The organism is Psychrobacillus sp. FSL W7-1457 (assembly GCF_038593405.1).
GTDB lineage: Bacteria > Bacillota > Bacilli > Bacillales_A > Planococcaceae > Psychrobacillus.
The window spans coordinates 2247285-2362627 of record NZ_CP151993.1; the positions used below are offsets into that span (position 1 = coordinate 2247285).

The window sequence follows — 115343 nt, forward strand, 5'->3', positions numbered from 1 at the left end:
AAACCTTGTATACTTAGAGCTCCCATACGTAAAATTTCCTCTTTAGCCTGACCGATAGCAATTGATGGTGATTGTTCGATAAAGTTAACATCTAAATGTTTAGGCTTATATTCTATTGAAACATCGTCTCCAGGTATTAACTTAGTGACAAGATACGCCCAAGCCCCAATCAATGGAAACTGTATAATTGTATTTGCTACATTAAAGGAACCGTGAGCAAAAGCTATTTGCATCTTGCTTTCCAAATCTAATACCCCAGAGATCCATTCTATATAGAGAGTAAAAGGAATTAACAAAATTAAAAAAATTACAGAACCAACCACGTTAAATAAAACATGGGTTGCCGCCGCTCTCTTTGCAGCAACAGATGCACCTAAAGATGCCAGTATTGCTGTAATAGTAGTCCCAATGTTATCTCCAAATAATACTGGCAATGATCCTTTTAGAGATAAAAGATCTTCTGCATATAGTCCTTGTAATATAGCAACAGTTGCACTTGAGCTTTGCACTATTAATGTAAAAATTGTTCCGGCCAATAGCCCGAGAACGGAATGATCACTCATTGCCAGAGTGAAATCAGTAAATGCTTCTAACTCTCTTAAAGGCTTCATACCGCCACTCATTAGTTCCAGTCCGAGGAATAACCCACCAAATCCAAATATAACTTCACCTACATTTTGTACAATATGTTTCTTAAAAAAGAAAATTAAAAAAGCTCCTACTGCCATAATTGGAAGTGCATAGCCTCCGACATCAAAGCCGATAATAAAAGCAGTTATTGTAGTTCCTATATTTGCTCCCATAATAACACCAATGGCCTGTCGCAGTTTCATAAACCCTGCACTAACTAGACCTACAGTTATTACAGTTGTCCCAGAACTAGATTGAATCAACACAGTTACAATGATTCCGACTAAAACTCCCATAAAAGGATTAGTAGTATAACGGTCTAAAATATCCCTTAGTCGATCCCCCGCCGCTTTTTGCAACCCATCACCCATATACTTAATAGCGAACAAGAATATACCCAGTCCTCCAAAAAATTCAAACAACATTTGCTGCCAGTTCAATTCCACGATAACCCTCAGCTCCCATTTCGACAAATTAATTCAACTTCTATTATGGTTAAATTATTAAGTTGATGTAAACACCTACTCACTATTCTTTACAATATCTTAACAAAGTAAAATTAAATTTACTTTGGTTACTTCATTCTGATGATGATAATATAGAATTGAAAGGGTGAAATTTATGAATTTATTTCAGCTATTTAAAGCAAGCCTACATAGCCCTAAAAAAATTGCTGCATTTCGACTTATTCCAATCGGAAAGGTTATGCAATACGTGTTTATCTACGTATTTTTCATGACTGCAATCTCCTTTTTCGGATTTATAAACGGTATTTCAGAACAACAACAAAATGTAGAAGGACTAATCGAATACTTTTCCGATATTCAATGGTTAATCTATCCCTTTGCATTTCTATTTCTATTTGTTTTAAATACTATGTTTATATTTGTCCGTATTAGTATCTTTGCCTATTTAGGTACCCTAATACTTCTCTTTTTAAAACGACGTGGTGAATATCGACACCTTTGGAGATCTACGTTGTTTGCTAGCACGGTGCCTATGGTCATTTCTATTGTCATTGCAATCTTGCAATGGTCCAACGATTGGATTCAGCTAGGAATCTATGCTGTTACCTTTGTCTATTTATATATTTCTTTAAAATATTATCCTATAAAGAAATAGCATAATGTCCCCTCCTCCGACATAGAGTTGGTTAGGGGGGATTTTTTTATGAAACTATTTTTAGCAACCATTATACTTTTTATATCGTTTTATATTATTAAGGTAGATTTGTTTGAAGGAACAATCCCACTAGCTTATTCAAGTGAAGTCTCTATAGAAGAATGTATGGAATCTCCAGAATATATAGTTGCTGAGATTATGCCCGGAGAAACAATCTATTCGTTGTTTGCCATTTATCCAACAAGTGAAGAAATTTCTTTCACAAAACGTTTAAATGATTTTTACGAGCTTAATCCGCACTTAAAAAAGCAATCATTTCATGTCGGAGAAAAAGTACTTTTACCTGTTTATACATCACAATCAAACTGTAAAAAAGAAAATTAGAGGTTTCTTCCTTGTCAATTCGTTTGAAAGACTGATAAAATGGTGGATAGTGACGGCATAAAGCCTCAAGAAGGAGAGAATTTCATGAGTGAAATAATTCATCGTTCCAAAACTCGTCCTGTACGAGTTGGAAACTTAACTATAGGTGGCAGTAACGAACTTTTTATTCAAAGTATGACAACAACTAAAACACATGATGTGGAAGCAACCGTAGCTGAAATATTACGTTTAGAGGAAGCTGGTTGTCAGGTTGTTCGTGTAGCTTGTCCAGATGAACGTGCTGCTTATTCGATCGGCGAGATAAAAAAACGTATTAATATTCCATTAGTAGTGGACATCCATTTTGATTATAAATTAGCACTAATTGCAATCGAGCAAGGTGCCGATAAAATTCGTATTAACCCAGGTAACATCGGGCGTAAAGAAAAAGTAGAAGCTGTAGTTAATGCCGCTAAAGCAAAAGGTATTCCAATTCGTATTGGAGTTAATGCAGGTTCATTAGAGAAAAAAATCTTAGAGAAATATGGCTATCCTACTGCAGACGGTATGGTAGAAAGTGCTCTACACCATATTAAAATCCTAGAAGACTTGGATTTTCATGATATTATCGTTTCGATGAAGGCTTCTGATGTTAATCTTGCGATCGAAGCATATCGCAAGGCTTCTGAGGCATTTGATTATCCATTACACTTAGGGATTACTGAGTCAGGAACTTTGTTCGCTGGATCTATTAAGAGTGCTGCCGGCCTAGGAACACTCTTAGCCATGGGTATCGGAAACACATTACGTGTATCGTTAAGTGCAGACCCAGTGGAGGAAGTAAAAGTAGCTCGTGAGCTGCTAAAAGTATTTGGTCTTTCTTCTAATGCGGCTACATTAATTTCTTGCCCTACATGTGGACGTATTGAAATCGACTTAATTTCTATTGCAAATGAAGTGGAAGAGTATATCTCCCATATTAAAGCACCTATTAAAGTAGCAGTACTAGGCTGTGCAGTAAACGGTCCTGGAGAAGCTCGTGAAGCTGATATCGGAATTGCTGGTGCACGTGGCGAAGGTCTATTGTTCCGTAAAGGAAAAATAGTTCGCAAAGTGCCAGAGGAAACTATGGTAGATGAACTGAAGATTGAAATTGATAAAATCGCAGCTGAATATTTTGCGAAACAAGAGTTAGAAAAGCAACAAAAGGAAATTGAAGCTCAACAAGCTTAAGGAGAGATATAAATGACGAATGTACGTTTCGGCATTGATATAGATGGGACAGTAACTTGCCCTACTTCTTTGCTACCTCATATAAATGAAGCATTTAAATGCAACTTGCAATTAGAGGATATTAAAGAATATGACTTAACTAAAGCTTTTGAAGTAGACCAAAAGGAATTTTATGAATGGTTTAAATCCTCTGAGCCAGTCATTTACGCTACATCCCCTATCCAGGCTGATGCGAAAGCTGTTTTATCAGCATGGAAGGAAAAGTATGAGCTATACTTCATCTCAGCTCGTGGAGAAAACGTGATGGATGTAACGCTAAACTGGTTTAAAGAGCAAGAGCTCCTATATGACCATATCGAATTGATTGGTACGCATAACAAAATTGAAACTGCAAGAAAGCATAGGGTTCATGTATTCTTCGAAGATAAGCATGACAATGCTGTTGAAATAAATGAAGAGCTAGATATACCTGTATTATTGTTCAATACCCCATATAACCAGCAGCCAGCTCCTAAGGGAGTCATTCGAGTGAATAACTGGATTGAGGCTAACAATTGGATTGAAAAGGAATTTTCGATGACAATTAAATAAAAAGTTGAAGGGGTAACCTGTTAAGGGTTACCTCCTTTTTTTAGATATAAACCAACTTCATGACTTTGCAAAAGATCGTCCTACAAAAAGCAAAACATTAACCAAAACAAATGAAAAGAGGAATTACGAATGGACATTATTATATTTGGAGCTAGCGGTGGAGTAGGTAAACATTTTACTAAATTAGCATTAGACAACGGCCATTCTGTCACTGCTTATATTCGTACACCTTCCAAGCTAGATATCAATCACGATAATCTAACTATTATTCAAGGAGATGCTTTTGACAAGCAGGCTGTCGAAGCTGCTATAAACGGAAAAGATGCCGTTGTTTCGTGTTTAGGCTCCACTACCGGAATGAAAAAATCTACGCAGCTAGAGAATATGATGAAAAACGTAGTAGATGGAATGGTAGCAAATAATGTAAGCCGCATTGTTTACACTGCTTCAGCAGGTGTAGAAAATGAAATACCTGGGTTAATGGGCAAGATGATGATGAAGATGCTTGGTAACGTGTTAGCCGATCATAAGAATGCGATTGAATATATCAAATCTAATAATTTAACGTATACGATTGTAAGACCTATGGGATTAACGGACAAAGCATTTACAGGGGATTATAAAGAGTCTGCTACAAGCGTTCCTAGTTCCGGAAAATCAATTTCAAGAGCAGATGTAGCTGATTTTATCTACAAGGCGTTAACTGACAGCTCGTATGAAAACACTTCTGTAGGAATTAGCAGCTAATAAATTTTAAAGCGTAAGTAAGTGTTAAATATTTGCGCCGTTAACATAGCCAAATAAAAAAGGAGACTTGAACAAAAGTCTCCTCAAGTAAAATGAAACCATAAGAATAGAGAAATTTTTAATACAAATTAGTCACCTTTAAAAAATAAAGGCTATGTTAAAGGGTAGGGTTGATATCTATGATCAATTCAGAAAGTAGCATTGATTTCCGCGCTAGCCGGACGCTTTCCGCGGGGTGAGCGATAAGCCATCACCCATCGCTAGCGCGCGTGGTTGTGATGTCTTATCTGTCTCCCTCATCCCGCTGGAGTCGCCGTCTGGTGCTCCAATCAATAAATGGAAAAGGCTGTACTGCATCCATAAAGTTCTTAAATTACTCGCATAAACAAAGCCAAAAAACAGTCACCAACCACAATTCAAAATCTATTTATGTTCTTTAGTCATTTGAACGTCACTTTTTTAATGTTTACAGTCACTATAAGAAAGAAATTTTTAGTCAAAATCAACCAATCACTTTAACATAGCCAAAATAAAAACACATGAAATCATTGTTGATTTCATGTCTTTTATTTAACTACTATTTTTGTGATTTTTAATGACACTCTGGACAGTTGCCGTAAATCTCGAACTTGTGATTTTCAATTTCATATCCAGGAATCGAATTTTGGAGCGTTTCCATCGGGCAATAATTTATTTCTTTAATGTTGCCACATTTCAAACAAATAAAATGATGGTGGTGATGGTCTACTTCACATTGCATACGAAAGTTCTTTTCGCCGGCAAGCTCTGTTTCTTCTAAAATACCAAGCTCAACAAAAGTACTAAGATTACGGTAAATAGTATCATAGCTCATGCCTGGATGCTCCTCCATCATGACGTCTAATATATCTCTAGCGGTAATATACTTGGTTGTTTTAGAAAAAATATCAAGAATTTGTTCTCGCTTGTCTGTTTTTTTAAAACCCTCTTTTTTAAGAATATCCCATGCTTTATCTATATTCACGTTGCCACCGCTCCCTTTCTACCCTTCTTTTTAACAAAAATAGCTCCAAGTAAAATGACAATAGATGTAACTACAATGGTACCTCCCGGGGCTAAATCAAGGTAAAATGCACTTACTAATCCGATAAGGACAGCTAACTCACCAAATACTACTGAAAGAATGAGCGCCTGTTTAAAGCTTTTTGACAATCTCATAGCAGCTGCTACAGGTAAGGTCATTAAAGAGGAAACAAGTAAGATTCCCACAATTCGCATAGAGGCAGCTATTACTAGAGCTGTGACTATCATGAATAGCATATGAATCCACTTAGCAGGAAGGCCAGATGCCTTTGCATACTCTTCATCAAATGATAGTACAAATAGTTCTTTAAACAATAATCCTAAAAACAAGAAGACAACCGCTGCTATACAAATAACTATCCAAAGATCTTGTCTACTAACAGCAGACACCGAGCCAAATAAATAACTAAACAGGTCAGAGCTGAACCCTTCGGCTAAGGAGATAAATATGGCACCAAAGCCTAAACCTGCCGACATAATGATTGGAATCGCTAATTCTTCATAGTGCTTATATAAACGACGAAGCCTCTCTATAAAAAGAGAACCAGTAACAGAAGCCACAATGCCTAAATATAATGGGTTTAGTAGCGCAAGTGCTCCTACAGATTGACTCAGGTAAAGACTGCCTGCTATTCCGGCAAGTGTTACATGACTCAGTGCATCAGCGATTAAGGATAATCTTCTGACAACAATAAACACACCTAATAATGGAGCAATAATTCCAATAATCAACCCGGAAGCAAATGCATTTTGTAAAAACTCATACTGAAAAATAGACTCTATCATGACTGTACCTCACCCTGGTGTTCTACTTTACGGACCGAATGACCGTACCACGATTCTAATTGTTCTTCGCTCATTGATTCCATATCTTTTTTAAAGCCGTGAAAATGAATTCTCTGATTTAGGCAAGCAACATGGCTAATACTTGTTGATACTGCGTCTACATCATGTGTAACTAATACGATGGAAATGTTATGTTCACGATTTAAATGTACTAACATATTATAAAATGAACGAACATTTTTACTATCAATTCCAACGGTAGGCTCGTCTAGTATTAACACTTTTGGATTACTTATCAAAGCCCTTGCGATAAATACGCGCTGTTGCTGGCCTCCAGAAAGCTCTCCAATATTTTTTTGAGCGAAGTCTTCCATTCCTACTGCTTTTAATGCTTGACGAACTTGTATTTTAACATCATCCGGAAAACGCTTAAACAGACCTATTTGTTTAACAACTCCACTTCTAACAACTTCACTAACGGTTGCTGGAAATCCAGTATTGAATGAATTGGACTTTTGAGAAACATATCCGATCCATTCTCTTTCCTTAAACTGATTAGCCGGCTTTCCAAAGAGAAGTACATTTCCGTTTGATGGCTTCAATAAGCCCAACATTATCTTTAATAAGGTTGATTTCCCAGAGCCATTGGGACCGATAATAGCTAGAAAATCGCCTTCCTTAATAACTAAATTGATATCGATTAAGGCTTGTGTTTGTTCATACTTGTATGAAATATTATGTAATTGAATTAATGGTAAGGCCAATTTGTTTCCTCTATTCTAATTAAGAATGATTACGATTTACAAAATAAAAGTATAGAGGATAAATCGTATAGTGTAAATAAAAATGCTTGAAAGGATGTTCTAGTGGATATTGCTAAGTTTATTATTCAGCTACAAACCTGTTCAAAAAAAGAGTTTAAGAAAATACTCAAAGGGTTTGATGTGAAATTATCAGATAAAGAAATAGAGGGCGTCTATCCCTTACTGCAAGAAATATCTATTACTTGGTTGGTTTTAGGTGTGCCTAATGCTATTCAACAAAAACTTATAAGCATTTTAGGAGAAAAACGTGCAATTGCTTTATACGAGCAATTGAAAGAAAAAGGCCCCTCTTCTTTTCAATGAAAAGAGAGGGTCCTAAATAATTGAATCTATTTAAACAGTTAGTAGATCTAATGCATTTGGGTCAAAAGTTTTCGAGCGTAGCATCTCAATCTCCATTTTATATGGAGCTTTCTTTGATTTGGCATCCACACCAACGAAAGGAGTCTCTAAAATTTTAGGGATATTTATCAGCTGTGGATGATGCACTACATATTGCAATGCCTCAAAGCCAATTTCACCAAACCCTATGTTTTCATGACGATCTTTAGCTGCTCCACAAATATTTTTACTATCATTGATGTGTAGAACTTTTAATCGGTCAATTCCAACCAAACGATCAAAATGATTTAAGACGCCATCAAAATCGTTTACAACATCATATCCGGCATCATGGATATGACACGTATCCATACAAACCGACAAGCGATCATTATTTTTCACACCATCAAATATTTGTGCAAGCTCTTCAAAAGTCTTACCACATTCAGAGCCTTTTCCCGCCATTGTTTCTAAAGCAATTTGAACAGGATAATCAGAGCTTAATACTTCGTTTAAGCCTTCGATAATCTTTTGTATACCAGCATCAGCTCCAGCACCAACATGTGCACCAGGATGCAATACGATTTGTGTAGCTCCTATAGCTGCAGTGCGCTCTACCTCTTTTTGTAGAAAGTCTACACCTAAAGCAAACGTTTCTGGCTTCGTTGTATTCCCCAAATTAATAATATAAGGTGCATGAACGACAATATTATTTATGCCGTTTTCCTTCATATGCGCAAGGCCAGCTTCAATGTTTAACTCATCTATTGGTTTTCTGCGTGTATTCTGTGGTGCACCTGTATAAATCATAAATGTATTGGCACCGTACGACGCTGCCTCTTTACTAGAAGCTAGCAACATTTCTTTTCCACTCATGGAAACATGTGATCCTAGTAGCATGGAAGTTCCCCCTTATTTCTTACGGTTTTTGATGCGACGTTCTCTTTTCTTAACTTTATCCATTTCCCATTTCATGTTTCGTTTATATCCTGGTTTAACCTTTTTAGGCTTTCTAACCAACGCTTTTGCTTTTGCATCTATCTCATTTTCGACTTTAGTTCTATTTTTTCTAGCATGTCTCTCTTTCAATTCAGACCATTCGCCATTACTTACATCTTTATGCTCAAATGTAATCCCCATCTTTTCAATACGGTTTAAAGCATCTTCATCAGATGGTTCAAATAAGGTAATAGCTGTTCCGGTTAGTCCTGCGCGGGCAGTTCTACCAACTCGGTGAATGAAAAATTCAAGGTCATCAGGTATTTCGTAGTTTATGACATGGCTTACTCCTGGAATATCGATTCCACGAGCTGCTAAGTCAGTAGCCACAATGTATTGATATTCTAATTCGTGAATTTGCTTCATCACTCGTTTACGATCACGTGGAGAAACATCTCCGTGAACAACGCCAACTTTTATGCCGTTTCCTTGTAAATAGTGTGCTACTTCATCCGCATTCTGTTTCGTATTAGCAAAGATAATCGCTAAATAAGGATTAATACCTTCAATAACGTCTAATAATCTTTTTTTACGAGATTTACTACGCACTGGAACAACAGTAAAGTCTATGCCATCAGCGACCGCACGTTTATTGCCTATTTTAATATGCACAGGTGAATCCATGTATTTCTTAAGGAATGGTTGTAATTTTTCTGGTATCGTCGCAGAGAATACGAACATTTCTAATTCATCTGGCATTTTTGATGCAAACTGATCGATTTCATTGATAAAACCTAAATCAAATGCAAGATCGGCTTCATCTACCACTAATATTTTTGCGGTATGAACTAAGAGTGCCTGCTCAACTGTTAAATCACGAAGTCGACCTGGAGTACCAACGACTATTTGAGGCTGTGTTTTTAACTTTTCGATTGAACGAGCTTTATCAGTTCCTCCGATAAATAGCTTAGTTTGGATTTCAGTGCCTTCAATTAACTTGTTCAACTCTTTATATATTTGAGTTGCGAGCTCTCTAGTCGGAGAAGTAATTATTGCTTGAACTGCTTGCTTACTAGCATCAATTTTTTCAACAATTGGTATTAAGAAACTATGTGTTTTCCCAGTTCCTGTATGCGCTTGACCAATTGCACTTTTACCTTTTAAGACTAGTGGAATCATTTCTTTTTGAATTGGTGTTGGTTCTTGGAAGCCTAATTTATTTATAGCTTCTAGTAAAAACGGTTGAAAATTATAATCTGTATATTTGGACATTTTAGTCCCTCCCTATCATACCTATATTGTAACACGATTTGTACATAAAACCGATAATTTGCATAGAATAGAATAGTCTGTTTGTTCGAAAGGAGATGAGAAATAAATTGCGCTATGAATCATTTTATCCATTTGCTCAGAGAAGAAACAATTTCTCTAATTTTGGCAATCCAAATTCTTTCCAAAACACGCCCCCTCCTCCACCTAATTTCAATCAAGCACCAAGTGGGCAAGCGAGTGGACCAATTTCAAATTTTATAAGACAATTCCAAGGCAATGGTGGTTCTGCAGATGCTGTTCCTACTCCACCAATTGGTGGATTTAACCAAGGAGGTCCACCGGTTCCAAATGATTTTGGTCAAGGCCCTCCACGTGCAGGAGGATTTAATCCAGGAGGCCCGCCTAATTTCGGTCCTGGGCCGCAAGGATTCGCTCAAGGAGCCGCTACGGCAGGTGCCGCAACTACAGCAGCGGGTGCAGCGGCAGCAAGTACTGGAGGATTAAGCAGTAAAACCATGTCTTATTTGCAAACAGCTGATAAGTTTATAAATACTGCACAACAAATTACACCTATGGTTAAACAATGGGCTCCAATGCTTCAAAACGTCCCTGCTCTATTAAGACTTTACCGTGGATTCTCTGCTGCCCCTGCTGCAGGTGCCGCAGCGAGCGCTGCAACTGCAGCAACAGCAGCGGCTACTGCGACTACAGCAACTTCAGCGGCAGCTCCGGCTGCTGCCCGAGTAGCTAATACGGTAGCTTCTACAGGCGGTGTTTCTTTACCGAGAATTTTCCAGCCACCATTTTAATATTTTGTAATCATCTCGTACCTCCGCTATAATATGAGTATGCTCGTATTGAAGGGAGTTTCTTAAAGATGATTGTACAAAAAATTTCGCCTAGAGGATATTGTTATGGTGTGGTGGATGCAATGGTTATTGCAAGGAATGCAGCAATGGATTCATCTCTTCCACGTCCAATTTATATATTAGGAATGATTGTTCACAATAAACATGTAACAGATGCATTTGAGCAGGATGGAATTATTACTTTAGATGGAGAAAATCGTTTAGATATTCTATCGAAGGTCGATACAGGAACGGTCATTTTTACTGCACATGGAGTTTCACCAGAGGTAAAGGAATTAGCTCGCAAAAAAGGATTAGTATCCATCGATGCCACATGCCCTGATGTTACCGTTACCCATGATCTAATAAAAGAAAAAACTGCAGAAGGCTATGATATTATTTATATCGGGAAAAAAGGTCACCCTGAACCTGAAGGGGCGATCGGGGTTGCCCCAACTAAAGTCCATCTTGTCCAAACAAATGAGGATATCGAAAGTCTTTCCCTTTCTAACACAAAATTATTAGTAACAAATCAAACGACTATGTCTCAATGGGATGTTGTTCATCTCATGGAGAAGCTAAAAGAGAAATTTCCTGACATTGAGGTACACAAAGAAATTTGTCTTGCTACTCAAGTGAGACAAGAAGCGGTTGCAGAGCAAGCAGGAGAAGCAGAGCTACTTATCGTTGTCGGTGACCCTATGAGTAACAATTCTAATAGACTTACACAAGTTTCAGAGGAAATTGCAGGAACTCCATCTTACCGAGTTGGCGATATATCTGATCTTAAACTAGAATGGCTGGACAATGTAACTCATGTAGCAGTGACTGCCGGAGCCTCTACGCCAACACCAATAGTAAAGGAAGTTATACAGTTTCTAGAGAAATACGATCCAAATGATCCTACAACTCATGATACAACGAAAAAAGTGCTTCCTGAGAAAATTCTACCAAAAATTAAAGTTCCAAAACCAGTTACTAGAATAGAGCCTTATACAGTTAACTAACAAAGTAACTTGATTATATAGAGGTCGATTTAAAAGATACTCTAAAAATAAGCTTCGAAAATTTACTAATAGTAAAATTTTCGAAGCTTTATTTTTTAGCTAAATAAGTTTAAAAGGTTCTGTAGATATCTTAGAAGCGATGAATTCACAGTCCAGTTTTTTATTTAGACACTCCGCTTGCATATATCTTGCAACGCCAATTTTCATAATTTGTTCTATATGGTGGCCAGGATCAATAACAGCAAGTCCCATCGCTAATGCATCTTGTGCAATATGAAAATATAAGTCCCCCGTTATAAAAACGTCTGCCCCTGCCCTTTTAGCAATCGAAATATATTTGTTACCGTCTCCGCCTAGCACTGCCACCTTTTGAACTGGTTTATCTAGCGGTCCAACGACTCGAACAAAAGGCACGTTTAGCAATGATTTCACGGTATTTGCATAATCCGCCAAAGAAACTTTGTTTGGTAACAACCCTATTCTTCCGAGTCCCATTTCATTGACCTTAGTATCAAGCTTCATCATATTGTATGCAGGTTCTTCATATGGATGGTTATTAAGCAATGCTCTTAATACTTTATTTTTCTTTGAAGCCGGTAGCACTACCTCTATTTTATCTTCTTGCACAACCGCTAACTCATTTGCCTTCCCGATATAAGGCTCTGCACTTTCCTCAGGCTTAAAACGGCCTTCTCCAGAGGTTGTAAAGCTACAGCTATTGTAATCCCCTATATTACCTGCTCCAGCCTCTGCTAGAGCCTTTCTAACAGTTTCAGTAGCTTCTTTAGGAGTGAATACTTCAAGCTTCATTAAGTTTTCGGAGGTTGTTGGTTCTAATATAGAAATATTCTCTAGCTTCAGTGCTTCAGCTAATAAATCATTAACGCCTCCACTGGCAATATCCAAATTCGTATGAGCAGCGTATACAGCAATATCATGCTTAATCAGTTTTTCAAACAGACGTCCTTGTGGCATATCTGTACGTATATTCTTAAGCTTACTGTAAATAGGAGGATGATGAGCAATGATTAGCTGACACCCTTGCTCAATTGCTTCATCTACCACTTCGTCGTTCACATCTAATGTCACAAGCACCTTCGTAACAAGCTTATCTAATCTACCGATTTGAAGGCCTACCGAATCTCCCTCTACCGCTAAGGAGCGTGGTGCCCATTCTTCAAAGATAGAAATAAGATGTTGTCCATTGGTTTGCTTCATGTTTACAACAGCTCCTTCACTAACGAGATTTTATTCTCTATTTCCTCTACTTTTTGTAAAACTTCCGGAGATGGTGGAATATTTTTTAATTGAGTCAATATTCTTTCCCATTCTTTCATTTCGACTGACCATTTTTTCTGAAATACACTTGTGCAGCTTTGCATTAAAATTGGTCCTAATAAAAGCTCCTGTTCATTAAGCACCATATTTCCTTTTTTAAGTACAATTACTTCATAAATTTTGGAATGCTCCTCCAAAATTGTTTCTTGATCAATATTCCAGCCTTCTTTAATTGCCCATTCTCTAATTGCTTTTGCGTGAATGTTCGGTTGAAGAATTAGCGTGTGAACGTTAGTAAGTTTATGCTTACCTGCTTCTAGTATGGAAGCAATTAACGGACCACCCATCCCAGCAATTGTAACGGTGCCCACTTGGTCCTCGTCTTCAATCACTTGCAGTCCGTCTCCAAAACGCACTTCAATTTGCTTTTCCAGGCCTTCACTTTTCACTTGCTTCACTGCAGATTCAAATGGTCCCTTTACTACCTCTCCAGCAATTGCTTTAGAGATTATGGATTGATGGACCAAGTAACATGGAAGATAAGCATGGTCACTTCCTATATCCGCTAAAATTGTATCCTGTTCGACAAAGGATGCTACGATTTTCAGTCTATCTGATAAGTTTTTCGCATTCATTTTATACACCTCACCATTATTATAACAAAAATAAAAAAAGACCTCGATTCTTAAAAAGAATCTAGAGGTCTTTTCTTAAAATCTTATTCACCTAGAGATTTGACCCAAGCAGCCATTTCATCAAGGTTTTCTTCTGGTACTAAACCACCAGGCATCATGCTACCTTTACCGTTAGCTAAAATGTCTTTAATTTCATCTTCAGACAATTCAAGACCAACTAAAGATGGTCCCATTCCGCCTTCATAAGTGTTACCGTGACAGCTGATACATTTTCCTTGAGCAAGTGCTTCAGGATCGAATTCACCAGCAGTAGCTTCTTCTCCACCTTCAGCGGACTCTCCGCCTTCATGTGACTCAGCAATTTCTGCTTTATTACCTACTCCATCGATAGATAGGAAGAAAATTAAACCGATACCAAATGCCATAATAAGTATAAATGGGATAATTGGATTCTTTTGCATAGTTAACCCTCCTTCTTTTATACATTCTTTTCTAATATAGAATTAGTCAACACTCATATTGTACTCCATTGTGTCGAAAACGAAAAGTGTTATTGAAGAAAGTTTTAAAGCTTTGTGACAAAATCGACATATTTTTAATGTTTAACAACCAATATGTCTAGCTATTACCATTCGTTGGACCTCGGAAGTACCTTCTCCAATTTCAAGTAATTTTGCATCTCTCATATAGCGTTCCACTTCATATTCCTTCATATATCCATATCCGCCATGAATCTGAATCGCCTGATCAGCAACCTCCATTGCGATTTCAGAAGCGTATAGTTTACACATAGACGCTTCTTTACCAAACGGACGTCCTTGGTCCTTTAACCAAGCAGCTTTATGCACCATTGTTCTTGCTAATTCAATCTTCATTGCCATATCCGCTAGTTTAAACTGTGTAATTTGAAACTCTGATAATGTTTTTCCAAATTGTTTACGTTCCTTGGAATACTGTAGTGCTCGGTCAAATGCAGCTTGAGCAATCCCTACTGCCATTGCACCTATTCCAATTCTTCCACCATCTAATGTAACTAGAAACTGTCTAAAACCATTTCCTCGTTTACCTAATAAGTTTTCTTGAGGTACTCTAACATTTTCTATTACTAGTTCAGTGGTGTTGGAAGCATTTAACCCCATTTTTTCATAGTTATCAATTACTGTAAAACCATCTGCATCAGTTGGAACTATAATAGCAGAAATCTCTTTTTTACCATCTGACATACCAGTGATAGCAGTTAGTGCAAGATGTTTTGCATAACTAGCGTTTGTAATAAACGCCTTGCTTCCATTTATAACAAAATCATTACCTTCTTCTTTTGCAGTTGTTTGAGTACCCCCAGCATCCGATCCAGCATTGGGCTCCGTTAATCCAAAAGCACCTAAAGATTCTCCCGTACAAATTGGAACTAAGTACTTTTGTTTTTGTTCTTCTGTTCCGAACAAGCTTAGCGGTGCACCGCCTAGTGATATATGAGCTGAATAGGTAATACCAGTTGATGCACAGGCACGACTCAATTCTTCAGTCACAATAGCAAAGCTAACTGTATCAGCTCCTGCTCCACCATACTCCTCTGAAAACGGTAAGCCCATCATCCCCATGTCGGCTAACTGTTTAAAGATATCTTTTGGAAATTCCTTCGTTTTGTCTCGCTCAATTGCTCCGGGAGCTACAACCTCACTAGCAAACTCTCGAATCGTTTTACGAATCATTTGGTGTTCCTGCGTTAAATCAAAATTCATTTTATTCCATCCCCTTTGTAAATAAAAACGCTTACTTTTTTATTATACAAAAGATTATGTAAATAATCATATTAAAACGAATTTGAATCTATTTTTCTTTATTAATCTTTTAGTTCCAACAGAGAAATATAAAAACTTCATACATTTCACAGAAAGTACAATTGATTTCCACTCCAGTCAGCTTTCTATGGAGCACACGATAAGCCATCATTCCATTGCTCAGGCGCATGTGTAGGTTCATTAACTCAAAAAAAAAATGAAATTCCACTTGTAACGTGAAATTTCAATCATTAAAAATTGTATTCTATGTAAAAAATGTAATAGAGATGTATATAAATATCAACAAGAGTCCCACAATACCGGAAATAGTAAAATAAATTAGCTTCAATCGTAAGCCAGAAAATAACCATAATATGCAGTTAACTGCAATCATAATTACTAGTGTAGTAGGCTCCGTTATGAAAAAGGCTTCCCATATTTTAAAAGTAATTCCTAATAGTAATAACGCAGAAAATACTAATAGCAAGGGTGATAAGATTGAACTTTTACTAAACTTTTTAATAGATAGGTACGTAAAAACTAGAATTGCAAGTCCCGATAAAATAATAGGTATTATAATGGCCGTTGTTATGAAAACTAGTGAGCCTAAAAGTGCGAGAGTAATGAGACTTATAACGGAAGTAGCCGAGATTACTTTCAGCTTTGACTTTTTCGCTTCCTCTGCTAGTATACCTTCGTTGATTACTTCAGTTCCCTCTCCTTCCCCTTGAGCATAAAGAGCTGTAAGAAAATCACAGTAATGCTCGGGAAGTAGCTTGTTTTGCTTCCAAAAAGCAATTTCATTCAATATTACTTTTTTTCGTTGAATAGACATATCCATCCTCTTTTCCCTTATATCTCTTTATACTAATCTTTTCGGCTAGTTTCAAGTGCATTTTTACGAACACCTTGAAATAAAAAGAAAAGTGAGATGGGTAATCCCTCTTTTCAGGAGAAATAAGGCACTAAAAAATACTGTAAAAAAGACACCCTTTATCAGGATGTCTCTTGATTATTCTAAGAAATCTTTTAAACGCTTGCTTCTAGAAGGATGGCGTAATTTTCTTAAAGCCTTCGCTTCAATTTGACGAATACGTTCACGAGTAACACCAAAAACTTTTCCTACTTCTTCTAGTGTTCTTGTACGTCCATCATCTAAACCAAATCGTAAACGGAGTACATTTTCTTCACGGTCAGTTAATGTATCTAGTACATCTTCTAATTGCTCTTTAAGAAGCTCATATGCTGCATGATCAGATGGTGACTGTGCATCGGCATCTTCAATAAAATCACCTAAATGTGAGTCATCCTCTTCCCCAATAGGTGTTTCTAAGGAAACAGGCTCTTGAGCAATTTTTAAAATTTCACGAACTTTTTCTGCTGGAAGATCCATTTCTTCTCCGATTTCTTCTGGAGAAGGCTCACGGCCTAAGTCTTGAAGTAATTGACGTTGCACACGAATCAGCTTATTAATAGTTTCAACCATATGCACTGGTATACGAATAGTTCTTGCTTGGTCTGCAATTGCACGAGTTATGGCCTGGCGAATCCACCAAGTTGCATACGTACTGAATTTAAAACCTTTTCTGTGATCGAATTTCTCTACTGCTTTAATAAGACCCATATTTCCTTCTTGAATTAAATCTAAGAAAAGCATACCACGACCAACATATCGCTTCGCAATACTTACAACTAGACGTAGATTCGCCTCTGCTAGACGTTTTCTGGCTTCTTCATCACCTTGCTCTATTCTTTCAGCAAGTGCAATCTCCTCTGATGCCTTTAAAAGATCTACTCGACCAATTTCTTTTAAGTACATACGTACAGGATCGTTGATTTTAACACCTGGGGGGACACTTAAATCATTTAGGTCAAAAGTTTCTTCTTCCTTACCCTTCATCAAACGATCTAAATCTTCCTCATCTCCAGCTTTACGCCCAAGTTCAATACCCTTGCCTTCTAGCTGATCAATGAATTCCTCGATTTGGTCTGATTCTAAATCGAAAGATGCTAATTTATCTGCTATATCATGATAAGTTACCTCACCATTCTTTTTACCTAACTCAATCAGTTGTTTCTTTGCTTCTAATAATGATAATTCTATGTCCGTTTCTTTTGTACGTTCAGACTTGTCCGCCATAAGAATTCCTCCTTTTACTACCGGATGATTATTGAAAATTTACTAAAGATTTTTTTAACTGAATGGCCTCTTGTGCCAGTTTTAGCGCTTTAGTTATATCCGTCATTTTTTCAGCCTCTTTAGCTTCATGTAACTTTTGCCCAATTTGCTGCTCAATCCGGTATTTTCTAATATGGCGCAAACAGTCCATGACTTCCTCAGTTTCATGTTCTGGATCACGTTCTGAGAGCGCAGCTTCCATTACTATTTTCCTTAATTCACCGTCGTTTAATACTTCTAAAAACCGTTGATAGTCACCTTCTGGATAATCTTCGTAATACCCCATCAAACGAACGTACGCAGCTTCGTATGCGTCCCTTATAAAACATGGGCCATCACTTATAGTTCTAATTGCAATGTCAATTACCTGCGGATTATGGAGCATATGTGCTAATAATATTCTTTCTGCTCTTTCATCTGCTGAAAGGGTTCGTTTCTTTTTAGGCAGCTCTTGAGGAGCAGCTAAAGGAATTGAATTGTTGCTATGATTACTACTTTTAGTGTCTCTTGCTTTTTTCCCCTGTATTTTCCGTAAATGTTGATAGATAGCTTCTTCGGATACATTTGTTTCCTGAGAAAGCTGTCGAATATACAGATCCCTTTCTACAGAAGAACTTCTCTCACTCAGTATTTCCAATATTTCTTGAATATACTGAAGGGTATCATTTTCGTTATTAAAATTCTTATCTCTTTTGGAAACAATCATCATAAATGAAAGATAAGAATGGGGCTTTTCAATAATTTTCTCCTTAAAAGCTTCTTCCCCATAATTCTTAATATAATCATCTGGATCCATAGCATCCGGAATAATAGCAACCTCTGTCTGAATATTTTGCCCTTGTAAAGAGATTGCTGCTCTTTTTGCCGCTTCCATCCCTGCCTTGTCTCCATCGAAACAAAGGGTCACATTGGAGGTTAATCTATTCAGCTTGGTTATATGTTGAGACGTTAATGCTGTTCCCATTGTTGCAACACCATTTGTTATACCCGCTTTAGACGCCGATATAACATCTAAAAAGCCTTCAAAAATAACCACGTTGCGTTTTTTCCTAATGTCTAGTCTAGCTTTATCTAAGTTATAGAGTATCTGGCTTTTTTGAAAGATAGGAGATTCAGGACTATTTAAATATTTGGCTTCATTTTCTTTCTTACCAAGAATCCTTCCAGAGAACGCAACTACATGGCCAGTTTCGTCGAAAACAGGAAACATAATTCTTCCACGAAAGCGGTCAAAATACTTCAATTCATTTTCTTTTCTAATAATAAGTCCAGTTTTCTCAATTTCTTGCAAATCCATACCTTTTCTCTCTAATAAGGTAGTTAGGGCATCCCAGCTAGGCAATGACCATCCTATTTTATACTTTTCGATGAGTTCGGTAGAAAACCCTCTTTCTTGTAAGTAATGTAATGCATTTTCTCCTTCCTCCGTATGAAGTAAAAGATGATGAAAATATTCGCTAGCAAATTCATGCGCTTTTTTCATAAGAGATACTTCTTTGGAGACCGGTGCTTTCTCTTCAGAGTTTTGGGTTGCCTTATGTTCAATCTGCATTCCAAGGCGGCTACCTAGTTTACTAACTGCTTCATGGAATGAGAGATTCTCAATGTCCATTAAAAATGTAATTACATTTCCGCCAGCCCCACAGCCAAAGCAATGAAAAATTTGCTTTTCTTGAGTGACAGAAAAAGATGGGGTTTGTTCACCATGAAATGGACAAAGGCCGAAAAAGTTTCTACCTCTCTTTGTAAGCTGAACAAATTCACTGATAACATCAACAATGTCTGTATTATTTCTAACTTGTTCGATTACTTCTTCTTCTATACGATTCATGATTTCACCATCTTTACTTACTACTTAGTATTAATTCGAGAGACTGAAGAAAAATCCTGCAAGAATCGACAAAATATTTACATGATAATACGAAAAATTTCTTTTTTCCACAAATAAGTATTATAAAACATTTCAATATATTAATCTATACTTTAATTCGCTTTCGTACATAAAAAAACCTTTTCACAATTGTGAATCGGTCCAAAATTTTAAATTATTTTTGCTGAATTTGAGTGATTACTAAATTTGCTGTTTCTTCTACTGCTCGATTCGTCACATCAATAACTCTACAGCCAATTCGATCCACCACTTTTTGGAAGTGCGCTATTTCTTCATTAATACGTTCCACTTTGGCATAGCTAGCATCATCCTTAAGACCAATTGCGATTAATCTTTCTCTTCTTATGGAGTTTAATTTATCGGGAGTGATTATAAGACCGAAGCATTTCGAAGGATCAATTTGGAAAAGTTCTTCTGGCGGCTCTACTTCCGGTACTAAAGGTACATTTGCAACCTTGAACCTTTTGTTTGCTAGATATTGAGATAAAGGTGTTTTGGAAGTGCGTGAAACCCCGATTAAAACAATATCGGCCTGCAGTAGCCCTCTTGGATCTCTGCCATCATCATATTTTACTGCAAATTCTACTGCCTCAATTTTCTTAAAGTAGTCTTCATCAAGCTTACGTACAAGACCTGGCTCTTCAAAAGATTTTTCCTCTAGTTTCTTTTCTAAAAGATTAATCACAGGGCCTATCAAATCGACGCACTCTAATTCATATTCCTTGCAATACTTAACGATTGCTTCTCTCATTTCCTGTTGAACCAATGTATATAAAATACTTGCATTCTGTTCTTTAGCTAAAGCGGTTATCTCTTTAATATGATCCATAGAATCGATATGGGTAAATCTTTTTAACTTTGTATGTTGCAGACCTGGTCTGAACTGACTTACCGCAGCTCTAGCTACTAGCTCGCCAGTCTCTCCTATAGAGTCTGAAACAATAAATAGGTTTAACATTTTCATTCTTTCACTCCTCATAAATCATGGTCATCAGCTAAAGATAAGAAAGCCCGAGTAATATTTGTCTTAGTAATTCTTCCGACAATTTCTAAACCGTCTTTTGCTTCTTTTACCACTGGCAATGAGTCTATTTGGCGACTCATTAACTTATTTGCTACCTCAATTAATGTATCTTCCTTCAGACAATACGTAATATTTGGCATCCTAGTCATAATCATATGTACCGGCATTTTAGTTAAGTCTTGGTTTCCGATACTTGTTCGTAAAAAGTCTTTCCTAGAAAGCACACCGGATAATACTGATTTTTTATCAACGACAAACAAAGAGCCAACATCCTCTAAAAACATATGGCATATTGCATCGTAAACCGACATACTTTCTTCTACAACAACGGGGATAGACTGAAAATCCTTTACGAGCATTTGTGCAATGCTATCAGAGATTGCCTGACTGGTTTTCTTACCTGAGTAAAAATAACCTACACGAGGTCGAGCATCCAGGAAGCCAGCCATCGTTAATATCGCAAGATCAGGTCTTAGAGTTGACCTAGTCAGATTAAGTCGTTCTGCAATTTGTTCACCAGTAATAGGTCCATTCCCTTTTACAATGTCCAAAATTTCGACTTGCCGTTTGTTGAGTTCGATTGGACTCACCGCCTCAAAGTTTATACTTAGTTATACTTATTCTAAATAATTATATACCATTATCCATCACATTGCTAAATAAAGAAGCATATGATACAATCATCAGTAATATTAAAGCGTTGAAGAGCATTATAAGTACTGTAACATAAAGCGAGTGGTGATAGTGCAAGACCACATCTACAGGAAACGGCAGCTTGGAGCTTAAGTTTTTAAAGAGGGTTGTCATACATACAACCAATCGGGGTGGAACCGCGGGTTATAAACTCGTCCCCGGGCTATTGAGGCCCGGAGACGAGTTTTTTTGTTTCATTTTTTTCTTTAAAAGCTTTTATCAAAATGGAGGTATGTCAAATGGAATTTTCAATGGAAAATGTAGTAAGTTTAGCAAAACAAAGAGGCTTTGTATTCCCTGGCTCTGAAATTTATGGAGGTTTGGCAAATACATGGGATTACGGTCCACTTGGAGTAGAGCTTAAAAACAACGTTAAAAAAGCTTGGTGGAAAAAATTTGTACAAGAATCACCTTATAATGTAGGGTTAGATGCTGCTATTCTTATGAACCCAAAAACATGGGTCGCTTCAGGTCATATTGGTAACTTCAATGATCCAATGATCGACTGTAAAAAATGTAAATCACGTCACCGTGTGGATAAAATCATCGAGGATGTATTAGATAAAAAAGGAATTGAAATGGTAATAGATGGCCTTTCCTTTGAGAAAATGGAAGAAATCATGAAGGAGCATAATGTAGTTTGTCCTTCTTGTGGTGCATATGATTACACGGAAATTCGTCAATTTAACTTGATGTTCAAAACTTTCCAAGGTGTAACGGAATCTTCTACAAACGAAATCTTTTTACGTCCAGAAACGGCACAAGGTATTTTTGTAAACTATAAGAATGTACAGCGTTCTATGCGTAAAAAAATGCCCTTCGGTATTGCCCAAGTCGGAAAAAGTTTCCGAAATGAAATCACTCCTGGTAACTTCACTTTCCGTACAAGAGAATTTGAACAAATGGAGCTAGAGTTTTTCTGTAAGCCCGGCGAAGACATGGAATGGTTCGAGTTCTGGCGCAATTATTGCCGCGAATGGTTACTAAACTTAGGTGTTTCGGAGAATAGTATTCGTCTAAGAGACCACTCTGACGACGAGCTTTCACATTACTCGAATGCAACAACAGACATTGAATATAAATTCCCATTTGGTTGGGGTGAGCTATGGGGTATTGCCGATAGAACTGACTTCGATTTAAAACAGCATATGGAACACTCTGGTGAAGATTTCAATTATATCGACCCAGTAACCAATGAAAGATATGTACCATATTGCATCGAGCCATCTCTAGGAGCTGACCGTGTAACATTGGCATTCTTATGCGAGGCTTATGACGTGGAGCAGCTAGAAGGCGACGATCAACGAACAGTTTTACGTTTCCACCCTGCTCTAGCTCCGGTAAAAGCAGCAATCTTGCCTTTATCGAAGAAGCTATCTGAAGGTGCAACAGCAATGTTTTCTGACCTTAGCAAACATTTCATGGTTGATTATGATGAGTCTCAATCCATTGGTAAACGTTACCGCCGTCAGGATGAGATTGGTACACCATTCTGTATTACGTATGATTTTGATTCCGAAACGGACGGCCAAGTTACAGTGCGTCATCGTGATTCTATGGAACAAACAAGAATGCCTATTTCAGAAGTAAAAGCTTATATTGAAGAGCAAATACAATTTTAATTAAAAGCATTCTAAAATAATTTAAGCCTGCAAAACAAATCCAATTTCGGATACAATTTGCAGGTTTTTTTGTTTATATTTTTTCCAAAACGTATATCGAAATACAATCCGTAATGATTGTTTAGTTATTAGGACTTTCACCCGGCTGCCAGGACTTACAGCGTTGGCCGAAATAACTCATCGCTTTAGGTATGTTGTTATAAACCCAGGAAGTTAAGTAGTTGAGATAACGTTAATAACGGGAATAATAGGAGAATGGAATCGGAATATAGAATTACTTAAGTAATGACAAATTTAAGGAGAATGAAATGAATAAATTTAGCCTACTTAATAAATTTATCGTTCAAGAAGGAAAAAAAGAAGAAATGGTTAATATTTTGATAGAAGCAGCTGAATCAATGGAAACTTTAGATGAATGTGAAATATATGTAGTGAACATTGCCGATAATGAACCAAATTCAGTTTATGTTTATGAAGTTTGGACTGATGAAAGTTCCCATCAAGCCTCTTTAGGTCTTGAGGTTACTCAAAAATTAATCAGCCAAGCAAAACCCATTATTACTAGTATAGAAAGAATTAGCACGCTAAAAACAAAAGGTGGAAAAGGTGTATCTAAAGAATAAAGTCTAGACGGTTTGTATACAAATATACTTAACCTAAAGGAAAATTTAGGGCAACAAGTTTTAATAAACTATACAAAATAAAACCCAAATGTAAGTTTGGGGACGGTTTATGTAATAGCGTTTCGTGCATTTTCTTGTGCACATTATAAAAAACAACAATTAAATTTAACAGAGCCTTTCCAATAAAAAACTCATCCGGAATTATTCTTCCGAATGAGAATCTTTTTTAGGCTGGAAAAACTCTGGTGTTTTTTCCATTTGGTCTAGAAACCCTTGAGATTTTAAACGAACTCCAACTTGCTCATTGTATATGGTCCGTACGATTTTTTTTATAAAGCCCTTCGTCTCTTTTTTCAAAGTTAGCTTACCAACCTGGTCAATAGGAACGGTATAAAATGTTCGGATTAACTTCACCTGTGAGGGTGTTAAACGGATTAAATAAGGGTCAATTGTAAAACAACGATGACATAAAAAACCGATTTGAGCAAAAGAGAATGCAAATTCCCCATCTGTTGCTCCACAATTGGCACACTGATGGAGTACCGGATAAATTCCAGCTACGGATAACATCTTCCACTCAACAAACAAGCTAATGGCTTCTGGATCATAGCCCTCAGATATTGCCTCTAATGCTTGCTGTAAAATTGTAAACACATGTGGTTTAGGAGATTCATCATCAATTAGTTTATCTACTAGCTCCATTATAAAACTAGCATAAGCTGTAGTAAAAATATCTTCTCGAATGACACGCATCGAATCAATTATTTCACCTTGTTGAAGAGACCCCATCCCTCTCCCTTGTTGTATTAAAAAATATGCATAGGTAAAAGGCTGAGAGATCGAAGAAAGACGGCTAGTTGGCTTTTTAGCTCCGCGAGCCATCGCAGCCCTTTTTCCAAGCTCTCGAGAGAATATAGTTACTACTTTATCTGTTTCTCCGTAGGAGGAGGTTCGTAAGACAATCCCTTCTACCTTTTGAAGCAAAAGCCTTCCCTTCCTTCTATGCTTCCTTTATATTAATATTCGTCTTCTCTAAATCCATAATCTTTTAGGTGGGCAGATTTATTGCGCCAATCCTTTTGAACCTTCACCCAAAGTTCTAGGAATACTTTAGTTCCTAAAAGCATTTCAATATCATGACGAGCTCTTGTCCCAACTTCTTTTAGAAGTGCACCTCTTTTACCGATTACAATACCTTTTTGAGAATCACGTTCTACAATAATAGTAGCCATAACACGGATCATCTCTTTATCTGTATCTTCTTCTTTTTTTATCTTGTCAATTACAACCGCAATTGAATGTGGTATTTCTTCTCTAGTCAAGTGCAATACTTTCTCACGGATCAGTTCAGAGATGATAAATCTCTCTGGGTGGTCAGTTACTTGATCCGCTGGATAATATTGTGGACCTTCCGGTAAATATGATTGAATTGTTTCTAGTAGTCTTTCTACATTGTTACCTTGAAGAGCAGAAATAGGAACGATTTCAGCAAAATCATATTTATCTTTATAAGATTCAATAATTCCGATTAAATCATCTGGATGTACTTGGTCTATTTTATTGATCACTAAAAATACGGGAGTTTCGTTTTTTTCTAATAGATCAATGATAAATTCATCACCTTTACCTCTAGGCTCTGTTGCATTTACCATGAACATGATAACATCTACTTCACGTAGCGTATTTTTAGCAACTTTTAACATAAAGTCACCTAACTTATGCTTCGGTTTATGAATACCCGGAGTATCAATAAAAATCATTTGACTTTGGTCTAGAGTAAGGACTCCTTGTACCTTGTTGCGAGTTGTTTGTGGCTTATCACTCATTATTGCTATCTTTTGCCCTATTACACGGTTTAGAAATGTAGATTTACCTACATTTGGTCGTCCGATTATTGATATGAATCCTGATTTATATCCTTTATTGTTTTCCATCATAATTTAAATCCTCCGTTGTAAAAGCTCCAGGCAATAATTCTGACACCGTCGTTTCTGTTACATTTCCTTTTAAGTTTGTTAAATATACGGGCATGTTAGGCTCGCAGAACTCCACTAAAACTTGTCTACATGCTCCGCATGGTGAAATTGGTCCATCTGTATCTCCGGCGATAGCTATTGCTGTAAAGTCTTTTATACCTTCTGACACAGCTTTAAAAACGGCAGTTCGCTCAGCACAGTTTGTTAACCCAAAAGATGCATTTTCAATATTACAGCCTAATATAACATCTCCACTTTTAGTAAGTAAAGCTGCTCCCACAGGAAATTTCGAATACGGAACGTATGCTTTTTCCATGGCTGTGATAGATGCTTTTAGTAATTCTTCTTTCTCCATATAAAATCACACCTTTAAAATAAGATTACCGACCATTTCGGTATGAATATAATTAAACCTACTATTACTGTGCAGATCGCATAGACTAAACATGCGCCTGCAGCAAGATCCTTAGCCTGTTTGGCTAAAGGATGGAAGTCCGGAGAAGCAAGGTCTACAATTCTTTCTACGGACGTATTCACTAATTCTATCATGAACATCCCAAAAATGAGCATAACAACGATTATCCATTCCCATTTAGAGAGGCCAGTTAATAAACTTGCAAGGAATACTATACCTGCAGCAAACAAATGCAGTCGAAAATTTTGCTCAGTCTTTATTGCATGTATAACTCCCTGTGTAGCGTAGACAAAGGACTTCCCAAACTTATGAAAGTTCATGGCCTTCACGCTTCAAACCAAACTCCTGCAAAATTTTCTCCTGTAGACCAAACATTTCTTTTTCTTCTTCTTCCGTCCCATGATCATATCCTAATAGGTGTAAAAAACCATGGACGGCTAAAAAAGCAAGCTCGCGTTCAAAGGTATGCCCATATGCTTGTGCTTGTTCAATCGTACGTTCTACAGAAATAATGATATCTCCAAGCAATATGGGTATGTCAGCGTCTTTAATTTCAATTTCACCTTCACCCATTTCTTCCATAGCAAAAGATATTACATCTGTAGGCATATCTTTGTTCCGATAGTTTTTATTGATTTCTTGGATTTGATCGTTTGTAACGAACGTAACACTTACTTCGCTCTCGTTTTTTACATTCAATTGCCCTGCTGCGGATTGTAGTACTTTTTCTACTAGTGCAATAGCTTCTTTAGTTAATGTATTTGTTTCGTCCATTAAATCGAGTTCTAGCATATTATTGACTCCTTACTATTTATTTAGGGTATTCTATTCTCGAATGGAATGTGCCATTCATAGTAGAACAGAAGCTTTCTTCAATTTTCTTTATTTCTTTGAATGATAAGTCGCATTCGTCTAATTGTCCATCAATTACCTTATCTTTAATAATGGATTTAATCAGACTGTGGATTTTCTCTCCATTTGGCTCCTTCATGGATCTTACAGCCGCCTCTACGCTATCTGCAATTGAAATAATTGCAATTTCTTTCGTCTGTGGCTTTGGCCCAGGATATCTATAGGATTCCTCAGTAGTATTAGGATTACTTTCTTTTGCTTTATAATAAAAGAATTTCAATAAACTAGTGCCGTGGTGCTGTTCCGCCACGTCTATGATTTCTTTCGGCAGCTTATGTTTCTTTAAAATATTCGCTCCATCTGTTGCATGAGAAATAATAATATCCCTGCTAGCTTCTGGAGAAAGGTTATCATGTGGATTATAGCCGTTCACTTGGTTTTCTATAAAGAACCCAGGTCGATTTGTTTTTCCGATATCATGATAATAACATCCAACTCTAGCTAGCAAGCCATTCGCTCCGATTGCCTCACAAGCTGCTTCTGCTAAGTTTGCCACCATCAGACTGTGATGATACGTACCAGGGGTTTCAGTTAAAATTTTCTTAAGTAATGGATGATTTGGGTTAGAAAGTTCTATGAGCCTCATTGTGGATAAGATTCCAAAAAGCGACTCAAAGAAAGGCAAAATACCAAGTGTAAGAGCCCCGGATAATATACCAGATATTAAGGCAGCGCCAATATAGAAAGCTACATCAACAAACTCATAAGTTGTCTTTGTCATTAACAGATAAAATAAGATAAACGTTAAATTTATAGACGCAACGATTAAGCTTGAACGTAAAATTTGAGAACTATTGTACATACGCTGTACGGCAAAAATCCCTGCTATACCACCAAAGAGTATGTATAAAGCAACTTCCATTTGAAAGATATTCGTATATCCTTCTTGAAAAATAATCCCTGCATAGGCAGCTACGACAAAGCTAGATATAAAAGCCGCTCTTTCATTGACTAGAATATAAACTAACATGGATACCATTGCAGTAGGAAACAAAAATGCAATAACAACATCAAAATTGTACGCTACTGATTGTAGCACTTTCATCATCAAGACGGATACAATAACACTAAAAGCCACAACAATCAGATTTTTCACATTGATAACATTAGGGTCTTTAAAACGAATGGTTTGTCCGAATAGCACCCACATTGTCATCAATACAAAAAGAGCTACACCTATATATTGTTTATAAGATGATTTATCAGTCAGCATTCCTAATAGATCTAGTTGGCGATACACATCTTTACTGACAATTTCCCCTTTTTGAACGAGTATTTGACCTTGTAAAATTCTAGTTGGTTCAACGCTAGCTCTAGCTTGTTCCATGCGTAGCTCAGTTAGTTCATCGTTTTTTGTTTCTGTAGCTATAATGGAGCCCCGAGCTATAGAAACTAAAACGCTCATAAAACTATCTGGGTAATTAAAAGTAGTTCGGACTTTCTGAACAACCTTATCTCTTTCTGTACCTAAGTTTTCATTCCTAATCGGTTCACTTAATGTTTCTTCTACTAGGATAGGAAGCTTTTCTTTAACATCATTTATAGTTGCTATGTTTTGACTTAATAATATACTCAGTGCATCGTCAGTTAACGGTACAAAGCTAGCATTTTCTGCTAGAACGTTCATTTCTTTTTTTAGTCTTTGAAGACTATCTGTTGCCGCTTCAGGCTCATCACTTGTGATAGATTGCTTAATCTCTATTACACTATCGAAAATAGACTCAATGATAGTGGCCTGATTTTCAGCTGTTTCATCCTGAAATTGATAGACAGGATTAACTTCTGATGCAGCCTGGTCTTTTTCTTCTTCAGTTTTTACTGGGTCTTCCATCGTTTTAACTGAACGGATGGTTTCAGGTGCTAAATTCATTAAGGATATATCATATGTATTTTCTTGCACGCTTCCCTTAACCAGTAGAAACATGCTTATGGAAGTTAGAAGGATAATAATTAAAGGGAGATATTTACTTTCTCGCCATTTTCTCCACTTGATCATTAAAGACTTCATCCTATCATCCCCTCGTCTACTATTCTCTTTATTATACCTTATATTTTCAAAATTTGACCAATTTATCTGAATTGACCGGTTTACAGTTAGAATGATGACGTTATCGGGCTGTAATTGGTTCATCTTCTATTCGAGGTACCTATTTAGTTTAGATCCTAACTAGTAACTGAAGGTCCGGTTGTGGATAGTTACTTACTTCGAAGGGCAAAACATATTGCGGACCCAAGACTCAGAAGGATTCACTCACTACTAAGTAAGTATAGACGTTAATGTAAGCCAACAACTACAAATAAATAAAAGAGCCTAGGACCAAACTTCCCCAAATTAAAAAGCCTCAAAAAATCTACGATGTGTTAAAGTTTTCAGGGCTTCTATTCCAATTATATAGTTGTTTTCCTTTTGGTGGGATACTTCCCTAGGGGCACACCTTCCAAATTTTCGTGGCATTTACTCCTGCTTATGTTTCAGCTCGAGTTATTCTCACAGAATTGCACTTCCTCTCAAACAGCTAGTATGGAGAGGCTTCTAAGAAATTAACTGTCTTTAAAAAGAAATAAAAACGTGAAATCAAGTCGCTGATTTCACGTTCTTTATTGACTACTGCTCTTCATATGCAGATATAATTTTAGCAACTAATGGGTGACGAACAACATCGCCTTGCTCTAAATATTGGAAGTGTATGCCAGAAACTTGATGTAGTATTTTTTCTGCTACAATGAGACCTGACTCTGCACCCTTTGGCAAATCTATTTGAGTTTTATCTCCAGTTATAACCATTTTTGAACCAAAGCCTAATCGTGTTAAGAACATTTTCATTTGAGCTTTTGTAGTATTTTGGGCCTCGTCCAGAATAACAAAAGCATCATCTAACGTTCTGCCGCGCATATAAGCAAGGGGAGCAATTTCTATTGTTCCACGTTCCATAAGGCGATCCGTTTGCTCCGTTCCTAATACATCATGTAATGCATCATATAAAGGGCGTAAATAAGGGTCTACCTTCTCTTTTAAATCTCCTGGTAGGAACCCTAGACTTTCCCCTGCCTCAACTGCTGGACGTGTTAAAATGATTCTTTTAACGTGTGCATTTTTTAAAGCTTGTGTAGCCATTACTACAGCAAGGTAAGTTTTTCCGGTACCTGCTGGTCCAATTCCAAACGTTAAATCAGTATGTCTAATTCCATGAACATACTCTCTTTGACCAATGGTTTTAGCCCGTATTGCTTTCCCTTTAGTATTTCGAGCTATTTCTTCATCATAAAGACTTGCAAAATATTCAATTGTCCCATTTGCACTCATTTCTATAGCTGTGGTAACGTCTCGAAGGTTAATATTAATACCTTTTCGTATCACAAGTAGAAGCTGTATGATTAGCTGCCTTGCATCTTCTACATTTTGTTCTTCACCAGCAATTTGTATTAGTTCTCCTCTGGTGATCAACTGCACCTTCAACTCTTCTTCAATCAGTTTAATATTCTTATCTGAAATACCAAGCAGCATCACTGCTTCAGTTGGATCTTGTAAATTAATATCTAATTGTTTTTGTTGGCTCATGTGTCGTCTCCTTGGGGTATAACTTGTGGTGTTGCAATATTTTCATTTATTAGTAATAATATCTTTCCTTTAACTTTATCATTTTCTATAGACATCTGTAAAACTTTATCTTCTAATATTTGAGTGCCCCGCGGTAAATCATTCATAATTTTTTGAAATAATAAAGGTCGAACTAAATGCTCTACGGATTCTTCATCTAAGTCATAGGTAACTTTTTCACTACCTTGCACATAGCCCGCTTTAAAATATGGCTGTAAGAATCGAGGCATAGCTATTTCCTTCCAATATTCATTGCTGTTATTAGATTTTTTCTCAATCAGTACTTCTCTAGTAGTTGGTTTTACAATGGTCACTTTTTTGGGAAGTTCGAAGTTAAGCTCTATCCAATAACTTGCATAGACCTTGCCCTCTGCGCTAGTTATAATTCGTTTTTCTCCTTGAGTAACAAAGCCGTTTACAAGTATGTCACCTTTTTTTACAGCTGCATTCTTATCTACAGCTCTAACTCCCTTTACTAGCTCAAAGTCTGTAATCACACCGCTTCTTTTAGCAATAAGATGAGACGCGGGAGCATTTTTTACTTCTCGTTCCTTCGTGACTGGAGCAAGCATCGGAGTCACTGTTAAAGTGGAACCTGATTGCGTGAAGTGTATCCAAGAGAACTCCTTATGCTTTAAAAGTAGCTTTTGCCGAATTTCTTGCTCTGACGGTAAAGAAGAAATACGTATACGTTCTTTAATTTTCATTTCTTTCAGTTGTTCTGTAATTAGAATATTGCTTTCTGGCGTATAAGAGTCTATATTGATCTTCCATATAAATTGCGCCAAAACCACTGGTATTATGAAAAAAAAGATTACCCCGATTATGGAATATGAATATAAAGAAATCGTACGATTTTTTGTCTCATCTTTTAAGTGTACAGGAATCTTCAATGTTTTCCTTATCTTTCTAAACTCTTTAAGATCTTTACGTTTGATAGAAAAGAACAAGCTTTCTTCTGTGCTATACACCCGATATACTTCAATTTGTTGTGATAACAGCTTTTGAAATAATAGAAACTGATCAGTAGAGCTTGGCAATTGGATCCTAATTAATTGTTGTGGCATCAGCTGCTTTCCTTCCTAGTAAGTTTAAAGTGAAGGAGTTTGTCTACCTGAAGATGAAGGCGCTCCATCGACATGGACTTTATAGACAAACGGTCTGCTTTTATTTCTAGAAGATAATGGTTGTAGGAACAGACTAACTCCGTATCTGTTAACCGAAGAAGAGAAATTTCATAATCTAATATAATATCATCAAAATTATCAATCATAATACTCGCATGGAGTGGAAATAATTGTTTGATAAAAAACACCCCTTTACATGAATTTATGCATGTAAAGGGGTGTTCATGAGTTATCTTTTAGATTTTGGCGGAGCTAATATTTCCGATAAGACAATTGCGCGCATTAGCTCCTCTTTTGTATCAGGCATTATGTTATGAACTACAGATTTTTTAGTTATATCAGTCGTTCCCACTTGATGAACAGAAAGACGGCCAGTTGACCTTGGCACACCTTGGTCTCTCCCCGCTTCTCTTCCAGCTTTTTGTATTACTGGAGGTACCTCTGCCTGTACTACTTGTTTTGGAGCTTGCTTTCTAGATGTTTGTTTTCTTTCGGGTCTAGCTTGTTGTTGCTCCTGCTGAAACTCTTTCGCTAAATCCCCTAAGCTTTTAAAAGGATTTTGTGCGACAGGCTTTTGCTGTGGAGCAGGTTGAATATCACGTGAAGCAGGTTTGGGTGCTGGTTTCTCATCCGGCTTCTTTCTCCCAAACAATGAACTAAGGATAATAATTATTAATGGTATTATTAAACCTTCCAAGGAGAAGTCCTCCTTTCTAAGCTAATACTAGTCTTTCAACTCATCCGTTGAAGGCTTGTCATTTCCTACCTTGCTAATTGAGTCTCTCATACCAGTGTCCGCTTTGATGTTGTTATAATTCATATAATCCATGACTCCCATATTACCTTCACGAAGTGCTTCAGCCATTGCGCGAGGAATCTCTGCTTCAGCTTCAACTACTTTAGAACGCATCTCTACAACTTTAGCTTTCATCTCTTGCTCAGATGCTACAGCCATTGCACGACGTTCTTCCGCTTTAGCTTGCGCAATTTTCTTGTCAGCTTCAGCTTGCTCCGTTTGAAGCTCTGCCCCAATGTTTTTGCCGACATCAACGTCCGCAATATCAATCGACAGAATTTCAAATGCAGTACCAGAGTCTAATCCTTTAGATAAAACTGTTTGTGAAATTAAATCTGGATTTTCTAATACACGTTCATGACTTACACTAGAACCAATTGTACTTACAATACCTTCACCAACACGGGCTACGATTGTTTCTTCACCAGCACCACCGACTAAACGATCGATATTGGCACGAACTGTAATACGAGCTTTTGCTTTTACTTCGATCCCATTCATTGCCACACCAGCGATAAACGGTGTTTCAATAACTTTAGGATTAACAGACATTTGTACTGCTTCTAATACGTCACGACCTGCTAAGTCAATAGCAGCTGCACGTTCAAACGTCAACTCGATGTTTGCACGATGTGCAGCGATTAATGCATTAACAACACGGTCAACATTACCACCTGCTAAGTAATGGCTTTCTAATTGATTGATCGTTACATTTAATCCAGCCTTATGTGCTTTAATAAGCGGGTTTACGATACGTGACGGAATTACTCGACGTAACCTCATCCCTACTAATGTGAAAATACTAATTTTAACTCCTGCAGCCAATGCTGAAATCCAAAGTGCTATCGGGAAAAATGTTAAAAATACCGATAACAATATGAATGCAATGACAATAATAACTATAGTACCAATCATGCCTCCAGTAATCATTGTGTTGCCTCCCCTTCTCTTGCTTCTCGAACGACAATTCGAGAGCCTTCCACCTTGATAATTACTACTTTCTTATCTTTGCCGATAAAACTACCATCAGATACCGCATCGATACGTTCATTCTCAATACGTATAGTCCCTGAAGGTCTAAGCTGTGTCATTGTCTCTGCTATTTTCCCAACTAAATCTAAACGATTTTGATTAGAAACATACCCTTGTTCAGTAGTAGTAGCATCTGTCAAAATCATTTTATTCAACAACCTCACTCTTTTACCAAAGAATTTCACAATAATCACCATTCCTAATATAGCTACTGTTATTGCAATTAAAACAGCAACACTCATGTAAAAAAGATTACCACCTGCTAATATTATACTAAATAAAACAGCTGCTAAACCTATTATACCAATAATACCTCCCGGCACAAAAAATTCAGCGATAATTAATATAATACCTATTACCAGTAAAATAATGGATTCATACCCTGCCAACCCTGCTACAAGATGCCCGTAAAAGAAAAGACCTAACGATAGTAATCCGACCGATCCAGGAAGTCCAAAACCTGGAGAATATAACTCCAGTACCAAACCTAAGCTTGCAAGAGATAATAAAATCGGCACTACTACTGGATTTGTCACAATTCTTGCGAGCGTTTCTACAAAGGCTTGCTCTATTTCTACTACTTTTGCACCTTCAAGACCACTCTCTACCAACAACTTATCAAACGTAGCAACCGTACCCTCGGAATAACCTACTTCTATGGCCTCATTTGCTGAAAGCGTTAACAATTCTCCGTTTCCCGCTCGTAGCTGAGGGAGATCGACAGATTCATCAGCCATTGCCTGAGCATAAATAGGATTCTTTCCTGTTCTTTCCGCTGCATTTATCATTTTAGCCTTCCACGCACTAGTTGCTTTCATGTCAGCAGCATTTCCGGCACTATCAATCACAGCGGCAGCTCCTATGGAACCATTGGGTGACATATAAATCTCATCTGTGTGTAGTGCTAAATATGCACCTGCTGATAATGCCTCTGAGTTAATATAGGCTATTTTACGAATGTCAGTCGAATCTAACAAATTCACGATACTCTCTGCAGAATTTACAAACCCTCCTGGCGTGTTTATATCGAAAATGATGGCATCTGCTCCTGCTTCCTCCGCTTCCTTTATAGAGCGTTTTAAAAAAGCATACAAACCATTCTCTACTTCCTTATAAACAGGAACTTTATAGACTAACTTGGAGTCTGCAGAAAAAGTCGGAATCACTACAGCAAAAGCGGCAAGTAACAAGCAAAAAGATATAAATAGCCGCGCTAATTTCACACTTAAACCTCCCTTCATCTATATGTATATTATTGTTTACGGATGAAAATCTTAAAAGTTTCATTTTATTAAGAAAAATATTTTGATTATGAGATATTTTTTTATATTCATGTCAATGGAATTAGAGATATTATAGAAGGCCACTGAAATACCAAAAAAATTAAGAACAGCCGACCCCTCTCTAATACTTTTGGTTGACTACTTCATTCATTTTAAATTGTATGGAGTATAGACTTAATACCTGCTGCAAGCGAATAAAACGTGATTGAAAAAAATGCCCAGGCATAAAAGCCTGGGCATTTTCATTGTTTTTTATACTGTCAATTCTGCTGCTATTTATATGCTATGCTAGTACAATTGTTTGTAACGTTTTCGCGTTTTCTCTCCATCAACCCCGCAAGCATAATGTCCAGTCTCTTTTTTCTATTCATTTGTACTAAAGCATCCCTTTATATACCATATTGTATTTACCATGGCTTTTGAAAGGACATTCTTAAATCATCTGTCACACGCATTAACTTTCCCCTTAATCCATCATACCAAGACGGAGCATCAATGATGACTTCATGATCTAGTGAACTCAATAACTTGTAGAATTTATATAAATTCGCATATCTTTGAAACCGTGGAAATTGAGCCACTATATCATTTTCTAGATTCATTTTGGAGCGATAACCATTCAAAAAAGACTGCATTAATACTTTTGAAGAAGGATTTTCCTCGCCAATAAAATCATCAAGGGCTGTTACAATATCAATCGCATACCAATGGTATATAGCATCATCAAAGTCGATTACATTAAAACAATTTCTTTTCTCTTCAAAAAAGATATTATCCAGCTGGAAGTCATAGTGTATGAGTCCAAACGTATCATTATCCGACGGTAGCGATTGAAGCCATGAGGTAACTCTATTTAGCTCCTCTAGGGCAATACAATCAGCAGGATGCTTTTGAAAAATACCTTTCATGAGATCCACTGTGTCCAACCAACTTTTTCTTCTTACAAATTCAGGCTCGAATTTTTTCGACAAAGTGTGTAGTGAGCCAAGTGATTCTCCCCACTCCTCCATCTGTATTTCAGTAATATCATCCGGATCCAGGTTAATTCCATTTGCTTTACTAAAGACAACTGCCATATACGTTCCTTCAGGTGCCATTAGTGTTTCAATTAATTCTCCATTCTTTGAACGAATTGGTACGACAGATGGAAAACCATTTAAGGATAAGTATTGCATATAATCTAACTCAGCTTTTAATTGGTCCATAGTTTTATCCTGTTCTAAATTAAATCGCAAAAAATATTGAATTTCATTTTGTTTAAAAGCATATACAAAGTTTGAACTTGCGCGCCATAGTTCTAATGAACCCTCATCATTTCCCCAAAATTCAACGAGGTTTTGGGCCACCGTATTTGAAGCTAATACGTGTACCATGTTTTCTAAATTCATCATCTTTAATTTTTCCTCCCATTACCTTGAGAGGTTTATACCCTAGTTAAGAAGTAATACCTCTCATTAGTATGCTCTTTTGAATTTTTTTCATTTTCAATATGTCACCCCTTCCAGAAGTTTCGGCCATAAGAATTCATAGCCAGGTATCTTCTAAATTCTATATATAATTACAAATCCCTCTTTTACTCAAAAAAACAAAAAAAGCACTCGAACGATGATCGTTCGAGTGCTCAGTATATTACATACAGCTAATCTCTTTTAAACTATAAATTAAAATAAACCGAGAAAATAAATTTTCTCGGTTTACATAATTGTAAATGTTAATCATACAGTACGTGTTTTGAACGTAGGGATGGTTGGGATTAAATTACCACTTACGTTTACGTGCAGCTTCTGATTTCTTTTTACGTTTCACGCTTGGTTTTTCATAAAACTCGCGCTTTCTAACCTCTTGAATTGTACCACTTTTAGATACAGTACGTTTGAAGCGGCGAAGAGCATCTTCAAGCGATTCGTTTTTGCGAACGACAGTTTTTGACATCTCTCTTTCCCTCCCTCCGAACACACGTCAGTACATAACCAAGTGTTATGTACTAAAAAATTATACCGTATATTATAGACTTGGTCAATACTTTGGTTTTAAATATTCACCAATTAATAATCTGACTTACTTTCTAAGCCATTTACAATATCTACACCAGAACTTGCACCTATTCTAGTAGCTCCTGCTTCAACCATAGCTTCTAAATCAGCAAGACTTCTAACTCCTCCAGAAGCTTTCACACCTAGCTCAGGACCTACTGTTTCGCGCATTAATTTAACTGCTTCGACAGTTGCTCCTCCAGTTGAAAATCCAGTAGAAGTTTTGACAAAATCTGCCCCAGCTAATTTAGATAGTTCACTAGCTTTAGCTATTTGCTCATTTGTTAATAAACAAGTTTCTAAAATTACTTTTACAATAGCTTTTCCTTTAGCTGCTTGTACTACTGCTTCAATATCCTTTTGAACATAATCAAAATCGCCGTCTTTTAAAGCTCCAACGTTTAAAACCATGTCTATTTCATCTGCACCTTTTTCAATAGCATCCGTAGTTTCAAATGCTTTTACTTCACTAGTGCTAGCCCCTAGTGGGAATCCGATTACTGTACATACCTTAACCGGTGAGTCTTTTAATAGAGAAGCACTTAAGCTAACCCAAGTCGGATTAACGCAAACAGATGCAAATACATGTTGTTTTGCTTCCCCACAAAGTTTTTCAATTTGATTTTTAGTCGCATCTTGTTTTAATAACGTATGATCTATAAGTGCTGCTATATTATTTGTCATTTTAAAATCTCCTTCTTAGTTGTACGTACCTCTTAATATTACTAGTAAACATAAGAAAAGCCAAGCAACTATGTTTCTTCCAACAAAAAAAAGGAAGTAACATGGGTGCACTTGCCTTTAATGCCCCCCTTGTCTTTCCTTTTTCATGTAAAAAAGCTAGTGACCTAAGTCAAACTAGCTCTTTTACTTCTTCTAACACACGAACAAATTGACCAATATTTTGAGGATAGCCTGCTCGCGTTATTTTTACTCTTACTAATTTTCCGATCAGTTCTTCAGAGCCTGGTATAGCAACTTTTAAGTAATTATCCGTATAGCCTTCTACCATGGTTTCTCCCGTTTCTGAAGTGATAACTTCCTCTGGGATGATTTCCAGAACTTCTCCCTCGAAGCGAGATGCATATTCTACTGCCAGTTGATCATTCAAAGTAATAAGTCGGTGTACTCGTTCGTTTTTAATTTCTTCATCCACTTGATCTTCCATTCTAGCGGCAGGGGTACCTGTACGTTTTGAGTATGGGAAAACATGTAGTTCAGAAAATTTTTGATCACGAATAAAGCTATATGTTTCCATAAATTCTTCTTCAGTTTCTCCCGGGAATCCTACAATCACATCTGATGTAATTGCCAAATCAGGAAGTGCATCTCTTAAACGGTCTAAGCGATTCGCAAAAAATTCCATTGTATATTTTCTACGCATTCTTTTTAGAACAGTATCTGAGCCTGACTGAATTGGTATGTGTAAATGTCTTACAACTATATTCGATTGCTTTAAAACATCGATTACTTCATCTGATAGCTGACTAGCTTCTATTGAACTAATTCGAAGACGTTTAAGTCCCTTTACATTTGTTTCAATATCTCTTAATAGTTGAGCAAGATTATAATCCTTTAAATCTTCTCCGTATCCACCAGTATGTATACCAGTCAAGACGATTTCTAGATAACCAGCATCAACTAACTGTTGTGCTTGTCTAACTACTTCTTGTGGGTCTCGGGATCTCATCAAGCCACGTGCCCAAGGAATGATACAAAAAGTACAGAAATTGTTACATCCTTCTTGTATTTTAAGAGAAGCACGTGTACGGTCAGTAAAAGCAGGTACATCCAGCTCTTCATATACACGATTTTTCATAATGTTTCCTACCGCATTAATAGGTTTACGCTCCATTTTGTATTGTTCAATGTAACCAAGCATTTTTGTACGCTCTTGGGTACCAACGACAATATCAACACCAGGAATCGCCATTATTTCTGCAGGAGAGGTTTGTGCGTAACAGCCGGTAACACAAATAACAGCATCAGGGTTTTGACGAATAGCTCTTCGTATAACCTGTCTACTCTTTTTATCACCAGTATTTGTTACAGTACATGTATTAATTACATAAACGTCTGATTTTTTTTCAAAGTCTGTACGTTCATAACCATTTTCTTTAAATAGTTGCCAAATGGCCTCTGTTTCATAATGGTTTACCTTACAGCCTAATGTATGGAATGCAACGGATGACATATCCTTACACCTCTTTCATTCATATTCATAGGAAATAGCAGCAAGCGCATATAACGGCGCAGTTTCAGTTCTTAATATTCTAGGACCAAGTGCAATGGGTTGAAAATCATTGTCTAAAAGTTGCTTAACCTCATGTCTATCTAGTCCACCTTCCGGACCAAAAACAATAAGTATCGATTGTTTATCATACACCTTTTTTAATTGGTCAGCAAACTTTTGTCGCTCAGTTAATTTTGCATCCTCTTCATCAGCAACAAATTTAACGTCATATTGCTTAGAGACTTCTATTAGGTCTTTCAAGCTCTTAGGACTATGTATGTGAGGAATAGATGAGCGATGGGACTGTTCCGCCGCTTCTTTTGCAATCTTTTGCAGTCTTGCTATTTTTTTCTCGTTTTTTTGCTTGTCCCATTTCACGATAGAGCGCTTTGCTTCAAAAGGAAAGAGGGAATGCATACCAAGTTCAGTGGCCTTCTGTGTGATTAGTTCTAGTTTGTCACCTTTTGGTAATCCACAGGCAATAGAAACTTTAATTGGCATTTCATTTGTTTTTAATACTTTTTCTTTTGTTTCTAAAATGACTTCTTTGCTAGTTCCAGAAAGAATAGTCATAATATACGTTTCTTTAGCGGCTACTATATACACTTCATCACCAGGTGACATGCGCATCACTTGAATCATATGATGCGCATCGTCTCCAAGTATTTTTATAGTAGAATTCTCATCTAACGGTTTTTCTGTAAAATAACGTTGCAAGACAACTACTCCTTTACTTAACAGGCTTTCTTGAAATGATAGTTACCCAATCTTCCATCATCATTATTTCATCTATTTCAAAACCAGAATTTTGAAGAGCAGTTTTCACATCATCTTTTTTAGTCGAAATTATTCCAGAAGTTATGAATTGCCCACCAGGCTTAACAATAGTATAAGCATCATCGGTAAATGTCATAATGATTTCAGCTAAAATATTGGCAACAACTATATCTGCTTGTTCTGTAATATTGTCTAATAGATTACCATGAGTAACTTTTACAATATCGCTCACTCTATTGATCGCAATGTTTTCTTGTGCAGATCTTACTGCCACTTCATCTAAATCAAGTGCGTGAACTGTAGCTGCCCCTAGTTTAGCTGCTCCAATAGATAACACACCAGAACCAGTGCCTACATCGACAACTGATAGGTTGGGCTTCACTGTTTTTTCAAGTGCCTGCAAGCACATAACGGTAGTAGGGTGTGTCCCTGTGCCAAACGCCATACCTGGATCTAACTCAATAATTAATTCATCAGAGTTCACTCTATTATATTCTTCCCAAGTAGGAACAATTGTAAATCTGTTAGAGATTTTAACTGGGTGATAATACTTTTTCCATGCAGTCGCCCAATCTTCTTCGTCTACTTCGGTTACGGTAATAATATTATGTCCAAGGTCTATATTAAAATTTAGTAAGTTGTTGATCGCAAGTTTGATCTCTTCCACCGTTTCTAATAGAAAGCTTGTTTCAGCCAAATAAGCTTTAATACGCACTCCGTCTACTGGAAAATCATCTGGATTTAAGCTGTAGATCTCTCCAAAAACATCTTCTCTATCTCTAGCCAACTCTTCTGAATCCTCAATTACTACTCCACTAGCACCAGCTTCATGCAAAATATTGCTTACTGCTTCCACTGCCTCATTAGTAGTATGAATGGATAGCTCAGACCATTTCACTTGCTCCAACTCCTTATTCGCCTTTTATCGTTCTCTTGATTTTGTCAAATAATGTACTACCTTGCTCTTCCGGTATATCACCGCTGATTTCTGCAAACTCACGTAATAATTGTTTTTGTTTTTCAGTCAATTTCTTAGGCGTGATTACTTTTACGATTACATGCTGATCTCCCATGCCATAGCCATGCACATTTTTTACGCCTTTTCCTTTAAGACGGAATTTAGTAGAAGACTGCGTGCCCGCTGGAATTTTTAATTTTACTTTTCCTTGGACAGTTGGAATTTCTACTTCATCCCCAAGTGCCGCTTGTGCGAATGTCAAAGGTAATTCGTAATAAATATCGTCACCATCACGTTCAAATCTTGGATCAGCTTTCACTCTAAATACAACGTATAGATCTCCTGCTGGACCACCATTTACCCCTGGTTCACCTTGACCGCTAACACGTAATTGTTGACCATCATCTACACCCGCTGGAATAGTGATTTTGATCTTCTTGCGTTTATTAACTGTTCCATTACCATGACACGTTGAACATTTGTCTTTGATAATTTTCCCAGTTCCTTCACAATAATTACATGCTCGTTTCGTTTGAATTCTTCCGAAAGGAGTATCTTGTGTAACATTAACTTGGCCGTTTCCGTTACAGTGTGTACATTTTTCTGGATGTGTGCCTTTTTTAGCTCCAGTACCATTACACGTATCACAAGTTTCTTCTTTAGCCACTTCAATCTCTTTTTCCATACCAAATACTGCTTCTTCAAATTCTATAGTCATAGAGTACTGAAGGTCGTTTCCTTTTCTAGGAGCATTCGGGTCACGACGACGCGAACCTCCTCCTCCAAAGAACGAGCTGAAAATATCTTCAAATCCAAATCCATCCGCGCCACTAAACCCGCCACCAAAACCTTGGTTAGGTCCTGCATGACCAAATTGATCGTATTGTGCACGTTTTTGATCGTCGCTTAATACTTCATATGCTTCTGAAATTTCCTTAAATTTATCTTCAGCGTTAGCATCCTTATTGATATCTGGGTGATACTGTTTAGATAATTTGCGATACGCCTTTTTTATCTCATCTCCAGAAGCTCCCTTGGCTACTCCAAGGACTTCGTAATAATCACGTTTGCTCATAGTTCACTCTCCTGCTCTGTTAACTTACACATAAAGATAATTGTAACATGGATAAATTCCTAATAGCAAAACAAATAGCGTATTTCTCCAATGCTACTAATTACATGGAAAAAGCCAAAGCCGAAAACGGTCTTTGACTTTTCCTGTTGACATTACTTGTCTTTATCGTCCTTTACTTCTTCAAACTCTGCATCGACTACACCGTCATCAGATGGCCCGTCTTCTTGTTGTCCGTTAGCCGCTGCATCCGCTTGTGCTTGTTCATAAAGCTTCATAGTCAACTGTTGAACGATTTCGTTTAATTTATCTTTTTTCGCTTTAATATCTTCTAAATTTCCAGCTTCTAGAGCTGCTTTTAACTCTTCTTTTGCATCTTCAGCAGATTTTTTCTCATCGTCTGAAACTTTGCCTTCCAAATCTTTCAGTGTTTTTTCAGTCATAAACACTAATTGGTCCGCTTCATTCTTAACTTCTGCTTCTTCTTTGCGAACTTTATCGGCGTCAGCATTTGCTTCCGCTTCTTTTACCATACGTTCAATTTCTTCATCAGATAAAGATGAATTAGATTGAATTGTAATTGTTTGCTCTTTTTGTGTTCCAAGATCTTTCGCCTTAACATTTACGATACCATTTTTGTCGATATCAAACGTTACTTCGATTTGTGGTACTCCACGAGGTGCTGGTGGAATATCCGCAAGTTGGAAACGACCTAGCGTTTTATTGTCAGCTGCCATTGGTCGCTCACCTTGTAATACATGGATATCTACTGCTGGTTGGTTATCAGCAGCTGTTGAGAAAGTTTGAGATTTAGAAGTTGGTATGGTTGTATTACGTTCAATTAACTTCGTAAATACTCCGCCCATTGTTTCAATACCTAAAGAAAGTGGTGTTACGTCTAAAAGTACTACGTCTTTTACGTCACCAGTTAATACTCCACCTTGTACTGCTGCTCCCATTGCTACTACTTCATCTGGGTTAACACCTTTATGTGGCTCTTTACCTGTTTCTTTTTTAATCGCTTCTTGTACAGCTGGAATACGTGTAGATCCACCAACTAAGATAACTTTATCAATTTGTGAAGAAGATAATCCAGCATCTTTTAATGCTTGACGAGTTGGAACCATTGTACGCTCTACTAAATGAGCTGTTAAATCATCGAATTTAGCACGAGTCATTGTAACTTCTAAGTGAAGTGGACCTGCCTCACCAGCAGTGATAAATGGTAATGAGATTTGTGTTGAAGTAACACCTGAAAGATCTTTTTTAGCTTTTTCAGCAGCATCTTTCAAACGTTGCACTGCCATTTTATCTTTAGAAAGATCAATACCGTTATCCTTTTTAAACTCTTGTACTAGGAAATCCATAACTACTTGGTCAAAGTCATCCCCGCCAAGACGGTTGTCCCCAGCTGTAGCTAGTACTTCAAATACGCCATCTCCAAGTTCAAGAATAGATACGTCAAAAGTACCTCCACCTAGATCATAAACAAGGATTTTTTCATCGTGATCCATTTTATCTAAGCCGTAAGCTAGCGCTGCAGCAGTAGGTTCGTTAATGATACGCTCAACTTCTAGACCCGCAATACGTCCAGCATCTTTTGTAGCTTGGCGTTCTGCATCATTAAAATATGCAGGAACAGTGATTACTGCTTTTGTAACTTTTTCTCCAAGGTATTCTTCTGCGAAACCTTTTAAATATTGAAGGATCATTGCTGATACTTCTTGTGGAGTATAGTCTTTTCCTTCAGCACTTACTTTTTCGCTAGTTCCCATTAAACGTTTAACAGAAGAAATTGTATTTGGGTTTGTAATAGATTGACGTTTAGCTACTTCCCCAACCTGTTTTTCGCCATTTTTAAAAGCTACTACAGATGGAGTCGTACGATTTCCCTCTGGATTTGGAATTACTTTTGGCTCTCCGCCTTCTAGTACAGATACACATGAGTTTGTTGTTCCTAAGTCAATACCGATAATTTTTGACATACAATTTTCCTCCTAATAAATACTGTTATATGCAATTTATATTATAACTGGCAACCTAATGGACACCAATAAAAATCAGTTTATATTTTATTCGTTTACTTTTACCATTGCTGGTCTAAGAATTCTATCCTTCAGTTTGTAGCCTTTTTGTAGTTCTTGAAGAACAATACCTGAATCTTGGTTTTCGTCTTTTTCCTGCATAACTGCATGATGAAAATTTGGATCAAAAGGTTTCCCCTCTGACTCAACTGATTCCAATCCTTCTTTTTCAACAGCTGCTACAAGAGAACGATAAACCATATCTACACCCTTAGTTAAAGAAATCGCTTCTTCAGATATAGCTTCAACAGCAAGTGCTCGTTCTAAGTTGTCTAATACAGGTAAAAGATCGCTAAGTAAAGATTGGGCACGATATTTATAGTCTGCTTCTTTATCCTTTTGAACACGACGTTTGTAGTTTTCAAAGTCAGCACGCAGTCTTACTGTACGATCTTGTTCTTCTTCTAATTGCTGTTTCAAAAGAGTTAGCTCGTCTACTTCTTCTACTTCAGTAGCTTCTTCTGATACATCTGCTTCTTTAGTTTCGTTAGTTTCTTCAGTTACCATCTCTTGTTCTGCTGATTCTTCTTCCGTCGATACATCTTTTACTTCTTCTTTTTGATTTTCCATTTAGCAGCAACTCTCCTTTATTCGTGTTGACCTCGTAATATTCTAGACAACTCTCTAGATAAGTCCCCACTCATTACATCCAACAAAGATACTACACGTTTGTAATCCATTCTCGTGGGACCTATGATGGCAATAGAACCACTTTGTTCTTCTCCAATATCATAAGAAGCTGTGATTATACTGCAATTATCCATTCCAAATTGGTTATTCTCAGAACCAATACTGATATTGATGCCTTTTTTGTTCAAATGGAAAAGTCCAGGGAATTCATTGACGTGTTCCATCCAATACATAATGCTTTTTGCTTTTTCCACATCATTAAATTCAGGCTGGCTTAACAATTGCATTTTTCCACCATAGTACACTTTATCCTCATGCTCGATTATCATCGCTTGGTTTAAAGAACCAAGAAGGTCATTTAACCGACCGTTATTCTGACGTAAGACGAACTGAGTGACAGCTTCTAACTTCATTTGTAGCTCGTGTAAATATACACCAACTAAATGTTCGTTTATGATATTGACCATCTTTTCAATATCAGAAGCAGAAAAGGCCTCAGGAATAGAAAAAACTCGATTCTCAACATGACCACTGTCCGTAACGATTATAGCTACTGCCGAATCGTCTGTAAGAGGAACGATTGAAAATCTTTTGACTCGATGCTTTCTCACATCTAAGCCTAACATAATAGAGGTATAGCTCGTTAGTTCAGACAAAATATTAGCTGACTTTCGAATTATTTGCTCCGTCTCAACCTTTCTTTCTTCGAAAACAGAACGAATTTGTTTAATCTCTTCTTTTGAAACCATTTGTGGAGTTAGTAAGTTGTCTACATAGTAACGATAGCCTTTTTCTGATGGCACACGGCCAGAAGAGGTGTGAGTCTTTTCTAAATAACCCATATCTTCTAAATCTGCCATTTCGTTTCGAATCGTAGCAGGACTAAACGGTACTTCCTCCTTTTTCGAAAGTTGACGAGATCCAACTGGCTGAGCGGTATCAATAAAATCATCTACCGTTACTTGCAATATTAATAATTGCCTGTTAGTTAGCATGATTATCACCTCTGTTAGCACTCATCTGTAGAGAGTGCTAATACTCATATAAAACTTATCAAATCTAAAGAAAACTGTCAACGATTATGCGCCAAATTATTTAAGGAAATATTGAAATACTTCATTACCTACAAAACGTCCTCGAGTTGTAAGGAAAATGTGGTCTTCTTCTAAAGCCACAAGCTCTTTATGAATTAGCTCTTTGATTTCTTTACCGTATACCTCATGTAAGGTCTTGCTGTATTTTTGTTCGAAGACGGTTAAAGAAACTCCTCTGTTTTTTCGAAGACCTAAAAACATTTCTTCTTCCATTTTCTCTTCATAAGTAACCTCTTTTTGCATCATAATAGGCTTTTCACCTAAATCTAGCTGCTGCATATACTTTTTAAGAGGACCATGATTAGAATATCGTATTCCATTTACATAGCCATGGGCACCAGCCCCTAATCCAACATATTCGTCATTGTTCCAATATAAAAGATTATGCTCGGAGGCTTTTCCCTCATGAGAAAAATTACTAATCTCATATTGGTGATATCCGTTCGCTTTCATTTCATCCATTAAGAATCCATACATTTCAGCTTCTAAATCTTCACCTGGTAATGATAATTTCCCTTTTGAAAGAAGGTTATAGAATATGGTCTTAGGCTCAACTAGTAACGAGTATGCAGAGATATGAGGTATCTTCAGCTTAAAAGCCTCTTGGAGGGATTCCTTCCATTGCTCCATCGTTTGATTTGGCAATCCATACATTAAATCAATGCTTATAGAGGGGAAATTTGTTTCCTTCGCATATTCAATTACTTTATATACATGTTCATTGGAATGGGTTCTACCTAATATTTTTAACAAGTCTTGATTGAAAGTTTGCACTCCCATGCTTAATCTATTCACACCAAATTTTCGCATGAGCTGCATTTTTTCCAGGGTAAGCTCATCTGGATTAGCTTCTGATGAGAACTCCTTTACATGATCCAGTGGGATATGCTCTTGGATAAGTGTTAACAACCGATCTAACTGTTCAAGTGATAAAGAAGTTGGAGTTCCTCCACCAAGAAAAATAGTTTCTATATGACCTTTCGATAAGTCGTCTTTCCAAAGAGCCATTTCTTTTCCTAAAGACTCAATATACTCATCTACTGGCTGATTATGAAAATAGAATTTATTAAAATCACAATAATTACATATTTGATGACAAAAAGGGATGTGTATATATACTCCGCGTACCATTTATAAGCCTTCTTTCTACGTTCTTTTATAAATACGAAGAAGGAGGCAAATAGTGCCTCCTTCTCCTAGTTATTTATCAAGCATCAAATATTGCACTAATTTGAATACTGTTTTCCGTAATTACCTACATAAATTATAGCTTATAATTCATGTTCCTTCAAACTATTGAAATTACACAGGGTTTTCCGATTTATTTATTAAGTTGGAATGATTTTAAGCAAGATAACCATCTTAAAGAAAAGGAGATGGTATGAAGATGATCAAAAAAGTGTTTATAGCCATAGGTATATGTATGTTAGCAACCACTGTGTCCATGAATATGTATTCAAGCACATATGCTCAAGACCAAGTTCCAGCATATGCGAAATGGGGAAAGCTAGCGGTAAAGGAGACACAAACTAAATATCCAAATGCGACTATTATTGACTACTTGCATATAGGAAGTGAAACAAAAGAGGATTCAACCATTGAAAGGTTTAAATTGTGGATGAAGGATGGCAATAAGGAATTTGGAGTTTTTATAAATATTAAATATACAACGGTAACAGGTAAATTAGTTAATATTGAATTTCAGGAAACTTCTCGATAATAAGAAAAGCGAAACCGCCTATGTCTGCCCCGACAGGCAAATGGAGAAAAGCGAGGAGGCAGTTCCTCAGCCACCGGAGCTTTTATCCATTTGACCCCGAGGAGCAAGGCGGTGGAGCTAGACATCAAGAAAAGCGCAACCGCCTATCCCTGCCCCGACAGGCAAATGGAGAAAAGCGAGGAGGCAGTTCCTCAGCCACCGGAGCTTTTATCCATTTGACCCCGAGGGGCAAGGCGGTGGAGCTAGACATCAAGAAAAGCGCAACCGCCTATCCCTGCCCCGACAGGCAAATGGAGAAAAGCGAGGAGGCAGTTCCTCAGCCACCGGAGCTTTTATCCATTTGACCCCGAGGGGCAAGGCGGTGGAGCTAGACATCAATTTATCAACAGGTCCGAGTTTTATAATTTCCTAAACAAATAAAAGCCATGGAGGGTTTAAAAACTTCTCCATGGCAAACTAAATTTATTTATTCGGCTCATCCATCTTAAGGACTGCCATAAACGCTTCTTGAGGTACTTCTACAGAACCTACTTGTTTCATACGTTTTTTACCTTCTTTTTGTTTTTCAAGAAGTTTACGTTTACGTGAGATATCTCCCCCGTAACATTTAGCTAAAACGTTTTTACCCATAGATTTGATAGTAGAACGTGCAATAATTTTTTGTCCGACTGCTGCTTGAACTGGTACCTCAAACTGCTGTCTCGGAATTAGTGCTTTCAGCTTCTCAACAATCAGCTTCCCGCGCTCGTATGCAAAATCTCTGTGCACGATAAAGCTTAAAGCATCTACTTTTTCCCCGTTCAATAAAATATCCATCTTTTGTAGTTTAGATTCCTTGTAACCGATAAGTTCGTAGTCAAAGGAAGCATAACCCTTAGTGCTGGATTTTAATGAATCAAAGAAATCATAGACGATCTCGGATAGTGGAATTTCATAGATAATATTTACACGAGCAGAAGATAAATAATCCATTGTGATGAAGTTACCACGCTTACGTTGGCAAAGCTCCATAACAGATCCAACATAATCCTCTGGAACCATGATAGAGGCTTTAACATAAGGCTCCTCTATTGCGTCTACCTTTTGAACGTCTGGCATCATAGAAGGATTATCAACTTTTAAAGTCTCTCCACTAGTCAACTTTACATTATAGATAACGCTTGGTGCTGTCGTAATAAGATCAATTTTAAATTCACGCTCGATACGTTCTTGAATAATCTCCATATGGAGCAATCCAAGGAAGCCACAGCGATATCCAAAACCTAGGGCTTGGGAAGATTCAGGTTCAAACTCTAGTGCAGAGTCATTTAGCTGCAGTTTTTCTAATGCATCTCGAAGATCATTATATTTAGAGTTATCAATTGGGTACAATCCACAGAACACCATTGGATTCATCTTACGGTAACCCGCTAATGCCACTTGTGCCGGATTATTCGCCAAAGTAATAGTATCCCCAACACTCGAATCGCCAACATCCTTCATAGAGGCTGTTAAGAAACCAACATCTCCGACAGTCAATTCATCACGTTGAGTAGTTCTAGGTGTGAAGACCCCTGTTTCTACAACATCAAATTCTTTGCCCGAGGACATCATTTTAATGCGATCTCCAGGTTTTACGGTTCCTTGCATAATTCGAATATAAACAATTACACCACGGTATGGATCAAATAATGAGTCAAAAATCAATGCTTCTAAAGGTGCTTCTGGATCACCAGTTGGCGCAGGAACTTTTTCCACGATTTGCTCTAAAATTTCTTCTATACCAATACCAGCTTTTGCTGAGGCATGAACAGCTTCTGAAGCATCTAAACCAATTACTTCTTCCACTTCTTTTTTTACACGCTCTGGATCAGCTGCAGGTAAATCAATTTTATTGATAACTGGTAAAATCTCTAAATCGTTATCTAATGCAAGATAAACGTTAGCTAACGTTTGTGCCTCAATTCCTTGTGCAGCATCAACAACTAAAATAGCACCTTCACAGGCTGCTAAGCTTCTAGATACCTCATAAGTAAAATCGACATGTCCAGGAGTATCGATTAAATGGAAAATATATTCTTCCCCATCTTGTGCCAAATACTTTAGCTGAACTGCATTTAATTTAATTGTAATTCCACGTTCTCTTTCAAGATCCATAGAGTCTAACAATTGGTCTTTCATTTCTCTAGATGTTAACGTCTTTGTTTTTTCTAAAATACGGTCAGCAAGCGTTGACTTCCCATGATCTATATGGGCGATTATAGAAAAGTTTCGTATCTTTTTCTGTCGTGCCAGTCTCTCTTCATTATTCATGCTTGTTCACTCCTAATTAAACTATTATGAATTATAGCAGTGAACAAGCGATACATCAATGTTAGGATGCATTTTGTTGATCAAAAACATTTGAAACTGCTTTCGCTAAGATTGCAATTGTCCTATTTAGTTCGACTTCTGTACTGTCAATGCCACCTAATTCAATAAGTATAGTGTTTTTATTTAGGTCTTGATTGTAGACTCCATCTACACCTTTTCCAGTTTTCAAGAAAACGCCTCTTGATATACCTGGCACTATTGTATTCATTTGTTCCGATAGTTTGTTAGCTAGTTGCTCATTCCATTTATAGTTCGCATGCTCGCCGCCTACAACAAGCATGATTTTTGCATAGCTCTCTTCTCCAACTTTTAACGTAGTCACTTTTGCTTTTGCAGAGTCTCGGTGAATGTCTAGTACAATATCATAATTGTTTTGAGATAAGGCTTTCTGGACTAGAGGTCTAACCGAGTGATAATCTTTTGTACCATGTGGATTGTCGCTTGTTAGAAAATCAGTTTCTACATTATGAAAAGCAAACTGAGCAGTAATTTGCTCTTGAAAATTAGTAATATTTTTTTCTGGATGATAGATTTCAATTTTTTCTCCGCTGGCAGCTAATATTGGTTTAAAAGCTTCTTGCCAATGGGTAAAGTACACGAAAGCTTTTCTTGGCGGTTGCAAAATTTCTGCTACCGGATCGGCTTTAGCTTCCGTTTCAGTTTCAGTTTCGGTCTCAGTTACCGGCGGTGTTTCAATTTGTGCCGCATAAACAACCGGGATATCCTCTTTTTTCTTTTCTACTGCTTTTTCAGTTGTTGCGTCCATGCTTAGAGGTGTTTGGACTGTTGCAATAATAATAGGCGCCAAAAATAAGAGTAATAAAATCGTAGTTAGCTTCTTTAACGTATTAGTCATAGGTTCCACTCTCCTCACACAATCGTATGAGAAGAGAAGGATTTTTAGAACGACCTATTTACTTACAAGCCAGGTTTCAATACCCGTAGAAAGCATGTAAGCATACTGTTCCACCCATAAATCTGTTTCCTTTGGCGTAACAAATAAGGATGGATTTTTTCCAACAAATACTTCCTCAAATAATTTTCTTTTTTCATCAGTTGACCAGCCAACCCATTCACCAAAGATAGGCTGAAGGACTTTTTTATCAATGTTCGTCTTATTAGAAACCATAGGAGTAACTGCTAAGGCAGAGGAAGGTTTCCCTTTTTCCTCTACACGTGCTGCAACATGATGAATAACCTGCTCTACCGCATCTGCATATAACACAGGTCCATCTACCACCATAGGTATACCAATTGCAGTAACCGGCACATTATATACCTCTTTAGAAATTTCCTTACGCTGGTTACCTACTCCTGACCCTGGATGAATACCTGTATTAGTTATTTGGATTGTCTTACATAAACGTTCGCTATTCCTTGCAGCAAGAGCATCCATCACTATTATTAAATCAGGTTGAAATGCTTCACTAATCGCACTAACAAAATCGCTAGTTTCGAAACCAGTCTGACCAGTAACACCCGGCGCATACATAACTACCTTTACTCGTTCATTGTTGGTCAAGGATGAATTTTGAAGATACTCGATTGCCTTGGGACCAATTGCATCAGGAGTAATAGTTGCATTTCCAAGTCCAATGATTAATATTTTAGATTGATCTGTGAGTTTAATATCTTGATGCATATTCCGAAGATGGTCGACAAAGGCCCTGGCAATATTCTCAAAGCTCTTCTCATCATCTGGACTTAAGGTTAGATCAGTCAAGGTAATGTATTTCCCTTGTTTTTTACCTATTTGTTTCTCCCCTTCTGCATCCACTTCGATCGATGTAACCAATACGGCTCCATTCCTTGATTCCTCAAATTTTATACCTTTTGATTTTGCCAATGTATCTTTTTGATTTTCCGATCGATGCTTTACCATTTCATCCGATTCATCGATTAAATCAGTTCTTCCCCACATAATTATCACCTCTGAAATAGTTTGTTCAAAGTGTCAAGTAAATATTCTTTGCATTTATATATTGCAATTTGTTTTTTCGTTTGTTAAAATAATGCTTGTTGTATAAATTCAGTTACCAACAAAATGTATCATCTCAGACCTTACTAGGAGGTGAAAGGTATGCCAAACATTAAATCTGCAATCAAACGTGTTAAGAAAAATGAGACTTTAAACACTCAAAATGCAAAGGCAAAATCAGCTATGCGTACTGCTGTCAAAAAAGCTGACACTGCTGCACTTAATAACGATGAAAACGCAAAAGAACTTATTAAAACTGCGATTCAACAAGTTGAAAAAGCAGCTTCTAAAGGTTTAATTCATAAAAACGCAGCTTCTCGTAAGAAAGCTCAATTAATGAAAAAAGCGTAAATAAAAAAGACTGTTCCGATGTCAAACTCGGTCAGTCTTTATTTTTTTTCATTAAATCATATTTTCTAAGAAGTTTCAGGAATAGAAAAAGAGCTTGGAAAACTATTTCCAAGCTCTCTATTAATTTTCTCTTAAAATAATTCCTTATACTCCCCTGTCGAACTCACATGTTAATCTTTCAAACCAAATGCCATTATTTTAACAAAAATAATTCAAGAATACGGTCTCTATTTGTATTCAATGACTTTAACTGCAAATCTACTGTAGCCAAGTCATTTAATGTATTTAAGAGCTTTTCCTCTTGATGTAACAATGGATTGTCGAATAACAATTTCACTCTGTAAGGGTGCACCTTCAATTGGGTCGCAATTTGTTGCGCATGATAGCCTTTTTTCTTTAGATGACTCACCTGAATCATTAATCGCACTTGAGAAGCGATCAAGGCATTTAGCTTCAAAGGATCTTCCTTACGCTTAAGTAAATCATGATAAATCGCCATTGCTTCACTCTTTCGTCCAGATAAATACGCGTTCCCTAAAGTGAAAACGTCCTCCTCTAGCGTTCTGACAAGTAAAGATTTGACGGTATCTGCATCAATCTCATTCTCTTCTCCGATATATGTCGAAATTTTAGCGATTTCTGTTCTTAGGTGAACTAAATTTGTTCCTCCACTTTCAATTAGTCGTTCAATACCTTCATCTGTAATCGTTTTTCCTTCATTTGAAACTTCATGTAACACCCAGCTTTTTAAGTCATGAATTTGTAGACCCGCAGCTTCGATCACATTTGCTGTTTGCTTTATAGCCTTTGTTATCTTTTTGCGTTCATCCAGCTTTTCATAAGGTGCTACAAACACAACAACGGCAGTAGAAGAAGGATCTTTAAGCCAATTTTCTAGTAGAGCTGTATCGTGAACAATTTTTTCTTTGCCTTTTTCCAAGGCTTTTAAGAAAAATGCATTTTTTGCGATTATTAACTTTTTCTCAGAGAAAAAAGGAAGTGTGTCTGCCTCGTAAATGACATGTTCAATATTTTTTTCCTCTAAATCGAAGTAAATGACTTCTGCCTCTCCATCTTCTTCGAGTTTATTCTTTAATTTTTTTATTGTTTCTTCGATAAAATAAGCTTCCGTGCCATATAATAAATAGACGTTTGATATTTTACCGTTAGAGATTTGCATCCATTTTTCTGAAATCATTTTGAATCTCCTTGCTCATCATTAGTATATTTATTATAACGCAATTGTAGTGAAAACTTTGTGACATTATGTATTAATAGTGAAAAAGAAAAGTTTGTGTGTAGATTTTTTTTGCGCTATCCTATATAATTATGTGGAAATAGGAGGGGTAACAATGAATGAGTTTGAACAAAATGTACAGTCGAAGCGTAATGACGCTATCGATTCTGGCGTAGGTTTTGTAGTCTCCTTTGGATTTTTTACAATTATGTTTGTAATTGCAGTAGTTATTGAGTTTCTTGCTCGATAATTCATGAGAAGGGTTTTGTCTAGTATATAGACAAGACCCTTTTCTCTATTCTAATGTGGAAAAATAGTTACTTCCCCTTTTTTCGTTATTATAACCTCAATAGACCCATCCTTCCCTGTTTGAAAATAGGGTATGTCCAATTTGTTAAGACGCTCTACAACTTCAGGGTGCGGATGTCCATAACGGTTATTCAACCCGGCAGAAACTATGGCAAATTTAGGATTAGCTCTCTCCAAAAAAAGCTGCGTACTAGAAGTTTTACTTCCATGGTGGCCAAGCTTAAGTATGGTTTGTCCCTCAATCTGCTTGGAATACTCTGTAGCTAACACTTGCTCTCCTTTGCTCTCTAAATCTCCTATAAACAACCCTTTAAAATATGCATTTTCCATAGAAAGCACTAAAGAATCATCATTCCCTTCATAGTTTACATCCTTTGGATATAAATAAATAAGCTGATAATAGGACGACTCAATCACTTCTCCCGCCCCTTTCTCAAAAACTGAGATTCTTTGCTTATTAATTTCTTCTCTTAAATCTGTCATAGCATCTTCCTCATAAGAACCTGGAGTAATATGTACTTCCTCAACTTTTATCTCTTGAAGAATTTCCTCTGCTCCCTCCATATGGTCTGCATCGGCGTGAGATAAAATCATTACGTCAATTTTACTGATACCTCTCCCTTTTAAAAAAGGGACGACGACTTGTCTACCAACCTCATACATATTTTTGTTTTCCATCCATTCTTCCTGATCAAATCTTAATAAACCACCAGCATCAATTAAAATAACCTTCTCCCTTTTCGGCATTTCGATAAGAATAGAGTCCCCTTGCCCTACGTTTAAATAAGTTATTCTAGTCTTAGTATCAAAATAGGGAGATAAATGGAGTATAACGATTGGTACAAAAAGAATGCAGAGTGATAGAGAAACCTTAGATTTGTTCTCTACTAAAATGAAAAAAGTAAAAATACTTATATAAGCCATCACGACTAACCAAAGCTCAGGCTGTCCAGGATTCCACATTTGAAATGGCAATGCACCTAAAAAAATGATGAAATCATCTAGCCAAATTCGTAGTGGCTCATAGATTCGAAAGATAATATTGCTGATTATGGGAGAAAGAAAAGTCAACGGGAGCATAAAAATATTAATTGGTAGTATAACAAATGAAAATAGAGGAACAAACAAAAGGTTCGCTAAAAAAGAAGAAAGAGAAATCTCATAAAATTGATAGATTAAGAGAGGGTATACCATCAGCTGACAAATAGCTGTAATAAGAAAGGACTGAGCTAAAGGATTTTTGCTTAATCTTAACAAGCTTGAGGAAAATATAAGTGAAAAGGCAGCTAAGTAGGATAATTGAAAGCCTGTTTGATAAACAACCCAAGGAGAGTAAAACAAAAATAAAATGAAACTTAAAGAAAATGCATCTGAAATGATTAACTTATTTTTTATTAGACTACTGATCAACAAAATTTCTGTTACAGAAACAGCTCTCCACACCGAGGGAGCTCCTCCAGCAATAAATCCGTATAAGGGTAATGCTAAAATTAGAAGCCAATTTGCGGTTTCTCTTCTCACACCTAGACGTACCATTACTTCATAGAGCAACATAACTACTAATGCCACATGTAAGCCAGAGATTGCAAATAAGTGAGTGATACCTAGGGTGAGATATGCATCCTGAAGTTCTAGAGGCATACTTTCTCTGCTCCCTATTAGTAAAGCTTCTGCTTCGGCTTGGAGGCTTGCTGGAAAAGTAAGTTGAATATGCTGCTTTAGTTTGAAGCGTTGTTTAGCCATATAAGTACTAAATCCAGTCTTCAAAGTTAACATGTTATATTCTTCAACGTCTATTTGACCAATAGCCCCATGACTCTTTATATACTTTTCTATGTCAAAAGCATATTTATGAGAAGCTGGTTTTCCTATAGCCTTATCCACATTAACTTGTAGCTCCATACCAGTTAAAGAGTTATTAGAAAAGTAGTCTTTATCGTCTTCGTTTAATATTTTTAGCTGAACATACCACTTTTGGTTTGTATCTGAAGTAGCAAAGCCTCTTATAAATCTTCCGTTAATACGATAGTTATCCGTCCAAGTAATCGTTTTTACGTCGTTATGTTCGACCTTTTCTGGATTTATATGATCTACATAAAAAAAAGTAAAGAAGCCTATAGAAATAATAGTAATAGTTAACATTAACGAAATTTGCCTATAAATAAACCAACAGAATAATAGTACGAACAAGATTAGTAGCCTTGTCGATTCAAATGCTGCTAGAGTAGCAAGTAAAATGGACAAGGCTACATATATTACATTACCTTGGATTCCTCCAAACCGAATAATTCTGCCACCTTCCTCTCATAAGGCAGAAGTTCCTCCTCACTTGCTCCCTTGTCCCTTAGCTTCGTTATAAGCTCCATATAAAGGGTTACCTTCTCGTCACTAAGGAAATCAATCTTACGCTCGTCAAAGGGCACGTGAATGGTCTCTACGCCTGCTTTGTTCAGTAATTCTATTGCATAGGAATTATTTTTATAGTCTTGCGCATAGTACAATCTTGCAATACCAGCTTGAATGATTGATTTCGTACAAGGTAAGCATGGGAAATGGGTCACATATAAGTCTGCTCCACCGACTGTAATACCATATTTTGCACATTGTAAAAGTGCATTCATCTCAGCGTGCACAGTTCTAACACAATGGTTATCAACTACATAACATCCATCATCGATACAATGCTCCCCACCCGATATGGACCCATTATATCCTCCAGCCATGATTCTTCTATCCCTTACAATGGTAGCTCCAACTGCTAAACGTGTACATGTGCTTCTTAGTGCTAATAAGTGGCTTTGTGCCATGAAAAATTGATCCCATGTAATTCTCTCCATATTAAATACCCCCTAAATAATACTTCTTTTAGTTTAAATCTTTCATGGATAAACTTCAATCAAGCCTATTATTTAACAGTGATATAAGTTTCAAGCTTTTCAAAAGTCTTTTGACCGATTCCAGTAACCTCCATTAAATCCTGAACAGATTTAAAACCACCATTTTCCTCTCTATAAGAAATAATAGCTTCAGCTTTTGCCGGACCTATTCCAGGTAAAGAGGTCAAGCCTTGTATATCTGCTTTATTAATGTTAATCAGCTGATCTTTTGATGAACTGGTAGCGGAATTAGCAGGGGTTACAACCTCTTCACCAACTAAAGGGACATAAATTATCATCTCATCTTCTACTTTTTGAGCATGATTAATTGTTTTACTATCACCTTCAGGCAAATACCCACCCGCTAGTTCTATAGCAGTTAACACCCGATCACCATTTTCGAGTTCATAGACTCCTGGATTTTGGACAGCTCCTTTAACTTCTATAAATATGGAGTTATCTTCTTCAATGTTTATTGTTTCTACAGTTTCTTGTAAGTTTGTATCGTCTAAAAGGGAGGGTTGTATTGGTTCAGCCGAGGGGACAGCTGAAAAAAATTGCTTTTGAAGAAATAGAAACACTAGGAGAGTTAATACTCCAATAGGGAGTATCAGCTTTTTAAGCTTACTAGGTTTAATCTTGGGGATCATGCATCAGCCTCTTTTCTTAAAGAGGTAAATGATATGGAGATGTACAAAATATACCAAATTTACCTCTTCTTGAAAAGAGTTATTTCACTGCACGTATAAAATATCTTTCAATTTCATCGGTGGGCTGTTCGTCAAAAATATTCGTTTCCGTATAAACTTGCGAAAATCCTACACGCTCTAGAAGTTTTATATAAACTTCAAGAGGAAAACTTCTTTGGTAATGGGATTCCTCAAATCTTTCGTAATAGCCTGATGCCGCATCACGGACGAAGAAAGTAATATCGTGGTAAATAGAATGTTCTTCTTCTCCTTGCTCCGTGTTCCATATATAAGCTACCTGCTCATCTTCATATGTAAATGGTCCATCAGGAAATATATGATTCATTTTATATTCCGAATGAATGTCAAAGAATAACTGACCTTCTTCATTCAATGTAGAATAGACCTGTAGAAAGGTTTGTTCTACCTCTTCTAAAGTTTCCAGATAGTTTAATGAATCTATCGCTATCACTGCAACGTCTACATCGGAAACACCATCTATATCGGTCATAGACTGGCACACAAACGTTATATCTGTATTCTGCTCGGTGCTTCTATTTTGGGCAACTGTCAGCATTGACTCAGATAAATCAATGCCGATCACTTCATACCCAGCTTTTGCAAAGCTGACACTTAGTACACCTGTGCCACAGCCTATGTCCATTAAACGTTTATTTTTCAAAATAGGTGCTTTAGCCAGCACCCATTCTGCATATTTATCATATGGTATATCTGACATCAACGAATCGTAGATGAAGGCGAACTGGTCGTAAGTAGACATTATGCGTCATGTCCTACTTCAATCATTGGAGCATCGCCCCATAGACGTTCTAGGTTATAATAAGAGCGCTCATCTTTATGGAATACGTGTGCTACCACGTCTCCCATATCAACTAATATCCAACGAGCCTCATCGAAGCCTTCCATACGTTTTACATTGAATCCAGCTTTATCTGCTTGTTCAAACAGTTCCTTTGCAATCGCTTGAACTTGACGATCTGAGTTAGCGTGACAAATTAGAAAGTAATCCGCAAGTAAAGATACGCCTTGCATATTTAAAATTACAATATCCTCCGCTCTTTTGTCGTCTGCCGCTTTATAAGCTATTTCTACTAATGATTTGTTTGAAGTCATTCTTTCACTTTTCCTCTCTTTTGTATCAAGTCATTATAACAATGAAATGAATCCGGAAAAACCGGCTGTCTTTTTTTGATCAAAAATGTCATGCTGTGCTGGACGCAACTAAGCATCCCTTCTTCTAAATCTTGATTTGCAATTTCCCTTAATACTTCTACTCCAGGGAAACTTCTACTAGGTTCAATCATATCTGCAATATAGACGATTTTTTCTAAGTTAGACATCCCTGCCCGGCCCGTCGTATGATACTGAATAGCATTAAGAATATCCGCGTCTTCAATATTAAACTCCTGCCTTGCTACATAGCTTCCCACAGGAGCATGCCATAATTCATGATGAAAATTTAAAAGCATCGGGTCCATTTGCTCTGAGATAATTATTTCTTTCAGCCAGGACTTTTCTGCATATTTTACACTGTCATGTAATATGCCAGCAATTTCAGCTTTTTCTATATCCTCACCGTATTTAGCTGCAAGCTGTGTAGCTGTCTCGGCTACACCTCTCGTATGGATAAAACGGCGCTCCGGCATTCTGTCTTTCATTTGAAGAAGCATAGATTCAAATTTCATACAGATTCTCCTTTTGAATGTATTCTCTAACCTGAGCAGGAATTAGAAATTTTGTTGTTTCTCCATTCTTCAGTCGTTCCCGTATGACAGTAGAAGAAATATCGATCTGGGGAATATCTAAGGTAATAATAGGATATGCAGAAACGATAGAGGTATTTGGTCTTGCAACACCAACCAAACGCACTAATTTTAATAGATCGTCAATACGGTGCCATTTAGATAAATACTCTACCTGGTCTCCGCCAATGATGAAATAAAACTCGGTGTCTGCTTCTTGCTCTGTTAATATTTGCATCGTGTCAACAGTATATGAGGTTCCCCCTCGAATAAGCTCAATCGTTTCAATAGCCATATATGGCACCTGTTCAATAGCAAGCTTTAGCATTTCTAATCGCTGTTCAGAAGTCACTCTTGTATCCTTTGATTTATGTGGAGGAATAGCATTCGGCATCAGTCTTACTTCATCTAAATGAAGTGCATGAAACACTTCATTTGCAATGATTAAGTGGCCAATATGTGGAGGGTTAAAAGTCCCCCCCAATATCCCTACTTTTTTTGTCATGCACGATTCACTTTTGGAAGCTCAATTCGTTTGTTGTTTTTAGACTGCTTGTACAAAACAACCGTTAAACCGATTAACTGGACAAGCTCTGCTCTAGTGCCTTTTGCAAGTGCTTCTGCCACCTCGTGCTTTTCATCCTCACAGTTTTGTAAAATACTGATTTTGATCAATTCACGTACTTCCAATGCTTCGCTAATTTGCTTAGTCATTGCATCATTTACTCCACCTTTACCTACTTGAAATATTGGTGATAGATGGTGAGCTTGACTACGTAAAAATCTTTTTTGTTTACCTGTTAACATATTATCCTCCTAATTGCTCTGTCAATCGTTGAATCATATCATCTGTATTCGGATAACTTCCGTTCCAATATGAAAAAGCTAAGGCACCTTGATGTACAAGCATACCTAAACCGTTAATTGTTCGAACATTGTACTTTTCTGCTTCCTCTAAAAAAGGGGTAACTAAAGGATTATATACAATATCCGCAACAATTGTATACTCTTTAATACCTTTGAGTTGAATAGGAAGCTCTTTACTATTACTTTTCATACCAAGAGGAGTTGTTTGAACAACCACATCAAACGATTGTAATTGTTCCTCTGCCTCTAGGTATGTAATTGCTTGACCAAATTGAAGCTCATCTACAAGTTTTTTTGCATTTTCTAATGTACGATTTGCAACTGATAGATTTTTATATCCCAGCTGCTTAAAGGCAAATATAATTCCTCTAGCTGCCCCGCCTGCCCCGAGCATCAATATTTTATTGGATTGGTCGGTTTCTCCAAGCGAACGGATAAATCCTAATCCATCCGTATTATAGCCCACGAATTCCCCTTCATCTGTTTTGACGACTGTATTTACAGCTCCAATTTTGGCAGCTGATTCATCCAGGCGGTCCAAAAAAGGAATGATGGCTTCTTTATATGGTACCGTTACATTCCATCCACTACACCCTAGAAGCTTTAAACCTTCGATAGCGTCCTTTAGCTTCCCTTCCTTCACATGAATAGGAATGTAGCTTGCATTGATATTTTGCTCCTGTAGCCAAGCATCATGCATATAAGGTGATAAAGAATGGGCAATTGGATTACCTATGACTGCAAACCATTTCTTCAAACTTACTTCCCCCTAAATAAGAGATGGACGAATAGAAACCTCTACACCAGCAGGAGCATGGGCTGCTATCACAACTCCGCCTTTTTGCACAGTTATCCAACCAAGTCCTGAAAATACGATATCCGTTTTATCATCTTTTATCTTAAATTCATGTCTTACTAAAGGTGGTAATAGGTCTATAAATTTCTCAGAAGGTGGTGACAACAATTGACCGCGATGCTCTTGCCATAAAGTATCAGCATTCTCAAGCTTCGTACGATGAATTGGAATATCGTTTGCTATATGACAAGTAAAGGCAGATCGTTCGCCCTTTATAAAATCAAATCGGGAAAGTCCTCCAAGATAGAGGGTTTGCTCACTATTTAGTTGGAAAACCTTTGGCTTCACTTCTTTTTTAGGTGTGATATATTTCAGCTCCGATGGATCTAAGAAATGGGCCATTTGATGATGATTAATGATTCCTGGAGTATCATATAGAGCTTTTTTATCGTCTAAAGGTATCTCAATCATGTCTAAGGTTGTCCCAGGAAAATGAGAAGTAGTGATAACTGCTTCTACTCCGGTAGCCTGTTTAATAATCCTGTTTATAAATGTAGATTTACCAACATTGGTACAGCCTACTACGTAAACATTTTCACCTTTACGATAATGCTCTATGGCTTCCATAGCTTCTGGCATACCAGTACCTTTATGTGCACTGACAAATAGAACATCAATTGGTGATAAGCCTAGTTTTTTTGCTTCTTGCTTCATCCAATTGATTACTTTGTTTTTCTTTACGGATTTAGGCAGTAAATCTGCTTTGTTTGCTACTAATAGTATTGGATTGTTACCAACAAATCGGTGTAGGCCAGGTAGCCAGCTTCCGTTAAAATCAAAAATATCTACAATCTTCACTATTAGTCCTTTTTTTGTTCCTAAACCATTTAAGATTTTTAAGAAATCATCGTCGGTTAAAGATACCGGCTGCAACTCATTGTAATTTTTTAAACGAAAACAACGTTGGCAAATAATATCCTCTTTTTCTAACGAAGAAACAGGAGCATATCCTGGATCTCCAACTACCTCGGTTTGGATTACTGTTCCACAACCTATACATTTTGGTGCTTCTGTCACGCTTCTTCCTCCCATGTAACTTGTCCTTTTTTGTCCAAGTAACTAAAAATTCTTCTCTCCACCATACGATTGAACTTCGTCACGAAACCATCTGATTTTGCGACAGGTATCACTAAAATGGTATGGAGCTTTTGTCTATTTCCGCCAAAGACATCCGTTAATAGCTGATCACCAATAACTACAACTTCCTCTTTTTTAACGGACATTATACTTAGAGCATGACGAAAAGCCTTTCCTAAAGGCTTTTTTGCTTTATATATAAAAGGAATCCCTAATGGATCTGCAAATGACTTAACACGTAATTCATTGTTATTGGATACAATGGTTACTTGAATACCTGCTTCTTTCATATTAGTGAACCATTCTATTAGCTTAGGGGTTGCATCTGGTCGATCCCATTCAACTAATGTATTATCCAAATCTGTAATAATTGCCTTTACGCCTTTTTCCTTTAACATTTCCGGTGTTATATGAAAGACACTTCTAACAAATTCACTTGGTATAAAATTTGAATACAAAGACAAACACTCCACTTCGACACTTTTTCTTTAACGATTATAGCATATTTGCGACTCTCTCACCCATTCGAATAAACTTTCCAGGAGTTATTTCTCTTGAAAACTCTATACTGTCTTCTTCAAATAACAAAACTACTGTTGAACCGAAAGAAAAGTAACCTACCTCTTCTCCCTTTTTCCATTCTAACTCCCTATTAGTAAGTTCAATGGAATTGACGAACATTGCCCCCACCTTAATGTGAAAACAACGCTTATCATTAGGCATCAAAAGCTCTGTTAATAGCCGATAGTTGCCACTAATTGTTTCTTTACCATAAGCTAGACCCCATTTGTTCACTGGATAGGATTTTTTTCCTAGTACATACTGTCGAGTAACCTTACCATCAATTGGGGAATGGATTCGGTGATATTCCGCCGGGCTTAAATATAAAATGATAAATTTACCTTTTTCATATTCTTTACCTATTTTGTCGGAGCCGAGCATATCATAAAGCGTGTATGGTTTTCCTTTTACATGAAAAATTCCATCATACGTTATATCCCCGAAAGTTTCAATAGTCGCATCTACTGGACTTATAATTCCGTTGGCAGCAGGGTCTATATTTCTACTATTTTGTTTTAATGGGCGAACAAAAAAATCGTGCAATGTAGAAAATTCATGGAGATGACATGGCATTTCAGAAGGATCTATATTAAAATGTTTCATATAGGCAGGTATTATTTTCTTACTGAGATTAGACTGAGCAAAGCCTTTGATTAAAGATGATGACCACCTACCATTGGTCAGCTCAATCATAGATTGATATATTTTTTCTTTCATTTCTTAGTCTCCCTATAAAAATTTACTTACAATTTTTGTTTACTCGAAGTATAATGAACAAATATGTTATTTGTAAAGGAGTGATTTGCAATGTATTTACAAAATGCTATGACTCAAACAATAAAAAAACTAAAAACGCAGGCTGCTAATATGATAACAATTGGTAATTTAGCATTCGGTGGAGCAGCAATTATGGCTACAGTAAATGAATACTACACGTTTAGCGTGTTATTTATATTTATAGCAGGCTTATTAGATCGTTTTGATGGCATGGTTGCCAGAAGATTCAACTTAGAGTCAGAGCTTGGTAAACAATTAGATTCGATGAGTGATATTATATCATTCGGAATTGCACCTGCTCTTTTAATGTACTCCTTAGTTTTACAGGAATTTAGTATTGCAGGAATGATTATTACTGTTATATATATAGCTTGTGGCGCATTTAGATTAGCCCGCTTTAATATTTCTGAGTCAAATGGATTTTTTACAGGACTACCAATTACGGTTGCCGGAGTAATTTTAACATTATCATACTTCGCTATTAATTTTGTTCCGCCAGTTACGTACATGTTTTTATTTATTATTCTTGCATTATTAATGATTAGTACCTTTACTTTAAAAAAGGTCTGATATGCTTTAAGCAATTATATATTTCTTAAAAGGCGACTGCAAATGCAGTCGTTTTTTTCATATTTTGTCGTAATTCCACATATATTGAAAGTATAACTAGATGGAGGTGAACATAATTTCCGGTCTTCTAACCGCATTTATAAACATGGTCATCGATTTGCCACTTGTGCTTGGTTATTTAAAAGGGCAGGCGTTCCATCAGCCCCTTTCTCCGGAGGAAGAACAAGTAATGATTCAACGTTTTCTAGATGGAGACCTCACAGCAAGAGATGAACTAATCGAACGTAATATGCGGCTTGTTGCACACGTAGTTAAGAAATTTCATCCGAAGCATGAGCTTTTAGATGACTATATATCAATAGGGACAATTGGGCTGATGAAAGCTGTTAATAGCTATACACCTACCAAGAAAACAAAATTAGCAACATATGCTGCTCGCTGTATTGAAAATGAAATTCTTATGTATTTGCGTTCATTAAAAAAAGTTCAAAAGGATATTTCTTTACATGAGCCTATTGGAATGGATAAAGATGGACATTCTTTAGAAATCACCGATTTACTACAAGGACTGGATAAAAGCTCGGACGAACAGCTAGTGGAAGAAGAAGATACCAATCGTTTATATAAACACCTATCCCAACTGGAGAAACGAGAGCTAGATATCATCGTTCGTAGATATGGACTATTAGGCCATGAGCCAATGACTCAAAAAGAAATTTCTAAGCAATTAAAAATTTCAAGAAGCTATGTTTCTCGTATTGAAAAGCGTGCGCTTGTAAAGCTCTATCAGTATTACATCCATGAAAAAAACTCTCTTGATGGATCAAACACCAAGAGAGCTAGAGAAAATTAATCTTCACTTGTTTCGGCAATCATTACAAATGCTAATACAGCTGTAACCAAAACAGACATAGCCATGATAAAAACCATTTGATCTCCCCCTAGACTATTGTGGAAAGCTTTTAATACTTTCATCATAGCACATATAGGAAATACTAATTACATGCATTCTATGCTATAGTTTGTCCAATTAATGACAACTAAATGTTTTCAATTACACGAAGCACTATTTGTGTGGAATGCTTAGCTGCAACTGGCAGAAACTCATCAAAGCTAATCGAGGATTCTTTTCCTGCTATATCGGAAAGAGCCCGAATAACTACAAATGGCACTGAAAATTGATGACAAACCTGCGCGACGGCAGCAGCTTCCATTTCACAAGCTTTCATAGAAGGAAAATAACTCCGAACTAGTTCTACTCGTTCTGGATTATGCATAAAGGTATCACCAGTAGCAATTAAGCCTGTTGAGGCCTGATGCTCACCGATTTCATTTACCGCATCTTCTGCAAGCTTCATTAAACGCTCGTCCGATTTAAATGCAGGTGGCATTTGAGGAACCTGTCCCATCTCATATCCAAATGCAGTTACATCTACGTCATGATGTCGAACTTCATCTGAAATGACAATTGCTCCTACTTCTAGCTGAGGATCATATCCGCCAGCAGATCCTGTATTAATGACATAATCTGGCTTATACTCATTTAAAAGAATAGCAGTAGACATGGCTGCATTAACTTTACCAATTCCACTTTTCAACAGGATTATTTCATGGCTTTTATATGTACCAGTTGTAAACTCACTATTTGCAATTTCTATAGTCTTTGCATTTTCAACCGCATTTCTTAATAATTCTACTTCTTCTTCCATTGCTCCAATTACAGCAATCTTCATTATTAAAAACCCCTCTCTAAAAGTACTTCTTTTAAAGTAAAGGAGAGCGGCACTTTAGTCAAGTACCGCTCCCACATTGTATATTTATTTTGCTGATAACAGCTTTTCTTTTTTGGTTGGCTTCCACCCTTGACCATCGACCCATTCTAAAGATATGCGATAAATTTCTTTTCCATCTTTAGATGTAACGGTTCCTATAGATTTTTGTGGACTTCCACCATTACCCAGAAATTGGACAATCATATTAGAAGGGTCTAAGTTTGCCGCGTAAGCTAATGCGTCAACCTTCTCTTCCCAATCTACTGTATCCTTCGTATAACTCGAGACATGTTCTCCTACTTGAGCTGTCCCTATTGGTTCCCATGAAGGGTCTACTACCACAGCCTCAACATTTGGATCATCGGATTCTTCTGTAATTTCATTTGAGCCGTCAGAAGATGAGCCTGACTCTGTGGTCGAATCATTGTTTTCAGTGGCTGTTTCGTTTTGTTCGTCCTCTTCGGCTATTTCCTCAGTAGTCAATTCAATGTCTTCTGATTCCTCTTCTTCGACTTCACTACTCTCTGAAACGGATTCAGTTTCCTTTGGGTCTTGGGCAATATCTTTTTCCTCTTTATCACCTGTCACTAAATTAACAACAACTATAATGATTAACAGAAGAACTACTCCAATTAGGACATTCAATATTGTATTTGTTTTTTTCTTACGATTATTTTTGTTTAAGCGTGAATTAATTCTTTGATTTTGCTCTGACATACTCTTCCTCCTTTTAAAGATAGAGAACTATTAATATTAGACGTGAATATAGACACTAAGTTTCATAACATTAGGTGCTAACTAATTTAATACATAAAAATCCTTTTAGCAAGTCTCATTTTTATTCCAAAAATTATATGTTGAAGAATTTTAAAGAGGAGAAAACAAAATCCATTATAGATATCAATAAGCGACGGGAGATCGCTTATCGCTCCCCCCGCGGAAAGCGTCCGACTAGAGCGGAGATCAATTCTACTTCATTCTTAGAAAATCTCTAAAAGGCATGGTTCATTTGTGTGGTTTTCATTTATGAAATGGACTCTGTTAGTTGCATCTTATTAATAACATTTTCTAGTTAATCGCTAATTTATCTATATTGATTGAAGCGACAGGCGGCGACTCCAGCGGGAGGAGGGAGACAGATAAGACATCACAACCACGCGCGATAGCGATGGGTGATGGCTTATCGCTCCCCCCGCGGAAAGCGTCCGCCGAAAGCGGAGATCAATTCTACTCTATTCTTAGAAAATCATGTAAGCTACTAAAGTTGAATTAATGTGAACAAAAAGAAAGAGTCTCGACTTCCTCCTACACCTGCCTCTACATATACAAAGAGACTTTTGTCTCTAAAATTCATTTTCCTGAAATTTAAAATGAGGAGTAAACATATAAATGTCTACTCCTCATTTTTAAAATATAATGTTTTTTATGAAATAGAAATAATTTCTACATCCATTTCTCCGCCTGGAGTAAGGATTTTCACTTTATCTCCTGTTGTTTTTCCAAGTAAGCCTTTAGCAATAGGAGAATCGTTTGAGATAAGACCTTCTAAAGGATCAGCTTCAGCAGACCCAACGATTGTGTAGCTTTCTTCATCTCCATCTGGAATTTCAACAAATGTTACTGTTTTACCTAAAGAGACAACATCATTATTATCTTCCTCTTCGATAATCACAGCATTTCGAATCATGGATTCAATTGTAGAGATTCTTCCTTCAACAAAAGCTTGGTCTTCCTTAGCAGAATCATACTCCGAATTCTCCGATAAATCACCGAAGCTACGAGCTATTTTGATACGTTCTACGACTTCTTTACGTTTTACAGTTTTTAATACTTCTAATTCTTCTTCTAGTTTACGTTTACCTGCTACAGTCATCGGAAATTGTTTCTCAGTTGACACTTCCATACACTCCTTTAAAATCCCTCTTTATAAACATATATTTCCTATTCATATGCTTCGAGTTAAAATGATATGAATTTAATGAAATATTTGTAAATCTTTCATCATCATATTATACAATAGCATTAGTTTCAAGAATAGTTTTTATTTTTGTAACCATTAAATCGATTGCTACCTCATTTTGACCGCCTTCAGGAATAATTACATCTGCATATCTTTTAGTAGGCTCTATAAACTGATTATGCATCGGGCGAACGACTGTTAAATATTGCTCTACTACAGATTCTACCGTACGGCCCCTCTCATGAATATCACGTAAAATTCTTCGAATAATACGTAAATCTGAGTCTGTATCTACAAATAATTTAATATCCATGAGGTTTCTTAAACGCTCGTCCTCTAGCACTAGTATACCTTCTAAAATAATTACATCCTTTGGTTGGATCAGGACTGTCTCGCTTGAACGCGTGTGCTGTGCGTAATCATAAATTGGTTTTTCAATTGCTTTGTCGTTCAGCAAATCATTTACATGCTGAATAAGTAGGTCATTGTCAAAAGCAAAGGGATGATCGTAATTTGTATTCAATCTTTCTTCAAAAGCTAAATGGCTTTGGTCTTTATAATAATAATCTTGTTCAATAACTACTACTGAATGGTCTTTAAAAACTTCACTAATTGCTTGGGTAACGCTGGTCTTTCCTGAACCGGAACCACCAGTGATACCTATGATAAGCGGAGTACGTTTAGCCATTAGTTTAACCCCTTTCTCATCATGTTGTTTGGATATAATTTAGTCGGACATGTAAATTGAACTATTTCTAAGGGATGTCTTGCTGCATCTAGAACTTTTCCCTTTTCATTTTTAAGTTCACCAATTACTAATCGAACGTTGTCGATTTCGGGTCCAAAGAATTCCACTTCATCTCCTGGCTTGAAGTAGTTTCTCTGCTGTAATGTTACTACTTGTGTTTCATCGTTATAGTCTAGAACTAGCCCAACAAAGTCATATCCAAGTTTTTTGTCATGAACGCCATACATTTGTTGTTCAACACCAGGCTCACCCTCAAAGAATGCTGTATCTGCTTCTCGGTTTGCACACTTTTCAAGCTCTTCCAACCATTCCTGCTTCATAACAAAGTTTTCTGTGTCCGCACAGTAAGCATCGATGACTTTACGATATACACTAATAACTGTAGCTATATAGTGAATAGATTTCATACGGCCTTCTACTTTTAGTGAATCAATTCCCATTTCAATCATTTTAGGAATAGATTCAACTAGCTTCAAATCTTTTGGACTCATAGCAAAAGGAGTATCTTCCTCTTCAAATAATGCTTTCTCTTCTCCATTAGAGCTTGCTTCGTAGAGATCGTAGTCCCAACGACATGATTGACAGCAGCCGCCTCTGTTGGAATCACGAGCAGTCATATGATTAGAGAGTGTACATCTACCGCTATATGCTATACACATAGCTCCATGGATAAATGTCTCAATCTCTATATCCACTTTTTCTTTCATTAGCTTTATTTCTTCACCGCTTGTTTCTCGAGCTAAAACAACTCGGTGTAAGCCTTCTTCCTTCCAATATTGGACTGCTTTCCAGTTAGAAAGGGATTGTTGAGTACTTAGATGAATTTCTAACTTAGGAGCTGCCTCCCTACAGGTTTCTATAATTAAAGGATCTGCAACAATAATTCCAGTTACTCCTGCAGCCTCTATTGACTTTAAATAATCCTCTAGCCCGTCCATATTTTCGTTATGAGCAAAGATATTAGTTGTAACATAAATTTTTGCTCCGTATCGATTGGCAAACTCGACACCCTCACGCATTTCATCAATGGAGAAATTACCTGCGTTTGAACGTAAGCCAAACTCTCTACCACCTATAAATACTGCATCTGCACCATAATGGACAGCAATTTTCAATTTTTCTAGACTACCGGCCGGAGCCAATAACTCAGGCTTTTTCGTAATGACACGTTTGCCGTCGACTAATTCACTTATTTCATCTATTTTCGTGTTTATCACATGAATTCTGTCCTTTCTGAACCGAAAATAATTTCAGCTAAGAGCTACGCAATTAGTATACTGTTTCTTTAAAATAGAATCCGGTATCCAAGGGTCTAAGTGGAGGTTGAATAGCTTCAATTTTCTTAAATAGTTCCTTTTTAATCTCTTTATAAGCTGATCGTGATTCATAGTACGCGTCAATTGCCTGACGATAGTAGCTAGTGACTTCCGTTACATATGACGTTTCATGGAGAATGCCATCAATTTTCAAGCTATCCACTCCTGCATCTAAAAACTCATCTAACTCATCAATCATACAAATATCATTGGGACTAAAAATATGGGTTCCATTTTGATCTTCGAAGATAGGGTACTTATTCGATCGCTCTTTATCATGTAAAAACATATTTCTATTTTGAGAGCGATTTTCCACTTCCATTGCTTTATCTTGAAAAAGAAAATAGTTGCCGATTAAAGATCGCTTTGACTGGAACATACACGTCATTCCGTGCACCTGCGCCTCTATTTCGACTTTTGCATTTTCCTTTATATCTATCACTTCTTCTAAGCTAAGCTCACGAGCTAAAACAGCTCTTGTAGAACCACGTTTTCCCCAATAGTTTGCTGTAAAGAAATTAGTAGCTGTTTGTTCGGTATTCCAATGAAGAGGTATTGTAACTCCCGCCTCTCTCCTTGCAATAATTACTGCCGGGTCACCAAATACAATTGCATCTACACCGATTTCTTGTATTTTCTGCAAATAAGGGCCAAGTTCATCTACTTTGTCATTGTGAAAAATGCCGTTCATGGCAACGTATATTTTTTTATTATGTTCTTTTACTAGCTTTGTCGCTGCTTGAATATCATCTAGTGTAAATTCTCCTGCTAGCCTTAACCCAAAATACTGTTCGCCTACTAAAAAAGCATCTGCACCCGCCTGTAGAAGCTCTCGTATGTGCTCTACATTTTTAGGTGTCACTAGTAATTCTGCTTTTTTCATGCTTGTCACCTCTTTATACTTACTAGCATTCCGTCTCCAACAGAAAAGAATGCTGTGTCATAGTCTGGATGCTGCATTAACCATTCCATAAACTGATGCTGGTTTCGCACCATGGTTCTTTTCCTTCTCGGCACCTCTTCTATTGGAAGCTCGGAGAGACCGTTTAACAATATATTATCACAGTAAATAACGCCCCTATCGTTTAACAAAGGTGCGTACTTTTCAAAGAATTTTTTATATTGTCCTTTTGCAGCATCAATAAAAATAGCATCAAATCTTTGATAATTCAAAGCTTCCTCATCTAACTCTAAGGCGTCTCCAATAATGACTCTGATGCGTTCCTCCAAGTTGGCTCGGTTAATATATTTCTTAGCTAGCATTGCTTTTTGCTCATCACGCTCTACTGTGACAATAGAAGCATCTAGTTTGTCGGCCATGCGCATAGAAGAATAACCGATTGCTGTTCCAAGTTCTAAAATAGAGGTTGGCTTCTGTAAAGAGAGTAACTGTAGCAATACTTCCATTCCAGACAATTGCATAATTGGTACATGGTTTTCTTTTGCATAGCTCTCCATTTCAACAAAGATAGGTTCTCTCGGCTTAATTAGATTTTTCATAAAATCTTCACTGATGTTCATAGCTTAACTCCTTTTAGATGCAAGGTTATTTCGTTATGTAAACTGGAGATACCTCTGCTTCCCGAAATTCTACTCCTAAGTGTAAGGATAATCAACAGACAAATATAACCTGATACGTAAAAAACCCATCTTATAATAACATAGCAGGAGAAGGAAAGCGATAACCTTCCTTCTCCTGCATGCTTATTATTTTAAATGTTCGTCTATTTTTTGAAGATGTTCATCATATGTCTTTGAAAAATGATTTTTTCCTTCTTTATCAGCTAGGAAATAGAAGTATTCTGTCTTTTCTGGATCTAATGTTGCCTCTATGGACATTTTCCCTGCATTTGCAATCGGACCTGGTGGTAATCCTTTGTTTTTATACGTGTTATATGGATTATCATATTCTAAATCCTCAAATAATACTCGTTCCTTATGGCTACCTAAGGCATATAGTACAGTTGGATCGGTTTGTAAAGGCATATCGATTTCAATACGGTTATAAAAGACGCTAGCTATCTTTTCACGATCTGTTTGAGCAGTTGCCTCTTCTTCTAGTAAGGAAGCAAAAGTTAACAGCCAATGTACCGACTTTTCTTCTGCTTGTAGCAGCTCATAATAAGGAGCCAATGCTTTGTCCGTTTGGGCCAATAACAATTCTGCTATTTCTTCATTTGTAGGATTTTCCTCGTAAAATGGATATGTCGATGGATATAAATAACCCTCTAATGCGTAGCGGATATTTTCCCCTTTAATTTCTTCTGTTAACAATGTAGGATACTTACTCATCATTCGATCAACAAATTCTGCGTTAGTAACTAGCTCAAAGAATTCCTTAGAAGAATTTCCAGTCTTCTTTTCCACTACATCTCCAATTTGCTCTAGAGTCAATCCCTCTGGAATGGTTAAGGTTAGTAGTGGTTCCCTATAAATTTTTCCAGTTTTGAGACTTTCGATAATTTCATCTAAAGTCATATCCTTAGACAATGCATATGTACCTGCTTGAAAATCAGATTGGTTATTAAACTTAACATAGTATTTGAAAATCTTTGCATTTTTAATTATTCCATTTTTTTCAAGAGTCGAAGATATGCTATCGATACCTGAGCCAATTGGAATTTCAACAGTCACTTTCTCAGTAGAGTCAGGATCCATTGGTGAAAGAGCACCTTTTACATAGTTATAACCAGTGAATCCAGCTATAGCAATAACGACCAAGAGAACTAATGCAATTATCATTACTATTTTTCTAACAAGTTTTACTTCTTTTTTTTTGTTTTTCATCTGATCAAACATTATCTCTTTTTTTGATTTGTTTTCCACGGGCTTTCCCCCTTTATTCTCCCTTATTATACATGATGCTTCACAAAAAGAAAAAGGATGGAATGAGAATACTCAGTCCACCCTTTTTAGATTTGAATTAGTCTTCGTCTTCTTCTGTTTCATCTAAAAATGTGTTTAACATTTCTTCGATCATATCCCATTCAGCATCTGTCTCGATTGGATGTAAATCTCCATCTTCTCCGTTTTCATTTGGAGTGAAAGAAGAAGCATGAATTTCTATTTCTTCGTTCTCATCTTCTTCAGCACCGATTGGGTAGTAAAGTACATAAGATTTACCGAATTCATCTGATTCAAATGTAAATAATACGTTACAAAGCTGTTCATTTCCGTTGTCATCAACGATTGTGATATTTTCTTGTCCGTGGTCCATTTGTGGTCACCTCATCTGTTTTTTCTATCAAGATATCCTTGTAAAATCATTACAGCAGCCATTTTGTCAATAACTAGCTTGCGTTTTTTACGACTAACATCCGCATCTATTAACATACGTTCTGCAGCCATAGTTGTCAATCTTTCATCCCATAATGTTACTGGAAAGTTATATTTATCAGTTAACAGCTTGGCGAATTGTTCCGAAGCTTCTGCACGCGGTCCGATAGAATTATTCATGTTTTTAGGAAAACCTACAACGAACTCACTCACTTGATGTTGTTTTACCAATTCATCAATTCGTTCCATCCCAAATTCTTGTGCATCTTCGTTAATTTTAATCGTTTCAATTCCCTGGGCTGTCCAACCGAGGGCATCACTTATTGCAATGCCCACGGTGCGAGAACCGACATCTAAACCCATTATTCTCATAATTACGCCTCATTATTCTTTTTAATATAGAACTTAACTAGCTCCTCTAAAATTTCATCTCGTTCTAATTTACGGATCATATTTCGAGCATCTTGATGGCGAGGAATATAAGCTGGATCACCAGAAAGTAAATAGCCAACAATTTGATTTATAGAGTTATACCCTTTTTCCTCTAATGCAGAGTGAACCTGAAGCATCACATGTTTGACTTCTTGTTCCATCGATTCCTCTGGGAAATTGAATTTCATTGTTTTATCAAATGAACTCATGATCAGCACCTCGCTTTCAAATTGGTAATAATGTTTGCTTAGTTATTTGTTAAGTATACCCTATTTTTGAAATAGTTTAAACTGATTTGATATATTCGTAAACGGAGTTAAGTGCAAGCTCCAGCTTACTTGCGTCTTTAGCCCCAGCCATGGCAAAGTCCGGACGACCCCCACCTTTACCTCCACATTGTTCAGCGACTAGTTTGACAATATTTCCAGCATGGTAGTTCCCACCTACTAAATCCTTAGTCACTCCAGCAGAAATCATTACTTTTTCCTCATCTACTGCACCTAAAACTATGACAGCATTATCCATTTTTTGTTTTAAATCATCCATCATTTGTCTTAGCTGATTATTATCCTTAGCATCTACTTTAACAGAGAGCACAGTAATGTCATTAATAGTTTGAGCTGATGATAAAACGGAAGATGCCTGACTATTAGCGATTTTAGCAGATAAGGATTCATTTTCTCTTTGAATGTTTTTCAATTCACTTAACAATTGAGAAACCTTCATAACTAAATCCTTTGGTTGAGCTTTTACTAGTGAAGCAGCTTCCGTAAGAAGCATTTCTTCCTCTTTAATAACCTCAAACGCACCTTTTCCAGTAACTGCTTCGATACGACGTGTTCCTGCACCGATACCGCCTTCAGAAAGGATTTTAAAGTAACCTATCTCAGAGGTGTTTTTCACATGCACTCCACCGCAAAGCTCTAATGAATAAGCTCCCATTTGAACTACTCTCACAATATCTCCATATTTTTCTCCGAAAAGAGCCATGGCACCCATATTTTTTGCCTCTTCAATATTGTGATATCCAGTTACTACCGGGATATTATCCCACACCTTTTCATTAACTATACGCTCGATTGTTTCTAACTCTTCTTTCGTTACTTGCCCAAAATGAGAAAAGTCAAAGCGTAAACGATCTGGTCCAACATATGAGCCAGCTTGGTTTACATGTGTTCCTAGAACGTCTTTTAAAGCTTGATGTAGGATATGTGTTGCTGAGTGATTCTTTATAGTATGCCCTCTTAATGTTTGATCTACTGTAGCTACTATGTCAGCCCCAGCCGTCATTTCTCCAGACTCAATAATAACAGTGTGTAGATTTTGACCATTTGGAGCTTTTTGAACATCCTTTACAAAACCACGGAAATTATCATTTTCAATTGTTCCATGATCTGCTATTTGACCCCCACTTTCCGCATAGAAAGGTGTCTGGGTTAAAATAATTTTCACTTCATCGCCTTCTTGTGCAGAATTAACTAATTCTTGCCCAAGTACAATAGAGGTAACCTTTGTAGTGACACTTAACGTATCGTAGCCAACAAACTCACTTTCATCTTGTAAGTTACTAAAAACAGCAGATTGCACCTGCATAGAATCTACATTCTGACGAGCAGCACGTGCTCTAGAACGTTGAGCTTCCATTTCAGCTTTAAAGCCCTCATGATCAACTGTCATATTTGCTTCTTCTGCATATTCCTCTGTTAACTCAATCGGGAAACCGTATGTGTCATAAAGTGTAAAAGTAGTTGTTCCAGGTATAAATGATTCACCTTTTGAACGCTGCTCCTCAATTACTTTTTCTAAAATGCTAAGCCCGTCATGTAGTGTTTCATGGAATCTTTCTTCCTCTGTTTTAATAACACGCATGATGAAGTCTTTTTTCTCTGTAACTTCTGGATAGAAATCCTTCATGATTTCCCCTACTACAGGTACAAGCTCAAATAAAAATGGCTGATCGATACCTAGTTGTTTTGCAAAACGGACAGCTCTACGAAGAAGTCTTCTCAGTACGTAGCCACGTCCTTCATTGGAAGGTAAAGCACCATCTCCAATAGCAAAAGCAACGGTACGAATATGGTCAGCAATTACTTTGAAAGCTACGTCATTTTCCTTGTTTTGGCGATACTTCTTACCAGCAATTGTTTCAGTTTGCTCGATAATTGGCATGAAGAGGTCTGTATCAAAGTTAGTTGGAACATTTTGTACAACACTAGCCATACGCTCCAAGCCCATTCCAGTATCGATGTTTTGCTTTGGTAATGGTGTATATGTGTGATCTGGATTATGGTTAAACTCAGAGAAAACTAAGTTCCAGATTTCTAAATATCGATCATTTTCTCCACCTGGATAAAGTTCTGGATCATTTACATCATTACCATAGGTTTCACCACGGTCATAGAAAATTTCTGAGTTAGGTCCACTCGGTCCTTCTCCAATATCCCAGAAGTTTCCTTCTAAACGAATAATACGCTCTTCTGGAATACCAATTTCATCCTTCCAAATAACATATGCCTCTTCATCTTCTGGATGAATAGTAATAGATAGCTTTTCAGGTTCAAAGCCCATCCACTTTTCATCAGTCAAAAACTCCCAAGCCCAATGAATTGCCTCTTTTTTAAAATATTCACCGATTGAGAAGTTACCTAGCATTTCAAAGAACGTATGATGTCTAGCTGTCTTTCCTACATTTTCAATATCATTTGTACGAATAGATTTTTGTGCATTTGTGATTCTTGGATTTTCTGGAATTACACGTCCATCAAAATATTTTTTTAACGTAGCAACTCCACTATTGATCCAAAGAAGTGAAGCGTCATTAATCGGTACAAGTGGCGCCGATGGTTCCTGTGAGTGACCTTTTTCTATAAAAAAGTCTAAATACATTTGTCTAATTTGTGCACCAGTTAAATGTTTCATTTTTTCTTTCCTCCTAATAAAATTATTCCTCTTTAACAAAAGATTTGACGCTATGCAAAATAAAATAAAAAAAGCCTTCATCCCAAAAAGGGACGAAAGCTATTATTTCGCGGTACCACCCTAGTTACATAATAGAATACAACCTATTATGTCTCTTAAGAATCCTTAACGCAGATTTACGGCAGGTATTAGCTGCACTCAGGAGTAGCTTTCCTAATTGTTATACGCTGGGGATTCTTTCAGCCAAAGGAACCCTTCTCTCTTCAGGTAACAACAGTACTTTCTCCGTCATCATGTTTTTATATGCAATTTTGATTATAATTAACAATTTGTACTATGTCAATCTGTATCTAAGAACTCATATGGGGTAATCCCCTTCATGCCTATAAGAGGATCGATTAAATGATAATTATCTGCTGACAAATATGTTGAGTCCACTTCATCAGCCTCAACAGACAATGTCTCTTCAGTACGACCTTTTTCTGCAGATACAGATGATGTAGATTTTGTCTCTATTTCTTCTTTTTCTTCATCTGATAAACGTTCTTTCAATGTAGTTAAACGCTGCAAGTCATCTGTTCGTTCAACGCCAAATTTAAATACCTCTGGATCTCCACAAAGAATTAAGAAATTTTTAGCGCGAGTAATTCCAGTGTAAAGCAAGTTACGTCTAAGCATTTTCATATAGCTTCTAGTAACAGGCATAATGACTGTTTGGAACTCACTCCCCTGTGATTTATGAACGGAGCAACAATACGCTAGAGTAATTTGATTTAAGTCATTCTTTTCATACGTAACTTCATTGCCATCAAAAGAGACAACAAGCATCTCTTTCTTCTCAACCGTTTCATTGGCTCTAAAAATAGCAACAACTTCCCCCATATCACCATTAAAAACGTTACTTTCCGGTTGATTTACTAGCTGGAGTACTTTATCGCCTATTCGATAAATTGTATCTCCAAAGGTCATTTCCTTACGTGTTCCATCGGTATTCGGATTGACCATCTCTTGAATCATTTTATTTAACGCATCTATTCCAGCAGGCCCTCTATACATAGGAGCTAGCACTTGGATCTCTCGAATGGATTGACCTTTAGACAATGCCGCCTTTAACACTTGTTCTACTACTTTAGGGATTTGTTCAGTAGTTGCCTTGATAAAGGATCGATCTTTTGTTTTAGCGGTAAGTGTAGCAGGTACACTTCCTTGTTTCATTTCATGTGCTAATTCTATAATGGAGGATCCCTCTGATTGTCGATAAATATCCACCAGTTCGACTGTTGGAATTCTTTTAGATGCCAGTAAGTCCTTTAATACCTGACCTGGACCAACAGGTGGGAGCTGGTCTTGGTCACCAACAAAAATAACCTGAGCATCCTTAGGGATAGCTTTTAAAAGCTGATGACCTAGCCAAGTATCTAGCATAGAGGTCTCATCAATAATAACTAGTCTTCCTTCAATTTCTTTACCTTCTGTATCGGTGTCCTCTTGGCCATTAAAACCAAGTAATCTATGAATGGTCATTGCAGGCAGCTCTGTAGATTCACTTAAGCGCTTAGCTGCTCTACCAGTAGGTGCAGCAAGAACAATTGGAAAAGGCTTTTGCTCCTTTGCCCATTCCTTGGGATCTAAGGACAGCCCGTGCAATTCAGAGTATAGTTCTACAATCCCTCGTACAACGGTTGTTTTTCCCGTACCAGGTCCACCCGTTAATAACGTAATATTCGAATTAAGAGCTGTTTCAATAGCCTTGATTTGTGTATTGGCATATTTAACACCAAGACGTTTCTCTAAAGGACCTAAATGCTTCTTAATTTCTTTTAAAGGAAATTGGTGAATATCTTTATCCATTAGTAAAGTTTCTACCTTGGAGCTGATGCCAACCTCTGAAAAATAGAGAGATGGAATATAAAATTTATTTACCTCTCCAACAATCCTGCTTTCCTCAGCTAGCTCTATACAACATTGTGTTATTGACTCATAAGAGATTTCCTCTCTTTGTGCATTTTCAAGCATTCTTTTAACGTCTTCTAAGAGCTGCTCAGCATATTGAAAGACATGGCCCTCACTAAGCGAAGAAGTTTGAAGTAAATGGTATATCGCTGCTTTTATACGGTCTGGATGGTTTCCTTTTATCCCGAGCTTGTAACCTAACTCGTCAGCACGTACAAAACCAACCCCCTCAACATCTTCTATTAAACGATATGGGTTTTCCGTTAACTTAGCAATTGTTTCTTCTCTATAGGCCTGATAGATTTTCATTGCAACTTGGGGACCAAAACCCCACTCATTTAGCTGAATCATAACCTTTTCTAGTCCTAAATTTTGTTCTAATGTGGCTCTAATAGTTTGTTTCTTATCTTCACCTAGCTTTGGAATAATATCTAGAGACGCTGGATCATCTAAAATTCGATTAATCGCATTTTCTCCTAGTTTCTTAACAATTAGCTCCGCGGTCTTCCTACCTATCCCAGGAAACATATCACTAGATAGATAATGAACAATCCCTGTCTCTGTTGCCGGGACCTCCTTTTGGAACGTTTCGACTTGAAACTGTATACCATACTTTGGATGATTTTTTATAACACCTGTAAATTTATACGCTTCTTCTAAAACTAACTGGGGGAAATAACCTGTAACAATTATTTCTTTATCTGTGTATGTAGTATTAGTGGATTTTATCTTTAGTTTAATAATGGAGAAAAGATTTTGCGGATTATGAAAGATAGAGACGATTGGTCGACCTGATATAAATTGTTTTTCGTTATTTATTTCATTTGTCATTTCAATCGTCTCCTAACTTCCTAATTGCGTAGTGAAATCATATCGTATACATATCTAGCTTGATCATAGTTTGGTTGTATTGTAAAAGCTGCTTTTAGATGTTTAAGAGCGCTTTCTGTGTCAGATGTAGACACTGCATATAAAACTCCCATGTTGTAATGGGCATCTGCGTTTTCTGGGTCTAGCTCTAGTATTTCTTTAAAAATTGGTTCTGCTATATCGAACATTTCAAGGCTTGCCAGAGCGATACCATATGTTAGTTTAATCTGAATATCTTGTGTCTCGTCTAATTCGTAAGCTCTTTGAAGATATGGAAGTGCAAGCTTCGTTTGATCAACCTTTTGAAAGCTTTTTCCTAGCATGAAATAAGCATCTGGACCTTCAATACCTTTTGCAATTGCTTTTTCATAAAGCTTCGCAGCTTCTTCAAAACGCTCCGTATTATAATACAAATTAGCTAGGCTATAAAAGGCTGTCGCAGCTTCGTCTAATGTGATTGCCTTTTGAAAAAAGCGTTCAGCACGTTCATTTTCATTCATAGAAGCTAGTAGGTTTCCAAAGTTTATAAAACCAATTGATTCTTCTGGATTTTCTTCAATTGCTTTGTTAAACAATTCTGCTGCTTTTTCATAATTTTCTTCTTGTATTGCTTGTATCCCTAGTTCATTGTAATTCAAATCCAATACCTCCATTAACCAACGTAATCCAATTTAAGTCCATCTTTAAAAACCTCGTCTATCGTCGCTCCACCAAGACACTCATCTCCTTGATAGAAAACAACTGCTTGTCCTGGAGTGATCGCACGAACTGGCTGATCAAATACTACACGAACACGATTTTCAGACAGTAGCTCTACGTGAACTCCGACATCTTCCTGACGATAGCGGAATTTAGCCGTACATGTAAAGGAAGATGGTTTGTCTAGCGTAGTTGTAAATGATAAGTCAGTAGCTGTAAGACTCGTAGAGAACAAGGCGTCATTATTAATATTCTGACCGACTAATAAAACATTTCTTGCTAGGTCTTTTCCGATAACAAACCAAGGGTCTCCAGCTCCACCAATACCTAAACCATGGCGTTGACCAATTGTGTAATACATTAAGCCATCATGTTTACCCATTACTTGACCGTCCATTGTTTCCATAGTACCTTGCTTAGCTGGTAAGTACTGACTTAAAAATTCTTTAAAGTTTCTTTCACCTATAAAGCAAATACCAGTAGAGTCTTTCTTAGTTGCAGTTGCTAAACCTTGTTCTAATGCTATCTCACGGACTTTTTTCTTCTCTAAATGACCGATTGGAAACATGACCTTCTCTAATTGCTCTTGGTTAAGTTGATTTAAGAAATAGGTTTGGTCTTTGTTGTTGTCCTTACCACGCAGCATTCTCGTTTGGCCTTCTTTAACTTCTACTTGTGCATAATGTCCTGTTGCAAGATAATCAGCTCCAAGTGCCAATGCATACTCTAAAAATGCTTTAAATTTAATTTCCTTGTTACACATCACATCAGGGTTTGGCGTTCTTCCCGCCTTATATTCTTCTAAAAAGTAAGAAAATACTTTATCCCAATACTGTTTTTCAAAGTTTACAGCATAATAAGGGATACCAATTTGATTACAAACCTTTATAACATCTTCGTAATCCTCTGTTGCTGTACATACACCATTTTCATCGGTGTCATCCCAGTTTTTCATAAATATACCGATTACATCGTAACCTTGCTCTTTTAGCAGATAGGCCGCTACGGAGGAATCAACTCCTCCAGACATACCTACTACTACTCTTGTATCTTCTTTTTTCTTCATCATTTAACTCACTCTTTTCAGTTATCCAAGAATAATTTTACTTATTTTATTGGCCGCTTCTATTGCTTCTTCTTTTGTATTGTTTAATCCAAAACTGAATCGCACTGAATTTCTCAGCTCAGGTGTTTTTTCACCATACATCGCTACTAGGACGTGCGAAGGGTCAATGGAGCCAGCGGTACAAGCAGAACCACTTGACGCATCAATCCCAGCTAAATCTAACTGTACGAGAAAAGTCTCAACATCTGTTTTGGGGATACTTACATTTACTACATGAGGTAGTAAATTTTCTAGTGATCCATTTATTTTAAACTCTACTCCATTTGTTTGTAATTGCTCAACAAATGTATCTCTTAACGTTCGATAATGCTCGTTGCTTTTTTCAATGTTTTGCTGCTTAATTTCCACTGCTTTTGCAAAGGCAACAATTGCCGGAACATTTTCTGTACCTGCACGTTTTTTGCGCTCCTGCTGACCACCATACAATAATGGTTTAAGGTAAATATCCTTATTTTGATATAGAAAACCGATCCCTTTTGGTCCGTTAATTTTATGGCTGGAGACACTGAGCAAATCGATATAGGTCTCTTTTACATCAATTGAAACACTTCCGTATGCTTGTACTGCATCTGTATGGAAATATGCTTGATGATCCTTTAATATGCTGCCAATTTCTTTTATAGGTTGAATCGTTCCTACCTCGTTATTGGCAAACATAATGGAAACTAAAATAGTATCTTGTCTTAAAGCTTTTTTCAAGTCATCTATACTGATTAAACCTGTTCGATCAACCGGTAAGTAGGTTATTTCAAAGCCTTCTTTTTCAAGCTGCTGACATGCATGCAAGATTGCATGATGCTCAATCTGTGTCGTAATAATATGTTTACCTAAAGCTTTACGGGCATAGGCAGTGCCGAATAATGCGTAGTTGTCTGCTTCTGTCCCACCACTTGTTATAGTTATTTCAATTTCTTGTGCTCCAATAGATTGAGCTAATATTCTTCGAGCATCATCTAATTTTTTTCGAGCAATTCTTCCTGTTTGATGGATACTTGATGCATTGCCATAAACATTATTTATCTCTTCTACTAAAGTATGGACAACTTGCTCTGCCATAGGTGTTGTTGCAGCATGATCTAAATATATTCTATTCATAGTGAACTCTTAACTCCTTATATATAAAACATGTACCCTTCCAAATCAGGGTTTTCTTCTGTGTATTTGGACAAATCTTCAATCGTTGTCGTATCAAGCACATTTTTAACTGCATCACGAATTCTTAACCAAAGCTCGCGCTGTGCTGCTGCTTCCTCATCTATACCTTCTACAATTTGAATTGGACCCTCTAATACACGAATAACGTCGCCAGCAGTTATCTCGTTTGGCGCTTTAGACAGCATATAACCACCATATGCTCCTCTAACGCTTTTTACTAAGCCAGCATTACGTAGGGGTGATACAATTTGTTCTAAGTAAGCTTCAGATAAGGAGTGCTCCGTAGCAATTTGTCGTAAAGCATGTGGACCTTCCCCATACTGTTTCCCTAAAGCTACCATGATGGTAAGTCCATACCGACCCTTTGTTGAAAATTTCAACATTTTCACCTCATTTTAATTTAACAAATTACTTATTTGATCATTCTTAAGTATAATTTTTGCGTTTAATGTTATATTCATCAGGGTATAAAAAATTCTTTCCCTAGTATAGCATAACTCATAGGGCTAACGACTTCAAAATGACTTTTAGTCCCATCTTCTATATAATAAAGGAACAAATGTACGTTTTAAAGTACAAAAAATCATTTGTTTCTTAAATGTCTAAGTTAAAATAATAAAAATGCAACTAGCTGAAGCTTTTAATTTACTGAAATAGCCAAATATATTCTAAAGTCAATTACAATACTTTGTTTTATCACCGTTCGGAGGGATTTATCACCGTTCAGCAGGGTTTATCACCGTTCGCGCAGTTTTATCACCGCTTAGGCTTAGCCTGAGCCACAAATAAAAATAATCTTGATAAATACATAGAAAAAGGAGAGATTCGTTTTGCAAAATGAACCGTTAGCCTATCGAATGAGACCACAAACAATAGATGAAATTGCAGGACAGCAACATGTAATTGGTAAAAATACAGCTCTATATAAAATGATTATCAATGGACATGTTCCCTCCATGCTCCTGTACGGAGATCCAGGTGTAGGCAAAACCTCTTTGGCTTTTGCCATAGCTGGAACAACCAAGCTCCCTTTTGTAGCCTTAAATGCAACTAAAGCTGGTAAGAAAGACGTGGAGGATGTTGTTGCAGACGCAAGAATCAGTGGAAAGATTATATTATTCTTAGACGAAATTCACCGATTCAACAAACTACAGCAAGATACTCTTTTGCCACACGTTGAAAATGGTTCTATCATTCTGATCGGTGCTACAACGGAAAATCCTTTCCATGACGTCAATCCAGCGATCCGCTCCCGTTGTAGAGAGATTAAACAGTTGAAGCGGCTTACTACGGAGGATGTAGACGTTCTTCTAAAAAGAGCTTTAGAGGATAGCGTTAAAGGTCTCGGTAAAACCCCTATAAAAATTACAGAAGAACAACTATTAAAGATTGCAGATGCCTCGAATGGTGATGCTCGTAAAGCTTTGACTCTATTAGAATCAACTATTTTTGCAAGCTTTGAAGAAGATGGTATTACCGTAGTAGAAGATTCTACGCTGGATAGCCTTATTGATCGAGTAGGTGTATTTGGAGATAAAAAGGGCTCTCACTTTTATAACTTATTATCAGCCCTTCAAAAATCAGTGAGAGGTAGTGATACGGACGCAGCTTTATATTATCTTGCACACCTTTTAGAAAATGGGGATTTGGTAGCTGTCAGTAGAAGACTTTTGGTGATGAGCTATGAGGATATTGGACTTGCCAATCCTGCAGTAGGACCACAAGTATTAGCCGCAATTCAATCAGCAGAAAGACTAGGGCTTCCGGAAGCACGTATTCCACTGGCAAATGCAGTAGTTCTAATGTGCTTATCCGAGAAATCCAACTCTGCGTATGTAGCACTCGACAAGGCGATCAGCAGTATCCATGCGGGTAAAACCGGGGATATTCCAAGTCATTTAAAAGATACTCATTACGCTGGTGCGAAGGAACTTGGGCATGGTGGCTATGTATATCCTCACGATCATAAAATAGGAACGTTCGGTGGTTGGGTGAAACAAACCTATCTTCCAGATAATTTAGTCGGTACAAGATTTTATGATCCGATAGATGCTGGCGAAGAAAAGCGATTGGCAGCTATTTATAATCGTTTAGAGAACTTTAAGAAGGAAAAATAAAGTAAAAAGAGAACACGAGTCATAAAAATTTAAAACGCTACCGAAAACATCGGTAGCGTTTTGTTTTGTCTCATCTTTTAAGCATGATTATAAGGATTATACACCCATTTTTCTGCGTGTATTGCTTACCTTTTTAGTTTGTTGACTTTTCATTTTTTGATTAGCTGCTGGACCAGCCCCTTTTAAGTTACCGCCACCAGCTTGGTTTTTCTTTTCTTCTAGCTTTTGTTTAACAGCTTCTTGAAGAGTCATTTTTTTCTTTGGCTCTTCCTGATTTTTTGTTTCAGTCATTTTAGATTCCACCTCGTTTGAAATGTGATTAGTTTTAGTATAAGTGATGTAAAAAAAACTGCAACCTATTTACTGCACTCTATTAATTGTAATATTTTTTGTAATGTCATTTATTACCCAACTAGCACAAATTAAACCTACCACAGACGGCACAAATGCATTAGAGGAAGGTGGCATCTTAGCTTTACGGATAGCAGCATCTGGCTTTCCAACTGTTTCTACTACATCTTCTCTCACTACAATAGGACTTTCATCTGAAAATACAACGGGAATTCCTTTTGTAATACGATCTTCCTTACGTAACTTTGTACGTATTACTTTTGCAAGTGGATCGGTATGTGTCTTAGAAATATCAACAATTTTAAATCTCGTTGGATCTGTTTTGTTGGCAGCTCCCATACTAGAAATTATTTTAATACCACGCTTTAAACATTCTTTCATCAAATGAATTTTATATATTATTGTATCCGATGCATCTATAACATAATCAATTTTCATATCAAAAAATTGTTCATACGTTTCTTCGGTATAGAACATATGCATATCAATTACTTCACAATCTGGATTAATGTCTGCGATTCTTTCTTTCATTACCTCAGATTTTGATCGTCCTACAGTAGACATGTAAGCTACTAATTGACGATTTATATTTGTTATATCCACATTGTCCTTATCTACTAAAATAATTCTACCCACACCACTTCGGGCGCATGCTTCCGCAGCAAATGATCCAACGCCTCCTACACCCAAAATAGCTACTGTTGTATTCTTTAACAGCTCTACTCCTTCTCTTCCTATAGCAAGTTCATTTCTAGAAAATTGATGTAACATAAAAAACACTCCATTTATATAAGATTAGTTGGTTTTATCTTTTCACTACTCAAATATTATCACATTAGTTCCAGTCAAGTGCTATTCTATTAATATTTTACCCTTGAAAATTTATTATAAACGATGGAGTGTACTATGGTACACAGATAACCTATTTACTAAATTCACTAATTTTATAGCGTTAGGAAATGCTAAATTGGATTAAAGGAATTCTAATTTGCAGTTTATTTTTATATTACTAAATTTGCTTAAAAGTTTTTGCGAATATGATTGTTTTTGTACGAGCAACTGTCTCTGAAAGTTATTATTCATTCCACTAAAAAAGTCCCCTGAAAATAGGAGGGCACTGAAAAAGTCAATGAAATTACTAAAGCGATTGCGTGAACAGATTTCTGTTCACGCAATCGCTTTTTCTTTATCTTACATCCTCTTATCATAGTATAATGAGTAAAACTAACTAGAGGTGACGCAGCCATGATTTCCAAACAAGAAACACTAAATTTGAGCCCTTATATAGCTTTGTATGATTTAGTTATCCCAAAAGATAATATGCTTCGCCAAATCAACGAGCTCGTCGATTTTTCATTTATCTTAGACGAATTAAAATCAAAATATTGTTTGGATAATGGTAGAAATGCGATTCCACCTATTCGTATGTTCAAATATTTACTGTTGAAAGCCATACATGACCTATCAGATGCCGATCTCGTAGAGCGTTCAAAATTCGATATGTCGTTTAAATATTTTCTAGATATGTCACCAGAAGAAGAGGTCATTGATTCCAGTTCTCTTACAAAATTTCGCCGCCTTCGTCTCCAAGACATGAATCTATTAGATTTACTCATTGGAAAGACGGTTGAAATTGCGTTGGAAAAAGGGCTTATCACCAGTAAAACCGTTATTGTCGATGCAACTCACACAAAAGCTCGTTATAATCAAAAATCACCAAAAGAGTTTTTACAAGAAAAATCAAAAAATGTGCGTAAAACGGTTTACCAACTCGAGGAAGAGATGGTCGGAAAGTTTCCTAAAAAGCCAACTTCAAATGAAGTGACGGAGGAATTGGATTATTGCCGCCGAGTTGTGGAAGTCGTCGAAACACAATCAAAAGTAGCACAAATCCCTGCTGTGAAAGAAAAATTAAATGTCTTAAAAGAAGTCATCGATGATTACGATACACAGTTGGGTCATTCAAAAGATCCTGATGCGCGTGTCGGACATAAATCGGCAGACTCGGCTTTCTTTGGATTCAAAACGCATATCGCGATGAGTGATGAACGAATTATCACAGCCGCGATTGTAACAACTGGTGAAAAAAGTGATGGTCAATATCTTCAAGAATTAGTAGAGAAAAGTAAAGGGACAGGGATGGACATCGAGACGATCATTGGAGACACGGCTTATTCAGGCAAAGATAATTTACAATACGCCAAATCGGAAGAACTTCAATTAATTTCAAAATTAAATCCCGTTATCACAAATGGTAACGGTCAAAGAAAAATTGCATTTGATTTTAATAAAGATGCCGGTATGTTTGTGTGCCCAGTCGGGCACATGGCGATTCGAAAAGCACGGACTGGAAAGAAAAATGAAAATCAAAATCAAAAAATCACCTTTTATTTTGACATCGAAAAATGTAAAGTTTGTCCAATGCGTGAAGGCTGCTATACAGAAGGTGCGAAAAGTAAAACGTATAGCATCTCATTGAAATCAAATGAACATGAAGAACAAGAGGCCTTCCAAGAAACTGAGGCCTTCAAAGAACTAGCCAAAAAACGCTATAAAATTGAGGCGAAAAATAGTGAGATTAAAAATCCGCACGGCTATAAAACGGCAAAATCAGCGGGTTTATTTGGCATGGAAATACAAGGTGCCACAACGATATTCGCTGTCAACCTGAAACGGATCATGAAACTACTAAATGAAAAAGAGTAAGAAATAGACAATGAAATAAGGCACTTTCCGTTCGAATTGAACAGAAAGTGCCTTGTTTTTGGTTGAAAAACCAATTAGATTTTAAAACTCGTTAGTTTTTCAGTGCCCTCGAAAATACAGGGGACTTTTTTAAATAGACGAATCCCAATCGTGCCGACTAATAGTGCTTATCGTTTTGAACCCGCACAGAGCAGGTGGGTGTCCTCTTTACTGTCTTTGAAGTCCCTAACTAGAGGGCATGTCATCAACAATAAAAGTCAGACTCCCGACGATATAATTGTTCGGTCAAAACTGATTGGCGTTTCGCGAACACATCAGGATTCGTATTACTTGTATAATAGCATATCCCTTTTAAAACTTCAATGAATATACCATGATATTATTTGACTATTCAGAATCATGAAGGTTAGTAGATATATCATATATAACACCTTTCTTCCATATCCTTACCCTTCTTTCACACTTACAAACGTCGATAAAAATACTCTATAAAACTAGTCCTAGATATCCTTGTCTATGAATAATATACATAGACAAGACTTTAAACGGAGGGCTCTATGTGAATTCACTAACCACTTATTTTATATTAGGTATATCGTTGGCTGCACCAATCGGCCCTGTAAAGGCAACCTTGCTGAACACTGGCATAAAAAATGGGTTTTTTCATGCTTGGTTTTTTGGTTTAGGAGCAATTGCAACTGACATTCTCTACATGTTAATGGTGTACTTTGGTGTCGGACAATTTATTGACAATCCAATGATGAAAACGTTTCTTTGGTCTTTTGGATTTTTTGTCCTCATGTACACAGGGATTGAAAACTTGTTAACGGTAAATAATATTTCTATGGATGCAAAATATCGAAAGGTCGTAAGGTTAAGACATTCCTTTCTATCTGGGTTACTTATGGCTCTATTGAATCCTTTGACTATTTTATTTTGGCTTGGAATTTATGGTTCCATACTTGTTGGAGGAGCAAGTGGATCTTTATCAGGGATTGAGGTTATTTTGTATAGTATTACTATCTTATTAGGAATTACACTTGTCGATCTGACGATGGCTACTATTTCTAGTGGGTCTAGAAAATTACTATCTACGCCTCTTTTAAAAACTGTATCCATCATCTCTTCTATTTCCATGATAGGTTTTGGTATATACTTCGGAATTCAGGCTTACTATTCTTTATTTTAAACAAGAAGTCAATTCTTATAAACATATGCATAAAAAAATCCCTATAGGAGAACATACCTTTATTCTATAAAAATTGAGGTGTGTAGGTTGGGGAAGAAAGATGAAAATCTTATCGTAAGCAAGATGACTATTATTAGTATAGCTTCGATTCCATTAGTGATGACACTGGGGAACTCCATGCTTATTCCCGTGCTTCCAATACTGGAGAAAAAGGTAGATATTAGTTCTTTTCAATCAAGTATGATTATAACTAGCTACTCAATTGCTGCCATCATTCTTATTCCAGTCGCTGGCTATTTATCTGATCGATTTGGGAGAAAGAAAATTATATTGCCTTGCTTACTTTTAGCATTGATCGGTGGTCTTATAGCTGGAATGGCCTCCTGGAAAATGGACAGTCCTTACATGATGATCATTATTGGTAGGGTTTTGCAAGGTATGGGTGCTGCCGGTGCTATGCCGATTGTCTTGCCTCTAGTAGGTGATTTGTTTAAAGATGACCCCGAGAAGACAAGCTCCACCTTAGGTCTGATTGAGACATCCAATACTTTTGGTAAAGTTTTAAGCCCTATCCTAGGTTCAGCTATAGCTGCTGTATTATGGTTCTTCCCATTTTTCTCTATCTCTATTTTTAGCGCCATCGCCTTCATACTCATATTATTTTTCGTTAAAGTTCCTAAAGGAGATAACGAAGAACCAGATAAACTTAAGGAATTCTTAAACAAGGTCAAGGAAACATTTAAAGCTGAAGGTAAGTGGTTAACCTCGGTATTTTTAAATGGAATATTTGCGATGTTCGTTCTTTTCGGGGTTCTATTTTATCTATCAGAAATATTGGAGAAAATTCATGATATTAAAGGAATTAAAAAAGGGTTTGTATTAGCCATTCCTTTATTATTCTTATGTATTGCATCCTTTATTACTGGCAGAAAGATCAAGGGACAATTAAAAACGATTAAACGTCTAATGATTATTACACTCATCGTTGCTTCGGCAAGTGTTGTATTTATAGGATTTGTAAAAGACAGCATCTTTTTGTTAATCGCCGTTTCCAGCATTCTTGGAATCGCAATTGGTGCCATCCTTCCTGTTTTAGATGCGATTATTACTGAAAACATAAAAAAAGAAGAACGAGGAACCATTTCTTCCTTTTACAGCTCTGCTCGTTTTTTAGGAGTAGCAGCAGGACCACCTATCCTATCATTAGTCATGAAAAACTATATCAATCCTTTTTATATAGGCTGTGGTGTTCTAGGAATTATACTCACGTTTCTTGTCTTTAAGCTGGTTAAAGTTAGTGAAATCGAAAAAAAAGATGAAAAGCCCGCTTAAAATATTGTTAAATATAAAAATAAAACCGATAATGCCTTCAAGTTATCGGTTATTTAATAAATCCTCAAAAAAATTAGCACCAACTTCCATTCTCACTATTGAGAAGGAAACATGTGCTAGTTTTTTTAGCTTATAATTTGATAAACTCATTTTGAATTTACACTAAAGAGTATTAATAAAATACCTGCGAATAGGCATACGATTCGAGTCATAGATATTTTATCCGCTAATCCCATTAAACCTATACCTGTCGTAACGATCAAAATGCAAGGCCCTACTAGTGCAAGCATTGAATTAATATAGAATGCTTTTTCTAAGTCATTAAACTTTAGCATAAACATGGCTGCAGTAATTTCTATGCTACCAGATGCAAGTCTTAATAAAATTATAAAGAGTAATGCCTTTTCAATAACTCCAATCATCCTCCCAATTATGTATAATCTCTTAAAAGTATATGTGACCTCATCTTAAATTATTTTAGTTAGATTTTGTTATCTTCCAATTTTTATTTAGTTTTAGTATTTGGAAGAGTGTTTTAGGTATTACTTTCTCTACTTTTAATTGTGTCTTCACTTATTAGGTATCACTTTCTCTTCTTTATGTTGCACTTCCCTCCCTCTTACGTGCGGCGCCTCATTGTGATTTAGGTGTCATTTCCTCTACTTTTAGGTGCGATTCCCGCTGTTTTAAGAGGAACTTCCTTCCATCCCCTATATTTAAACTCACAAATAAAAAAACACCTTTTAAGCATAAATTTCATGCTTAAAAGGTGGTAACTATTTATTGTTCTTTTTTATTTAAGCTTAACTGTAGTTCATCAAGCTGTGCTTCTGCTACTGGACTTGGTGCTTGTGTCAGTAAGCAGCTAGCACTTGCTGTCTTAGGGAAAGCAATTGTATCACGAAGATTTGTTCTTCCGGATAGAAGCATAACTAAACGGTCTAATCCGAATGCTACTCCACCGTGAGGAGGTGTACCATATTCAAACGCCTCCATTAAGAATCCAAACTGAGCTTTTGCCTCTTCGTCAGAGAATCCAAGAATCTCAAACATTTTTTCCTGTACTTCTCTTGAATAAATACGAAGAGATCCGCCACCTAGCTCATAGCCATTTAAAACAAGGTCATAAGCTTGTGCTTTTACTTGGCTTGGATCAGTTTCCATTAACGGCAGGTCTTCGTCAGCAGGACGTGTAAATGGATGGTGGGCTGCGTAATAACGTCCTTCTTTTTCATCATACTCGAATAGTGGCCAGTTCACGACCCATAGGAAAGCATAACGACTTTCATCGATTAGCTTTAAATCTTTACCAAGCTTCAAACGTAACGCTCCAAGTGCATCTGCAACTACTGATTTCTTGTCAGCTACAAATAGCAATAAATCTCCTGCTTCAGCAACTAGAGTTTGAATAAGCGTACTTGCCGCTTCACCTTCAAAGAATTTTGCAATAGGCCCTTTAATGCCTTCCTCGTCAACTTTAAGCCATGCAAGACCTTTTGCACCATAACGAGATGCATATTCTCCAAGGGCATCAATATCTTTACGTGAATAGTTATCTGCTGCTCCTTTGACGTTAATAGCTTTAACCTGGCCGCCAGCTTCTACTGCAGATGCAAATACTTTAAAGGAGCTATCCTTCACTTGCTCTGAAAGATCTGTTAACTCTAAACCAAAACGAACATCTGGTTTATCTGATCCGAATCTTGCCATTGCTTCGTCATAATCCATTCGTGGGAATGGAATGCTAACATCTACTTCTTTAACATCCTTCATGATCTTTTGCATCATGCGCTCATTCATCTCAAGAATTTCATCCATGGACAGGAAGCTCATTTCCATATCAATTTGTGTAAATTCTGGTTGACGATCAGCACGTAAATCTTCGTCACGGAAACAGCGAGCAATTTGATAGTACTTTTCAAATCCTCCAACCATCAGCAACTGTTTAAACAATTGTGGAGACTGAGGTAAAGCGTAAAACTCTCCTCCATGTACACGACTTGGTACTAGGTAATCTCGAGCTCCCTCTGGCGTAGATTTTGTTAAGATTGGTGTCTCTACTTCAAGGAATCCTTCATCGTCTAAGAAACGTCTAACTGTTTTTGTAATATCTGAACGCATTTTAAACGTGTCATACATCACTGGTCTTCTTAAATCTAGATAACGATATTTTAAACGGACATCTTCCCCTGCGTCTGTTTGATTTTCAATTGAAAAAGGAGGATTTTTTGCCTCGTTGATAACGGAAATTTCATTTGCTTGAACCTCAATTGCACCAGAAGGGATGTTGCGGTTTATTTGATTTTCTGCACGTGCAACGACATTCCCTTTAATTTCAATGATAAATTCGTTTCGTAACGTATTTGCCACCTGTAGAGCAGTTTCTGAAATTTCTGGATTAAATACAACTTGCACAATACCAGTACGGTCTCTCACATCAACGAAAATTAGTCCGCCCAAATCTCTTCGTTTTTGAACCCAACCGATTAGTTGAACCGATTCACCTATATGTTGTTCGTTTAGTTGTCCACTTGTATGCGTTCTGTTCATGATTATTTTGCCTCCGTTAATTTTTTAACTTCATCTATTAAGGATGTAAATGGTACTAGCTGTTGAGTCCCGGTAGTTAAATCTTTCAACATAACACTTTGTTTTTCGAGTTCATCTTCACCGATTACAATCACTGCTTTTGCTTTTAATCGGTCCGCTGATTTCATCTGAGCCTTTACTTTACGGTCTAAATAGTCCATATCAGCAGAAATTTTGTTTTGACGCAGCTCAAAGGTAAGCTCCGTCACTTTTTTCTTAGCTTCCTCACCCATAGCCACTAGGTAAACATCTAGTGAAGTATGGTCTGGAAACGCAATTTTTTCTGCCTCCATCGCCAGTAGAAGTCTTTCAATACTCATCGCATAACCGATACCCGGAGAATCTGGCCCACCTAGCTCCGCTACTAAGCCGTTATATCTTCCTCCACCAGCTAGCGTAGTGATTGCACCAAATCCCTCAGCAGTACTCATAATTTCAAATGCAGTGTGATTATAATAGTCTAGTCCTCGTACTAAATTAGGATCTACCTCGAACTCAATATTTAACGTGGTTAAGTATTGTTTTACTTTTTCAAAATATGCTGCAGATTCTTCATTTAAAAAATCTGTTAAAGATGGTGCTTTTGCCATCAAAGGATTGTTACGATCTACCTTACAGTCTAAAATTCGCAGTGGATTTTTTTGCAATCTATTTTGGCAATCAGAGCAAAATTCCTCGATATGCGGTTCAAAATGGTTCACTAAAGCTTCTCTGTGAGCGATTCGGCTTTCTGTATCCCCTAGTGAGTTAATCACTAGTTTCAAGCTTTTTAAACCAGCTTTTTTATAGATCGACATAGCTAGAGATATTACTTCAGCATCGATTGCTGGGTCAGCACTACCGATTGCCTCCATACCAAATTGAACAAATTGACGATACCTACCAGCTTGTTGACGCTCATAGCGGAACATAGGTCCCATGTAATATAGCTTTACTGGCTGATCAGGATATCCGAACATCTTATGTTCTACAAATGATCGTACAACTGATGCTGTTCCTTCAGGTCTTAACGTAAGTGATCGATTTCCTCTGTCCTGAAACGTGTACATTTCTTTTTGGACGATATCAGTTGTATCTCCTACTCCTCTAGTAAATAGTTCAGTATGCTCAAAGACAGGTGTTCTAATCTCTTTGTAGTGAAACATACGACACTCGTCTCTTATTAAATCTTCTACTATCTGCCACTTTGCTGTTTCAGATGGCAAAATATCTTGTGTTCCTCTTGGTAATTTAATATCCATTATGTTGGACTCCCTTCAAATACAAATAAAAAAAGCCCTCATCCCTTGCATATAGCAAGGGACGAGAGCTTTTAAGCTTCCGCGGTTCCACCCTAGTTGGTTAATATAATTAACCCTCTCAACGCTGGATAACGGCCAGATCCGTTTTTGCCTACTAAAGAATACTCTTTCGACAAAAAACCTCTCGAATGTTGTTCACTGTAGGGGTCTGTAGGAAAGATTGCAGCCACGTCTTTCCCTCTCTTGTCATTCCTTATAAACAGTTACTTTTTCGGTCAATGGTTTGTTTAAATTTTTAATTATACTTTATCATAATAACGTAAATGAAATAAGTCAACCTTTTTAAATAAATGGTAGTAATTTTTTGTTAGACTATTTACAATAAAGAGAGAGGTGATCCAATGAATAACAAAATAGTCCACAAATTGGTAACATTATTACTAGTATTTTCGCTCTTCATACCTTTTGTTAATATACAGGTTCAAGCTCAAGAACAAGAGGCTGTAGTAAGTGTATCATCTTTAAAGGTGCGTAGTGGTCCGGGATTAACATATGACACAATTGGTTCAGTACATAAAAATGATAAACTCACAGTAGTTGGAAAAGAAAATGATTGGTTAAAAGTTAAATACAAAAATACTACTGGTTGGGTTGCTAGCTGGTATGCAACTATTGAAACGGAAGGATTAGACAATAAGCAAATTGTCTCCAAAGTAAATAATTTAAACGTTCGTACAGCTCCTTCAGTTTCTTCAGCCGTTATCGGTAAATTAAATGAAGGAGAAAAGTATGTTGCACATCAATCAGAAGATGAATGGGTTGAAATTGATTACAATGGACAAAAGGGATGGGTAAATAATACATATGTGACTATAGTTGAACATACGGCAACAAAAACCCCATCACCGGCATCATCGATAAAAGAAAGAAAGTTTGTTATTTCTGTGGATGCTTTAAATGTACGTGCTAAACCTGACTTATCTTCAAAAAAAATAGGTCAAGTTAACAAAGGAGACCAATTTAACGTACTTGCTACGGACCACCAATGGGTTCAAGTAGAACTTGAAACAGGAAAAAAGGGATGGCTTTACAGCTTTTATGGTAGTTTTACAAATGCAGTAGGATCTAGTTCAAAGACCACTTCATCAGAGTCCATTACTGTGCTATATAGTGGAACAAATATCCGCGCTGAGAGTAATACTAACAGCGAAGTAGTGAAAAGAGCTGCGGCCGGTGAATCATTTAAAGTCATTGAGACAATTAATGACTGGTTTAAAATCGATTTAGGAAACGGAAAAAATGGGTATATCGCTAACTGGGTAGTATCCTCCTCAGAAGAAACAAATACTCCGGAAACTTCAAAAGAAACAGAGAAAGAGCAAAAGAAAGAAAAAGTTACAAGAAAAAAAGGGACATTAAAAGGAGCAACAATTGTAATTGATGCCGGCCATGGTGGAAATGATCGTGGGACAACCGGTGCTTTAGGGACCGATGAAAAAGATATAACGCTTAAAACAGCTGAATTGCTCTCCTCTAAACTGCAAGCTGCAGGTGCTAATGTTAGGATGACCAGACAATCGGATGAATATGTAGACTTACGTAAAAGAGTTTCTATAGCGCATCAAGTGAATGCCGATGCTTTCATAAGTCTCCATTACGATGCCATTAATAATAGTTCCGTACGAGGCTATACAACGTACTACATGAATAGCCATCAAAAAGAGCTTGCTAACTACGTTCATAAAGGACTCGGTGACATGATTTCCTTAAAAAATCGTGGTGTTCAACCAGGTAACTATTTAGTACTTCGAGAAAATAAGCAGCCTGCTATTCTCATAGAATTAGGATATTTGAGCAATCCAACAGAAGAACAGCATGTGACTACACGAGCATTTAGGGAACAAGCAACTCATGGAATATATAATGGTATTATCGACTACTTTGATAGTCAATTGAAATAATTAAAAAGCTAATTGTCTTTTAACATTCATGAAGTAAACAAAATAAGTCCTGAAAATTTTACTGTTCGTAAAATTTTCAGGACTTTTAATATAAAGTAGGATTTATTTCAGTCTCGTTTTTAAGACTAAGCCTCAAGCACGATAGTTACTGGGCCATCATTAGTGAAAGTGACATCCATCATGGCTCCAAAAACCCCTGTTTCCACTTGGATTTCCTTTGCCTGTAACTTGCTATTGAACAGCTCCCAAAGTGGCTTAGCTTGTTCTGGTCTAGCGGCCTCTATAAAACTAGGACGTCTTCCTCTTTTAGTATCTGCATAAAGTGTAAATTGAGAGACAGAAAGAATGGAACCATTCATTTCTTGAATGGAATGGTTCATCTTACCATCTTCATCCTCAAATAACCGTAGACCCGCTATTTTCTCTACTAAATAATCGACTTCTTTTTCAGTATCTGTAGTTGTAATTCCTACTAATAACATATATCCACGATCTATCTGACCAGTAATTTCGCCATCTACTGTTACTTTTGCATTTTTACATCTTTGTAGAACTACTTTCATCTAAATTTACTCCCTTTAACTAAATTCAGTTTATAGTTTGTATTAGTTAATAATACGCTGAACAGAATAGACATCTGATAGCTGTTTAATTCGATCCACAACTTTGTGCAGATGTGCAATATTAGAGATTAAAATAGACAGATGGATGGAAGCTATATCATTATCTGATTTGCCACTAACTGCAACTATATTGGTTTTAGATTCGTTTACTACTTGGAGTACTTCGTTTAGCAAGCCTGTCCGATCAAAAGCAGATACTTCGATATCTACTTGATATTCCTTTTTCGACGGGCTATCTGATTGCTCCCACTCAACTTCAATGATACGAGAATGGGCATCGTCATTTTGAACATTCGGACAGTCCGCTCGATGAACAGAAACTCCTCTACCTTTCGTGATAAATCCAACAATCGCATCTCCTGGCACTGGACTACAGCAGCGGGAAAGACGAATAAGCAGATTATCGATACCTTTTACTACAACGCCAGATTCTGTTGTTTTCTTAATCGTAGGCGTTTGCATTTCTGTATTAATCTTTTCAAGCGCCTCTTCTTGGTCACGAATTTTGCGCATTTTTTCCGCTAAACGGTTTACTACCTGTTGAGCAGTTATTCCACTAAAGCCGACAGCTGCATATAAGTCTTCTTCCCCGGCAAAAGCGTATTTTTCGCATACTCTTTTAATGTTCTCAGAAGTAAGAACTTCCTTTATATCAAACTCTTGAGCTTTTATTTCTTTTTCAACAGCTTCTTTACCTTTTATAACATTTTCTTCTCTGAGCTGTTTTTTAAAGAATTGCTTAATTTTATTTTTTGCCTGCGATGATTGAGCAATTTTTATCCAGTCCCTACTCGGTCCAAAAGATTGTTTAGACGTCAGAACTTCAATAATATCTCCAGTTTGTAGCTTGGTATCCAGCGGTACCATTTTTCCGTTCACTTTAGCACCAATCGTTTTGTTACCGACCTCCGAGTGGACTCGATACGCAAAATCTATTGGAACAGAGCTAGCGGGAAGCTCAATTACATCGCCCTTTGGAGTGAATACGTACACCATATCAGAAAACAAATCGAATTTGAGGGATTCCATAAATTCTTCAGCATTTGATGATTCCTGCTGAAATTCTAAGATTTCTCTAAACCAAGTAAGCTTGGAATCAACGTTTTGCTTGCCTGCCTCTACCTTTTTGCCCTCTTTGTAAGCCCAATGCGCTGCAACCCCATATTCAGCAATATTATGCATTTCCTCAGTACGAATCTGAACCTCTAAAGGTTCTCCGTTAGGTCCGATTACCGTAGTATGGAGGGATTGGTACATATTTTGCTTAGGCATAGCGATATAGTCTTTAAATCGTCCGGGCATTGGCTTCCAAAGTGTATGAATAACCCCTAAAACGGCGTAGCAATCCTTAATACTATTTACAATGATTCGCATTGCTAATAAGTCATAGATTTCATTGAACTGCTTGTTTTGAACGACCATTTTGCGATATATACTGTAAATATGCTTCGGTCTCCCAGATATATCCGCTCCTACTTCCATTTCATCTAGCTGATTTCTTATATCATCCATAACATCCGTTAAATAAAGCTCTCGCTCAGTACGCTTCTTCTTCATAAAATTAACAATTCGATAATATTGCTGCGGATTTAAATAACGCAATGCTGTATCCTCTAGCTCCCATTTCACTGCTGAAATCCCTAGTCTGTGGGCAAGAGGTGCAAAAATCTCTAATGTTTCGTTAGATATACGTCGTTGTTTTTCCTCAGGTAAATGCTTTAATGTACGCATATTATGTAAACGGTCAGCAAGCTTAATCAAGATAATTCGAATATCCTGTGCCATTGCTATAAACATCTTCCGATGATTTTCAGCCTGCTGTTCTTCTTTAGACATATATTTAATTTTACCTAATTTCGTTACCCCTTCTACTAACAGGGCAACCTCTTCGTTAAATTCACGAACAATATCTTCTCGTGTATATTCAGTGTCTTCTACAACATCATGTAGAAAACCAGCGGCAACAGTCTCGGGATCCATTTGAAGATCAGCAAGAATTCCTGCTACTTGTATGGGATGTAGAATATATGGCTCCCCAGAATTACGGAATTGTTCTCTATGAGCATGCTCTGCCAATTCGTATGCTTTCTTAACGAAGTCAACATGTTCTTTATTCATATAAGTGGAAACTGTTTCAAAAACATCTTCTGCTGTCTTCACCTGATCTTTTGCCATGTTAACTCACCTGATTTCGTTATTTTTCAAAAATAGTATATAAGCTATATTTTATAAAAAAAAAGAGGGACTTGTAAAGTCCACCCTTATCTTGTATAGTCAATTACTTTCTTATTATGCACAATTTGTGTCAATAAAGAAAGAAGAATATTAGTATTGCATCAACGTGCGGATGTTATAGTCCTTAAGCTTGTCACGTCCATCTAAATAAGACAATTCGATTAAGAATGCACAACCTACTACTACACCACCAAGTTCTTCTACTAATTTGATAGTAGCCTCAATTGTACCACCTGTAGCTAACAAGTCATCTACAATTAGTACACGTTGCCCTGGTTTTACAGCATCTTTATGCATTGTCAAAACATCTTTCCCGTATTCTAATCCGTACTCAGCACGAATTACTTCCCGAGGAAGCTTGCCTTCCTTGCGAACTGGTGCAAAACCTATGCCTAAAGCATAAGCAACTGGACATCCAATGATAAATCCACGTGCTTCCGGTCCAACGATTATATCTACACCCACTTCTTTGGCATATTCCACAATTTGGTCAGTTGCATATTTATATGCTTCCCCATTATCCATAATTGTTGTAATATCCTTGAAACGAATACCTGGTTTAGGCCAGTCCTCTACAATTGTAACATATTTCTTTAAATCCATTTTTGCTCCTCCTCAGGAACGGTTTGTACTGCTCTTCGCTCTTCAAACCATTGTTTCAGCTCTTTATATGGTGCGTACAATAGCTTCTGCTCTAAATCAATTTGCTTTGTACGCTGTTGATAGATTGGTGCTTCCGATAAATCTCTTTTAGGTAGATTTTCATTCAACACCAATGTGCCACCCTCTATTCTAACAAAATTCAATTCAAAAAACACCTTTGACATAAAATTAATTGTATTTTGGCTCCATCCAGTATGCTTAGATAGCTGTTGTATATGCTGTTTTAAGGCAAATGTTTTTCTTTTTGCGATGAAAGAATAGTACCATTTAAACTGTTCTCGCGTAGGTAAGCCCTCAAAGTAAGTCGACTCCGATGCAAAAAAGTGAGCATAGATTCTTTTCCAATCGTGGTATTGTAATAAATTCATCAATTGCTCTTCATCTTCAGGCAAGTCTAAGAGACATAAACAGTTTGCTTTGACTTTTTCTTTTATCAAGCTATCCCATGACCATATATTTTCAGAAACAACGGATTCAAAATGGGAAATAGATTCTTTGTTAAAACAAACAAAAACAGTCTGAGAAACGGGAATGGTTGGTAACCATCTATTTACTTGTCTCACACCACGTATATCAAACAACTGCCATTCATTTGTTCTAGCATCCTGAATCATAAGCTGAGGTTTCTTACGACCATTCCACTCGTTAATTTGCAAGTCCCCTATAAAAGATAACTTCGTAGCTGGTGCTATCTCATCAGCTAGCTCTCCTTTTCCAAAACCAACCGCATCTAACAAGACTGCTCCCTGCATTAGCTCCATTTTGACATGATTTTGAGCAGACCCAATCTTTTTTACCGAATTTACTTGTATATTTTCTATACAATACACTGGCTTAGCAAACCCCATTCCAAATGGAGAAAGACGTTGAATAGACTCTATGGACTCGGTAGAGATTTCATCCATTTCTAATGGTACGTCTATGGATACTACAGGTATTAACTGTTCCTCTGTTAAGCATTCTCTTGCCTGCTCATTGAGCCTCTCTCTAAACTCATCTACATGTTCAAGTGGAAACGTCATACCTGCCGCCATCGGGTGACCACCAAAATGAGAAACAATATCGCTATTCTTAGCTAGTTCATTGTACATATGGAAGCCTTCGATACTGCGTGCAGAGCCTTTAGCAATTTGCTTATCCGGATCAAATCCAAGAACAATTGTAGGACGATAATATTTCTCTACTAATTTCGAAGCGACTATTCCTAAAACACCAGGGTTCCACCCTTCCTTACCAACTACGATGACACTTGGACCCTCGATAGTATGGTTTTGCTCTAGGAGTTCCACCGCTTCATCTGTGATTTGCTTAACAATGGCTTGTCTTTCCTTATTTTTATCATTCAGCATATTGGCAAGTGCAAGTGCTCGATTCGAATCTTCAGTTATGAATAACTCAACCCCTGGGGCTGCTTCACCAAGGCGACCTACAGCATTAATACGTGGTCCGAACATAAAACCTATTGTTTCTTCATTGATCGTGTTTATTTCTACGCCACTCACATTTGCTAAAGCTTCTATCGCTATGTTGGTAGTTTTTCTCATTTGCTTAATACCTTCTTGTACGAAGTATCGATTTTCTCCCTTAACCGATACAAGGTCAGCAATTGTACCGATAGCTACTAAATAAAACAAGTCTTTAGGTATTTCACCAAGTAATGCATGAGCCACTTTAAAAGCTACTCCTACGCCTGCTAAATGAGAAAAAGGATATCTTGTATCTTTTAAACCAGGATGTATGATAACATCTGCCGCTGGAAGCACATCTCCTGGTTCATGGTGATCCGTAACAATGACATCCATCCCTAAATCTTTTGCAAACTGAATCTGCTGGATCCCTGATATCCCATTGTCGACTGTAATGATAAGTTTTACACCCTCATCATAAGCTTGTTGGAATAAACGCTCACTTGGTCCGTAACCGTCTATAAACCTGTTTGGAATCTTAAAAATAACATCGGCACCAAGGGCCTCCAATGTTTTTATCATGACAGTAGTACTTGTTATTCCATCAGCATCGTAATCGCCATAAATCATTATTTTTTCATCAGCGTCTATTGCTTGATGTACTCTTGCTACCAATTTCTCCATTCCTTCAAAGAGAAATGGGTCATGTATATGTTCTTCCGTTATATATAAAAAGTTTTTAGCATCTTCTACACTATTAAAACCTCTGGAAACTAGTACTTTTGCACAGACGCGAGGTATGGTCAGCTCTTTTTCAAAAGAATTTACTAATTCGTCATTGGGTCTAGATATTCTCCATCTTTTTTGTGATTGGATCATTTTTCTTCACTTCCTTAATAGTTATTATAACGTATAAAACAAGAAAGGATGAATATATTACTGCAAAGAAAAAAGGGGCAGAGTATAAAATACCCTGCTCCCTTATTTTGTTTCATTATACTACAGGCTCATCTGAACCCCATTTTTTCTCTTCTTTTTCCACTTTAATACCACCAGTTTTACGAAGCTCTTTGGCTTTCAGATCATACCATAACTGAGCTGCGATAAATAATGATGAATATGTTCCTGCTAATAAACCAATTAACAGTGCAATAGAGAAGTTTCTAATACCTTCAGCACCAAATAATAATAAGGCTACTACTACAAGAACCACTGTCAACACAGTGTTGACTGAACGTCCTAATGTTTGGCGAAGAGACTTATTAACGATTGTTGCAAGTTCTTCTTCTGTAGTAATCGCTTTACTACGATGAAGGTTTTCTCGAATTCTGTCAAAAGTTACAATTGTATCATTTATCGAATAACCTACTATCGTTAATATAGCTGCGATAAAGGTAATATCAACTTCCAAACGTAAAATACTAAAAATAGCTACCATTAGGAAAACATCGTGGAGTAAGGAAGCTATAGCTGCAAGACCCATACGCCACTCAAAACGAAACGCCACATAAATTACTATACCCAACGCAGCGAAAAACAATGCTTTCATTGCATTTGCAGCAAGTTCCGTACCTACCGTAGGTGAAACTGTACTTACTTGTGGTTCCGCTCCAAATTGTTCTTTCATATCTGCTTTTAAATTTTTAATCTCTTCTTGAGAGAATTCATCCTTATAACGGACAACTGCTCCTTCGCTATTGTCACCTGAAATGACGATATCTTCAGTAGACAATCCAATAGCATCCAATTTCTCGGCAACTATCTCCTGAGTCAATGGTGTAGTGGAGTCAATCTGTACGCGTGTACCAGAAGAGAAATCAATTCCTAGATTTAGCTTAAATACACTTAATATGACAATTCCGGCAACTGTCAAAATAATAGAAGCTGTATAATAAATTTTTCGGTTATGAACAAAGTCTACTCGATCAAACTTCGTTGTTAAATCTAACGTATCTACTTCCTCTTCAGGAGAGTGAACACGTTTTTTTGAAATCCCAAACCAGCCTGGTTTATTGTCAAAGTATCCACTATGAACTAGCAGTCCTAAAAGAATACGTGACGCAAAAACTGCAGTTATAAATACAACCAAAATACTAATTATCAAAAGTGTCGCAAATCCTTTAACAGAACTTGTACCAAAATAGAATAATACAACTGCTGCTAAAAGGGTGGTGACATTCGCATCAAAAATCGCTGAGAATGAAGATTTCGCTCCGGCCTCAAATGATTTTTTCACCGATTTTCCAACTCTTAGCTCTTCCCTTATCCGTTCATATGTTAGGATGTTGGCATCGACTGCCATCCCTACCCCAAGAACGATGGCTGCTATACCTGGGAGAGTAAGAACCCCATTAATCCAATCAAATATGACTAGGATTAAGAAGATATATACGACTAAGGAAATTACTGCTACCAGACCTGGCAAGCGATAATAGAAAATCATAAATATGAAAATAGCCGCAACACCTATAATACTAGCAAGAATAGTGCTGTCTAATGCTTGCTCACCGAATTGCGCACCAACTGAAGTAGAGAAAATTTCGGTAAGTTTAACAGGTAATGCTCCCGCATTTAAAATACCAGAAAGATTTTTTGTTTCTTCTACTGTAAATGATCCTGAGATTTCCACACTATCTGAACTAATTCGTTGAGATACTCGCGGATTAGAAGTAAATTTAGGATCTTCCTTTAACACCTCTGCAGCATAGGAATCTACGCCTTCTTCAAAATCTAACCAAATTACTAATACATTGTCTGGAGCTGGTCTTGCTGCTATTTGCTCCGTTACTTCTGCAAATTTGCTTGCCTCTTTCAACTCTAATGTAACGATTGGTTGGCCTTGCTGGTTGAATGCCGCTTTAGCACCGCCCTCTTTAAGGTCCATACCATCTAGCATTATATTATCGTCAGAATCTCGGAATGTTAGATTAGCTTGAGTAGATAGCAATTCCCTTGCAGACTCCTGATCCTCTACACCCGCTAGCTGTACCCTGATTCTGTGATCATTCTCAATTTGAATACTAGGCTCACTTACACCAAGCACGTCGATGCGGCTAGTTAAAGCTGAAGCCGTATCTGCTACGATCTCATCTGTAATCTCTTGTCCATCCTGAAGTTCCTCAACCTGATAGAGAACCTCGAAACCACCTTGTAAATCTAGCCCTAATTTAATATTATTTAAAACTCCGCTAACTGTAGGGCTTATTGTCCCTGCAAAAATTACAAGAAGCAGTAAAAACGCAACTATGCGTCCTCTTGTTTTCATATGTACTTCCTCCTAAGAATAACCACAGACTTCCTTCGTCAGAAAGACTATTGCTAAAAACAATTATGAAATAGAATATTCCATCTATTTCAATTCCAAAAAAATGCAACACATTTATTATGAAACACGATGCCCTTACTGTCAAATGACTGTTTGCTTATTTTTTCTCATTTTGAGGATTTAATAAGACTTGTAATTCCTCTTGGTTAATGTCTGCAAACCAATTAGATGTTCGAGAGTTTTGAATTTGCTCGTAAGTCATATACTCTGCTGGTGTAATAGAAAGAACGTCATTGACAATCTGATGAAGAGATAAGGAAAGAACATCTAGCTTCCTCCATTTCTTTTCCACACAATACTTCCAAATATCTTGTTCTGTTACTGTTTCGTACTGATAAACTTTAAATTCACTCTTTTTGCTCTCTAAAGCTGGTAGCACGTGTAGAAAGATATGATTGTATGAGTTTTCCAAAATACTGCACCTCTTTATAGAATAATGTGGTAAGTGGCTTGCATATTATTATTGTAAACGAAGTTCCTGCATTTGAGAAGGAAGTGTTTAATTTGTCAACGTATTTAAGAGGGTCCATTGTATTAATGTTTGCCATTTTTTTGTCCAAGTTCTTAGGCTTTATTTACCGCATGCAGTTTGTTCGGTTGACTGGAGAAGAGGCAGTTGGTATTTACAGCACGGCGTATCCAGCCTTTATCTTCTTCTTATCCCTTATCCAATTGGGTATACCGATTGCTATAACTAAAATTATAGCTGAGCTTCGAACGAGAAACGCTATATCTGATTATTTCACAGTTATGCGAACTTCCGTAATTGTAACCGTAGTATCTATGATTATTTTTACACCAATCTTTATTTTTGTCACTCCGCTTATTTCTAGTAATCTTTTGAAAAACGATGCAATCACGATGACTCTCTATGTATCTATTGCTATTGTCCCGATCGCAGCGGCTGGTGGAATCTTAAGAGGATTTTTACAAGGAATTGCTAAATTAGAAGAAACAGCAATAGCCCAGCTAATTGAACAAATAGTTCGTATCTTACTAATCACTTTTGCCTTGCCTTTATTTTTAACATCTTCATCTCCACAGGAAGCTGCTGCATACGCCATGTTCTTAGCTTTGGTTGCAGAGGCAGCATCATTGCTTTATCTCAAATGGAGATATGAAAAGTGGAAAAAACAACAAACATATACAAAGTCTAAAAAGGCCTACCCACTACCACCTTTATTCGCTATAGCCCTACCTTCTTCTGGCAGTAAGCTTTTTGGTTCATTCACATGGTTTTTGGAGCCTATCATTTTTATCAAGGCTTTAGCTATTACGGGTATAAGCGCTGTTGCTGCTACAACGCTATATGGGGTAATTTCAGGCGTTTTAGTACCGTTACTACTCTTCCCATCCTTTATACCCTTTGCACTCTCTATCGTCCTTATACCTGCTGTAAGTGACGCTTATGCTAGAAAGAACTATAGTCTGCTTAAAGAGAGAATCCATTTATCTTTAAAATTTTCTACGCTAACGGGCTGTTATGCAGCTACCTTGTTCTATTTACATGGTGGTGAGCTAGTCTATGAACTGTTTCATGTTGAAAACGCAGAAGTCTATATGAAAATTCTATCTCCAATTTTTTTCTTTTACTATATTCAAAGCCCTTTGTTCTCTATCTTGCAGGCTCTCAATAGCTCTAATAGCGCATTTCTCAACTCGCTTTATGGCGGGGTAGGTAAACTACTATTACTATTTTTCTTAGCATCTCAGGCTGGCATCCAGGAGAAGGGTGCAATTGTTGCGATAGGATTTGGTGTTCTGATCACTTCATTTCTACATATCGCTTCACTTAAACAAAAGAAAGAAGCTCAAATTGGGTTCTCTTTCTTCGCTTTACCTTATGTCGTATTTCTTTTGACTATTATTACTCGACCAATGTTAGTGTCCATAGGTAGCCAATCATTGATAATAGATTGTTTACTTACTCTAGCTTATTTAACAATCGGCCTATTACTATTTGGACAAATCCGACGAAAAGAGCTAAGTGTGATTTTTAAAATAGCTAAAAGCTCTAAAAATAGATTTTAAGTCCAACAGTTAAAAAGTAAGAGTCCAAGATCCCCTTCAAAAGGGTGGTTTTGGGCTTTTTAATTAAAAAGATGTCTTGAGTTGAATATATAATTCTTCTTCCTCATAGGAACAATAGAATACTTTTTTATAATCATAAAGCATTTTCTTATTCAGTTCGTCCAATAACCATTCTTTACTTTTTCCAATTCGAATAAGATGATCCATTTGTATATCTCCATCAATAATTAAAGGAAATATAAACTGCTCCTCTTTCTTTTTGAAAACTGATAAGTTTCCCGATGGCTCTAAAAAGGCGTAGGAAACTGAACGAATAGAACCAATCTGCTGTTCTCTAAGCTGTTGGAGCAAATCATCTAGATTATATCTCTGTTTCCTCATCTCTTTTTCCACTATCACACCATCTTTTATAATAATGGATGGATGGCCCTCCATCATATCTCTAAATTTTTTACTCTTTAAGGAAGTATACGAGGCAATCAGTTGAATAATCAGCAAGATTCCCATTGGTAAAAAAGCATGCCAGAAATTACTTTCCGGATTATCAATTGCAACTGAACCCACTTCTGCAATCAACAAAAAGACAACTAAGTCAAAAATACTTAGCTCGCCGACTTCTCTTTTTCCCATAATTCTTAAAATAGCTAATATAATCCAATACAATGCTATTGTACGCAAAATGATTATGAGAGTATCATTCATAGAATTCACCTCAATTTTATATTGCCCACAAAAAAAAAACTTACTCATTAGAGAGTAAGTTCTTTTACTTAAATTGTAGAATCTGTAACCACTCGTCCAACTGCAACACGTTCAAATTGTAAACGAGTACCATCAGCTACGACTACATAAATTGTTTGATCATCCACTGCATCTACCTTACCGTGTAATCCACCTACTGTAATAATATGATCTCCACGCTTTAGATTACTTTGCATTTCGGCAGTGCTTTTCTGTCTCTTTTGCGCTGGTCGAATGATAAAAAACCACATAACGACGAACATAGCAATAATTGGCAATAAACCTACTAAATCCATTAATATTTCCCCTCCTTTGCCTCTTTATACAGTATACAAGAATCAGAAGTTTTTTGCATTTGGTTTGTTGTACCCATACTCTTCAAAAAACTCTTCTTTAAAATCTAACAGTCGATCTTCTCTTATCGCCTGACGTACATTTTCCATTAATTTCATCAAGAAATGGAGATTATGGTAAGATGCTAAACGCAGTCCAAAGGTTTCGTCTGCTTTGAAAAGATGACGAATATATGCTCTAGAATAGTTTTTACACGTATAACAATCACACTTCTCATCGATTGGTCCAAAATCTCTAGCAAATTTAGCTCCTTTAATCACTAATCTACCTTTGTGAGTAAAGAAAGTTCCGTTACGAGCAATTCGTGTCGGCAATACGCAATCAAACATATCCACTCCACGAATAGAGCCATCGATTAATGAGTCTGGAGAACCTACTCCCATTAAGTAACGAGGCTTGTTATCAGGCATTAAAGGAGTTGTGAAATCTAATACTCGATTCATAACGTCTTTTGGTTCACCTACAGATAAACCACCAATTGCATAACCAGGGAAGTCTAATGAAATTAAATCCTTCGCTGACTGGCGACGAAGCTCTTCATATTCTCCACCTTGAATGATACCGAACAAGCCCTGTTTATCAGTATTTGTATGAGCAGTTAAGCATCGTTCTGCCCAACGAGACGTACGCTCTACAGATGCTTTCATATATTCGAAAGTAGCTGGATAAGGAGGACATTCATCAAAGGCCATCATAATATCAGAGCCTAGTGCATTTTGTATCTCCATCGACTTTTCTGGACTTAAAAATAGCTTGTCCCCATTCAAGTGATTGCGGAAATGCACACCTTCTTCTTCTATCTTACGCATATCGCTTAAACTAAATACTTGGAAGCCACCTGAATCTGTTAAGATTGCTCGATCCCAATTCATAAATTTGTGTAATCCGCCAGCTTCACGAATAATATCATGTCCAGGTCGAAGCCACAGATGGTAAGTATTACTTAAAATTATTCCTGCGTCCATCTCTTTGATTTCTTCTGGAGCCATTGTTTTAACAGTTGCTTGTGTTCCAACCGGCATAAAGGTGGGTGTCTCGAATGACCCGTGAGGTGTATGTACAATACCAAGACGGGCTCCTGTTTGTTTATCTTTTTTTATTAACTCATACGTAATTGCAGTCATTTAATAGTTCCTTCCTTTTATAAACATCGCATCTCCAAAGCTAAAGAAGCGATAACGCTGCTCGATTGCTTCGTGGTATGCGGACAATATAAATTCCTTTGATGTTAAAGCACTTACTAGCATTACAAGTGTGGACTTCGGTAAATGGAAGTTAGTAATCATTCCATCGATACATTTAAATTCATATCCTGGATAAATGAAAATGGATGTCCATCCGCTATCTTCTTTTAATGTACCATCAAATTTTGTAGCGACAGTTTCCAATGTTCTTGTGGAAGTGGTACCAACTGCTACTACCTTACCGCCAGCTTCCTTCACTCCATTAATCAGTTCAGCAGTTTCCTGTGTAACACGGTAGAATTCCGAATGCATCTCATGGTCATCTATGGAATCAACGCTTACTGGTCTGAATGTACCCAATCCTACGTGAAGTGTTACAAATGCGATTTTAATACCTTTCGCTTTTATCTCCTCTAGTAGTTCGTTTGTGAAATGTAAGCCTGCCGTTGGAGCAGCAGCTGAACCTTGTTCTTTTGCATAAACCGTTTGGTAACGATCCTTATCTTCCAATTTTTCATGAATATAAGGTGGTAATGGCATCTCGCCGAGCTTGTCCAATACCTCAAAGAATACTCCAGTATACTCAAAACGGAATATTCTTCCTCCGTGATCTTTTAATCCGGTACATACTGCTGTCAATAATCCTTCACCAAACACTATTTTTGTGCCTATTTTCACTCGTTTAGCTGGTTTGACAAGAGTTTCCCATTCATCCCCTTCCAACTGAGTTAACAAAAGCACCTCAATATTGGCACCAGTATCCTCTTTAGTTCCCATTAGTCGGGCAGGCATTACCTTAGTGTCATTTAGTACCAAGCAGTCACCTTCATGCAATTCATCAATTATTTTCGAAAAATTTGTATGTGTCAGCTTTTGGTTCGCATAATCGGTAATTAATAGCTTACTGCTTGTCCGATCAGCTAACGGTACTTGTGCGATTAACTCTTCTGGTAAATTAAAATCAAAATCTTCTACTCTCATTTATAAGGACATCCTTTATTAATTGTTTCCATCGATTGGCAATGGTTTTCCTAAATGTTCATAAGCAAGTGGAGTTACAATTCTTCCACGAGGAGATCGTTGTATAAAGCCTATTTGCATTAAATAGGGCTCGTAGACATCCTCAATAGTTGTAGATTCTTCTCCAATACTCGCTGCAATAGTATCTAACCCTACGGGGCCACCTCTAAAACGCTCAATCATTGCATTAATCAGTTTATGGTCAATATGATCCAACCCTCTAGGGTCAACCTGTAATAGTTCCAACGCTTCTTTGGCAATAGTTATCGTAATGTTACCATTACCTCTCACTTGAGCATAATCCCTAACCCTTTTTAACAAACGATTGGCAATACGGGGGGTGCCTCTAGAGCGACGGGCAATTTCACCAGCTGATTCATGATCTATTGCTGCATTGAATAGCTCTGCGCTTCTTAATACAATTGACGTAAGGGCTTCTTCATCATAGTAATCCAAACGAAGCAGTACTCCAAAGCGATCTCGTAAAGGGGCAGATAGTGCGCCTGCTCTTGTTGTTGCTCCAACTAACGTGAAGGGAGGAAGATCAAGTCGTACACTTCTTGCCGAGGGACCTTTTCCTACTACAATATCTAAGCAGAAATCTTCCATAGCTGGATAAAGAACCTCTTCAATCGAGCGGTTTAAACGATGGATTTCATCAATGAATAATACATCGCCAGGCTCCAAAGAGCTAACGATTGCTGCCAAATCACCTGGACGCTCAATTGCGGGACCACTTGTCATCCTCATTTGAACATTCATTTCGTTAGCTATGACAGCAGCAAGTGTGGTTTTACCAAGACCCGGTGGACCATAAAGTAAGCAATGATCCAAGCTCTCATTTCTCATTTTTGCAGCTTCAATAAATATAGCCAAATTATGCTTTATTTTATCTTGCCCAATATACTGAGTTAATAACTGAGGACGGAGGGATTGCTCAAAAGGTTCATCATAGGAAGAAATTTCACTGGAAATAACACGTTCTGACAAACAAAACTCCTCCTTTCTTACTTACCAGAGAATAGTAGCTGCAATGATTTTTTCATGAATTCGTCAGTTGTAGTCAATTCATTATTTGCCTTAAGCTTAGGACGGATTTTGGATAATTCTTTTTCTGAATATCCTAGAGCTGTTAGTGCGAGCATAGCCTCTTCCATTTCATGAACAGTATCATGCTCAGTGAATAGGCTTGGCTCATCGTCCTCAAATTCTAGCTGTTCGATATCTATTAGGTCATTTAATTTACCTTTTAAATCTAGAATCATTTGTCTTGCAGTTTTTTTACCTACTCCGGGAAACTTGACCAAGAACGATTCATCTTCTCTTTCAATCGCTTGTATCACATGTGTCGGCTCACCACTTGCTAGTATGGCTAGTGCACCTTTAGGTCCAATTCCAGATACAAGGATCAATTTTCGAAATAGCTCTCTTTGTGCCAGGTTAGGAAAGCCCATTAATTGTTGGGCATCCTCTCTTACATGTAGATAAGTAAAGACTTGCGTTTCTTCCTCACTTCTTTGAAAGGCGAACGGATTAGGCGTAAACAATTGATAGCCAATTCCCTGTTGTTCTAACACAACGTATTCAGGTGTCACTCGAGTGACCTGCCCTTTTATGTAATCATACATACTTTATTTCCCACCAATCCTTCTAATCATTATAACATATCAAACAAAGAGGGCCGCCCATGTTCTTTGAGCGACCACTACATGTAAACTATTATAGCTGACTTAAATTATAGCATAAAATAGGCCAATTTGTTAAAGCTTTGTTCGTATACGGAATAAGCTGATTTATAAACTTCTGTTTACGTTCTTCTGGTAAGGCAAATGCATATAACCATTCTCTATACAATTCATTCGGATACATGATTGCTTCTTTGTATTTGGACATTATTTTTTCTAGTTCTGGAAACTCATTTAAAAATAACTCAATATTGTAGTCCATTTCAGGTAGTACTCGATGAATCCATAGGATAAACTCCATTTCCTTTGGACCTAGCACCGCTAAATCAAAATCAATCATCTTATACGTATCATCTCTTACTAGAAAATTATGATGAACTACATCCCCATGTAAAAGTGTTAAATTCTTCAAACTAAATGGTCGAATTTCGCGAAGAGCAATCTCCCCATAATGTAAAAGCAATTTAGTTTGGTTATACCCAATGTACGTTTCTATGAATGGCACAATCTCTGAAACCTTGAAATACCTAGCTTGCCATTTAGAGATAAGGTTAAAGGGATAAAGAAATGGGCTCTTTTCCCATTCTATTTTCCTTCTCGTTCCATGCATTCTTTTCAGTAACGTGTACGTTGCTAATCGATCTTTTTTATCCTTGTAGCTTACTGCACGACTATTTTCGAACCATGGCTGAATGATATACCCTTTTTGGGTAGTCGGGATAATAGGTAAGACAAATGGTTTTTTAAGTGCAGACAGTTCATCATGAATATAGCCTATCTTTGCAGCCTGTTCCTGGGAAGCATATTTCTTAACTGAAAAAATACCGTCTTCCTTTTTCCACTTCCACACATTCTTTTTAATTTGCTTTATATAAGTATCCACATTTAAAAGTGTCTATGAGGATATGGTGGGCAATGAAAATTTGGTTGGTAAAAATGTTGTGGAGGGCAAGGATAGCCACCTAAATATGGGTTGTGTGCATACATTTCTGGCTGAGCATGGTTAGAGCCTCCACATGATGAACATTGGACCTGATTATATGCAGGATACTGTTGAAATTCCGGCTGAGCATATGCTTGGTGAGCTTGTGGCTGCTGAGTATGTTGCATATAATCATAAGCCATTTCCATTGCAGACGATGGATCCTCTACAAACATTTGCATTACCTGTTCATGAACATTTTCTTCCACTTGCATACGTGGATGACTAGGTGTTGCACTAAAGTGTACCTGACCCTCCGCTTCCATAGTCGTCGATTCAATTAGCATCCAGTTATTTGGCGATGGCATTTCAAATTCTGGCTTAGACATCATATGCATTGGAGCAGATGTCGTTGGTTGAACAGCCATTGGTTGCATATGCGGTAAATAGTGTACAGGATAATCTGGCGGACATGGCATCGGTGGGCAAGGCATTGGTGGACATGGCATTGTGTATACTGGTTGGTGCATTGGTGGACATGGAATTGGTATAGGCATTGGCATCGGATGTACCTGAATTGGTTGTACTGGTTGTTGAATTGGTTGTTGAATTGGTTGAACTGGTTTTGGAGCTGGAACTGGAACTGGTTTAGGTTGAGCTATTGGCTTAGGTGCTGGTGTAGGTTTCGGTGCAGGTTTTGGTACTGGTTTTGGCGCGGGAGCTGGTGTGGGTTTGGATTCGCGAATTGGAATCGGAATTGGGATTGGGATTGGAATCGCTTTTGGTTCCGCCTTAGGTTGAATTGGTGGCATGGTAGGCATAGTCTGAATAGGTTCCGCTTTTTGTATAGGTGGTACTTGTGGTGCTGGTTGAGCTTTAGGTGTCGGCGCTACTTGAGCTGGCTGAGCTTTTTGCATATGTTTAAGGTTTCCATCGTAAGGCTGCGCCGTTCCATCCCCCATCATCCCCTTTTTGTTGGGACGATTATCTCCGTACGGATGTACCATAGTCTCTGCCTTTTTAGTTTCTGGGATGAAGATTTTCATGCCAGGTACTATATATTCTGGATTTGCTAAATGAGCGTTAATCTTTTTTAAATCATCAAAAGAAACTCCATACTCTCTGGAGATTTTCCAAAGGGTGTCACCCTTTTTGACAATATGAATTTGCAAAGTCTTCCTCCTTCCTTCACATTAAAATATGTGTAACATCAAAAATTGGTCACAGATTTTAAAACAATGTTACTTCCCTTCATGATAAACTTATGAATAGTAACTATACCGTTATGCAAGATTGGAGGGATTTACATTGAAAAAATTAAAAGGGGCAGCGCGAAGAGAATGGATCTTGACTTATTTAAAGGAACAGAACTCCCCAATCACTGGAGCTGATCTTGCGAAGCTAACTAATGTAAGTAGGCAGGTTATCGTCAGTGATATCACTTTACTAAAAGCTATTAACCATCCTATTTTGTCTACCAGTCAAGGTTACATCTTACTACCCAATCAAGAGGAAAGTAACTTTGTAAAAAGAAAAATTGCCTGTAATCATAAGTCAGAAGATACGAAAGACGAGTTACTCACATTAGTGGATGCAGGTGTCACAGTGGAAAGTGTAACTGTAGAGCATCCGGTTTATGGAGAAATCACCTCCTCTATCATGGTTTCTAATCGCCATGATGTTGAAAACTTTTTAAAAAAAGTCCAAGAAACAGAGGCATCTTTTTTATTAGAGCTAACTGCTGGACTTCACATTCATTTGTTATCTGCTCCAAATGAAGAGGTATTACAACGAGGAATCGAAGCAATACGAGAAAAAGGCTATGTGTTCGAGGGTTAATATTCATTAAGAAAAGCGCAAACGCCTATGTCTGCCCCGACAGGCAAATGGGGAAATGCGAGGAGGCAGCTCCTCAGCCACCGCAAACGCTTCTGTTTGCTACGAGCTTGCGCAGGAGCAGTGTTTCCCCATTTGACCCCGAGGGGCAAGGCGGTGGAGCTAGACATTAATTTATCCACAGATTAGATAAAAAAGCGGAAGCATCTCAGTTAGAGGTTGCTTCCGCTTTTGTTTCATATGTATAGTAGGAGCCGAGTGATTTTACTTCACACCCTAAAGCTATTAGCTCTTCCATCGCACCTTTCATCATAGGTGCTTTTTCATTTTCAAGCACATCGATAATAAAAAAGTACTGTCCTAGACCCGTCTTCAACGGACGAGATTCAATTTTACTTAAGTTCAGCTGACGCCAAGCGAATACGGAAAGCACTTGATGTAAAGCACCAGATCGGTCATCTTTTGGCAATGTAATCATAACCGTCGTTTTAATTTGTCCGTTATGACCTATTTCTTCAATACTTGTTTTCGTCTTTGAAAGGACAAAGAAACGAGTATGGTTAAAATGGAAATCATGAATATTTTGTTCCACGATTTTCAGCCCATATTCTTCAGCAGCTGAAGTATTAGCAATTGCCGCAATACATTGATCACTGTGCTCCGAGACATATTTGGCTGCCGCTGCTGTTGAGGATGCTTGCTCAAGTGGCACCTTACCAAATCGGTAATACAAATATTTATGACACTGGGCCAAAGCATGAGGATGGGAGTAAATGTTTGAGATCTCTTCCCATCTTTTTTCATTATTTGGATGAACCATTAAATGCTGTGCTATCGGTGATAGAATTTCTGCAATAACAAAGACGTTAGCTTCGTGAAACAAATAATCTATTGTTAAAGGAACCGTCCCTTCTAGCGCATTTTCTAATGGCACTACTGCTATTTCAACTTGACCGTTGCTCACCATCTCAATACACTCTGGAATCGTACGGATAGGTAACAATGGTGCCTCTGGAAATAATGCCTGTGTTGCTAAGTGGGTAAAAGATGCCTCAGGTCCAAGAAAAGCAACTTGGTGATTAATCATACACAAACACTCCTTAAAAAGCACCAGAACTAATTATTTCTGCTGATTCTACAAAGTCTAGTCGCTTCATTTCGTTTATAAACTCGTCTAATTCCTTTGCCATGGCTGTTACATCCAATGACAATGTCACGCTAGCTCGTCCCTGTATCGGGATCGTTTGGTGAATTGTTAAGACATTGCAAGCATAATCAGCCACTAGGGATAATAATCGTGCAAGCGTTCCTTCTCGGTCCTCTAACTGTAAAAAAACAGTTAAGATTCTTTCTTGTACAATAGAATGGAACGGAAAAACCGCATCACGATATTTGTAAAAAGCACTACGCGATAAATCGACTTCTTTCACAGCATCCCAAATCGAAGAAACTTTCCTCGATTGAAGGAGATGCTTAGCTTCTAAAGTTTTTTGCATTGCTTCTGTCAACACATCTTCTCTCACTAGAAAAAATCGTTGGCTTGTAACATCCTTCATGCGGTTCCCATCTCCCTATTCGATAAATTCAAACTCGAATTGTAATAGTCGTACAGTATCTCCATCTTTTGCACCACGTGTACGAAGAGCATCATCGATACCCATTCCACGTAATTGTCTAGAAAATCTGCGGATAGAATCTTCTCGACTGAAATCTGTCATTTTAAATAATCTTTCTACAGTTCCACCAGAAAGCACGAATGCACCATCGTCATCTCTAGAAATAACAAAGTCATCCTTAGAAGCTTCATGCTTGTACATGACAGATGTTTCTGTTTCTTCTTCTTGCATATGCTCTAATGGATACTCAGGAGCATCTTCTAAGATATCAGCTATAGCAAAGAGTAATTCCTGTAATCCTTGACGAGACACTGCAGAAATAGGGAATATTTTTGCATCTGCTCCCACTTTTTCTTTAAATGCTTTTAGGTTTTCCTCTGCTTCAGGCATATCCATTTTGTTTGCTACTATAATTTGAGGACGTTCAGTCAAACGTAAATTATATTGTCTTAACTCCTCATTAATCGTTACATAATCCTCGTAAGGCTCGCGACCTTCCATGCCAGACATATCAAT

115 protein-coding genes, 1 other RNA gene and 2 other annotated features (2 of these 118 cut by a window edge) are annotated in these 115343 nt (G+C 37.1%); of the genes, 22 read left to right on the plus strand and 94 right to left on the minus strand.

Annotated features, from left to right (window positions below):
* On the minus strand, positions 1–1055 hold the 5' portion of the coding sequence (locus NSQ95_RS10935; RefSeq protein ID WP_340885940.1) for a Na/Pi cotransporter family protein. 556 nt of this gene lie to the left of the window's left edge; only the first 1055 of its 1611 coding nucleotides appear in the window; the start codon lies at positions 1053–1055; its stop codon lies beyond the left edge, outside the window.
* 196 nt (positions 1056–1251) lie between these two features.
* Between NSQ95_RS10935 and NSQ95_RS10940 the strand changes: the two genes are divergently transcribed.
* From NSQ95_RS10940 to NSQ95_RS10960, 5 genes are all read left to right on the plus strand, one after another.
* Positions 1252–1752, plus strand: coding sequence for a DUF1189 family protein (locus tag NSQ95_RS10940; protein WP_340883233.1), 501 nt, complete (start codon positions 1252–1254; stop codon positions 1750–1752).
* Between the two features lie 48 nt (positions 1753–1800).
* Entirely contained in the window at positions 1801–2136 is a 336-nt protein-coding gene (locus NSQ95_RS10945) for a hypothetical protein (RefSeq protein ID WP_340883232.1), read from the plus strand.
* A gap of 93 nt (positions 2137–2229) precedes the next feature.
* The gene (gene ispG, locus NSQ95_RS10950; RefSeq protein ID WP_251555618.1) at positions 2230–3348 is read left to right on the plus strand and encodes a flavodoxin-dependent (E)-4-hydroxy-3-methylbut-2-enyl-diphosphate synthase; all 1119 of its coding nucleotides are present in this window, start codon (positions 2230–2232) and stop codon (positions 3346–3348) included.
* 12 nt (positions 3349–3360) lie between these two features.
* A complete protein-coding gene (locus tag NSQ95_RS10955; RefSeq protein ID WP_340883231.1) occupies positions 3361–3939 on the plus strand; it encodes a hypothetical protein in 579 nt (192 codons plus the stop codon).
* 129 nt (positions 3940–4068) lie between these two features.
* Complete coding sequence (locus NSQ95_RS10960) at positions 4069–4686, plus strand: NAD(P)-binding oxidoreductase (RefSeq protein WP_340883230.1); 618 nt, start codon at positions 4069–4071, stop codon at positions 4684–4686.
* 592 nt (positions 4687–5278) lie between these two features.
* On the opposite strand, the gene NSQ95_RS10965 is transcribed toward NSQ95_RS10960, so the two are convergent.
* From NSQ95_RS10965 to NSQ95_RS10975, 3 genes are read right to left on the minus strand one after another with little or no spacing between them, the layout of a single operon-like run.
* On the minus strand, positions 5279–5689 hold the full coding sequence (locus NSQ95_RS10965; protein WP_169358088.1) for a Fur family transcriptional regulator: 411 nt from the start codon (positions 5687–5689) through the stop codon (positions 5279–5281).
* A complete protein-coding gene (locus NSQ95_RS10970) occupies positions 5686–6534 on the minus strand; it encodes a metal ABC transporter permease (protein ID WP_298472822.1) in 849 nt (282 codons plus the stop codon). The genes NSQ95_RS10965 and NSQ95_RS10970 overlap by 4 nt, the downstream gene beginning before the upstream one ends.
* The gene (locus NSQ95_RS10975; RefSeq protein WP_169358086.1) at positions 6531–7298 is read right to left on the minus strand and encodes a metal ABC transporter ATP-binding protein; all 768 of its coding nucleotides are present in this window, start codon (positions 7296–7298) and stop codon (positions 6531–6533) included. The genes NSQ95_RS10970 and NSQ95_RS10975 overlap by 4 nt, the downstream gene beginning before the upstream one ends.
* Before the next feature lie 102 nt (positions 7299–7400).
* Here NSQ95_RS10975 and NSQ95_RS10980 point away from each other — a divergent pair, with 102 nt between their 5' ends.
* Positions 7401–7661: a hypothetical protein gene (locus tag NSQ95_RS10980; RefSeq protein ID WP_169358085.1), complete on the plus strand. Its 261-nt coding sequence runs from the start codon at positions 7401–7403 to the stop codon at positions 7659–7661.
* A 30-nt stretch (positions 7662–7691) separates the two neighbouring features.
* Here the strand turns inward: NSQ95_RS10980 and NSQ95_RS10985 are convergent, their stop codons facing one another.
* Positions 7692–8579, minus strand: coding sequence for a deoxyribonuclease IV (locus NSQ95_RS10985; RefSeq protein ID WP_340883229.1), 888 nt, complete (start codon positions 8577–8579; stop codon positions 7692–7694).
* A 12-nt stretch (positions 8580–8591) separates the two neighbouring features.
* Positions 8592–9890 (minus strand): DEAD/DEAH box helicase, encoded by a 1299-nt coding sequence (locus NSQ95_RS10990; protein ID WP_340883228.1) that lies wholly within the window; start codon positions 9888–9890, stop codon positions 8592–8594.
* Between the two features lie 107 nt (positions 9891–9997).
* Here NSQ95_RS10990 and vrrA point away from each other — a divergent pair, with 107 nt between their 5' ends.
* Together vrrA and NSQ95_RS11000 are read left to right on the plus strand one after the other, a co-directional pair.
* On the plus strand, positions 9998–10699 hold the full coding sequence (vrrA, locus tag NSQ95_RS10995) for a VrrA/YqfQ family protein (protein ID WP_340883227.1): 702 nt from the start codon (positions 9998–10000) through the stop codon (positions 10697–10699).
* Between the two features lie 68 nt (positions 10700–10767).
* Positions 10768–11745, plus strand: a complete 978-nt coding sequence (locus NSQ95_RS11000; RefSeq protein ID WP_340883226.1) for a 4-hydroxy-3-methylbut-2-enyl diphosphate reductase — start codon at positions 10768–10770, stop codon at positions 11743–11745.
* Positions 11746–11844: 99 nt separating this feature from the next.
* Here NSQ95_RS11000 and NSQ95_RS11005 read toward each other — a convergent pair whose 3' ends face one another.
* The 9 genes from NSQ95_RS11005 to NSQ95_RS11045 all read right to left on the minus strand — a co-directional run bounded on the left by NSQ95_RS11005 (position 11845) and on the right by NSQ95_RS11045 (position 21123).
* On the minus strand, positions 11845–12963 hold the full coding sequence (locus tag NSQ95_RS11005; RefSeq protein WP_340883225.1) for a Nif3-like dinuclear metal center hexameric protein: 1119 nt from the start codon (positions 12961–12963) through the stop codon (positions 11845–11847).
* Between the two features lie 2 nt (positions 12964–12965).
* Entirely contained in the window at positions 12966–13658 is a 693-nt protein-coding gene (locus tag NSQ95_RS11010) for a tRNA (adenine(22)-N(1))-methyltransferase TrmK (protein ID WP_342559646.1), read from the minus strand.
* Between the two features lie 83 nt (positions 13659–13741).
* Complete coding sequence (cccA, locus tag NSQ95_RS11015; RefSeq protein WP_340883223.1) at positions 13742–14119, minus strand: cytochrome c550; 378 nt, start codon at positions 14117–14119, stop codon at positions 13742–13744.
* A gap of 141 nt (positions 14120–14260) precedes the next feature.
* Positions 14261–15400 carry an acyl-CoA dehydrogenase family protein gene (locus NSQ95_RS11020; RefSeq protein WP_340883222.1) on the minus strand — a complete coding sequence of 380 codons (1140 nt, stop codon included), beginning with the start codon at positions 15398–15400 and terminating at the stop codon, positions 14261–14263.
* 304 nt (positions 15401–15704) lie between these two features.
* Complete coding sequence (locus tag NSQ95_RS11025; RefSeq protein WP_340883221.1) at positions 15705–16274, minus strand: hypothetical protein; 570 nt, start codon at positions 16272–16274, stop codon at positions 15705–15707.
* 177 nt (positions 16275–16451) lie between these two features.
* Positions 16452–17579 carry an RNA polymerase sigma factor RpoD gene (rpoD, locus tag NSQ95_RS11030; RefSeq protein WP_169358075.1) on the minus strand — a complete coding sequence of 376 codons (1128 nt, stop codon included), beginning with the start codon at positions 17577–17579 and terminating at the stop codon, positions 16452–16454.
* Between the two features lie 28 nt (positions 17580–17607).
* Positions 17608–19449 carry a DNA primase gene (dnaG, locus tag NSQ95_RS11035; protein WP_340883220.1) on the minus strand — a complete coding sequence of 614 codons (1842 nt, stop codon included), beginning with the start codon at positions 19447–19449 and terminating at the stop codon, positions 17608–17610.
* 214 nt (positions 19450–19663) lie between these two features.
* The gene (locus NSQ95_RS11040; RefSeq protein WP_340883219.1) at positions 19664–20473 is read right to left on the minus strand and encodes a pyruvate, water dikinase regulatory protein; all 810 of its coding nucleotides are present in this window, start codon (positions 20471–20473) and stop codon (positions 19664–19666) included.
* An 11-nt stretch (positions 20474–20484) separates the two neighbouring features.
* Complete coding sequence (locus NSQ95_RS11045) at positions 20485–21123, minus strand: helix-turn-helix transcriptional regulator (protein ID WP_340883218.1); 639 nt, start codon at positions 21121–21123, stop codon at positions 20485–20487.
* 342 nt (positions 21124–21465) lie between these two features.
* Between NSQ95_RS11045 and NSQ95_RS11050 the strand changes: the two genes are divergently transcribed.
* The gene (locus NSQ95_RS11050; RefSeq protein ID WP_340883217.1) at positions 21466–22848 is read left to right on the plus strand and encodes a glycine--tRNA ligase; all 1383 of its coding nucleotides are present in this window, start codon (positions 21466–21468) and stop codon (positions 22846–22848) included.
* Positions 22849–23156: 308 nt separating this feature from the next.
* A complete protein-coding gene (locus NSQ95_RS11055) occupies positions 23157–23471 on the plus strand; it encodes an antibiotic biosynthesis monooxygenase (RefSeq protein WP_340883216.1) in 315 nt (104 codons plus the stop codon).
* 201 nt (positions 23472–23672) lie between these two features.
* Here NSQ95_RS11055 and recO read toward each other — a convergent pair whose 3' ends face one another.
* From recO to hemW, 22 genes are all read right to left on the minus strand, one after another.
* The gene (recO, locus tag NSQ95_RS11060; RefSeq protein WP_169358070.1) at positions 23673–24455 is read right to left on the minus strand and encodes a DNA repair protein RecO; all 783 of its coding nucleotides are present in this window, start codon (positions 24453–24455) and stop codon (positions 23673–23675) included.
* Between the two features lie 32 nt (positions 24456–24487).
* Entirely contained in the window at positions 24488–25408 is a 921-nt protein-coding gene (era, locus tag NSQ95_RS11065; RefSeq protein ID WP_340883215.1) for a GTPase Era, read from the minus strand.
* Positions 25392–25802, minus strand: coding sequence for a cytidine deaminase (locus NSQ95_RS11070; protein WP_340883214.1), 411 nt, complete (start codon positions 25800–25802; stop codon positions 25392–25394). Before NSQ95_RS11070 ends, era begins: the two co-directional genes overlap by 17 nt.
* 14 nt (positions 25803–25816) lie before the next feature.
* A complete protein-coding gene (locus NSQ95_RS11075) occupies positions 25817–26182 on the minus strand; it encodes a diacylglycerol kinase family protein (RefSeq protein ID WP_340885938.1) in 366 nt (121 codons plus the stop codon).
* A complete protein-coding gene (gene ybeY / locus NSQ95_RS11080; RefSeq protein WP_340883213.1) occupies positions 26169–26654 on the minus strand; it encodes an rRNA maturation RNase YbeY in 486 nt (161 codons plus the stop codon). Before ybeY ends, NSQ95_RS11075 begins: the two co-directional genes overlap by 14 nt.
* Positions 26655–26673: 19 nt before the next feature.
* On the minus strand, positions 26674–28782 hold the full coding sequence (locus NSQ95_RS11085) for an HD family phosphohydrolase (RefSeq protein WP_340883212.1): 2109 nt from the start codon (positions 28780–28782) through the stop codon (positions 26674–26676).
* Positions 28783–29379: 597 nt separating this feature from the next.
* A complete protein-coding gene (locus NSQ95_RS11090) occupies positions 29380–30333 on the minus strand; it encodes a PhoH family protein (protein WP_251555578.1) in 954 nt (317 codons plus the stop codon).
* The gene (locus NSQ95_RS11095) at positions 30330–31439 is read right to left on the minus strand and encodes a sporulation protein YqfD (protein ID WP_340883211.1); all 1110 of its coding nucleotides are present in this window, start codon (positions 31437–31439) and stop codon (positions 30330–30332) included. Before NSQ95_RS11095 ends, NSQ95_RS11090 begins: the two co-directional genes overlap by 4 nt.
* Before the next feature lie 289 nt (positions 31440–31728).
* A complete protein-coding gene (locus tag NSQ95_RS11100) occupies positions 31729–32196 on the minus strand; it encodes a hypothetical protein (RefSeq protein ID WP_340883210.1) in 468 nt (155 codons plus the stop codon).
* A 27-nt stretch (positions 32197–32223) separates the two neighbouring features.
* Positions 32224–33210, minus strand: coding sequence for a flotillin-like protein FloA (gene floA / locus NSQ95_RS11105; RefSeq protein WP_340885935.1), 987 nt, complete (start codon positions 33208–33210; stop codon positions 32224–32226).
* Positions 33211–33221: 11 nt separating this feature from the next.
* Complete coding sequence (locus tag NSQ95_RS11110; RefSeq protein WP_340885933.1) at positions 33222–34517, minus strand: nodulation protein NfeD; 1296 nt, start codon at positions 34515–34517, stop codon at positions 33222–33224.
* Between the two features lie 500 nt (positions 34518–35017).
* Positions 35018–36001 carry a phosphotransferase gene (locus NSQ95_RS11115; RefSeq protein ID WP_340883209.1) on the minus strand — a complete coding sequence of 328 codons (984 nt, stop codon included), beginning with the start codon at positions 35999–36001 and terminating at the stop codon, positions 35018–35020.
* A 367-nt stretch (positions 36002–36368) separates the two neighbouring features.
* Complete coding sequence (gene rpsU, locus NSQ95_RS11120; RefSeq protein ID WP_004227078.1) at positions 36369–36542, minus strand: 30S ribosomal protein S21; 174 nt, start codon at positions 36540–36542, stop codon at positions 36369–36371.
* Between the two features lie 113 nt (positions 36543–36655).
* The gene (gene deoC / locus NSQ95_RS11125; RefSeq protein ID WP_169358060.1) at positions 36656–37327 is read right to left on the minus strand and encodes a deoxyribose-phosphate aldolase; all 672 of its coding nucleotides are present in this window, start codon (positions 37325–37327) and stop codon (positions 36656–36658) included.
* Between the two features lie 169 nt (positions 37328–37496).
* Positions 37497–38837, minus strand: coding sequence for a tRNA (N(6)-L-threonylcarbamoyladenosine(37)-C(2))-methylthiotransferase MtaB (gene mtaB / locus NSQ95_RS11130; RefSeq protein WP_340883208.1), 1341 nt, complete (start codon positions 38835–38837; stop codon positions 37497–37499).
* 15 nt (positions 38838–38852) lie between these two features.
* Entirely contained in the window at positions 38853–39593 is a 741-nt protein-coding gene (locus NSQ95_RS11135; protein WP_298472890.1) for a 16S rRNA (uracil(1498)-N(3))-methyltransferase, read from the minus strand.
* Between the two features lie 13 nt (positions 39594–39606).
* Positions 39607–40551, minus strand: coding sequence for a 50S ribosomal protein L11 methyltransferase (gene prmA, locus NSQ95_RS11140; RefSeq protein ID WP_340883207.1), 945 nt, complete (start codon positions 40549–40551; stop codon positions 39607–39609).
* Between the two features lie 13 nt (positions 40552–40564).
* A complete protein-coding gene (gene dnaJ, locus NSQ95_RS11145; protein WP_251555586.1) occupies positions 40565–41686 on the minus strand; it encodes a molecular chaperone DnaJ in 1122 nt (373 codons plus the stop codon).
* 152 nt (positions 41687–41838) lie between these two features.
* Complete coding sequence (gene dnaK, locus NSQ95_RS11150) at positions 41839–43668, minus strand: molecular chaperone DnaK (RefSeq protein ID WP_169358055.1); 1830 nt, start codon at positions 43666–43668, stop codon at positions 41839–41841.
* Positions 43669–43755: 87 nt separating this feature from the next.
* On the minus strand, positions 43756–44337 hold the full coding sequence (gene grpE / locus NSQ95_RS11155) for a nucleotide exchange factor GrpE (protein ID WP_342559647.1): 582 nt from the start codon (positions 44335–44337) through the stop codon (positions 43756–43758).
* Between the two features lie 17 nt (positions 44338–44354).
* Positions 44355–45392 carry a heat-inducible transcriptional repressor HrcA gene (gene hrcA / locus NSQ95_RS11160; RefSeq protein ID WP_340883205.1) on the minus strand — a complete coding sequence of 346 codons (1038 nt, stop codon included), beginning with the start codon at positions 45390–45392 and terminating at the stop codon, positions 44355–44357.
* 96 nt (positions 45393–45488) lie between these two features.
* Positions 45489–46622, minus strand: a complete 1134-nt coding sequence (hemW, locus tag NSQ95_RS11165; protein WP_340883204.1) for a radical SAM family heme chaperone HemW — start codon at positions 46620–46622, stop codon at positions 45489–45491.
* A gap of 250 nt (positions 46623–46872) precedes the next feature.
* On the opposite strand from hemW, the gene NSQ95_RS11170 reads away from it, so the two are divergent.
* Positions 46873–47211, plus strand: coding sequence for a DUF3889 domain-containing protein (locus tag NSQ95_RS11170; protein ID WP_342559648.1), 339 nt, complete (start codon positions 46873–46875; stop codon positions 47209–47211).
* Between the two features lie 462 nt (positions 47212–47673).
* Here the strand turns inward: NSQ95_RS11170 and lepA are convergent, their stop codons facing one another.
* The 3 genes from lepA to gpr all read right to left on the minus strand — a co-directional run bounded on the left by lepA (position 47674) and on the right by gpr (position 51484).
* Positions 47674–49503, minus strand: a complete 1830-nt coding sequence (gene lepA / locus NSQ95_RS11175; RefSeq protein WP_169358050.1) for a translation elongation factor 4 — start codon at positions 49501–49503, stop codon at positions 47674–47676.
* Positions 49504–49564: 61 nt separating this feature from the next.
* Positions 49565–50419 carry a stage II sporulation protein P gene (spoIIP, locus tag NSQ95_RS11180; RefSeq protein WP_340883202.1) on the minus strand — a complete coding sequence of 285 codons (855 nt, stop codon included), beginning with the start codon at positions 50417–50419 and terminating at the stop codon, positions 49565–49567.
* Positions 50420–50473: 54 nt separating this feature from the next.
* Positions 50474–51484 carry a GPR endopeptidase gene (gpr, locus tag NSQ95_RS11185; RefSeq protein ID WP_340883201.1) on the minus strand — a complete coding sequence of 337 codons (1011 nt, stop codon included), beginning with the start codon at positions 51482–51484 and terminating at the stop codon, positions 50474–50476.
* A 159-nt stretch (positions 51485–51643) separates the two neighbouring features.
* Here gpr and rpsT point away from each other — a divergent pair, with 159 nt between their 5' ends.
* On the plus strand, positions 51644–51892 hold the full coding sequence (gene rpsT, locus NSQ95_RS11190) for a 30S ribosomal protein S20 (protein WP_169358047.1): 249 nt from the start codon (positions 51644–51646) through the stop codon (positions 51890–51892).
* Between the two features lie 193 nt (positions 51893–52085).
* On the opposite strand, the gene holA is transcribed toward rpsT, so the two are convergent.
* Positions 52086–53090 (minus strand): DNA polymerase III subunit delta, encoded by a 1005-nt coding sequence (holA, locus tag NSQ95_RS11195; RefSeq protein WP_340883200.1) that lies wholly within the window; start codon positions 53088–53090, stop codon positions 52086–52088.
* 154 nt (positions 53091–53244) lie between these two features.
* Between holA and NSQ95_RS11200 the strand changes: the two genes are divergently transcribed.
* Positions 53245–53379, plus strand: coding sequence for a YqzM family protein (locus NSQ95_RS11200; protein ID WP_169358045.1), 135 nt, complete (start codon positions 53245–53247; stop codon positions 53377–53379).
* Positions 53380–53429: 50 nt separating this feature from the next.
* Here NSQ95_RS11200 and NSQ95_RS11205 read toward each other — a convergent pair whose 3' ends face one another.
* The 12 genes from NSQ95_RS11205 to NSQ95_RS11260 form a co-directional block, all read right to left on the minus strand.
* The gene (locus NSQ95_RS11205; protein WP_340883199.1) at positions 53430–55580 is read right to left on the minus strand and encodes a DNA internalization-related competence protein ComEC/Rec2; all 2151 of its coding nucleotides are present in this window, start codon (positions 55578–55580) and stop codon (positions 53430–53432) included.
* 113 nt (positions 55581–55693) lie between these two features.
* Positions 55694–56275 carry a ComE operon protein 2 gene (locus NSQ95_RS11210; RefSeq protein ID WP_169358043.1) on the minus strand — a complete coding sequence of 194 codons (582 nt, stop codon included), beginning with the start codon at positions 56273–56275 and terminating at the stop codon, positions 55694–55696.
* Positions 56276–56343: 68 nt separating this feature from the next.
* Positions 56344–56964: a helix-hairpin-helix domain-containing protein gene (locus NSQ95_RS11215; protein WP_340883198.1), complete on the minus strand. Its 621-nt coding sequence runs from the start codon at positions 56962–56964 to the stop codon at positions 56344–56346.
* A 79-nt stretch (positions 56965–57043) separates the two neighbouring features.
* Positions 57044–57784 (minus strand): class I SAM-dependent methyltransferase, encoded by a 741-nt coding sequence (locus tag NSQ95_RS11220; RefSeq protein ID WP_298470412.1) that lies wholly within the window; start codon positions 57782–57784, stop codon positions 57044–57046.
* Positions 57784–58137: a ribosome silencing factor gene (gene rsfS, locus NSQ95_RS11225; protein WP_169358040.1), complete on the minus strand. Its 354-nt coding sequence runs from the start codon at positions 58135–58137 to the stop codon at positions 57784–57786. The genes NSQ95_RS11220 and rsfS overlap by 1 nt, the downstream gene beginning before the upstream one ends.
* Positions 58134–58709, minus strand: coding sequence for a bis(5'-nucleosyl)-tetraphosphatase (symmetrical) YqeK (gene yqeK, locus NSQ95_RS11230; RefSeq protein ID WP_169358039.1), 576 nt, complete (start codon positions 58707–58709; stop codon positions 58134–58136). The genes rsfS and yqeK overlap by 4 nt, the downstream gene beginning before the upstream one ends.
* Positions 58699–59271: a nicotinate-nucleotide adenylyltransferase gene (locus NSQ95_RS11235; RefSeq protein ID WP_340883197.1), complete on the minus strand. Its 573-nt coding sequence runs from the start codon at positions 59269–59271 to the stop codon at positions 58699–58701. Before NSQ95_RS11235 ends, yqeK begins: the two co-directional genes overlap by 11 nt.
* The gene (gene yhbY, locus NSQ95_RS11240; protein ID WP_169358037.1) at positions 59268–59573 is read right to left on the minus strand and encodes a ribosome assembly RNA-binding protein YhbY; all 306 of its coding nucleotides are present in this window, start codon (positions 59571–59573) and stop codon (positions 59268–59270) included. The genes NSQ95_RS11235 and yhbY overlap by 4 nt, the downstream gene beginning before the upstream one ends.
* Position 59574: 1 nt before the next feature.
* Positions 59575–60390 (minus strand): shikimate dehydrogenase, encoded by an 816-nt coding sequence (gene aroE / locus NSQ95_RS11245; protein WP_340883196.1) that lies wholly within the window; start codon positions 60388–60390, stop codon positions 59575–59577.
* 12 nt (positions 60391–60402) lie between these two features.
* Positions 60403–61506 carry a ribosome biogenesis GTPase YqeH gene (gene yqeH, locus NSQ95_RS11250; protein ID WP_298470404.1) on the minus strand — a complete coding sequence of 368 codons (1104 nt, stop codon included), beginning with the start codon at positions 61504–61506 and terminating at the stop codon, positions 60403–60405.
* On the minus strand, positions 61503–62024 hold the full coding sequence (locus NSQ95_RS11255) for a YqeG family HAD IIIA-type phosphatase (protein ID WP_169358034.1): 522 nt from the start codon (positions 62022–62024) through the stop codon (positions 61503–61505). The genes yqeH and NSQ95_RS11255 overlap by 4 nt, the downstream gene beginning before the upstream one ends.
* 37 nt (positions 62025–62061) lie before the next feature.
* Positions 62062–62844, minus strand: coding sequence for a phosphatidylserine decarboxylase (locus NSQ95_RS11260; protein ID WP_340883195.1), 783 nt, complete (start codon positions 62842–62844; stop codon positions 62062–62064).
* A gap of 90 nt (positions 62845–62934) precedes the next feature.
* Here NSQ95_RS11260 and pssA point away from each other — a divergent pair, with 90 nt between their 5' ends.
* Positions 62935–63474: a CDP-diacylglycerol--serine O-phosphatidyltransferase gene (pssA, locus tag NSQ95_RS11265; RefSeq protein WP_169358032.1), complete on the plus strand. Its 540-nt coding sequence runs from the start codon at positions 62935–62937 to the stop codon at positions 63472–63474.
* A 115-nt stretch (positions 63475–63589) separates the two neighbouring features.
* Positions 63590–64327: an RNA polymerase sporulation sigma factor SigK gene (gene sigK, locus NSQ95_RS11270; protein ID WP_169358308.1), complete on the plus strand. Its 738-nt coding sequence runs from the start codon at positions 63590–63592 to the stop codon at positions 64325–64327.
* Here the strand turns inward: sigK and NSQ95_RS11275 are convergent.
* The 18 genes from NSQ95_RS11275 to NSQ95_RS11360 form a co-directional block, all read right to left on the minus strand.
* Positions 64324–64452 (minus strand): hypothetical protein, encoded by a 129-nt coding sequence (locus NSQ95_RS11275; protein WP_340883194.1) that lies wholly within the window; start codon positions 64450–64452, stop codon positions 64324–64326. The genes sigK and NSQ95_RS11275 overlap by 4 nt on opposite strands.
* Positions 64453–64514: 62 nt before the next feature.
* Positions 64515–65207 carry a 5'-methylthioadenosine/S-adenosylhomocysteine nucleosidase gene (mtnN, locus tag NSQ95_RS11280; protein ID WP_169358031.1) on the minus strand — a complete coding sequence of 231 codons (693 nt, stop codon included), beginning with the start codon at positions 65205–65207 and terminating at the stop codon, positions 64515–64517.
* 84 nt (positions 65208–65291) lie between these two features.
* Entirely contained in the window at positions 65292–65963 is a 672-nt protein-coding gene (locus tag NSQ95_RS11285; protein WP_340883193.1) for a YrrS family protein, read from the minus strand.
* A gap of 706 nt (positions 65964–66669) precedes the next feature.
* Complete coding sequence (greA, locus tag NSQ95_RS11290) at positions 66670–67143, minus strand: transcription elongation factor GreA (protein ID WP_251555598.1); 474 nt, start codon at positions 67141–67143, stop codon at positions 66670–66672.
* Between the two features lie 112 nt (positions 67144–67255).
* The gene (gene udk, locus NSQ95_RS11295) at positions 67256–67894 is read right to left on the minus strand and encodes a uridine kinase (RefSeq protein WP_251555599.1); all 639 of its coding nucleotides are present in this window, start codon (positions 67892–67894) and stop codon (positions 67256–67258) included.
* Complete coding sequence (locus tag NSQ95_RS11300; RefSeq protein WP_340885930.1) at positions 67894–69168, minus strand: U32 family peptidase; 1275 nt, start codon at positions 69166–69168, stop codon at positions 67894–67896. Before NSQ95_RS11300 ends, udk begins: the two co-directional genes overlap by 1 nt.
* A 55-nt stretch (positions 69169–69223) precedes the next feature.
* Positions 69224–70153: a peptidase U32 family protein gene (locus tag NSQ95_RS11305; protein ID WP_340883192.1), complete on the minus strand. Its 930-nt coding sequence runs from the start codon at positions 70151–70153 to the stop codon at positions 69224–69226.
* A 5-nt stretch (positions 70154–70158) separates the two neighbouring features.
* Positions 70159–70791, minus strand: coding sequence for an O-methyltransferase (locus tag NSQ95_RS11310; RefSeq protein WP_340883191.1), 633 nt, complete (start codon positions 70789–70791; stop codon positions 70159–70161).
* A 186-nt stretch (positions 70792–70977) separates the two neighbouring features.
* Positions 70978–72096 (minus strand): endolytic transglycosylase MltG, encoded by a 1119-nt coding sequence (mltG, locus tag NSQ95_RS11315; RefSeq protein WP_340883190.1) that lies wholly within the window; start codon positions 72094–72096, stop codon positions 70978–70980.
* A 97-nt stretch (positions 72097–72193) separates the two neighbouring features.
* Complete coding sequence (locus NSQ95_RS11320; RefSeq protein ID WP_251555603.1) at positions 72194–72487, minus strand: DUF1292 domain-containing protein; 294 nt, start codon at positions 72485–72487, stop codon at positions 72194–72196.
* Positions 72488–72498: 11 nt separating this feature from the next.
* Entirely contained in the window at positions 72499–72918 is a 420-nt protein-coding gene (gene ruvX / locus NSQ95_RS11325) for a Holliday junction resolvase RuvX (RefSeq protein WP_169358024.1), read from the minus strand.
* A gap of 2 nt (positions 72919–72920) precedes the next feature.
* A complete protein-coding gene (locus NSQ95_RS11330) occupies positions 72921–73187 on the minus strand; it encodes an IreB family regulatory phosphoprotein (protein ID WP_053588802.1) in 267 nt (88 codons plus the stop codon).
* A gap of 76 nt (positions 73188–73263) precedes the next feature.
* Positions 73264–75897 (minus strand): alanine--tRNA ligase, encoded by a 2634-nt coding sequence (alaS, locus tag NSQ95_RS11335; RefSeq protein WP_340883189.1) that lies wholly within the window; start codon positions 75895–75897, stop codon positions 73264–73266.
* A gap of 85 nt (positions 75898–75982) precedes the next feature.
* Positions 75983–76198: a binding site (T-box leader), on the minus strand.
* Positions 76199–76236: 38 nt separating this feature from the next.
* A complete protein-coding gene (locus tag NSQ95_RS11340) occupies positions 76237–78681 on the minus strand; it encodes an ATP-dependent RecD-like DNA helicase (RefSeq protein ID WP_340883188.1) in 2445 nt (814 codons plus the stop codon).
* A gap of 20 nt (positions 78682–78701) precedes the next feature.
* Positions 78702–79358, minus strand: coding sequence for a tetratricopeptide repeat protein (locus NSQ95_RS11345; RefSeq protein ID WP_340883187.1), 657 nt, complete (start codon positions 79356–79358; stop codon positions 78702–78704).
* A gap of 14 nt (positions 79359–79372) precedes the next feature.
* Positions 79373–80488, minus strand: coding sequence for a tRNA 2-thiouridine(34) synthase MnmA (mnmA, locus tag NSQ95_RS11350; protein ID WP_298470374.1), 1116 nt, complete (start codon positions 80486–80488; stop codon positions 79373–79375).
* Between the two features lie 18 nt (positions 80489–80506).
* Positions 80507–81640: a cysteine desulfurase family protein gene (locus NSQ95_RS11355; RefSeq protein WP_340883186.1), complete on the minus strand. Its 1134-nt coding sequence runs from the start codon at positions 81638–81640 to the stop codon at positions 80507–80509.
* Between the two features lie 17 nt (positions 81641–81657).
* Positions 81658–82080: an Rrf2 family transcriptional regulator gene (locus NSQ95_RS11360; protein WP_340885928.1), complete on the minus strand. Its 423-nt coding sequence runs from the start codon at positions 82078–82080 to the stop codon at positions 81658–81660.
* 450 nt (positions 82081–82530) lie between these two features.
* Between NSQ95_RS11360 and NSQ95_RS11365 the strand changes: the two genes are divergently transcribed.
* Positions 82531–83817: a replication-associated recombination protein A gene (locus NSQ95_RS11365; RefSeq protein WP_342559649.1), complete on the plus strand. Its 1287-nt coding sequence runs from the start codon at positions 82531–82533 to the stop codon at positions 83815–83817.
* Between the two features lie 96 nt (positions 83818–83913).
* Here the strand turns inward: NSQ95_RS11365 and NSQ95_RS11370 are convergent, their stop codons facing one another.
* Together NSQ95_RS11370 and NSQ95_RS11375 are read right to left on the minus strand one after the other, a co-directional pair.
* Entirely contained in the window at positions 83914–84108 is a 195-nt protein-coding gene (locus NSQ95_RS11370; protein WP_340883185.1) for a hypothetical protein, read from the minus strand.
* 69 nt (positions 84109–84177) lie between these two features.
* Positions 84178–84939 (minus strand): tRNA threonylcarbamoyladenosine dehydratase, encoded by a 762-nt coding sequence (locus NSQ95_RS11375; protein ID WP_298470366.1) that lies wholly within the window; start codon positions 84937–84939, stop codon positions 84178–84180.
* A gap of 474 nt (positions 84940–85413) precedes the next feature.
* Here NSQ95_RS11375 and NSQ95_RS11380 point away from each other — a divergent pair, with 474 nt between their 5' ends.
* Positions 85414–86874, plus strand: a complete 1461-nt coding sequence (locus tag NSQ95_RS11380) for an IS1182 family transposase (protein ID WP_340881957.1) — start codon at positions 85414–85416, stop codon at positions 86872–86874.
* 137 nt (positions 86875–87011) lie between these two features.
* On the opposite strand, the gene ssrS is transcribed toward NSQ95_RS11380, so the two are convergent.
* A non-coding RNA gene (ssrS, locus tag NSQ95_RS11385) (6S RNA) lies at positions 87012–87198 on the minus strand.
* 235 nt (positions 87199–87433) lie between these two features.
* Between ssrS and NSQ95_RS11390 the strand changes: the two genes are divergently transcribed.
* A complete protein-coding gene (locus NSQ95_RS11390; protein WP_340883184.1) occupies positions 87434–88063 on the plus strand; it encodes a LysE family transporter in 630 nt (209 codons plus the stop codon).
* A gap of 123 nt (positions 88064–88186) precedes the next feature.
* Entirely contained in the window at positions 88187–89395 is a 1209-nt protein-coding gene (locus tag NSQ95_RS11395; protein ID WP_340885926.1) for an MFS transporter, read from the plus strand.
* Positions 89396–89541: 146 nt separating this feature from the next.
* Here NSQ95_RS11395 and NSQ95_RS11400 read toward each other — a convergent pair whose 3' ends face one another.
* The 3 genes from NSQ95_RS11400 to hisS form a co-directional block, all read right to left on the minus strand.
* A complete protein-coding gene (locus tag NSQ95_RS11400) occupies positions 89542–89817 on the minus strand; it encodes a YqhV family protein (protein WP_340883183.1) in 276 nt (91 codons plus the stop codon).
* Between the two features lie 358 nt (positions 89818–90175).
* The gene (aspS, locus tag NSQ95_RS11405; RefSeq protein ID WP_340885924.1) at positions 90176–91948 is read right to left on the minus strand and encodes an aspartate--tRNA ligase; all 1773 of its coding nucleotides are present in this window, start codon (positions 91946–91948) and stop codon (positions 90176–90178) included.
* The gene (gene hisS / locus NSQ95_RS11410) at positions 91948–93225 is read right to left on the minus strand and encodes a histidine--tRNA ligase (protein ID WP_340883182.1); all 1278 of its coding nucleotides are present in this window, start codon (positions 93223–93225) and stop codon (positions 91948–91950) included. Before hisS ends, aspS begins: the two co-directional genes overlap by 1 nt.
* 54 nt (positions 93226–93279) lie before the next feature.
* Positions 93280–93513, minus strand: a binding site (T-box leader).
* 113 nt (positions 93514–93626) lie between these two features.
* On the opposite strand from hisS, the gene NSQ95_RS11415 reads away from it, so the two are divergent.
* On the plus strand, positions 93627–95186 hold the full coding sequence (locus NSQ95_RS11415) for an SH3 domain-containing protein (protein ID WP_342559650.1): 1560 nt from the start codon (positions 93627–93629) through the stop codon (positions 95184–95186).
* Between the two features lie 125 nt (positions 95187–95311).
* Here the strand turns inward: NSQ95_RS11415 and dtd are convergent, their stop codons facing one another.
* From dtd to NSQ95_RS11445, 6 genes are all read right to left on the minus strand, one after another.
* Positions 95312–95749: a D-aminoacyl-tRNA deacylase gene (gene dtd / locus NSQ95_RS11420; protein WP_340883180.1), complete on the minus strand. Its 438-nt coding sequence runs from the start codon at positions 95747–95749 to the stop codon at positions 95312–95314.
* A 42-nt stretch (positions 95750–95791) separates the two neighbouring features.
* Positions 95792–97984 (minus strand): bifunctional (p)ppGpp synthetase/guanosine-3',5'-bis(diphosphate) 3'-pyrophosphohydrolase, encoded by a 2193-nt coding sequence (locus tag NSQ95_RS11425; protein WP_169358008.1) that lies wholly within the window; start codon positions 97982–97984, stop codon positions 95792–95794.
* Between the two features lie 150 nt (positions 97985–98134).
* Positions 98135–98647: an adenine phosphoribosyltransferase gene (locus NSQ95_RS11430; protein ID WP_340883179.1), complete on the minus strand. Its 513-nt coding sequence runs from the start codon at positions 98645–98647 to the stop codon at positions 98135–98137.
* On the minus strand, positions 98638–100992 hold the full coding sequence (recJ, locus tag NSQ95_RS11435) for a single-stranded-DNA-specific exonuclease RecJ (protein ID WP_340883178.1): 2355 nt from the start codon (positions 100990–100992) through the stop codon (positions 98638–98640). Before recJ ends, NSQ95_RS11430 begins: the two co-directional genes overlap by 10 nt.
* 115 nt (positions 100993–101107) lie before the next feature.
* Complete coding sequence (gene secDF, locus NSQ95_RS11440; protein WP_340883177.1) at positions 101108–103378, minus strand: protein translocase subunit SecDF; 2271 nt, start codon at positions 103376–103378, stop codon at positions 101108–101110.
* A gap of 157 nt (positions 103379–103535) precedes the next feature.
* Complete coding sequence (locus tag NSQ95_RS11445) at positions 103536–103850, minus strand: post-transcriptional regulator (protein ID WP_169358004.1); 315 nt, start codon at positions 103848–103850, stop codon at positions 103536–103538.
* A gap of 38 nt (positions 103851–103888) precedes the next feature.
* Between NSQ95_RS11445 and NSQ95_RS11450 the strand changes: the two genes are divergently transcribed.
* Positions 103889–105469 carry an oligosaccharide flippase family protein gene (locus NSQ95_RS11450; RefSeq protein ID WP_340883176.1) on the plus strand — a complete coding sequence of 527 codons (1581 nt, stop codon included), beginning with the start codon at positions 103889–103891 and terminating at the stop codon, positions 105467–105469.
* A gap of 63 nt (positions 105470–105532) precedes the next feature.
* On the opposite strand, the gene NSQ95_RS11455 is transcribed toward NSQ95_RS11450, so the two are convergent.
* The 8 genes from NSQ95_RS11455 to NSQ95_RS11490 form a co-directional block, all read right to left on the minus strand.
* Positions 105533–106171 carry a DUF421 domain-containing protein gene (locus NSQ95_RS11455; protein ID WP_340883175.1) on the minus strand — a complete coding sequence of 213 codons (639 nt, stop codon included), beginning with the start codon at positions 106169–106171 and terminating at the stop codon, positions 105533–105535.
* A 68-nt stretch (positions 106172–106239) separates the two neighbouring features.
* The gene (yajC, locus tag NSQ95_RS11460; protein ID WP_169358002.1) at positions 106240–106506 is read right to left on the minus strand and encodes a preprotein translocase subunit YajC; all 267 of its coding nucleotides are present in this window, start codon (positions 106504–106506) and stop codon (positions 106240–106242) included.
* 42 nt (positions 106507–106548) lie between these two features.
* Complete coding sequence (tgt, locus tag NSQ95_RS11465) at positions 106549–107688, minus strand: tRNA guanosine(34) transglycosylase Tgt (protein WP_340883174.1); 1140 nt, start codon at positions 107686–107688, stop codon at positions 106549–106551.
* Positions 107689–108729 (minus strand): tRNA preQ1(34) S-adenosylmethionine ribosyltransferase-isomerase QueA, encoded by a 1041-nt coding sequence (gene queA, locus NSQ95_RS11470; protein WP_340883173.1) that lies wholly within the window; start codon positions 108727–108729, stop codon positions 107689–107691.
* Positions 108730–108747: 18 nt separating this feature from the next.
* Positions 108748–109758 (minus strand): Holliday junction branch migration DNA helicase RuvB, encoded by a 1011-nt coding sequence (ruvB, locus tag NSQ95_RS11475; RefSeq protein ID WP_298470340.1) that lies wholly within the window; start codon positions 109756–109758, stop codon positions 108748–108750.
* A 17-nt stretch (positions 109759–109775) separates the two neighbouring features.
* Positions 109776–110396 carry a Holliday junction branch migration protein RuvA gene (gene ruvA / locus NSQ95_RS11480; protein ID WP_340883172.1) on the minus strand — a complete coding sequence of 207 codons (621 nt, stop codon included), beginning with the start codon at positions 110394–110396 and terminating at the stop codon, positions 109776–109778.
* Between the two features lie 91 nt (positions 110397–110487).
* Entirely contained in the window at positions 110488–111336 is an 849-nt protein-coding gene (locus NSQ95_RS11485; RefSeq protein ID WP_340883171.1) for a hypothetical protein, read from the minus strand.
* A gap of 2 nt (positions 111337–111338) precedes the next feature.
* A complete protein-coding gene (locus NSQ95_RS11490; RefSeq protein WP_340883170.1) occupies positions 111339–112547 on the minus strand; it encodes a LysM peptidoglycan-binding domain-containing protein in 1209 nt (402 codons plus the stop codon).
* A 136-nt stretch (positions 112548–112683) separates the two neighbouring features.
* Here NSQ95_RS11490 and NSQ95_RS11495 point away from each other — a divergent pair, with 136 nt between their 5' ends.
* Entirely contained in the window at positions 112684–113214 is a 531-nt protein-coding gene (locus tag NSQ95_RS11495) for a transcription repressor NadR (RefSeq protein ID WP_340883169.1), read from the plus strand.
* A 205-nt stretch (positions 113215–113419) separates the two neighbouring features.
* Here NSQ95_RS11495 and pheA read toward each other — a convergent pair whose 3' ends face one another.
* The 3 genes in view from pheA to obgE are tightly spaced (at most 15 nt apart) and all read right to left on the minus strand, a layout consistent with a single transcriptional unit that may run on beyond the window.
* On the minus strand, positions 113420–114298 hold the full coding sequence (gene pheA / locus NSQ95_RS11500; protein ID WP_340883168.1) for a prephenate dehydratase: 879 nt from the start codon (positions 114296–114298) through the stop codon (positions 113420–113422).
* A 13-nt stretch (positions 114299–114311) separates the two neighbouring features.
* The gene (locus tag NSQ95_RS11505; protein ID WP_169359905.1) at positions 114312–114767 is read right to left on the minus strand and encodes an ACT domain-containing protein; all 456 of its coding nucleotides are present in this window, start codon (positions 114765–114767) and stop codon (positions 114312–114314) included.
* Positions 114768–114782: 15 nt separating this feature from the next.
* Positions 114783–115343, minus strand: the final stretch of a protein-coding gene (gene obgE / locus NSQ95_RS11510) for a GTPase ObgE (protein WP_169359904.1). Its footprint extends 729 nt past the window's final position; only the last 561 of its 1290 coding nucleotides appear in the window; its start codon lies beyond the right edge, outside the window; the stop codon is at positions 114783–114785.

Bases quoted from the DNA above. Each gene is read 5' to 3' on its own strand.
- NSQ95_RS10940 (WP_340883233.1), top strand. From the start codon at position 1,252: ATGAATTTATTTCAGCTATTTAAAGCAAGCCTACATAGCCCTAAAAAA.
- NSQ95_RS10945 (WP_340883232.1), top strand. From the start codon at position 1,801: ATGAAACTATTTTTAGCAACCATTATACTTTTTATATCGTTTTATATT.
- NSQ95_RS10955 (WP_340883231.1), top strand. From the start codon at position 3,361: ATGACGAATGTACGTTTCGGCATTGATATAGATGGGACAGTAACTTGC.
- NSQ95_RS10960 (WP_340883230.1), top strand. From the start codon at position 4,069: ATGGACATTATTATATTTGGAGCTAGCGGTGGAGTAGGTAAACATTTT.
- NSQ95_RS10970 (WP_298472822.1), bottom strand. From the start codon at position 6,534: ATGATAGAGTCTATTTTTCAGTATGAGTTTTTACAAAATGCATTTGCT.
- NSQ95_RS10985 (WP_340883229.1), bottom strand. From the start codon at position 8,579: ATGCTACTAGGATCACATGTTTCCATGAGTGGAAAAGAAATGTTGCTA.
- NSQ95_RS10990 (WP_340883228.1), bottom strand. From the start codon at position 9,890: ATGTCCAAATATACAGATTATAATTTTCAACCGTTTTTACTAGAAGCT.
- NSQ95_RS11000 (WP_340883226.1), top strand. From the start codon at position 10,768: ATGATTGTACAAAAAATTTCGCCTAGAGGATATTGTTATGGTGTGGTG.
- NSQ95_RS11005 (WP_340883225.1), bottom strand. From the start codon at position 12,963: ATGAAGCAAACCAATGGACAACATCTTATTTCTATCTTTGAAGAATGG.
- NSQ95_RS11010 (WP_342559646.1), bottom strand. From the start codon at position 13,658: ATGAATGCGAAAAACTTATCAGATAGACTGAAAATCGTAGCATCCTTT.
- cccA (WP_340883223.1), bottom strand. From the start codon at position 14,119: ATGCAAAAGAATCCAATTATCCCATTTATACTTATTATGGCATTTGGT.
- NSQ95_RS11020 (WP_340883222.1), bottom strand. From the start codon at position 15,400: ATGAATTTTGATTTAACGCAGGAACACCAAATGATTCGTAAAACGATT.
- NSQ95_RS11025 (WP_340883221.1), bottom strand. From the start codon at position 16,274: ATGTCTATTCAACGAAAAAAAGTAATATTGAATGAAATTGCTTTTTGG.
- rpoD (WP_169358075.1), bottom strand. From the start codon at position 17,579: ATGGCGGACAAGTCTGAACGTACAAAAGAAACGGACATAGAATTATCA.
- dnaG (WP_340883220.1), bottom strand. From the start codon at position 19,449: ATGAATCGTATAGAAGAAGAAGTAATCGAACAAGTTAGAAATAATACA.
- NSQ95_RS11040 (WP_340883219.1), bottom strand. From the start codon at position 20,473: ATGAAAATGTTAAACCTATTTATTGTTTCAGACTCTATAGGAGAGACT.
- NSQ95_RS11050 (WP_340883217.1), top strand. From the start codon at position 21,466: ATGGAATTTTCAATGGAAAATGTAGTAAGTTTAGCAAAACAAAGAGGC.
- NSQ95_RS11055 (WP_340883216.1), top strand. From the start codon at position 23,157: ATGAATAAATTTAGCCTACTTAATAAATTTATCGTTCAAGAAGGAAAA.
- era (WP_340883215.1), bottom strand. From the start codon at position 25,408: ATGATGGAAAACAATAAAGGATATAAATCAGGATTCATATCAATAATC.
- NSQ95_RS11070 (WP_340883214.1), bottom strand. From the start codon at position 25,802: ATGGAGAAAGAAGAATTACTAAAAGCATCTATCACAGCCATGGAAAAA.
- NSQ95_RS11075 (WP_340885938.1), bottom strand. From the start codon at position 26,182: ATGAACTTTCATAAGTTTGGGAAGTCCTTTGTCTACGCTACACAGGGA.
- ybeY (WP_340883213.1), bottom strand. From the start codon at position 26,654: ATGCTAGAACTCGATTTAATGGACGAAACAAATACATTAACTAAAGAA.
- NSQ95_RS11085 (WP_340883212.1), bottom strand. From the start codon at position 28,782: ATGAAGTCTTTAATGATCAAGTGGAGAAAATGGCGAGAAAGTAAATAT.
- NSQ95_RS11090 (WP_251555578.1), bottom strand. From the start codon at position 30,333: ATGAGCCAACAAAAACAATTAGATATTAATTTACAAGATCCAACTGAA.
- NSQ95_RS11095 (WP_340883211.1), bottom strand. From the start codon at position 31,439: ATGCCACAACAATTAATTAGGATCCAATTGCCAAGCTCTACTGATCAG.
- floA (WP_340885935.1), bottom strand. From the start codon at position 33,210: ATGATTGGTACTATAGTTATTATTGTCATTGCATTCATATTGTTATCG.
- NSQ95_RS11115 (WP_340883209.1), bottom strand. From the start codon at position 36,001: ATGATGAATTTAGAAAACATGGTACACGTATTAGCTTCAAATACGGTG.
- rpsU (WP_004227078.1), bottom strand. From the start codon at position 36,542: ATGTCAAAAACTGTCGTTCGCAAAAACGAATCGCTTGAAGATGCTCTT.
- deoC (WP_169358060.1), bottom strand. From the start codon at position 37,327: ATGACAAATAATATAGCAGCACTTATAGATCATACGTTATTAAAACAA.
- mtaB (WP_340883208.1), bottom strand. From the start codon at position 38,837: ATGTCATCCGTTGCATTCCATACATTAGGCTGTAAGGTAAACCATTAT.
- dnaJ (WP_251555586.1), bottom strand. From the start codon at position 41,686: ATGAGCAAACGTGATTATTACGAAGTCCTTGGAGTAGCCAAGGGAGCT.
- dnaK (WP_169358055.1), bottom strand. From the start codon at position 43,668: ATGTCAAAAATTATCGGTATTGACTTAGGAACAACAAACTCATGTGTA.
- grpE (WP_342559647.1), bottom strand. From the start codon at position 44,337: ATGGAAAATCAAAAAGAAGAAGTAAAAGATGTATCGACGGAAGAAGAA.
- hrcA (WP_340883205.1), bottom strand. From the start codon at position 45,392: ATGCTAACTAACAGGCAATTATTAATATTGCAAGTAACGGTAGATGAT.
- hemW (WP_340883204.1), bottom strand. From the start codon at position 46,622: ATGGTACGCGGAGTATATATACACATCCCTTTTTGTCATCAAATATGT.
- NSQ95_RS11170 (WP_342559648.1), top strand. From the start codon at position 46,873: ATGAAGATGATCAAAAAAGTGTTTATAGCCATAGGTATATGTATGTTA.
- lepA (WP_169358050.1), bottom strand. From the start codon at position 49,503: ATGAATAATGAAGAGAGACTGGCACGACAGAAAAAGATACGAAACTTT.
- spoIIP (WP_340883202.1), bottom strand. From the start codon at position 50,419: ATGACTAATACGTTAAAGAAGCTAACTACGATTTTATTACTCTTATTT.
- gpr (WP_340883201.1), bottom strand. From the start codon at position 51,484: ATGTGGGGAAGAACTGATTTAATCGATGAATCGGATGAAATGGTAAAG.
- rpsT (WP_169358047.1), top strand. From the start codon at position 51,644: ATGCCAAACATTAAATCTGCAATCAAACGTGTTAAGAAAAATGAGACT.
- holA (WP_340883200.1), bottom strand. From the start codon at position 53,090: ATGATTTCAGAAAAATGGATGCAAATCTCTAACGGTAAAATATCAAAC.
- NSQ95_RS11200 (WP_169358045.1), top strand. From the start codon at position 53,245: ATGAATGAGTTTGAACAAAATGTACAGTCGAAGCGTAATGACGCTATC.
- NSQ95_RS11205 (WP_340883199.1), bottom strand. From the start codon at position 55,580: ATGTTAACTATTACTATTATTTCTATAGGCTTCTTTACTTTTTTTTAT.
- NSQ95_RS11210 (WP_169358043.1), bottom strand. From the start codon at position 56,275: ATGGAGAGAATTACATGGGATCAATTTTTCATGGCACAAAGCCACTTA.
- NSQ95_RS11215 (WP_340883198.1), bottom strand. From the start codon at position 56,964: ATGATCCCCAAGATTAAACCTAGTAAGCTTAAAAAGCTGATACTCCCT.
- NSQ95_RS11220 (WP_298470412.1), bottom strand. From the start codon at position 57,784: ATGTCTACTTACGACCAGTTCGCCTTCATCTACGATTCGTTGATGTCA.
- rsfS (WP_169358040.1), bottom strand. From the start codon at position 58,137: ATGACTTCAAACAAATCATTAGTAGAAATAGCTTATAAAGCGGCAGAC.
- yqeK (WP_169358039.1), bottom strand. From the start codon at position 58,709: ATGAAATTTGAATCTATGCTTCTTCAAATGAAAGACAGAATGCCGGAG.
- NSQ95_RS11235 (WP_340883197.1), bottom strand. From the start codon at position 59,271: ATGACAAAAAAAGTAGGGATATTGGGGGGGACTTTTAACCCTCCACAT.
- yhbY (WP_169358037.1), bottom strand. From the start codon at position 59,573: ATGTTAACAGGTAAACAAAAAAGATTTTTACGTAGTCAAGCTCACCAT.
- NSQ95_RS11260 (WP_340883195.1), bottom strand. From the start codon at position 62,844: ATGAAAGAAAAAATATATCAATCTATGATTGAGCTGACCAATGGTAGG.
- pssA (WP_169358032.1), top strand. From the start codon at position 62,935: ATGTATTTACAAAATGCTATGACTCAAACAATAAAAAAACTAAAAACG.
- NSQ95_RS11275 (WP_340883194.1), bottom strand. From the start codon at position 64,452: ATGATGAAAGTATTAAAAGCTTTCCACAATAGTCTAGGGGGAGATCAA.
- mtnN (WP_169358031.1), bottom strand. From the start codon at position 65,207: ATGAAGATTGCTGTAATTGGAGCAATGGAAGAAGAAGTAGAATTATTA.
- NSQ95_RS11285 (WP_340883193.1), bottom strand. From the start codon at position 65,963: ATGTCAGAGCAAAATCAAAGAATTAATTCACGCTTAAACAAAAATAAT.
- udk (WP_251555599.1), bottom strand. From the start codon at position 67,894: ATGGCTAAACGTACTCCGCTTATCATAGGTATCACTGGTGGTTCCGGT.
- NSQ95_RS11305 (WP_340883192.1), bottom strand. From the start codon at position 70,153: ATGAAAAAAGCAGAATTACTAGTGACACCTAAAAATGTAGAGCACATA.
- NSQ95_RS11310 (WP_340883191.1), bottom strand. From the start codon at position 70,791: ATGAACATCAGTGAAGATTTTATGAAAAATCTAATTAAGCCGAGAGAA.
- NSQ95_RS11320 (WP_251555603.1), bottom strand. From the start codon at position 72,487: ATGGACCACGGACAAGAAAATATCACAATCGTTGATGACAACGGAAAT.
- ruvX (WP_169358024.1), bottom strand. From the start codon at position 72,918: ATGAGAATAATGGGTTTAGATGTCGGTTCTCGCACCGTGGGCATTGCA.
- NSQ95_RS11330 (WP_053588802.1), bottom strand. From the start codon at position 73,187: ATGAGTTCATTTGATAAAACAATGAAATTCAATTTCCCAGAGGAATCG.
- alaS (WP_340883189.1), bottom strand. From the start codon at position 75,897: ATGAAACATTTAACTGGTGCACAAATTAGACAAATGTATTTAGACTTT.
- NSQ95_RS11340 (WP_340883188.1), bottom strand. From the start codon at position 78,681: ATGACAAATGAAATAAATAACGAAAAACAATTTATATCAGGTCGACCA.
- mnmA (WP_298470374.1), bottom strand. From the start codon at position 80,488: ATGATGAAGAAAAAAGAAGATACAAGAGTAGTAGTAGGTATGTCTGGA.
- NSQ95_RS11355 (WP_340883186.1), bottom strand. From the start codon at position 81,640: ATGAATAGAATATATTTAGATCATGCTGCAACAACACCTATGGCAGAG.
- NSQ95_RS11370 (WP_340883185.1), bottom strand. From the start codon at position 84,108: ATGACTGAAACAAAAAATCAGGAAGAGCCAAAGAAAAAAATGACTCTT.
- NSQ95_RS11375 (WP_298470366.1), bottom strand. From the start codon at position 84,939: ATGTTACATCAATTTTCTAGAAATGAACTTGCTATAGGAAGAGAAGGA.
- NSQ95_RS11380 (WP_340881957.1), top strand. From the start codon at position 85,414: ATGATTTCCAAACAAGAAACACTAAATTTGAGCCCTTATATAGCTTTG.
- NSQ95_RS11395 (WP_340885926.1), top strand. From the start codon at position 88,187: ATGACTATTATTAGTATAGCTTCGATTCCATTAGTGATGACACTGGGG.
- NSQ95_RS11400 (WP_340883183.1), bottom strand. From the start codon at position 89,817: ATGATTGGAGTTATTGAAAAGGCATTACTCTTTATAATTTTATTAAGA.
- hisS (WP_340883182.1), bottom strand. From the start codon at position 93,225: ATGGATATTAAATTACCAAGAGGAACACAAGATATTTTGCCATCTGAA.
- NSQ95_RS11415 (WP_342559650.1), top strand. From the start codon at position 93,627: ATGAATAACAAAATAGTCCACAAATTGGTAACATTATTACTAGTATTT.
- dtd (WP_340883180.1), bottom strand. From the start codon at position 95,749: ATGAAAGTAGTTCTACAAAGATGTAAAAATGCAAAAGTAACAGTAGAT.
- NSQ95_RS11425 (WP_169358008.1), bottom strand. From the start codon at position 97,984: ATGGCAAAAGATCAGGTGAAGACAGCAGAAGATGTTTTTGAAACAGTT.
- NSQ95_RS11430 (WP_340883179.1), bottom strand. From the start codon at position 98,647: ATGGATTTAAAGAAATATGTTACAATTGTAGAGGACTGGCCTAAACCA.
- recJ (WP_340883178.1), bottom strand. From the start codon at position 100,992: ATGATCCAATCACAAAAAAGATGGAGAATATCTAGACCCAATGACGAA.
- secDF (WP_340883177.1), bottom strand. From the start codon at position 103,378: ATGAAAACAAGAGGACGCATAGTTGCGTTTTTACTGCTTCTTGTAATT.
- NSQ95_RS11455 (WP_340883175.1), bottom strand. From the start codon at position 106,171: ATGAATGATACTCTCATAATCATTTTGCGTACAATAGCATTGTATTGG.
- yajC (WP_169358002.1), bottom strand. From the start codon at position 106,506: ATGGATTTAGTAGGTTTATTGCCAATTATTGCTATGTTCGTCGTTATG.
- tgt (WP_340883174.1), bottom strand. From the start codon at position 107,688: ATGACTGCAATTACGTATGAGTTAATAAAAAAAGATAAACAAACAGGA.
- queA (WP_340883173.1), bottom strand. From the start codon at position 108,729: ATGAGAGTAGAAGATTTTGATTTTAATTTACCAGAAGAGTTAATCGCA.
- ruvA (WP_340883172.1), bottom strand. From the start codon at position 110,396: ATGTATGATTACATAAAAGGGCAGGTCACTCGAGTGACACCTGAATAC.
- pheA (WP_340883168.1), bottom strand. From the start codon at position 114,298: ATGATTAATCACCAAGTTGCTTTTCTTGGACCTGAGGCATCTTTTACC.
- NSQ95_RS11505 (WP_169359905.1), bottom strand. From the start codon at position 114,767: ATGAAGGATGTTACAAGCCAACGATTTTTTCTAGTGAGAGAAGATGTG.